Here is a 109,900-nt window from a genome sequence, read left to right on the forward strand (position 1 = left end):
CTGCTGACGCAGGTCGGCATCCCCGATCCGGCGTCGCGTCTGGATGTCTATCCGCACCAGCTGTCGGGCGGCATGAGCCAGCGCGTGATGATTGCTATGGCGATCGCCTGTCGGCCTAAGCTGCTGATTGCCGATGAGCCGACCACGGCGCTGGACGTGACCATCCAGGCGCAGATTATCGAGCTGCTGCTTGAGCTGCAGCAGCAGGAGAACATGGCGCTGATCCTGATTACGCACGATCTGGCGCTGGTGGCGGAAGCCGCGCATCACATTATCGTGATGTATGCCGGGCAGGTGGTGGAGAGCGGCAGGGCGAACGATATTTTCAAGGCGCCGCGCCATCCCTATACCCAGGCGCTGCTGCGTGCGCTGCCGGAATTTGCCGCCGACAAAGCGCGTCTGGCGTCGCTGCCGGGCGTCGTGCCGGGTAAATATGACCGTCCGGTCGGCTGCCTGCTGAATCCGCGCTGTCCGTACGCCACCGATCGCTGCCGTAAAGAAGAACCTGCCTTACGCGACATTCCGGGGCGTCAGTCCAAATGTCACTATCCGCTGGATGATGCCGGGAGACCAACCTATGAGTCTTGATAATACCAGGCAGGATTACCTGCTGCAGGCGATTGACCTGAAAAAACACTACCCGGTGAAGAAAGGCCTGTTTGGCCAGCAGCGCCTGGTGAAAGCGCTGGACGGTGTCTCCTTTAATCTGGAGCGCGGTAAAACGCTGGCGGTTGTTGGCGAGTCCGGCTGCGGTAAATCGACGCTTGGCCGCCTGCTGACCATGATCGAAACGCCGACCGAAGGCCAGCTCTACTGGCATGGTCAGGATCTGCTGAAGCACGATCCGCAGGCGCAGAAGCTGCGCCGCCAGAAAATCCAGATTGTGTTCCAGAACCCCTACGGTTCACTCAATCCGCGCAAAAAAGTCAGCCAGATCCTTGAGGAGCCGCTGCTGATTAACACCGCGCTGAGCAAGGCGGAGCGTAAAGAGAAGACGCTGGAGATGATGGCGAAGGTCGGCCTGAAAACCGAGCATTACGATCGCTATCCGCATATGTTCTCCGGCGGCCAGCGTCAGCGTATCGCTATCGCCCGCGGGCTGATGCTCGAACCCGACGTGCTGATCGCCGATGAACCGGTCTCGGCGCTTGACGTCTCTGTGCGCGCGCAGGTGCTTAACCTGATGATGGATCTGCAGCAGGAGATGGGCTTGTCCTACGTCTTTATCTCGCACGACCTCTCGGTGGTGGAGCATATCGCGGACGAGGTTATGGTGATGTATCTGGGCCGCTGCGTTGAGAAAGGCAGCAAAGAGGCGATCTTCAACAATCCGCGCCATCCTTATACTCAGGCGCTGCTGTCGGCCACGCCGCGTCTTAACCCGGACGATCGGCGCGAGCGCATCAAGCTGACCGGCGAACTGCCCAGCCCGCTCAGCCCGCCGCCGGGCTGCGCTTTTAACGCGCGTTGCCGCCGCCGTTTCGGCACCTGCGTGCAGCTACAGCCGAAGCTGAAGCGCTACGGCGATCAGCAAATTGCCTGCTTCGCCGTCGACCAGGATGAAAACCAGCCGGTCGGCGCGGCGGAAGGGATCGTTTAAAACAGAGGCTCCGTAAGGAGCCTTTTTACTGCCAAATCCTTCACTCCACCTGATGCATCGTCAGCCGCCGCGAAAAAAACCAGCGTAAAAGTTTATCGTCGCTGACGTGAGCAGCTGCTCGCTTCCTTTCCAGAAAGCATAAAAGCCTGTCAGTTTTTCATTAAGAAAAAACGTAATAAAGATTCAACGGTTTACTGGCTGCAACATAAAGGGGTGGGAATAAAAATAATGGCTGAAACTCAATCAATGCCTTAACTATTTTACTTAAGAACAATTAATTAATTTATTCACAAAACCGGCCGGAAAGAGTTATGCGGGTTTCAAACGGGGCATAAAGATACAAATATTTTATTGGATATGCGGTTTTTATAATCAGATTTTTCTCACTCAGCCTAAATGAATGTGATATATTCCCGGCAAATTTTTCCCCTTAATGCAGGCCATGGCTCGATGAAAAACTATGACGATTTGCAGCGTTTTAAAGAAAAAACGCAAACGCTCGATATCGCCTTCAAAGATATGTCAGGTCAGCTACAGGAACCCGCCGAAAATAGCCAGTGGGCGCTTATCCGTCAGCTCGCTCATGAAGATGCTTCTACGCCGTTCAGCGGCAGCCAGCGCATCGATCTGCCGCAGCCGCAGCCTTTGCGCGGCGATGAATTCCATCCGTCAGCCGCATCCCCGCTGTCGCGCCAGCCGGCCGCAGCGCGCAGCGCTATCCTCGACAGCCTTGCGCAAGGCGCGCCAGCCGCTGCCGCAGCGGATCTGTCGCTGTTCCCGCCGCCGGTCAGCGCGCCGCAGCCAGAAGCTCAGCCTGCGGCCGCAGCGGCGCAACCCGCTCAGGCATATATCGCGCCACATACTGCCCCTGCGCCGCACGCAGACACGGCGCGTCGCTTTGGCGGCCTGTTCCGCGCGCGCCGTAGCCGTAGCGAGCCGGTCAGCCTGTCGAAAGGGACCCTGCTCAAACCGTTACTGGAGAAGATTGCGTTATGCCGTTAGTTTGTGTGTGCTCGCCGAAAGGGGGAGTCGGAAAAACCACGCTGGCGGCTAATCTGGCCTGGGGACTGGCAAGGGCGGGCAGCAAGGTACTGGCGATCGACTTTGACGTGCAGAACGCCCTGCGGCTGCATTTCGGCGTACCGCTCAACGATGGTCGCGGCTTTGTCGCGCGTTCGGAAGAGCAGGCGGACTGGAGCCAGTCGATTCTCACCACCGGCGGCAATATTTTCGTTCTGCCCTACGGTGAGGTAACCGAGCCGCAGCGCGAGCGCTTTGAAGAAAATCTGGCGAAAGACCCCCACTTCCTGCGACGCGGGCTGGATACGGTACTGAATTATCCCGGTCTGGTAATTGTCGCTGACTTTCCGCCCGGCCCCGGCCCGGCGCTAAAAGCGATGAGCGCGCTGGCGGACATGCACCTGGTGGTCATGCTGGCCGATACCGCCTCGGTCTCATTGTTACCGCAAATTGAAAATAACCGCATGATTGGCCAGCCGCTGAATAATCGGCTTGGGCACTATTTCGTGCTAAATCAGAGCGACAACCGCCGCAATATCAGCCGCGACGTTACCGCTTTTATGCAGCAACGTCTGGGAGAGAACTTACTGGGCGTCGTGCATCGTGATGAAAGCGTGGCTGAAGCCAACGCCTCACAGCAATCCGTTTATGATTTCAGTCCGGCGTCCGCCGCCGCATTCGATATTGAACTCATTGGAAAACGCGTGGCGAACATCCTGAATATTTCCGTCGGCAATGGCGAAGTTCAGGCACCGATCCGCAGCAATCATTATTAATTGCCTGGCGTTGCCAGGCTATAAAACAGAGCTTTTCCCAGGGTGAATCATGAATAAGATCGGGTTTTACCTGTTGCTGCTGGTGCTTGCGCCAGTCGCAGCGGTGATCGTCATTACGCCGATGGACAGCCAGAAACAATATATATTTGGCTTAATCAGTATTTTGATGATGTTTTTACTGGGCTTCAGCAAAAGCCGCAAAATAACGGTAGTTATGGTTATTCTCTCTGCGCTGATGTCCACCCGATATATCTGGTGGCGCACCACTGAGACGCTCCATTTTAATTCCGAAACAGAAGCGATTCTCGGCATCGGCTTATATCTTGCCGAAATTTATGTCTGGCTGATTTTAATTCTCGGCTTTCTGCAAACCACCTGGCCATTAAAGCGCACCATCGAACCGCTGCCGGATGACGTCACTCTGTGGCCGACCGTGGACGTTTATGTGCCGACCTATAACGAAAGCCTCGACGTCGTGCGCGATACGGTGCTGGCGGCGCAGTGCATTGACTACCCGCGCGACAAGCTGAAGGTCTACCTGCTGGATGACGGCAAGCGGCCGGAGTTTGCGGTTTTCGCCGCCGATGTCGGCGTCGGCTACATTACGCGCGAGGACAACAGCCACGCTAAAGCAGGCAATCTGAACCATGCCATGAAGATCACTAAAGGCGAGCTGATCTGCATATTTGACTGTGACCACGTTGCCACGCGAACGTTTCTGCAGGCCACCGTCGGCCCTTTCCTGACCGATCCGACACTGGCGCTGCTGCAGACGCCGCACTACTTCTATTCGCCCGACCCCTTCGAGCGTAATCTGCGCGCGGCACGCACGATTCCCAACGAAGGCGCGCTCTTCTACGGGCCGGTGCAGCAGGGCAACGATAACTGGAACGCCACCTTTTTCTGCGGCTCCTGCGCGGTGATCCGCCGCGCAGCGTTGGAGGAGATCGGCGGCTTTGCGGTGGAAACGGTAACGGAAGATGCGCATACCGCGCTGAAAATGCAGCGTCGCGGCTGGGGATCGGCATTTCTGGCGATTCCGCTGGCAGCCGGTCTGGCGACCGAGCGTCTGGGTCTGCACGTCGTGCAGCGCACGCGCTGGGCGCGCGGCATGACGCAGATTTTCCGCGTCGATAACCCGCTGCTGGGGCGCGGCCTGAAATGGCAACAGCGTCTCTGCTATCTCAACGCGATGCTGCATTTCCAGTTCGGCCTGCCACGCGTGGTGTTTCTTACCGCGCCGCTCGCCTACCTGCTGTTCAACCTGAATATCATTCACTCGTCGGCGTCGCTGATCTTCGCCTATGTGTTACCGCACCTGGTAATGTCGCTCTACGTCAACTCGCGCATGAATGGACGTTTTCGCTACACCTTCTGGGGCGAAATCTACGAAACCGTAATGTGCTTCCATCTGGTGATCCCGACGCTGCTGACCCTGCTGTCGCCCAGACACGGCAAGTTTAACGTAACCGATAAAGGCGGCCTGCTCGATCAGGGCTTCTTCGACTTTCACATTGTGCGCCCGCACGTCATCGTGGCGGCGCTGCTGGCTATCGGCATTGCCGCCGGCGTGGTGCGCGCGGTAATGCACGACTACTTTGGCGTTGATCCCTGGGTTATCGCCCTGAACGTCGGCTGGGCCCTTTTTAGTTTGATTATTCTGATGGCGGCGATTGCGGTGGCGCGCGAAACCCGCCAGGTGCGTAAATCCATCCGCATTGAGGTCGAGATACCGGCGATTATCCACTACGCCAGCGGCATCTCGTCGCGCACCCGCACCAGCGATCTCTCAATGGGCGGCGCGCAGCTGGATGCGCCGGATAACCGTCACGAAACCGATGAGATTGAAGAGATCGATCTGCTACTGCAGTCGGGTGCCATAACCATTCCGGTAAGCAAAATTTCCGGCGACGATAAGTCGATTCGTCTGCGCTTCGCCGCGATGCCGCTGGCGCGCCGCCGCGAGCTGGTGCGCGTGGTGCTGGCGCGCGCCGACGCCTGGCTCCAGCCGGAGTATAAAAAAGACAATGCGCTGCTGTCGCTGGGCACCATTATTCGCACCGTGTTCGAACTGTTCTGGCTGAGCTGGAAAGATCGGCGCGCCGGAGGCAAAGCGGCCGCGCCTGCGGCGGCAAAAGAGGACGGCGCAGCATGAAAATCCTGAGACATACGCTGCTGGCGTCATCGCTGGCGACAGCGCTGTGGCTGACCGCCGGCTGGGCGGAACCCTCCGCTAATCCCGATGCGCCGGTTAACAGTGCCGCGCCCGTCGCGCCGGAGCCAGGCATCACGACGACCCAGGAAAACAGCGCGCTGTCGGCGCTGCCGCAGCCGGACGGGCTGGAGCAGCCCGATCCGCAGCTTTCGTCCGCCGCCTCCGCCGCGCCCTTTGTGCCGGGCCAGCCGGTCGCCGCGCCTGCGCCTGCCGCCGCGCTGAATCAGCCGATCAGCAACACCATTTCCGTGGCGCAGATGGGCCAGCAGCAGGGCATTACCCTGACCGGCGGCCAGCTGCAGTCCGGTATCATCTTTACCCTGCCGGGCGATGAGGTGATCACCAACGCGCATCTGAATCTGTCGCTGCGCGTTTCCCAGGCGCTGGCAGCGCGCAACACTTCGCTGCAGCTGATGCTCAACGGCCAGCCGCTCGGCACGCTGCCGCTTGGGGCCAGCGACAGCGACGTCAGCGACTATCAGCTGGAGATCCCCGCCGCAATGGTGGTCGCCAGCAATAACCTCAGCTTCAAGATTAACGATGCGGATAAGCTGCTGTGCGAAAAAGAGAGCGCGAAAAATTATCAGGTCACCATCCTGCCGAAAACCACGCTGAGCCTGGAAGGGCAGCAGCTTAATATCGGTACGCGGCTGCGCAACTTTCCACGTCCCTTTATCGATCCGCTGCGCATGACGCCAGCGTCGGTCTCTATGGGCTTCGCCAGCAACGTCGCGCCGGATGCGATCTCCGCCGCCGCACTGGTGGCGTCGTGGCTCGGCATTCAGAGCGACTATCGCGGTATTCGCTTTCCGGTAACGCGCGGCGAGCTGCCAGAGCAAAACGGCATCCTGTTTGGCCATCCGGGCGATCGAATCGGTACGCTGACTCTGCCGCAGACCAGCGGCCCGCAGCTGACGCTGGTGGATAATCCCAATAACCCGGTTTACAAACTGCTGCTGGTTACGGGCGAGGATGACGCCCGGCTGCGTCAGGCGGCTTTGCGTCTCACCACCGGGCCGCTGAATACCGACGCCAGCAGCCTCGCCGTCCAGCCGCAGGCGATCGTCAGCCGCAAGCCCTACGACGCGCCGCGCTGGATCAACACCAGTCGTCCGGTACGCCTGAACGCGCTGCTGGACCCGAATCAGAGCCTGACGTCGACCGGCATCTGGCACGACGCGCTGCGCGTCAACTTCCGCGCCGCGCCGGACCTCTTTCTGTGGGACGGCGATACTGTGCCGGTGAACCTGAACTATCGCTTCCCGTCGGAGAGCTGGATCGACGAGAACAACTCCTTCCTGAATGTGATGCTTAACGGCACCTTCCTGCGCAACCTGACGGTCAATAAAGTGGGCCTGCTGGAGCAGGCCTGGCACCGTCTGGGCGGCGACGCGCGGCAGGAGCAGTATCAGCTGCACCTCGATCCCTGGCTGATTTACGGCGATAACCAGCTGTCGCTTTACTTCAATATCAGGCCAAAAGCGGATGCGCCCTGCGGCGTGCTGATGAACAACAACATCAAGAGCCGCATAGAAGAGGCGTCATGGATCGATCTGAGCCATACGCGTCATTTTGCGCTGCTGCCGAATCTTTCTTACTTTGTCGGCGCGTCGTTTCCCTTTACGCGGCTGGCGGACTTTAGCCAGACCACGCTGCTGATGCCGGAAAATCCAGGCAGCGCCGAAATCGCCACGCTGCTCGATCTGGCGGCGCGCGCCGGCAACGCCACCGGCGCGGCGCTGACGCAAAACCAGGTTATCTTCGGTCTGCCACACGGCGGCACCAGCCTGGCGCGGCTGGCGAAAAGCGACGTTCTGGCGATCAGCACTACCGGCGACAGGGACTTTAACCAGCAGATGCTGGCGCGTTCGCCGTTTGAAACCAACGGCAGCACCTTTGGCGTTAAAACGCCCTCTACGCTCGACAGGCTGCGCAGCTGGCTAACCGGCGACTGGTATCGGCAGCCGCTGGACGCCGATCGCTACTTCTCCTCGAACGAAGCATGGCGCGGCTTTGTCAGCTATCGCTCCCCCTGGAATCGCGATCGCACCGTGGTAATGACGGTGGCCACCAGCGACGAACAGCTGCTGCGGCTGCATGACGATTTGAACTCAGCGCGCATCAACGCGGCGATCCGCGGTGATACCGCCATCATCACCGATGAAAACGGCATTCGCAGCTTCCGCGTCGGCCCTCAGTATCCGAGCGGCGAAATGCCCTGGTACATGATGGTGGTGTGGTACGCCAGCCAGCATTCAGTGCTGTTGGCGCTGGCGGCGCTGATCCTTGCCGGGCTGGCGGGCGTCGCGGTTTTCGCTATGTTGCAGCGCCATGCGCGGCGTCGGCTCGATCCGCAGAACGTACGCGATTCCGGTAAGAAGTCAGGATAAAAATAATGAAACTAAATCAGTTAAGCACCGGGATTCGCCGCACGCTGCTGCTGGGCGGTACGCTGACCTTCTCTTTGCCGCTGCTGGCGGCGGAAAGCACCAACCCCGCCCTGCAGGCGCTGTTCGATCAGGCAGCCTACTGGCATCAGAAAGCGCATGACGATTTAGCGAAGTCTGCGCTGCAAAAAGTGGTGATGGTTGAGCCGAATAACGTTCAGGCGCTCTATCTGCTGGCGCTCTACTCGCAGCAGAGTGGCGACGTCGACGGCGCGGCGCGCTACCGTCAGCAGTTGAGCAGCGTTTCGCCGCAGGATGCGCGGCTGAGCGAGCTGGACAATGCGCGTCAGCTGCAGACTATCCCGCAGGCGCAGCTATCGCTGGCGCGCCAGCAGGCGCGCAGCGGCAATATCGCCGCGTCACTGCAGACGTGGCGTAATACCTTTAACGGCAACGAACCGCCTGCCAGCGTGGCTGGCGGAGTATTATCTGACGATGGCGGGCGACCGCACGCTGCTGCCGCAGGCGGTCGAAGCGCTGCGGCAATTCTCGGCGGCGCATCCACAGGATACCGGCGCCAGACTGGCGCTGGGCAAAGCCCTGACCTATCAGGACGCGACGCGCCGCGAGGGCATCGATCTGCTTGGTACGCTGGCGGACGGCAATCAGGAGGCCGATCGCTCGCTGCGACAGGCGCTGATGTGGCTTAATCCACAGGCAGAGGACGCCGCGCGTTATCAAACCTGGCAGCAGCGCCATCCGCAGGACACCGCGGTGATGGATTACTACCATAAAAACGTCGGCGGCGCTGAAAAGGGCGCGGGTTTTAGCGCGCTTAACAGCGGGGACGTCAGCGGCGCGCAAAACAATTTTGAAAAAGTGCTGAGCGCTAACCCGCAGGACGCCGACGCGCTGGCGGGCATGGGCTATGTCGCGCAGCGCGGCGGCCGCTACGGCGAAGCGGCGGACTATCTGCAACGCGCAGCGCAGCTCGGCGGCGAACAGGGCGCGGAACGCCAGCAGCAGGCCAGCGACGCGCGCTTCTATGCCCAGCTGGCGGCGGCGCAGCAGGCGCTGAAAAGCGGCGACAGCGCGCAGGCGCTCTCGCTCAGCGAGCCGTTGACTCAGGCGGAAGGCGAAAAGGGCGTTGCCGCGAAGCTGTTTCGCGCCGACGTGCTGCGCCGCAGCAACCAGTTCAGCGAGGCGGAGCAGGCCTACCGGGCTATCCTGCAAAGCGACGCGAACAACCGTAGCGCGAAAGAGGGATTGTTTTATGTGCTGCGCCAGCAGAACCGCAGCGCCGAAGCCAGTTCGTTGCTGCCGTCGCTGCCCGACAGCGTAAGGCAGAGCGTGGCACCGCGCGGCAACAGCAGCGATCCCATTCGTCAGCAGGCGAAGCGCGAGCAGCAGGCGGGTAACATCCGCGCGGCGATGGTCACCCTGCAGCAGGGAATTCAGCGCTATCCCAACGACGGCTGGCTACGTCTCGATCTGGCGCGCCTTTACCGCGCGCAGGGCGATACGCAGCAGGCCGCCAGCGTTATGGTCGCTGCGATGCGCGACGGCGCAAGCGTCGGCGAGCGCTATGCCGCTGCCATTAACGCCAGCGAAAGCGGGGGCTGGCAGCAGGCCAGTTCGCTGCTGGCGGGTATCCCTGCCAGCGCCCAGACGCGCGACATGCGCGAGCTGGCTCAGCGCGTAAACTTCAATCTGCAGATGGCGACCGCCGATCAATACCTGACACAGGGCGCAAACGCGGCTGCCGCCAACACGCTGAAGGCGCTGGCGCAGACTCCGCCGACGAATCCGGTGGACGCAGGCAATCTGGCGCAGAAGCTCGCCAGAGCAGGCGAGGTCGCCGCCGCCGTCGCAATCGTGCGCGACAATATGCAGCGCGGCGTACAGGGCAATGCGGGCGACTACGCGGCGCAGGTTGCGGTGCTGAATCAGGCAGGCCTTGGCAGCGAAGCGCAGCGCTTTCTCAGCCGACCTGAACTGCAGGCGCGCAGCACGCCGACGCAGCTGGCGGGCATTCGCAACGGCTACGTAATTAACGAGGTCGATCGCCTGCGCGAGCAGAAACAGTACGCCGCCGCCTATGACAAGCTGATCGGCGCCTTACAGCACGATCCGCAGAACCGCGATCTGATGTTCGCCATGGCCCGTCTCTATCAGGACGGCAAGATGAACAAAGAGGCGGGCGTGGTCTATGACTATCTGATGACCCAGGACACAGCGACCCAGGATGCGCGCGTCGGCGCTATCAATGTGGCGCTGGCGCAAAACAATCTGCAGCGCGTCAACGAACTGTCTCGTGGCCTGCAGGCGCAGCAAACGCCGGAACGCCTGCTGCTGCTGGCGCGCGTCGCCGACGCTAACGGCGATCGCGCCCAGGCGATAAGCTACCTGCGTAGCGCGCGCGGCCAGCTGACGGGTCTGCAGGGAGCGCAGAGCGGCGAGACACCCACCATCGGCGGGCTGGCGCTGGCGGATAATCCTTTTATCAACCGCAGCACCTCACCGGTAGGACGTTCGGCTTCCAGCTACGGCAGGGTACTGCCGTGGCAGAGCGCGCCGGCTGACGTGGTGCGCGGCGGCGAGGCGGCGGCGCTGGCGGGGGGCGACAATTCCTCGCTGCAGCAGGCGCGCACTCTGCATCAGATCGACAGCATGATGGAAGGACTGCAGGAGCAAACCGGCAGCTGGGCGCAGGGTCAGGTGCAGGTGCGCGGACGTGACGGCGAGTCAGGCCTCAGCAAGCTGACCGAAGCGAAAGCGCCGCTGACCTTCTCAACTGTGCCCTTTGGCAATGCGCGTTTCGATTTCACTATGACGCCGGTCTCGCTGACGGCGGACAGCGCGGCGGGCGACGCGTGGCGTCGCTTCGGCAGTAATGCGCTTGAGCAGGCCAAAGTGGTTGCCGCAGGCGGCGCGAAGGTGACCGATGTGCCGAGCGCCTCTACCGATTCGCAAAAGGCGTCCGGCGTAGAGCTTAACCTGGCGCTGAAAGGCGACAGCTATAAGATCGACCTCGGCAGCACGCCGCTGGGCCAGGATCTCAGCACGCTGGTGGGCGGCGTGCAGTGGTCGCCGAAGCTGACCGACTTCCTGACGCTCATCCTCACCGGCGAGCGTCGCGCAATGACAGACAGCCTGCTCTCGTATGTCGGCGCGCAGGACAAAGCGAGCGGCAAACGCTGGGGCAGCGTCACCAAAAACGGCGGCAACGCGCTGTTGAGCTATGACAACGGCGATGCTGGCTTTTACGTTGGCGGCGGCGCCTACCGCTACGCTGGCGAGAATGTGGCGAGCAACAACAGCCTCAACGCCACGGCGGGCGCTTACGTGCGGCCTTTCCATACCGACGATCGCGAGCTGAAGGTCGGCATGAGCCTGAACTGGATGGATTTTTCGAAAAACCTCAGCTATTTCAGCTATGGCCAGGGCGGTTACTTCAGCCCGCAAGACTATGTAGCGGTCTCTTTCCCCGTGGATTTTACCCGCAAGTTTGACGATCTAAGCCTGAAGATCGGCGGCTCGGCTGGCTACCAGTCCTATAGTCAGGATCGCAGCGCTTACTTCCCCAACGATCCCTCTCTGCAGGCGCAGCTGGAATCCTATGCCGCGAGCGGCGCGGTGAAGAGCGCTTACTATAGCGGCGGCGGCAAAAGTGGCATCGGCTATAACCTGCATGCCGGCGCGGACTACAAGGTGAACAAAGATGTCACCATTGGCGGTCAGCTTGGCTACGACACCTTTGGCGACTACAGCGAAAGTACGGCACAGCTCTACTTCCGCTATCTGTTTGGAGATAACTAATGGGTGAGCATATGGGCGCGGTAAGCCACACGCATCAGCCTGGCTGGTTCGACTTGGTCAGCGTGATGATGGAAGGGATGCTCGCGAATGCGGGCAGAGAAGAGGCGGAGGCGTTTCTCTACAGCATGGGCGAATCGCTGGCGGCACGCTATCCTTTGCCTGACGCGCGTACGGTGCAGGATCTGGAGCGCGACATGAATTTGCAGCTGGCCCGCTTTAGCTGGGGGTTTGTTCAGCTACAGCCGCAAGACGCGGCGATTCTGCTGAAGCATCATGCGCTTCCTGCGGGCGACGGCGCGCTGGACGCGGAAAGCTGGCAGTTGGCGATGGCCGCTGTGCTGGCGGGACTTTACGGCGGCTGGCTGCGCGCCCAGGGCGGCGGCGCGGCGGTTGCGGTAACGCTGGAGTTTAACGATGGCAATACGCTGCACTATCGGTACTAACGGAGCGATGAGATGACAAAGCCAGCCTGGCTGAGATGGGTGATTTTTTTCATGGTGATGATGGTAAGCGCGCAGGCTTCGGCCGACGGCTGGAGCACCTTCAAGAGCCGCTTTTTAACCCCGGAAGGACGTATTGTCGATAACGCCAACAATAACGTCAGCCATACGGAAGGGCAGGGATACGGCATGCTGCTGGCGGTGGCGAACGACGATCGCGCCACGTTCGATAAGCTGTGGGGCTGGACGCGCCAGCACCTGCTGAATACGCAAAACGACCTCTTTTACTGGCGCTATACGCCAGATGTGAGCGATCCGGTAGCGGATAAGAATAACGCCTCCGACGGCGACGTGCTTATTGCCTGGGCGCTACAGCGCGCGGCCGATAAATGGTCTTCGCAGGCCTATCAGCAGGCGTCGGATCGGATTCAGCGCGCCATTGTGAAGCATAACGTGGTGACCTTCGCCGGCCATACGGTAATGCTGCCGGGCGCGCAGGGTTTCAACAAGAGCAGCTATGTCGTGCTGAACCCCTCTTATTTTCTCTTCGAGGCCTGGCGCACCTTTGCCGACCACAGCCATCTCAAGGTGTGGAACACCTTGATTGATAACGGCATGGATCTGCTGGGCGCAATGCATTTCGGCAAAACGGGTCTGCCGCTCGACTGGGTGGCGCTGAATGCTGACGGCTCGGTCGCGCCAGCGGTGGGCTACTCCGGCCGCTTCAGCTACGATGCGATTCGCGTGCCGCTCAATATCTGGTGGTATGACCCGCAAAGCCTGCGTCTGGTGCCGTTTCAGAACGTCTGGCAGCGTTACGGCCGCCTGACGACGCCCGCCTGGTTCGACGTGCTGGGCAACAGCAACGCGCCTTATAATCTTGATGGCGGCTTGCTGGCGATCCGCGATCTGACGCTGAACGAGACGGGGTATATCAGCGACCGGATTGCGCCGGATCAGAACTACTTTTCCGCCAGTTTGCAGCTGCTGGTGTGGCAGGCATTGCAGGAGAAGCGCTAAGCGTTTACCTGCTGCGCAGGGACTCTGGCTTCGCTGTGTGAATGGGCGCTAAGCAGAGGGTGTTTGCAGCCGTCGAACCCTGGCGCGGGTTTTGTTCGCCTGGCAGCGGGGGCTTCAGTGCAGGTTTCGTTCGCACGACAGGCGGGGGCTTTAGTGCAGGTTTCGTTCGCTTAACAGCGGAGGAGCCTCAGCGCAGGTTTCGTTCGCCCAACAGCCGGGCAGTTTCATCCCGCCCTCTGCGGACGACCGAGCAGGGCCGCAAGGCGTCGGCCCTGCACCCGCGCCCTGGGCCAGCTTCGCCGCCCGCTACGCGGGTTCCTTCGCTTCGTCAGGATTTCTGACGGACCGGCTGGATTCGCCATCCCTGGCTCATGCCAGCCTCTTCGCGGCATCCCTGCCGCTCGTCCTGAAATCCCTCCTCCGCTCAGCGGCTGCGATGGCCCCCACAACCCTCGCTGCAAGTTCTGTTTTTTTACCAACGGCCTTATGGCTGTATGCGCGAACCCTGCATTCAGACAGCACAGCCTTTTATAAAAATGAGAAATCACAGGCGAGGGTGTGACAGAGGCATCCGACACGCTGAGGCGCGCGCGGCGGCCAGGACGAGCCGACAGGACGTCGGCGAGAGCGCGGCATGAGCCAGGACGGCGAATCCGCGCGGTCCGTAAGGCTGACGTAAGCAACGAAGGGACCGCGCGGAGCGCGGCGTGGAGGCTGCCGGAAGCCGGGATTGTTAAGGGGCTGGCGAGCCCCTTAACACGCACGCCGGCAGCGCAGCTGCTGAAACTCCCCGACGCCTGGCGGGCGGAACCTGCACAGAGCCAGCCGTTCGCGCAGCGAACGCCATGCAAACCCCAGGCGGGCGGAACCCGCACAGAGCCGTTCGCGCAGCGAACACAAACCCGCCTGCATACCATGCAAACCAGCCGGGCGAAACCCGCTCATCGCCAGCCATTCGCGCAGCGAACCCCGCTTACTGCGGATAAGCCACCCAGTCACCGCCGTTCAACCGGATCCAGGGCTTGCCCTGATACATCATCACCACGGCATTGTCATTCTCCGAGACAACTGGCGTCTGCGGCAGCTTGTCCGCCAGCACCGACATATTCACGTTCGGTGCGTTAAATACCTGACCGTCCACTACGCGAGAAACCAGTTCGGAAATCGCCAGCAGGCTGGTGGGCGCATCAATGGTTAACGGCTGGCCCTGATGCGGCGCCTTCATGCCGACAAACTTAATGCCAACCGGCACATGAGTAATGCTCGGGCTGGGAATATCGCGCAGGCCAGACATCTGCATCTTGTCGCCCTGCAGCGCCGCGCCATGCTCCGGCACCACCAGCACCATCACGCGTCGTCCCGACTTCTCAAGATTCGTCAGGAAGGCGTCAAGCTGATCGAACAGCACCTGCGCGCGCGGCTTCCACGGCGCGGTTTGAGTGCTGCCCAGATCGCGCGTGCCGTCATGCAGCGGGATCAGGTTATAGAACGTGGCGCTGCGCGCGTCGCTGCTCTTGCTGCGATCGTCAAGCCAGCGCTGCAACAGCTGCGCATCGTTGAACACTGGCGATCCGTCAAATGAGGTCAGCTCCGGCGCAATACCCGCCTGCGACATCAGCGGTGCCTGAATATTGCCGTCGTCGCGCAGCTCCTTCAGATAGTTACCAAACACGCCGGTGTGGTCCATCATTAGCTGCTCTTTAAAGCCCAGCTTCGCCAGATTATCAAACAGATAGCAGTTCGCATCGGTCGGCTTATAGAGGTCGCTGTGCGAGGTCTGACCGCAGCTGGCGCGCAGCAGACGAATACCCGCCGGGCCGCTGTAGCCGGTAGCGGAGTTGTAGTTGTTCAGTACGATATCAAAGTGCTGCCACAGCGGATGGCTGCGCAGCTGAGAGACGTCCATATCCGACCAGGCGAGCGAACAGATATTCACCACCAGAATGTCGAACGGCTGCGAATCTGCCGGCAGGCTGTCGGGAAAATGGGTCACGCGCTTGCGTTCGCTGTCGTAAAAGCGGTTCAGCCAGGCGGTAAGATTGGCACTGGTGGGCGGCGCCGACTGATCAAGACCGTCCGGCGCGCTGGCGGCCTGCGGCTGACCGGCGGCAGGGGTCTGATTCAGCACCACTTCCGGCGTGGCGGCTTTGGTTGGCAGCAGCGACAGCGCGGGGCCAGCGATAGTCAGCACGTTAAGCCAGATCAGCATCAGGGAGACCAGCACCGTCACGCGTATCCACTGCGAGATAAACAGATAGAGCACCAGCAGCGCAAAGGCGGCGCCGACCATCTGCCAGTTAATGAAGCGATTAACCAGATCGAGCAGATAGGCGCCGGAGAAGCCCGCCACCTGGTTGCCCTGGCTAAGGATACTCTCTATGCCCGGCAGCCAGGTATCGTGCCAGAACAGGCCGAAGCCGATGGGAAGCGATATCCAGCTGCGAAGACGATGCAGGCGCGGCGAGGGTAGGGGGAATAACAGCCAGGCCAGGAATACCAGATTGCTCAGCGCGTGGAAATTGAGATAGCCGTACCACAGCAGGCCGAACTTAAGCAGAAAATAGAAATTCCAGCCGCCCAGCCCGCGCCAGTAAGACCATACGCGGGAAGAGTGAGCGGAAGTGGATTGATCGTTATTCATTAATGATTTGCATCCTTTTTCGAGGATTTACGCTGCCAGTGACCTTCAGACTTTAGCGCACGAGCGGGCAGCAGGCGATTCAACATGCCGTTCCAGCGACTCGGCAGCCATTGCCGATATAACGGCTTTAAAAACAATAAAATAACCAAAATTAAGAGCGCAATTTGCACCCAGTCCATCAGGTTCATCGGGTTTTACTCTCCGCCAGTAAAATGATGGGCTGCGGCGTGGGACGCTCGCGGGTTTCAACCGGTTCCGCGGCGGGCTGCGTTGGCTGAAGTTCCGGTGTAATGTCCTGCAGCGCATTGGGCGTCAGGTTCTTTATGTTATTGATTTCAGCCAGAATTTGATTGTCCTCAAACCATACCAGCCGGTTAGCGAAAAGCTCGTCATGCGGCAAAGAAAAGATAAATTTCAACGCTTTATCAAGATCGTTATAGCGGCAGGAGGAGAGAAAAAGAATGACGCGATCGTCCAGCACCGTGACCAGATCGCCGAAGCGGCGCGGTTTGCACAGGGTTAAAATCTGCTGCGGTTTGAGCTGCGGCACCGGGCGCAGCGCCACCAGCAAACCTTTATCGTTCTCCGGCAGCAGCGTATTGCCAATCAGCTGTCCTACCGCCTGACAGAAGGCGTCGAGACGCAGATAGCCTTTCTCCTGCAGTGGTTGCAGCGCGGCGGTCAACGCATCCAGGTTGGCAGGCACGCGGCGGTTGAATACCTGACCCTGCAGGCCTTCCAGCGTTGTCAGGAAGCGCGACATGGTGGCGCTGGTCGGCACAATGGCGCTGACGCCGCACGCCAGCAGCAGGCGCTCATCGCTGTAGCGAAGGCTGGTGCCCATCTCGCGCACCACGATTTTTAAGCCGTTGCCGCGCGCGCGGCGCAGGCTGTGCACCATTTTCGCCAGCTCGCCGATGTAGTCGCTGCGGGTCAGGCTGAAAACCACCGTCGCGGCGCTCGCCTGCTGCGCGCGGAAAAAGACCTGTTCATTATCATCAAAGAGCTGCCACTGACGGGAGAGCGGCGGCGCGCCCTCCAACACTATTTTATCCGCAAGATAATGTTGCTCGTCGTTAAGGCTGAGCGGTTCCTGCTTTTCATTTTCATTTACGGCGTAAAAACGATCGTCTTTGCAGTCAAGCCGAATGGCGCGATCGGCGAGCAACCGATCGCCGGCGTACCACCAGTTAATTCGATATTGCCAGCTATCCTGTTGAAAAGTTAAATGAGCCACGCCGTCCAGCTGGCGAAAATAACGCTGAAGATTATTACGCAGGTTAATTATCGTTGCGCCTGACGTGACCATTAAAAGCGTCATCTGCTTTTTATTCAGCACCCGGCGCATACGCTTTATCCAGGAGGTTAACTCCGCGTCGTCAAGTTTATCCCACTGCGCCGCGCCGCTGTTAAAAATCACCAGGCCGTTTTTACTGCTGAGTTTACGGGTAAAGTCGCTCTCCAGACGCAGCAGGCTGCTTTTATTTTTAGGAAGAGAAAACAGTGGGATACGATCAGGCCCGCCTGCAGGGTCCGGCGTCAAAAGATCGCGTGGCTTTTCGTCTGCGCTGATAAGGGTGACGGATTGCTGTGCCGAGATGGCCTGGCGAATAAAAGCGCGCGCGTCTTCCTGACGCGCGCAGGTTACCCAATAACAGCCGGGCGTTTGCAATACCGTTAATTCAGGCTGAACCTGCAACAGCCCCAGCGCAAAGGAATTTTTCATATTGAATTCGCGATTTGTCCAGTCCAGGCTAGCTTATTATAGACGGGGCAGGATGAAACCAAAGAAATTTAAAAATACTTTATGGCTATGGCAAACGGGTTCGCATTGTTCTATCAACGCGTCGATTCAGGCGGAGCTCATTTAAATCCCGCGTAAATATAACCATTTTTTTATCCGTGGCGAAAAGTAATGAAAAATGAAAATGCTTATACTCTGGTCGCGTCAGACGGCCAACGTCAGGATGATATTAGCGCCTTGTGCGACGCTTTTTCTTTGCGAGCTTTTCGCTATATTGATATTGCCCGTGAAGAGCGTTTGACGAATATCGTGGCGCGCTGGCCGTTGTTAGCTGAAACGGCGGGCGACAGGCCGGGACGTACGCGCTAATGCCGCTGATCGCGCTGCAAGGCGTACGCGGTGGGACGGGCGCAACTTCGCTCTGCGCGGCGCTCGGCTGGGCGTTGACGGCCCTCGGAGAAAGCGTGCTGCTGATTGACGGCTCTCCGTCCAGCCAGCTTGGCGCGCACTTCAACCTGCCCGCGCTGCCGGAAAACGGCTGGATGCAGGCGCTGCGCCGCGGCGACGCCTGGCAGGCAGCCGCGCTGCGCTATCCTCATGGCCCTGATCTGCTGCCTCACGGCCCGCTTTCTCATCAGCAGGACTTCACTTTGCTGCGGCAGGAACCCGCGGCCGCCGCGCCGCTGCTTGATGCGCTGGCGGATCTGAATAGTCGCTATAAGTGGTTGATTTTTGACCTTCCCGCCGATTTGCTGCCCTGGCATGAAACGCTGTATGAGCGGCTCGACGGCGTGCTGCGCGTGTTAACGCCGGACGCCAACTGCCATCTGCGCCTCCATCAGCAGCGTTTTACGCCGCATACGCGCTTTATTATCAACCAGTTCAACGCCAACAGCCGCCTGCAGCAGGATCTGCATCAGCTGTGGGTCGCGTCACTGAATAACCTGATCCCGCTGCTAATCCACCGTGACGAAGCGCTGGCGGAAGCGCTGATGATGAAGCAGCCGGTAGGGGAGTACCGCCCGCACGCGCTGGTCAGCGAAGAGATCACCACGCTGGCGAACTGGCTACTGCTTCATCTGAACGGAGCGCGTCCATGAATCCGCTGCGCTGGCTGCTGACCGCGCCGGTCTGGCAGGCGCTGCGTTTGCGCTATACGACGGCGCGCGACAATGGAGCGTCCCGCTTCGCCAGCGGCCTGAATCTGCTCTGGTGTTCGCTGGGCTGGATGCTGCTGCGTTTTGAAACGCCGGGCTGGCAGCGCATTATTCAGGATCGCCGTCGTCTCTACCCGCATATCTCGCCGGAACGGCCGCGTCCGTTAGACATTCTGCGCTATCTGGTGCAGACGCTATGGCTGGTCGTTACCCTGCCGCAGGATGACAGCGGCCGCAGCGAACGGCAGCGCTTTAAAGCCTTCCAGCCGCTGTTTCGCTGGCGTCAGCGCGGTTATCAGTGGCTCGATGCGCTTTCCGCGCGCGTGCAGACAGGCAACGTCGACGAGCGCATTGAGCAGCGGCTGCAGCGGTTGTCGCCGTTGACGCGTCGCCTGATCTTTATCGGCGCGGCGCTGTTTGCCTCGCTGCTGGCGCTGCTTTGCATCAGCCAGCCGTTCGGGCTGATGACGCAGTTTATCTTTGTGGTGCTGCTCTGGTGCCTGGCGATGCTGGTACGGCGCGTGCCGGGCCGCTTCCCCACCATGATGCTGATTGTGCTGTCGCTGACCGTCTCCTGCCGCTATTTATGGTGGCGTTATACCTCGACGTTAAACTGGGACGATCCGCTCAGCCTGGTGTTCGGCCTGCTGCTGATTGCCGCGGAAACCTACGCCTGGGTGGTGCTGGTGCTGGGCTATTTCCAGACGCTCTGGCCGCTTAACCGCCAGCCGGTTTCGATGCCGACAACGCTCGATCAGTGGCCGAGCGTCGATCTGCTGGTGCCGACCTACAACGAGCCGCTCAGCGTCGTTAAGCCGACCATCTATGCGGCGATGGGCATCGACTGGCCGAAAGACCGGCTCAATATCTTCCTGCTTGACGACGGCAGCCGCGAAGAGTTTCGCGAATTCGCCGCCAGCGTCGGCGTTAACTATGTGGTGCGTCCGACGCACGAACACGCCAAGGCGGGCAATATTAACCACGCGCTGAAAACGCGCTGTCGCAGCGACTTCGTGTCGATTTTCGACTGCGACCATGTGCCGACGCGCGCCTTTCTGCAGATGACTATCGGCTGGTTTATTAAGGACCCGAAGCTGGCGATGCTGCAGACGCCGCACCACTTCTTCTCGCCCGATCCCTTTGAGCGCAACCTGGGCCGCTTCCGTCGCACGCCGAACGAAGGCTCGCTGTTTTATGGCCTGGTGCAGGACGGCAACGATACCTGGGACGCCACCTTCTTCTGCGGCTCCTGCGCCGTACTGCGCCGCAGCGCGCTGGATGAGATCGGCGGCATTGCAGTGGAGACCGTCACCGAAGATGCGCACACGTCGCTGCGTCTGCACCGGCGCGGCTACGCCTCGGCCTATATCCGCATTCCTCAGGCGGCGGGGCTGGCGACCGAAAGCCTGTCGGCGCATATTGGCCAGCGCATCCGCTGGGCGCGCGGCATGGTGCAGATTTTCCGTCTTGATAACCCCTTATTCGGCAAGGGGCTGAAGTGGGTGCAGCGCCTCTGCTACGCCAACGCCATGCTGCACTTTCTTTCCGGCATTCCGCGGCTGATCTTTCTGCTGGCACCGCTGGCGTTTCTGCTCTGCCACGCTTACATCATCTACGCCCCCGCGCTGGCGATCGCCATCTACGTCTTGCCGCATATGCTGCACACCAGCCTGACCAACTCGCGCATTCAGGGTCGCTGGCGTCACTCCTTCTGGAGCGAGGTGTATGAAACCGTACTGGCCTGGTATATCGCCCGACCGACCACCGTGGCTCTGTTTAACCCGCATAAGGGCAAATTCAACGTGACGGCGAAAGGCGGTCTGGTCGAGGAGCATCATCTCGACTGGGTGATCACTAAACCCTATATGTTCCTGGTGCTGCTCAACCTGGCGGGCGTCGCGATGGCGTTCTGGCGCATGCACAACGGCCCGGCCAATGAAGTGTTAACGGTATGGGTGAGCCTGGTCTGGGTCGTCTACAACATGGTGATCCTCGGTGGCGCGGTGGCAGTTTCCGTCGAGGCGCGGCAAATCCGCGAGGCGCACCGCGTGGAGATCGCCATGCCAGCCGCCATTGCGCGCGAAGACGGGCATATGCTGCCTTGTACGCTGCGCGACTACTCCGACGGCGGCGTCGGCGTTGAGCTGCGTGAGCCGAATGCGCTCAAGGAAGATGAAAAGGTCTGGCTGCTGCTGCGCCGCGGCCAGCAGGAGTTCAGCTTTCCCTGCCGCGTGCAGCGCGTTTTTGGCCTGCGCGCCGGTATTCGCCTGCATCAGCTTACGACCCAGCAGCATATCGAATTTATCCAGTGCACCTTCGCCCGCGCCGATACCTGGGCGCTGTGGCAGGACGGTTTCCCGGAAGATAAACCGGTGCAGAGCCTCGCCGACATTATGATCCTCGGCTTTAAAGGCTATCTGCGCCTGGCGGAATATGGTCCGCCGCAGTTACGTCGGCTGTTTAACCTGCTTACCGCTGGGGTGAGCTGGCTGGCCTCACTGTTGCCGCAGGGCATCGGACGTGGGCCCGCTTCAAAAAACGTATTGAGTTGATGATATGACGATGACGAGAGTAAACAGTTGGTTTACCGCCCTGCTGCTGGGCACCGCAACGCTGAGCTGCGCTGCTGCGCAGGACGCCGCGCCAGCGAACGTCGCTGATCCGGCGCCGGTTCAGGCCGCGCCGCAGGGCCCCGCCGCGCCGCTGCGCGACAGCCAGCTCGACTTTACCCAGCTGGCGCCGCCGCCGGGCAGCATGACGCTACGCGGCACCCAGCCGAACGGTCAGATTGAGTTCGGCGTGCGCAGCGACGAGGTGGTGACGCGTGCGCTGCTTAACCTCAGCTACCGTCCCTCGCCCGCGCTGTTGCCGACGCTGTCACAGCTTAAGGTTTACCTCAACGATGAACTGATCGGCGTTATCACCGTGACGCCGGAGCAGCTCGGCAAAGAGAATCAAACCCAGCTGGCGATCGATCCGCGCTTTATCACCGACTTCAACCGCGTGCGCTTTGAGCTGGTTGGCCATTACGCCAACGTCTGCGAGAACCCGGCCAACAGCACCATCTGGCTCGATATCGGCAAAGAGAGCGGCATCGATTTAACGCTGCAAAAGCTGCCGTTGAAAAATGACCTGTCGCACTTCCCGGAGCCATTCTTCGACGCGCGCGACAAGCGTCCGCTGACGCTGCCGGTCGTCTTTGCCGCGCAGCCGGACGTGACGCAGCAGCGCGCCGCCGCGATACTCGCCTCCTGGTTCGGCAGCAAAGCCGCATGGCGCGGCCAGAACTTCCCGGTACTCTACAATCAGCTGCCGCAACAGCAGCATGCCATTGTCTTTGCTACCAATGACGCTCGCCCGGACTTTCTGAAAGATCTGCCGCCGGTGACTAAACCCACGGTGGAGATTGTCAGCCAGCCCGACAATCCTTACGAAAAGATGCTGCTGATTTTGGGGCGCAACGACCAGGATCTGCTGACGGCGGTGCAGGGCATCGCGCAGGGTGAACTGCTGCTGCGCGGCGATACGTCCACCATCGACAGCGTGAAGCTGCTCGCGCCGCGCAAAGCCTACGACGCGCCGAACTGGGTGCGAACCGATCGACGCACCACATTCGCCGAACTGACGCAGTATGAGAACCAGCTGCAGTCCGACGGCCTGCAGCCGAATCCAGTCAGCCTGACGCTTAATCTGCCGCCTGACCTGTTTCTGGTGCGCGCGCGCGGCATCGATATGGATTTAAGCTATCGCTACACCGCGCCGTTCCAGGCAGACGGCTCGCGGCTGGCGGTCAACCTGAATAACCAGTTCATTCAGGACTACCCGCTGCCGCCGAAAAACACCGCCGGTCAGCAGCTGCTGCATATTCCGCTGGTTCAGGGATTGCAGGATAACAGCCGTCAGCTGACGATCCCGGCGCTGCGTCTCGGCGTGGTAAATCAGCTGCGCTTCGACTTCGACTACTCCAATACTTATATCGGCGGCACGTCCGACGGACGCTGCGAAACCGTTACGCCGGTCAGCCATCATGTAGTGGTGGATGAAAGTTCCAGCGTCGATTTCTCCGGCTACCGTCACTATATCGAAATGCCTTCACTGCGCGCCTGGTCTGGCGCGGGTTTCCCCTTCACGCGCTACGCCGATCTGGCGCAAACGCTGGTACTGGTGCAGCCGAAACCCGACGCGCAGCAGGTCGGCACGATGCTTAACGCGCTGGGTAATATCGGCGCGCAAACCGGCTATCCGGCGTTGCGGGTGCAGTTTACCGACGACTGGAGCAAGGCGAAGGATCAGGACGCCGATCTGCTGATGATCGGCGACATCCCAAAAGATCTCCAGGATGACCGCCGGATCAGCGCGCTGGTTGACGCCGCTAAAAGCTGGATCAACACGCCTGTGCGCCAGGCAGCCACCGATAACGGCAGCCTCAGCGACAGCGACCGCGCGGTAGAGAGCACCACCGCCATCGGTTCGCGCGGTGCGCTGGCGACGGTCATTGGCTTCCAGTCGCCGTTTAACGATCAGCGCAGCGTAGTCGCGCTGCTGGCGGACGGCACTCCGCGCGCCTGGCAGCTGCTGAACGATGCGCTGACCGACAGCGGCAAGCGCGGCGCGATTTTCGGCTCCGCCGCCATTATCCGCGAGTCGGGCGTTAACAGCCTGCGCGTCGGCGGTAACTATTTTGTCGGCCATCTGCCCTGGTGGGAGCGTTTATGGACGATGCTGGCGACGCATCCGTTCTGGCTGGCGCTCTGCGCGGTCTTTGTCGTGGTGCTGTTCGCGCTGATGACCTGGCGCCTGATGCGCATCATTACCCGCCGTCGTCTGCTTGATGATGAAGATGAATAAAGCTTACGCGCTACGGGCGAGTCTGCTGCTGAGCGGCGTGCTAGGCGCGCTGCCGGGACTGGCCGCGCCTGGCGCAGGCCCGGAGGTCTCGCCGGTGGACTGGCTGCTGACGCAGATCCGCACCGGTGAGTCGACCAACAAATATGATCTGGTACAGCAGTCGCTCTACCGGCTGGAGAAGATCGACCCCGATAATCCACAGGTGCTGGCGGCGCGTCTGCGGCTGGCGCTGCATCAGGGTGACGTCGCCGCCGCACAGACGCTGCTGGAGCAGTTGAAAAAAGTCGCGCCCGATTCGGCGGCGACGCGCGAATCCGCCGTGGGTCTGGCGCTGATGTCGTCTGAGGGACGGCAGAAGCTGCAGGAGGCGCGCCTGTTCGCCACCTCCGGCCGCCTGGCGGAAGCGAAAAGCGCCTACGACGCGCTGTTCAACGGCGTCTTTCCCGATGCGAATACCGCGCTGGAGTACTGGCGACTGCTGGCGCGCATACCGGGCCAGCAGGATGTCGCTTATCAGCAGCTACAGGCGCTGGAGCAGCGCTATCCCGGCAATATCGGCGTTGAGCTGCAAATCGCGCGAATGGCGTTCGATCGTCAGCAGACGGCGCAGGCGGTGGAGCAGCTGAAGCGACTGGCGAACAGCAATGGCGGACGCGACGCGGCGGCGGAACTCTGGCTGCAGCAGATCACCAATCAGCCGGTCAGCGACAGCAGCGTAGCGCAGCTGAAAGAGTACCTCTCCGTCTTTACCGAAGGCGACGCGCAGAAGCAGGGGCTGGACGCACTGGCGAAACAGCAGGCGCTGCTCGCCGATCCCGCTTATCGCGAACGTATGCGCGGACTGGCACTGGTGGACGCAGGCGGTGGCGCAGATGCCATCGAGACGCTGAACGCCGCGCTAAAGGCGAATCCCAACGATGCGGATCTGATGGGCGCAATGGGCCAGGCACAGGCGCGTGCCAACAATCGCGCCGCCGCTGTTCTCTGGCTGGAACGCGCGATTCAGGCAGGCCAGCAAAGCACGCAGGTAGGCAAGTGGCAGTCGCTGCTGCAAACCAACCGCTACTGGCAGGCCATTGACGAAGGCGATAAGGCGCTGGCGCAGCACGATCTCGACGGCGCAGAACGCCGCTATCACGACGCGCAGGCGCTGGATAACACCGACAGCTACGCGCTGATCGGCCTTGGGGACGTGGCGATGGCGCGAAACAATGCGCAGAGCGCCGAGCAGTTATGGCAGCGCGCGCTGCGCCTTGACGCCAGCAATACCACTGCGGTTCGCCGCCTGGCGGGACTCTATCAGACGCAGTCGCCAGCGCGCGCAATGCAGTTTATTAATGGCCTGCCCGCCGCGCAGCAGCGCGCGCTGGCTGATACCCTGCGCTCCCTGCGCAGCGACAGCCTGCGCGCCGAAGCCGACGCGCTGGCGCAGCAGAGCCGCTGGTCAGAGGCGGCGGAGAAATATCGCCAGGCGCAGGCGCTGTCGCCGGATGACGTCTGGCTCAGCTATCGACTGGCTGGTGCGCTGCGCAACGGCGGCGCGCCGCAGCAGGCGGATGCTGTTATGGCGGCGCTACAGCAGCAGCGTCCGCAGGATGCGAGCGCGCTCTATGCTTCAGCGCTTTATCTCTCCGGCAAGGATGACGACGAGGCGGCGCTGGCGGCGCTGCACCTTTTGCCGGAAGCGCAGTGGAACAGCAATATGCACGAGCTGGCTGAACGCCTGGTGCAGAATAAGCTGTTCGCGCGTGCGGAGGCGCTACGCGCGGCAGGGCAGGAAAGAGAGGCCATTGCGCTGCTGCGTCAGCAGCCCGCCTCCAGCCGCCGCGATTTGACGCTGGCCGACTGGGCGCTGGCGCGCGGCGATGCGCAGGAGGCGCTTGATGGGTATCAGCAGGTGCTCGCGCGTGACGCCGACAACGGCGATGCGTCGCTCGGGCGTATCGAGGCGCTGGTGGCGCTGAACCGCACCAGCGAGGCGCGCGCGGCGCTAAAAGCACTGCCGCCCGCGCAGGCCAGCCTGAACGCCGACCGCCGCGTGGCGCTGGCGTGGCAGGCGACAGGCGACGTCACGCAGGCCGCCGCGCAGTTTGCGGGTCTGAAGCAGCGCGCCGCCTCGCAGCCGCCTTCGCAGGATAAGGCGCTGGTATTTCGCGATGCGGCGCGGCTTGAACGCACGCAGCAGCAGCCCGACGCCGCGCTGGCGGATTACCGGCAGGCGATGGTCGCCAGCGGTATCGGCGACGGCGAGAATATCAGCAGGCTAACGCGCAATAACGCGCAGGATGACTGGCTGAAGCGCAGCATTCGCAGCGACGCCGCCGATCTCTATCGCCAGCAGGACACCACGCTGATGCTGGAGCAGGATTATTCGCGTAACAAGGGCACCGGCGGCATTTCCGACTTTACCGCCCATACCACAATGCTGCAGGCGGAAACGCCGCTTGCCGACGGACGCGGCTTTGTACGACTCGATCGCGTTCAGGTGTCTGCAGGCACGTTCTCTACCAGCAACGGCAGTTTTGACGAGACGTTCGGCAGCTGCGACGATGCGAACTCAGGCGGCTGCAGCCGGTACGCCAGCCAGCGCGACGAAGGCACCGCGCTGGGGGTCGGCTGGCGCAACGACGTCTGGTCGGCGGATCTCGGCACAACGCCGCTCGGCTTTGAGGTCACTAACTGGGTAGGCGGGGTAAGCTGGAGAACCGACGTAAAAGAGGTCGGCGTGACGCTCACCGCCTCGCGGCGGCCTGTTTCCAGTTCGCTGCTCGCCTTTGCGGGCGCGCGCGACCCGGCGGCTAACGGCGGCAAAACCTGGGGCGGCGTGGTGGCGACCGGCGGCAGCGTCGGGCTGAGCTACGATCGCGGCGGCGCACATGGCGTCTGGGCCGATATCAGCGCGCATCAGATCACCGGCGAGAACGTCGCGGACAACAGCCGCGAGCGCCTGATGGCGGGCTACTACTACAAGCTGATCAATACCGATAATCAGCGCGCCACCGTGGGATTCAACTCCATGCTGTGGCATTACCAGAAAGATCTCAGCGATTACACCTTCGGCCAGGGCGGTTACTACAGCCCACAAGAGTATCTGTCGTTTTCCGTACCGGTCACCTGGCGGCAGCGTACCGAAAACTGGTCGTTCGATCTGGGCGGCTCGGTCTCCTGGTCGCATTCGAAAACAGACGCGCAGCAGCGTTATCCGGTGAATCCGGGCTTTACGCTGGCGAGCAATCCCACCTCGGCAAGCAGCAGCGGAGGCGGCGTCGGCTATACTTTACGGGCCGTTGTCGAGCGCCGCATTACACCGCACTGGTTTATCGGCGCAGGAGTGGATATTCAACAGGCGAAGGACTATACCCCGAGCCACGGGCTGCTCTATGTGCGCTACTCCGCCGCCGGCTGGGATGGCGATCTCGATATGCCGCCAGAGCCGCTTACCCCTTACGCAGATTTCAAATAATCGTCGGGTCGTGTAAAACTCGGACTCTGGCAGGCAGTAAAAAAAGTGAGTTCCAGGATATACTTGCTGCGCATTTTCCTGTCTGATAGCTGTGCTTTTTAGCCTGGAGAAGATTTTGCGCGTCAGCCGTTCACTTACGATAAAGCAAATGGCGACGGTATCTGCGGTGGCGCTGATAACCGTCTCTGTCTTTATCGTCATTCAACTGTTTCATTTTGTGCAACAGCGCAGGATCGACTACGCCCAGCAGATGGAGAATATTGCGCATACCGTACGGCAACCGCTCTCCGAGGCGGTGCTGAAAGCGGATATCGCCCAGGCCGAGCGCATTCTGCAAACCCTGAAGCCTGCTGGCGTCCTTTCGCGTGCCGACGTGGTTCTGCCTAACGCCTTTCAGGCGCTGCACGCCAGCTTCGAAAATGAAAAGCCGATCCCGCTGCTGATTACTCGCCTGTTCGAACTGCCGGTGCAGATCACTGTGCCGCTCTATTCGGTCGAAAGCAGCGCTTCGCCCAAGCCGCTCGCCTATCTGGTGCTGCAGGCCAACTCCACGCGCGTTTACCAGTTTATCCTCAGCACCGTCTCTACCATGGTCACCACCTATCTGCTGCTGGCGCTTATTCTGTCGGTGGCGATCAGCTGGTGCATCAACCGGCTGGTGGTCCATCCGCTGCGCAATATCTCGCGCGAGCTGCAGGAGCTCCCGCCGCAGGCGATCCTCACCCACAAGCTGACGCTGCCCGCCAGCCACCGTGACGATGAGATCGGCATGCTGATCCGCAGCTATAACCGCAATCAGCAGGTGCTGGAGTCGGTGCATGATGAGATGAGTCGCCTGACCACCCACTACGCCGTGACGGATTTGCCCAACCGCGCGCTTTTCCTGGCGCTGGTCGATCAGCATCTTCGCAGCCACAGCAAAGGGTTTGGGTTGATGGTAATCCGCATCGAAACGCTGCAGGAAGCCAACGGCGTACTGAGCGACGAGCAGCGCGACACCCTGATGCTGACGCTGGTCGAGAAGATACGCAGCACCATCGACGACCATACGCTGCTGGCGCAAACCGGGCCGAGCGACTTCGCGCTGCTGATGAAGCGCGCCAGTACGCCGTTTCGCGCGATGCGCCTGGCGCGCAATCTGATGATCCGCCTTAACCAGCCGGTGACGCTGCATCAGCTCCAGCTGCGGCCTAATGCCAGCATCGGCCTTGCGCTGTATGACGAAGAGCACCTCTCCGCCAACGAGCAGCTCGATCGCGCTACCTCGGCGATGATGTCAGCGCGTCATTTAGGTAAAAACCAGATCCTATTTTTCGATGCGGCGCTTACCGAGCGCGCGCAGAAGCGCCTGACGCAGGAGCATGACATTCTGCAGGGTTTGCAGGATGAGCAGTTCCGGCTGTTTCTTCAGCCGCAGATCAATATGCAAACCGGCGAGCTGGCGGGTGCGGAGGCGCTGCTGCGTATGCGCATGCCGGACGGCAGCTACGGCCTTTCGGAGGAGTTTATCGCCAGCGCGGAGGAGATCGGCGTCATCGCTGCCATCGGGCGCTGGGTGTTTGAAGAGGCGTGCCGGATTCTCGCTGGCTGGCAGAAGCGCGGCATCTTCATCCCGCTCAGCGTTAATATTTCCGCCGTACAGCTGCGTGACGCCAGCATGGTGAATCATCTGCAGGGGTTGCTGCAGCGTCACCAGATTGCGCCCGGCAGTTTTGTGCTGGAGATTACCGAAACCGCGCAGATTGGCGATGCCGAAGTGGCGATGGCGCTGCTGCGCTCTTTGCAGACGGTGGGCGTCGCGGTCGCGCTGGACGATTTCGGCATGGGCTACTCCAATCTCAACTACCTGCATCAGTTCAAGTCGCTGCCGGTCAACAAGCTGAAGATGGATCGCAGCTTCGTCGCCGCGCTGCCGGATGACGACACCATGGTGCGCATCGTGGCGGCCATCGCTGAAATCATCGATCTTGACGTTATCGCCGAAGGGGTCGAAACCGCAGAGCAGCGCGACTGGCTGCTGGCGCGCGGTATTCATATCGGCCAGGGCTATCTCTATGCCGAAGCGCTGCCGCTGGAGCGGTTTACGCAAGCCTGGCTGCCTGCTCTCGCTTCTGACCAGTAACAGGGCAGAAGCGTCATCAGTGAATGCCTCCTCCTTTCCTTCCGCCCTGCCAGCGCAGCGGGGCGCTTGCGCGTCACTCCTTTTAACCGAAAAGTTTTAACAACCTGATCCGTTGATTTCCCGCGTTTATTAGTTACAAAAGGTCTTGCTGAAGCGTTTCAGTTCATAGTTGCGTTTTCAGAAAACCCTCGGCCTTTGTAGGCCTGTATTAATCCCGTTAACAGGGTGTTATTTTTTGCCAACCGCCAGCGCCGGGGAGCGCTTTACTTGCGGACACACTAAAACGACAACCTCACAACCCTGTTGTAGTGGACACATCTTATGAAAACTTCACTGTTTAAAAGCCTCTATTTTCAGGTGCTGTTAGCCATCGGCATCGGTGTTCTGTTAGGCCATTTCTACCCAGAGCTAGGCACGCAAATGAAGCCGCTGGGAGATGGCTTCGTCAAACTGATCAAGATGATCATCGCGCCCGTGATTTTCTGTACGGTCGTGACCGGTATCGCCGGCATGGAAAGCATGAAGGCAGTAGGGCGCACAGGCGCCGTCGCGCTGCTCTATTTTGAAATCGTCAGCACTATCGCGCTGATTATTGGTCTGGTGGTGGTTAACGTACTGCAGCCGGGCGTGGGCATGAATGTCGATCCGGCGACGCTGGATGCGAAAGCGGTCGCGGTCTATGCCCAGCAGGCGGAGCAGCAGGGCGTGGTCGCCTTCCTGCTGGACGTGATCCCAGGCAGCGTCATCGGCGCCTTCGCCAGCGGCAATATCCTGCAGGTGCTGCTGTTCGCGATTCTGTTCGGCTTCGCGCTGCATCGTCTCGGCAGTGCCGGCACGCTGATCTTTAACGTGATTGAGAGCTTTTCGAAGGTTATTTTCGGCATCATCAATATGATCATGCGCCTTGCCCCAATCGGCGCGTTCGGTGCCATGGCCTTTACCATCGGTAAATATGGCGTCGGTTCTCTGGTGCAGCTCGGCCAGCTGATCGTCTGTTTCTATATTACCTGCGTGCTGTTTGTAGTGGTGGTGCTGGGGATTATCGCGCGCGTCACCGGGTTCAATATCTTCCGCTTCGTCGCCTATATCAAAGAAGAGCTGCTGATTGTGCTTGGTACCTCTTCGTCTGAATCTGCGCTGCCGCGTATGCTGGATAAGATGGAGAAGCTGGGCTGTAAAAAGTCGGTCGTGGGGCTGGTGATTCCGACTGGCTACTCCTTCAACCTTGACGGCACCTCGATTTACCTGACCATGGCGGCGGTATTTATCGCCCAGGCCACCAACGCGCATATGGATATCTTCCATCAGATCACCCTGCTGGTGGTGCTGCTGCTCTCCTCGAAGGGCGCGGCGGGCGTGACCGGCAGCGGCTTTATCGTGCTGGCGGCAACGCTGTCGGCGGTAGGCCACCTGCCGGTAGCGGGTCTGGCGCTCATCCTCGGCATCGACCGCTTTATGTCTGAAGCGCGCGCGCTGACTAACCTGGTCGGCAACGGCGTGGCGACGGTGGTGGTGGCGAAGTGGGTCGGCCAGCTGGATGAAAACCAGTTAAAGGCGACGCTTTCCGGCAATGCAAAGGCGAAAAAAGTGCCGGAAACCTCCGTATAACTACCGCTTTTTAGCAAAAACCCTCTAAATGCCCGCTGTTGCTTGCCCTGACAGCGGGCATTTGCATAATAATGCCCACTTATTTTTTTCATGGTTTTTCACTTCGTTGCGCGACATCCTGGCCTTCACGTGGTCAAAGACTCTGTTGTCGAAAAACGACGCGGCTAAAAAGAGAAAAACTCACCGCGTATTACAACGGCGAAACGTGCCAGTGATAACGACTTTTAGATTAGAGGTTCACATGCAGGGCACCAGAATTCGGCTTTTGGTTGGGGGGTTAGCGTGGGTGGCCGCCAGTTTTGGCGCTTATGCCGAAACGCTGCAGCCCGATCCTGCCTGGCAGGAAGGGAAACTGGATAACGGATTGAGCTGGCAGCTGCTGACTACGCCGCAGCGCCCCAGCGATCGCATTGAACTGCGCATGGTGGTGAATACCGGATCGCTGGTGGAAACCACTCAGCAGAGCGGCTTCAGTCATCTTCTGCCGCGTCTGGCGATGGTGCACAACGCCGCGCTCGACACCAACCAGCAGCGCGCGCTGTGGCAGCAGGCGATGGATCCGCAGCATCCGCTGCCGCCTGCGATCGTCTCTTACGACTTTACCCAGTATAACCTTAGCCTGCCCAATAACCGCCCGGAGCTGCTGAAAGAAGCGCTCAACTGGCTGGCGGCGACGGCGGGCAAGATGTCCATTAACGAGCAGGTGGTCAGCACCGCGCTGAGCGCCTCCGATCCCACCGCGACCTGGCCTGCCAGTACCCAGGACGTCTGGTGGCGCTACCGCCTGAAAGGCTCAACGCTGCTGGCGCACGATCCCGCCGAGCAGCCGCGCGCGCCCGTCGACCTGAACGCGCTGAACGATTTCTACCAGCAGTGGTACACGCCGGATGCCATGACGCTCTATGTCGTCGGCAACGTTGAGAGCCGCAGCCTGGCAGAGCAGATCAATAAAGCCTTCTCCTCGCTGAAAGGCAAGCGCAGCACGCCCGCGCCGCTGCCAACCCTGTCGCCGCTGCCGCATCAGCCAATCAATCTGGTCAATAGCGCAATAAGCCAGGACAGGCTGGCGCTGGTATGGGATACCCCCTGGCAGCCGATTCGCGATTCGCAAAATCTGCAGCGCTACTGGCAGAGCGATCTGGCGCGCGAGGCGCTGTTCTGGCATCTGCAGCGCACGCTGGGCGACAGCAAAACGCAAAACCTGCAGGTCGGTTTCGACTGCCGCGTGCTCTACCAGCGCGCTCAGTGCTCGGTTAATCTCGACGCGCGCAACGACGCTCTGGAGCCGGGCCTGACTATGGTGGCGCGCGAGCTGGCCGAAGTACGCGACAAAGGGCTGCCGCAGGAGGAGTTTGATGCGCTGATGGCGCAGAAGCTGCTGGAGCTGAACAAGCTGTTCGCTACCTATGCGCGCACCGATACCGACGTGCTGATGAGCCAGCGTCTGCGTTCGCAGCAGAATGCCGTGGTGGATATCGCGCCTGAGCAGTATCAGAAGCTGCGTCAGGCGTTTCTGAGCGGCCTGACGCGCGATCAGCTGAATCAGGAGCTGCGTCAGCAGCTGTCGCAGGAGCTAACCATGGTGCTGATGCAGCCGGAAGGCGAGGCGGAGACTAACGTCAAAAGCCTGCAGGCTATCTGGGATAAGGTGATGGCGCCGCCAGCGGCAGCTGACGCCGCGCCGCAGGAGAGCAGCGCCAGCGACAGCGCGCCGCCTTCCTCCTGATCCCTCAGGTCTTCGCCCTGAGCCACTCGGTCACCAGCATCGGCCAGCTGGCAAGGGGCAGATCTGCTACGCCGCGGATGCCGAATCCGTGGCCGCCTTTCTGATAGAAGTGCAGCTCTGCGGGCACCTTATGTTCGCGGAGCGCGCTGAAAAACGCCATGCTGTTGTTCACCGAGACCGTTTCATCATCCGCTGCGTGGATCAGCAGCGTTGGCGGGGTCTGCGCATGCACGCGCGTCTCCAGCGAATAGGCTTCGATGGTTTTCTCATCGGGCCAGGCGCCGAGCAGGCGCGTGCGCGAACTCTCATGCGCAATGCCGTCGCGCATACTGATCACCGGATAGACCAGCACCATCGCGTCCGGACGCGGCGAGAAATTATCCGCGCCGTCCTGTACCGGATAGATTTTCTCGGCAAAGCGCGTTCCCAGGCTGGCGGCGACATGGCCGCCCGCCGAGAAGCCCGTCATAACGATATATTTTCCGTTCAGACCACGCTGGGCGCGTTCGCGCAGCACGCGCACCGCACGCTGTGCATCCGCCAGCGGCGCGTCCGGGCCTTCGTGATGGCCGTCGTAGGGCAGGCGATAGGTCATGACCGCCAGGGTATAGCCCATCGCGGTAAAAAACGTCGCCAGCGCGCTGCCTTCGCGATCGATAAGCACGCGCTGATAGCCGCCGCCCGGCGCGACCAGCAGCGTAATGCCGTTAGACTCTTCGGGATGCCAGATGGCGATCTCCGGGCAGCGCACGCCCGTGGCGGCGCGATCGTAAGGCTCATACTCTTTCGCCAGATCGACAATCTGCGGCTGCGCGCGCGAATCGCTGGCGCCTGGCGCGTCGCCGTTTGGCCAGATATTGATAATTTCTGTGTGCATAAAACGGTCCTGATGCGAGGAGTGTTGTAATTTTTTTGTCGCGGCCGGATAAACAGCGTCCTGCTGTTATTGAAGAAAAGATGGTCTTTTTTTCGGCGGTCGTCCATCCGAAAACGGGGCGCAGAGAAGGATTCAGACTATGCCTGGAGTGAGGAGAGATAAGGATTAAGGTCGAAAAAGCGAGACTGGCGCACGCATAAAAATCAACGCCAGTCTTTGCTGTGATGCTAACTAATATTTACCGCTTAATATCGGGCGCTAACACAAATGCAATATTGTTTTGGCTGGCCATTCAGCGGCGAAAATAACCCGCCCCGGTAGACTGGCATGGCTTTATTTCGGCATCGCCTCCAGCGGAATGATCGCGCCGCGATGCTGGATAACGGTGCTGGCGGTAAGGTGGCCGCGCTCGGCAGACGCCTGCGGCGAACCGCCCGTCAGACGCCGGGACAGATAGCCCGCGCTAAAGGAGTCGCCCGCGGCAGTGGTATCAATCACGCTCGCCGGATCGAGGCGCATCGCTGGCACATCGATCAGCGCATCGTCGCCGATCGCGACCAGACAAGAGTCCGCGCCGCGTTTAATCACGATTTCACTGACGCCCGCCGCGCGCGTGCGCTCAATCACCGCGCTTAACGGATACTCGCCCCACAGCAGATGCTCGTCATCCAGCGTCAGAAAAGCGATGTCGGTGCGTTGCAGCATGGCGCTGTAGGCCTGCTGCGCGCTTGCTTTGTCGGCCCACAGGCGAGGACGATAGTTATTGTCGAAAATAACCTGACCGCCTCTGGCGCGGCAGCGGTCCAGCAGCGCCATCAGCTTCTCGCGGCTATCGGCGGGCAAAATCGCCAGCGAAATGCCGCTCAGGTAGAGATAATCGTAGTGCGCCAGCTCGTCAACAATAGCGGAGGCGTGCGGAGCGTCGAGCCAGTAGCGCGCGGCGGCGTCGCTGCGCCAGTACCAGAAGGTGCGCTCGCCTTTATCATCGGTTTCAATGAAATAGAGGCCAGGCATTTTGTTTTCCAGCCGCTGGATTAAGCCGGTATTGACCTTTTCCTGCTGCCAGGCGGCGATCATCTGATCGCTGAAGGAGTCGATGCCCAGCGCCGTGACGTAATCGACGCTAAGCTGCGCCTCGTCGACCTGGCGCGCCAGATAAACTGCCGTGTTCAGCGTATCGCCGCCAAAGCCGCGTTTAATGTTCTCACCCTTCTCGGACAGCTCAATCATGCACTCGCCGATGATGGCTATTTTTTTATGCGTCATGGTATTTGGCCTGTAGTGAAATAGTGCCTTAGTCTCGCGTCTGGTATGGCAGACGTCAATGATTTTTAAAACGACGTTTTAATTCCACTTAAGTTAAAAAAAAGCCTGTCTTTGCGGCGATTTAGCGGACAAAGCCGGGCTTTTTTTCACGATTGCGTCCGATTTGGGTTGTTACACTCTGTAGTCTTATGTGTCCGGCAGGCGGATAAAGATATGGCGGGAACAGCCGATACTTGCCGCTGAGCTGACACATGGCACTCGCCAACAACCAGGAAAAAACCATGGTGATGAAGAATATTAGTCATTGGCTACCTTCTTCAGCTGACATCAACCTACAACAGGAAGCGCGTCTCTTCTGGCAGCAATGCCAACGATTCTACACTTTCCAGCCGATATATCAGGTATCGGGCCGGTTGCTGGCAATTGAAATCCTGACGGCGGTCACGCATCCGACCGCGCCGGAGAAACGGCTGTCGCCGGAGGCTTACTTCGAGGCGCTGGCGATTAACCAGCGTCTGCATGTGGTCCATGAACAGCTGGCGCTGCTGAAAGAGTGGCAGCATTTTTTTTGCGACAATCAGGTAGTCGCGTCGGTGAATATCGACGGTCCGACGCTTATGGCAATCCAGCAGCATCCGCCGATTCGTCGTTTAATCACCGATCTGCCGTGGGTGCGCTTCGAGCTGACCGAGCATCACGCGCTGCCGCAGGAAGAGATGATTGCGCAGATGCCGGAGCTGGGGCCGCTGTGGCTGGATGATTTCGGTTCCGGCATGGCGAACTTTTCAGCGTTGACGGAGCTGAAGTATGACTACATCAAGCTGTCGCGCGAGCTGTTTATCCTGCTGCGCGGAACAGAAGAGGGTAAAGCACTCTTCTCTATGCTGCTGGCGCTGATTAACCGCTACTGTAACGGCGTTATCGTCGAAGGTGTTGAAACCGAAGAGGAGTGGCGGCAGGTGTGCTGTTCCCCCGCGATGGCGGCGCAAGGCTACTTTTTTTCAAAGCCGGTCCCTTTCTCACAACTTAATTATCTGCCGCTTCAGCTTGCCTGATGCCCTTCCACAACGTCTCGACTATCTTTAACGGAGACTGTGGAAAGGCAAGGAGGAAGCGAGATGTCGCGCGCAGGAAAAATTGTTAGCTGGATAGTCGGGATTCTTTTGCTGCTGATCGTGGTGATTATAGTGATCATCGCGACTTTTGACTGGAATCGCCTGAAGCCCACCATCAATCAGAAGGTCTCAACGGAGCTGAACCGCCAGTTCGCGATTCGCGGCGATCTGGGCGTCGCCTGGGAGCGCAACCGCAATGAGCCAGGCTGGCGCAGCTGGATCCCCTGGCCCCATGTTCACGCGCAGGACATCATATTAGGCAATCCGCCTGAAATGGCGGAGGTCACCATGGTGCATCTGGAGCGCGTCGACGCGACCCTGGCGCCGCTGGCGCTGCTGCATAAGGAGATCTACATTCCATGGATCAAACTCCAGCAGCCCGATGCGCGGCTGATTCAGACTGCCGATAAAAAGAACAACTGGACCTTCAATCTTGCCAACAGCGATAACGCCGATCCCAATGCGCCGCCATCCGCCTGGTCATTCCGCCTCGACAATATTCTGTTCGACCAGGGCCAGGTGCGCTACCGCGATGCGGTTAATAAAGCTGACGTCACGGTAAAAATTAATCCGCTCGGTAAACCGGTGGCTTACGGGCAGGTGGCAGGCGGCAGCGATGCGCAAAAAGGCGCGGGAGACTTTGTCTTCGGCTGGGAAGCGCGCGGCACCTATAACAACGAGCAGCTGGAAGGCGAAGGCAAAACCGGCGGCATGCTCTCGCTGCGCAGCAAAACGACGCCATTCCCCATTCAGGCCGATGTGCGTAACGGCACCACGCGCGTGCAGGTCACGGGCGGCATTCAGGATCCCATGAATCTCGGTGGCGTGAATGTGCGACTGCGCTTCTCCGGCGATACGCTCGCTAACCTTTACGGCCTGACCGGCGTACTGCTGCCTGACACGCCACCTTATGAAACTGACGGTCACCTGATCGCCCGTTTCGCCGGGAAAAAAGGGCCGGAATACCATTACGAGAACTTTAACGGCCATATCGGCGACAGCGATATTCACGGCTCGCTTACCTACACGCAGGGCAAACCGCGTCCGGCGCTGGTGGGTGAGCTGAGTTCGAAACAGCTGCGTATGGCGGATCTGGGGCCGCTTATCGGCGTCGACTCCGGCAAAGGCAGCAAGAAAACCGAACAGGCGAAGACGAAACGAGACGGTAAATCGACACAGCCCGCCGATCGCGTGCTGCCGCATGACAGCTTTGACACCAAAAACTGGGACGTGATGGATGCCGACGTGAAGTTCACCGGCAAACGCATCGAACATGGCAGTTCGCTGCCGTTAAGCGATCTTTATACGCATCTGCAGTTAAAAGATGGCGATCTGCTGCTCGATCCGCTGCGCTTTGGCATGGCGGGCGGCACGCTTAACAGCACTATCCGTCTCGAAGGGGATAAATCGCCGATGCGCGGCCGCGCCGATATTCACGCGCGGAGCCTGCATCTGCGGCAGCTCTTCCCGAATGTTGAAGCGATGCGGCGCAGCCTGGGGCAGCTGAACGGCGACGCCAGCTTTACCGGCACCGGCAATTCAGTGGCGGACTTGCTGGCGACCAGTAACGGCCAGCTTAAGCTGCTGATGAACGACGGCGTAATTAGCCGCAGCCTGATGGAGATCGCCGGGCTGAACGTCGGCAACTATGTGGTCGGCAGGCTCTTTGGCGACGATGAAGTACGTATTAACTGCGCTGCGACGGATGTGAAGCTGCAAAACGGCGTGGCGACGCCGAACCTGTTTGTGTTTGACACCGAAAACGCGGTAATCAACGTTACCGGCAACGCCAACTTCGCCAGCGAGCGTCTGGATCTTTCGATTAATCCAGAGAGTAAAGGCATCCGCATCGTGACGCTGCGTTCGCCGCTTTATGTACGCGGCACCTTCAAAAATCCAGACGCTGGAGTAAAAGCTGGCCCCCTGCTGGCGCGCGGCGCGGCGGCCGTGGCGCTCGGCACCGTGGTAGGCCCCGCCGCCGCGCTGCTGGCGTTAATCAGCCCAAGCGACAACGAGGATAACCAGTGCAGCAACGTGCTGCAGCAGATGAAAAGCAAAAAGTAATCAGCTGCGGTAGAGCACTTTAATGATGTGATAACCAAATGCGGTTTTCACCGGCCCAAAAGGTTTCAGCAGCGGGCAGGTGAAGACCGCTTTATCAAAGGCCGGCACCATCTGGCCTTGTCGAAACTCGCCTAAGTCACCGCCGTTGCGCCCGGAAGGGCAGGTAGAGTGCTTCTTCGCCAGCTGCTGAAAACTGGCGCCCTTTTCCAGCTTCGCCAGCAGCTCGTGAGCCAGCGCTTCCTCTTTCACCAGAATGTGTAAAGCCGCCGCGGTTTTCGCCATGATAGTCCTCTGATTGTGTATACTGGCCGCCCATTATTTCATCCTCCTCCCTTTTTACTGAGCGATTTTTTACTATGCGTTTAAACCCCAGCCAACAACGCGCCGTCGAGTTTGTTACCGGCCCCTGTCTGGTACTGGCGGGAGCGGGATCGGGCAAAACCCGCGTCATCACCAACAAGATTGCCCATTTGATTCGCGAATGCGGCTATCAGGCGCGCCATATCGCGGCGGTAACCTTTACCAATAAAGCCTCGCGCGAGATGAAAGAGCGCGTAGCCCAGACGCTGGGAAAGAAAGAGGCGCGCGGTCTGATGATCTCCACCTTCCATACGCTGGGGCTGGAAATTATCAAGCGTGAATATGCCGCGCTGGGCATGAAGTCCAATTTCTCGCTGTTCGACGATACCGACCAGCTGGCACTGCTGAAAGATTTGACACAGCCGTGGCTGGAAGAGGACAAGACGCTGCTACAGCAGCTGATTTCCACTATTTCCAACTGGAAGAACGATCTGGTCGATCCGCCGCGCGCCGCCGCGCTGGCGCGTAGCGAGCGCGACAATATTTTCGCCCACTGCTACAGCCTTTACGACCAGCATCTGAAGTCCTGCAACGTGCTCGATTTCGACGATTTGATCCTGCTGCCGACGCTGCTGCTGCAGCGTAATCAGGAGGTCCGCGAACGCTGGCAGCAGCGCATTCGCTATCTGCTGGTGGATGAGTATCAGGACACCAACACCAGCCAGTATGAGCTGGTGAAGCTGCTGGTCGGCGCGCGGGCGCGCTTTACCGTGGTAGGCGATGACGATCAGTCTATCTACTCCTGGCGCGGCGCGCGGCCGCAAAACCTGGTGCTGCTCAAAGAGGATTTTCCGGCGCTGGAAGTGGTCAAGCTGGAGCAGAACTACCGCTCGTCGCAGCGTATCCTGAAAGCAGCGAATATCCTTATCGCCAACAACCCGCACGTATTTGAGAAGCGACTTTTCTCCGAGCTGGGTCTCGGCAGCGAGCTGAAGGTGCTGACTGCGAATCATGAAGATCATGAGGCAGAGCGCGTAGCGGGCGAGCTGATTGCTCACCACTTTATCAATAAAACGCAGTACAAAGATTATGCGATTCTTTATCGCGGCAACCATCAGTCGCGCGTGTTTGAAAAGCTGCTGATGCAGAACCGCATTCCCTATCGCATTTCCGGCGGCACCTCTTTTTTCTCGCGGCCGGAGATCAAAGATCTGCTCGCCTATCTGCGCGTGCTGACTAACCCGGACGACGACAGCGCGTTTCTGCGCATCGTCAATACGCCACGTCGCGAGATCGGCCCGGCGACGCTGCAAAAGCTGGGAGAGTGGGCGAACCTGCGCAACAAAAGCCTGTTTAACGCCAGCTTCGACGTCGGATTAGGCCAGACGCTGAGCGGGCGCGGTCTGGAGCACCTGCAGCGCTTTACCCACTGGCTGCATGAGATCGTGCAGATGACCGAGCGCGAGCCGGTCAATGCGGTGCGCGATCTGATCCGCGGCATCGACTACGAAAGCTGGCTGTTCGAAACGTCAGGCAGTCCGAAAGCGGCCGAGATGCGGATGAAGAACGTCAACACGCTGTTTCAGTGGATGACGGAGATGCTGGAAGGGAGCGATATCGATGAGCCGATGACGCTGACGCAGGTGGTGACGCGCTTTACGCTGCGCGACATGATGGAGCGCGGCGAAAGCGACGAAGACCTCGATCAGGTGCAGCTGATGACGCTGCACGCCTCGAAAGGGCTGGAGTTCCCCTATGTCTTCCTGGTCGGCATGGAAGAGGGACTGTTGCCGCATCAGAGCAGCATCGATGAGAACAATATCGAAGAGGAGCGCCGTCTGGCCTATGTCGGCATCACGCGCGCGCAGAAAGAGCTGACCTTTACGCTCTGCCGCGAGCGGCGTCAGTATGGCGAACTGGTGCGTCCGGAGCCGAGCCGCTTTTTGCTGGAGCTGCCGCAGGATGATGTCGTCTGGGAAACCGAGCGCAAAGTCGTCAGCGCAGAAGAGCGAATGAAAACCGGGCAAACGCGGGTTGCCGGACTGCGAGCGATGCTGGAGAAGGCGAAGAAGGGCTAAAAAGCCCTGTCTTAAATCAGGCGATGGTCAGCAGCCAGTGCACATAGGACTGGTAATGGCTCTCCTGCTCAAGCAGCTCGGCGCGCAGCGGATGCGCGTTCAGCCAGTCTGTCGGCAGAGTAAGTTGCAGCGTATCGTCGTCAGCCTGCAGACGCACCGCAGGCAGGGTATCGTCGCGACGGCGGCTGGAAAAGATAATCGCCAGCCGCAGCAATCGGCACAGGCGCTCGGCAAGACGCGGCGGCAAAGCGTTTTGCTGGGTAAGCAGCGCTAAATCAATGCTGCCGCTCTGGTTCTGCAGCAGGCAGGCCAGCAGTTTTTTTTGCGCGGGGGTAAAGCCGGGTAAATCGAGATGGCGAACCAGATAGGCGGCGTGCTGTGCGGCCTGGCGAAAATCGACGCTGAGGCCGATTTCATGTATCGCGCTGGCGCTGAGCAGCAGCTCTCGACAGCGCTGATCCAGTTTCCATACGGTGCTTACCTGGCGGAAAAAAACGTCCGCCACCTGACGCACGCGCGCCGCCTGTTCCACATCAATGGAAAAACGACGCTGTACGTTCTGGATGGTTCGGCTGCGAATATCGCGATCTACCGGCAGGTGGAGCATGCCGTAAACCAGCCCTTCGCGCAGCGCGCCGCCAGCCAGAGTCATGCTCTCAATGCCAAGCTCCTGGAATACCGCAATCAGAATCGAAAGCCCGCTGGGGAAAACCAGCGCACGCTCCAGCGTTAATCCTTCGATCTCCAGCTCCTCCAGCTTGCCGCACTGAATGGCGCGCTGTTTTAGCTGCTGGAGCTTGCTCAGGGTGATGCGTTCATCCATGCCCTGCGCCACCATAATCTCCTGCAACGCCTGTACGGTGCCGGAGGCGCCGACGCAGGCTTCCCAGCCATGAGCGCGCAGCGGCGCGGCAATCGGGCGGATCATATCGCGTGCGGCCTGCTCGGCGGCGGCGAAATTCTCTTTCGCCAGATGCCTGTCGCTAAAAAAGCGTTCAAGCCAGGTGACGCACCCCATAGGCAGGCTAAAGAGCACAGAGGCGTGCGAGCCGTCGCCGGTAGCCAGCTCGGTGCTGCCGCCGCCGATATCGACCACCAGCCGCTTGTCCGAACCGCCGGTGGTGTGCGCGACGCCCTGATAAATCAGGCGCGCTTCTTCTTCACCGCTGATAACGTTGATGGGGCAGCCAAGAATCTGCTGCGCGGTAAAAAGAAAGTCGTTCGCATTGGCTGCCAGGCGCAGCGTAGCGGTAGCGACAACGCGAATCTGTTCAGACGGGATATCCTGCAGCTGTTCGGAGAAGAGCTTCAGGCACTCCCAGCCGCGCGTAATCGCCTCGACGGAAAGATGGTTATTTTTATCCAGGCCCGCAGCCAGACGCACCTTGCGCTTAATACGCGCGACGGTCTGAATACTTCCGGAAACTTCGCGCACCACCAACATATGAAAGCTGTTGGAGCCCAGATCAATCGCAGCATAAAGTGACGATGCGCTTAGCATAGTGTGGATTAACCTGAACGTTTACGGTTGTTATTACGCGGCGCTCCACGGCGATTCGCGTTGTTGCCGCCGCGACGCGGGCCATTGCCGGTGCGGGTACGTGCCAGGCGCTTCGGCGGCGGCAGATCGTTCATCAGCGCATCGCTGTTGTACTTGCTCACCGGAATGCTGTGGCCGATATACTCTTCAATCGCCGGCAGGTTCAGCGCGTACTCTTCACAGGCCAGGCTGATCGAATGTCCGCTTGCGCCCGCGCGACCGGTACGGCCGATACGGTGAACGTAGTCTTCGCGATCGTCAGGCAGATCGTAGTTAAAGACGTGGGTAACCGCAGGAATATGCAGACCGCGCGCCGCAACGTCGGTAGCGACCAGGATATCGACATCGCCTTTAGTGAAGTCATCCAGAATGCGCAGGCGCTTCTTCTGGGCAACGTCGCCGGTCAGCAGGCCGACGCGATGGCCGTCCGCCGCCAGATGGCCCCAGATATCTTCGCAGCGATGCTTGGTATTGGCGAAGACGATGGCGCGATCCGGCCACTCTTCTTCCAGCAGCGTCTGCAGCAGGCGCATTTTTTCTTCGTTCGACGGGTAGAAGAGCTCTTCTTTAATACGGTGCCCGGTTTTCTGCTCTGGCTCCACCTCAACGTACTCGGCGTTGTTCATGTGTTCGAAAGCCAGTTCGCGCACGCGCCATGAGAGCGTGGCGGAAAAGAGCATGCTCAGGCGCTGCGTCGCAGGCGGCATGCGGCGGAACAGCCAGCGAATATCTTTAATAAAGCCGAGATCGAACATGCGATCGGCTTCGTCCAGCACCAGTACCTGGATCGCGCCGAGGTTAATGTGATTCTGTTTAGCGTAGTCGATCAGGCGGCCTGTCGTACCGACCAGAATATCTACGCCGTCGGCCAGCACTTTAAGCTGTTTGTCGTAACCGTCGCCGCCGTAAGCCAGGCCCAGTTTCAGGCCGGTCGCCTGCGCCAGCGGTTCGGCGTCGGCGTGGATTTGCACTGCCAGTTCACGCGTCGGAGCCATGATCAGGGCGCGCGGTTGATTGATCTGACGGCCTTCCTGCGCGGGGTGAGAGAGAAGATGATGAAACGTTGACGTCAGAAACGCCATCGTTTTGCCGGTACCGGTTTGCGCCTGGCCTGCGACATCACGCCCTGAGAGCGTAAAGGGCAGAGCTAACGCCTGAATAGGCGTGCAGTTATGAAAGCCTTTTTTATCAAGGGCTTCCACGACCAGAGGGTGCAGGGCGAAGTCGGAAAACTTCTGTTCTGTTAAGTGTGTTTTGCTCATAGTGTGGTAGAATATCAGCTTACTATCGCTTTACGAAAGCGTATCCGATGAAATAAAGTCAACCTTCGTTGGTAAACTTTACGCCAATTCGCCAGGCATAATCTTGTGGAGAAATACATGAGCAGCGATAAAATCGTTCACCTCACCGATGACAGTTTCGATGCAGACGTTCTGAAAGCAGAAGGTGTCACGCTGGTTGATTTCTGGGCTGAATGGTGTGGTCCTTGCAAAATGATCGCCCCGATTCTCGACGAAGTTGCCGAAGAGTACGACGGTAAGCTCACTATCGCCAAGCTGAACATCGACGACAACCCGGGCACTGCGCCGAAGTACGGCATCCGCGGTATTCCGACGCTGCTGCTGTTCAAAAACGGTGAAGTCGCGGCGACCAAAGTCGGCGCGCTGTCTAAAAGCCAGCTTAAAGAGTTCCTGAACGCCAACCTGGCGTAAGGACGAGAACGTTCGGCGGTGGCGAATTTTCTTCCACTGCTGGACGTTCGCATTTTAGCGTGCTAAGTTACTTTCACTGCATTACGCACTTACCTTGTAGTTTGCATCTTAAAGATTTCCTTTGTTAAACCCTGAAGCACGTTCCGTATGCAGCGGTTTGACAATTCTGACGGTTAGCACCAACTTTGGCATCGCATTTCAACCGTCTCTCTCGCTTCCAGTCGCCATCCCTGACGATGATCGTCGAGAAGAGTTGAAAGCGCCATTAACAGGCATGGAATATTAAGCCATACCATTCACGACCAACATTTCGAGAATTACCCCGAGTTTAAGAACCCATCACTATGAATCTTACCGAATTAAAGAATACGCCGGTTTCTGAGCTGATAACCCTCGGCGAAAATATGGGGCTGGAAAACCTGGCGCGTATGCGCAAACAGGATATTATTTTCGCCATCCTCAAACAGCACGCGAAGAGCGGCGAGGACATCTTCGGTGATGGTGTGCTGGAGATACTGCAGGACGGATTTGGTTTCCTCCGCTCCGCAGACAGCTCCTACCTCGCCGGTCCCGACGATATCTACGTTTCTCCCAGCCAAATTCGCCGTTTCAACCTTCGCACTGGTGACACCATCTCCGGCAAAATTCGTCCGCCGAAAGAGGGCGAGCGCTACTTTGCACTGCTGAAGGTTAACGAGGTTAACTACGATAAGCCTGAAAACGCGCGTAGTAAGATTCTGTTCGAAAACCTGACGCCGCTGCACGCCAACAGCCGTCTGCGCATGGAGCGCGGCAATGGTTCGACGGAAGACCTTACCGCACGCGTGCTGGATCTGGCTTCGCCGATCGGCCGCGGCCAGCGTGGTCTGATCGTCGCGCCGCCGAAAGCGGGTAAAACCATGCTGCTGCAGAATATCGCGCAGAGCATCGCCTATAACCATCCAGACTGCGTGCTGATGGTACTGCTGATTGACGAACGTCCGGAAGAAGTGACCGAGATGCAGCGTCTGGTCAAAGGCGAAGTTATCGCCTCTACCTTCGACGAACCGGCTTCACGCCACGTTCAGGTCGCCGAAATGGTGATCGAGAAGGCGAAGCGCCTGGTTGAGCACAAGAAAGATGTCATTATTCTGCTCGACTCCATCACCCGTCTGGCGCGTGCCTACAACACCGTCGTGCCGGCTTCCGGCAAGGTATTGACCGGTGGTGTTGATGCCAACGCCCTGCATCGTCCGAAACGTTTCTTCGGTGCCGCGCGTAACGTGGAAGAGGGCGGCAGCCTGACCATCATTGCAACCGCGCTGATCGACACCGGTTCGAAGATGGACGAAGTGATCTACGAAGAGTTTAAAGGCACCGGTAACATGGAGCTGCATCTCTCCCGTAAAATAGCTGAAAAACGCGTCTTCCCGGCGATTGACTACAACCGCTCCGGTACGCGTAAAGAAGAGCTGCTTACTTCTCAGGAAGAGCTGCAGAAGATGTGGATCCTGCGCAAAATCATTCACCCAATGGGCGAAATCGACGCGATGGAATTCCTCATCAACAAACTGGCAATGACCAAAACCAACGACGAATTCTTCGATATGATGAAGCGCTCGTAATCCTGCATCGACCGATCGAAACGGCTAAACCGGCTTTTTTAGCCTAAATGCGCAGGAAATCGCCCTAACGCCACGTCTTAACGTGGCGTTTTTTATTTGTGCGCATTAGGATTACCGCTGGCAGGAGCATTTATAATGACTGCGGCGGCAGTGCGCAAAAATTAACCATGCGCGCGTGGTCGGAAGCAGAATTCGGACTCGGGATGAAAGGCAAAAACATGCAGTTTGTTTATCCTGTCCCTGATTTTAGCTGAGAGCGTTAAACGTGAATTTACTCACTATGAGTACTGAGCTGGGGCTTACTTTTCTATTTTCTTTAGTCTTTATCTTTTTTGCGCGCAAAGCGGCTAAAAAAATAGGCCTGGTCGATACGCCAAATTCCCGTAAACGCCATCACGGCGCGATTCCGCTGGTCGGCGGTATTTCCGTCTATGCCGGCATCTGCTTTATGTTTCTCATCACCCGGTTTTATCTGCCGCACGCTACGCTCTATCTTATCTGCGCAGGACTGCTGGTGCTGGTCGGCGCGCTCGACGACCGTTTCGATATCAGCGTTAAAATCCGCGCCATCGTGCAGGCTGCCGTAGCGGTAGCGATGATGGTGGGTGCCAAGCTCTATCTGCTCAGTCTCGGTTTTATTATCGGCCCGGTGGAGCTGGTGGTAGGGCCGTTCGGCTACGTTCTGACGCTGTTCGCCGTCTGGGCCGCAATTAACGCCTTTAATATGGTGGACGGCATTGACGGCCTGCTGGGCGGTCTTTCGTCCGTCACCTTTGCGGCGATGGGTATTATTCTCTGCTTCGACGGTCAATACAGCCTCGCGATGTGGTGCTTCGCCATGATCGCCGCCACTATTCCCTACATCCTGTTGAATCTGGGGTTCCTCGGCCGCCGCTATAAAGTCTTTATGGGCGACGCGGGCAGCACCATGATTGGTTTTACCATTATCTGGATTTTGCTGGAGACCACGCAGGGGTTAAGCCATCCGATTACGCCCGTCACTGCACTCTGGCTGATCGCCATTCCGCTGATGGATATGGTGGCGATTATGTATCGCCGCCTGCGCAAAGGCATGAGTCCCTTTTCCGCTGATCGCCAGCATATTCACCATTTGATCATGCGCGCCGGCTTCACCTCGCGTCAGGCGTTTGTGCTGATCACCGTGGCAGCCGCTATTCTCGCCGGCATCGGCGTGCTTGGCGAATATCTCGCTTTTATCCCTGAATGGGTGATGCTGGTGCTGTTTATGGTGGCGTTTATGTTTTACGGCTATTGCCTGAAACACGCCTGGCGCGTGGCGCGCCTGATTCGTCGTATAAAACGTCGTCTGAACGCTCACGGCGATGCTAAGAAAAAATTACCCTGATAAGGATTGCCTTGTTATGACCTCTGAGGTTGCAGATAACGAACTGGATATTCGCGGGCTGGGCTGCACGTTATGGCGCGGTAAGCGCTGGATTATCGGGCTGGCGCTGCTTTTCGCGCTGGTCGCCTGGCTCGCTTCGCTGTTGATGACGCAGGCGTGGAGCACCACGGCGATTACCGATCGTCCGACGGTAAATATGCTCGGCGACTATTACGCGCAGGAGCAATTTCTGAACAACCTCGACGTGCGCAATAATACGCTTAGTCTGGCGACCTCCTCGCCAACCATTATGGACGAGGTTTATCAGGAATTTATTATGCAACTGGGTGCCTGGGATACGCGCCGCGACTTCTGGCAGCAGACGGAGTATTATAAAAGCCGCCGCTCAGGCAACGCGCACAACGACGCCGCGCTGCTGGACGATATGGTCGCTAATATCCAGTTCCTGCCCGCCGATACGGCGCGTAACACGCGTGACAGCGTTAAGCTGATTGCGGAAACCGCTGGCGACGCCAATAACCTGCTGCGGCAATATATTGCCTTTGCTAGCGAGCGTGCGGCGCGCCACCTTAACGGCGAACTGCAGGGTGCCTGGCAGGCGCGCAGCGAGCAGCTGCGGGCGCAGGTGAAACGGCAGGAGGATGTGGCGAACGCTGTTTTCCAGCGTCAGCAGCACCGCCTGCAGCAGGCGCTGAAGGTGGCCAGTCAGCAGGGCATTCATGAGAATCGTTCGCGCGACGCGCGCGAGCCGATCGCCGACAGCGATCTCTTCCTGCTCGGCGAGCCGCAGCTGCAGGCGCAGCTGGAAACGCTGCAGGCGACCGGGCCGACTTACGATATCAGTTACGATCAGAACAGAGCGATGCTCACGACCCTGAGCGCCGGGCCGACGTTAAACCGAACCTTCCAGACCTACCGCTATCTGCGTACGCCGGAAGAGCCGGTTTCGCGCGACAGTCCGCGTCGTCTGTTTATGATGATTATGTGGGGCGCGTTAGGCGCATTGACGGGCGCAGGCGTGGCGCTGGCGCGCCGTTCCGGCGCCAGATCAGTGAGAGATACCGCGTGAAAGTGCTTACAGTATTCGGGACTCGCCCGGAGGCGATAAAAATGGCGCCGCTGGTGCAGGCGCTGGCGCAGGATCCTGCGTTTGAGTCGCGCCTGTGCGTTACGGCGCAGCACCGCGAAATGCTGGATCAGGTGCTGCGCCTCTTTGCGCTGCAGCCAGATTACGACCTGAACATCATGCGCCCTGAGCAAGGATTAACGGAGATCACCTGCCGCATTTTGCAAGGCATGAAAACCGTACTGCTCGATTTCAAACCCGACGTGGTGCTGGTGCATGGCGATACGACCACGACGCTTGCCGCCAGTCTGGCTGCGTTTTATCACCAGATTCCGGTCGCTCATATCGAGGCGGGACTGCGCACCGGCGATCTGACCTCGCCCTGGCCGGAAGAGGGCAACCGCAAGCTAACGGGCCATCTTGCCCGCCTGCACTTTACGCCCACTGAACGATCGCGCCAGAACCTGCTGGCGGAAAATTTGCCCGATGCGCGTATCTTCGTGACCGGCAATACGGTGATTGACGCGCTGCTGTGGGTGCGCGATCGGGTTATCGCCGATCCCAGCCTCAACGCACAGCTCGCGGGGCACTATCCTTTCCTCGACAGCGAGAAAAAGCTGGTGCTGGTTACTGGCCATCGACGTGAAAGCTTTGGCGATGGCTTTGAGCGCATCTGCAGCGCGCTGGCGCGTATCGCGCGCCAGCATCCTGACGCGCAGATCGTCTATCCGGTGCACCTCAATCCCAACGTCAGCGAGCCGGTAAACCGCATCCTTAGCGGCATCGACAATATTGTGCTGATCGAGCCGCAGGAGTATCTGCCTTTTGTCTGGCTGATGAACCGCGCCTGGTTGATCCTGACCGATTCAGGCGGCATTCAGGAAGAAGCGCCATCGCTGGGCAAGCCGGTGCTGGTCATGCGCGACGCTACCGAGCGTCCCGAAGCGGTTGATGCCGGCACCGTGAAGCTGGTCGGCACCGATGTGGAAAAAATCGTGGCCGAAGCCAGCCTGCTGCTGACCGACGACGCGGCGTGGCAAACCATGAGCCGCGCACATAACCCTTACGGCGACGGCAACGCCTGTCAGCGCATTCTGCAAGCCTTAAAAGATACCCGAGTTAACCTATGAGTTTTGACACCATTTCCGTGATTGGCCTGGGCTATATCGGGCTGCCGACCGCAGCCGTTTTTGCGTCGCAGGAGAAAAACGTCGTGGGCGTTGATATTAACGCCCACGCGGTAGAAACCATTAATCGCGGGGCAATCCATATCGTCGAGCCTGCGCTGGACAAAGTCGTTCATGACGCGGTTACCCAAGGCTTTCTGCGCGCTACCACGCAGCCTGAAGCGGCCGATGCTTTCCTGATCGCTGTGCCGACGCCTTTTATGGCGGATCATCAGCCCGATTTGCGCTTCGTTAAGGCGGCGGCGGAATCGATCGCGCCGGTATTGAAAAAAGGCGACCTGGTTATTCTGGAATCGACCTCACCGGTTGGCGCGACGGAGCAGATGGCAGAGTGGCTGGCGGTAACGCGTCCGGATCTCCGTTTTCCGCAACACGGCGGCGAACCGGATATCTTTATCGCCTACTGTCCGGAGCGCGTGCTGCCGGGCAAAATCATGCAGGAACTGATTCATAACGACCGCGTGATCGGCGGCATGACGCCCGCCTGCTCGGCACAGGCCAGCGCGCTCTATCGCATTTTCCTGAAGGGGGAATGCGTTGAGACCAACGCGCGTACGGCGGAACTGTGCAAGCTAACGGAAAACAGCTTCCGCGACGTCAATATCGCTTTCGCCAATGAGCTGTCGCTAATCTGCGCCGATCAGGGAATTAACGTCTGGGAACTGATTGCGCTGGCGAACCGCCACCCGCGCGTCAATATTTTGCAGCCTGGCCCTGGCGTCGGCGGGCACTGCATTGCAGTCGATCCCTGGTTTATCGTGGCGCAGAACCCGTCGCTGGCGCGACTGATCCGCACCGCGCGGGAAGTGAACGACAGCAAGCCGCACTGGGTGCTTAATCAGGTCAAGGCAGCGCTGGCTGACTGCCTGACCCAGAGCGGCAAGCGCGCCGATGAGATCGTTATTGCCTGCTTCGGCCTGGCGTTTAAACCCAATATCGACGATCTACGCGAAAGCCCGGCGATGCAGGTCGCGCAGATGATTGCCGAATGGCACCGCGGCCAGAGCTGGGTGGTGGAACCGCATATCGCCGCGCTGCCCGCCTCGCTCGGTGACAAAGCTGAGCTGGTCTCCCGCGAGCAGGCGCTGGCACAGGCCGACGTGCTGGTAATGCTGGTGGATCATGACCATTTCCGCGCCGTTGACGCCTCCCAGGTTACCCAGTCCTGGATTGTGGATACGCGGGGAGTATGGCGGTGAAGCAATTTTTGATCACGGGCGGCGCGGGCTTTATCGGCTCGGCGCTGGTGCGTTTTCTTATCGAAGAGACAGATCACCGCATAGTCGTAGTCGACAAGCTCAGCTATGCAGGCAATCTCGCCTCGCTGGCCAGCGTCATGCAGAATGCGCGCTTCGCTTTCGAGCAGGTCGATATTTGCGATCGTCCGGCGCTGGACGCGGTTTTTACGCGCTATCAGCCTGACTGCGTTATGCATCTGGCAGCGGAAAGCCACGTTGATCGTTCTATTGACGGCCCGATCGCCTTTGTCGAAACCAATATTGTCGGCACTTACCAGTTGCTGGAAGCGGCGCGTGCTTACTGGAACAAACTGGACGCGCAGCGGCGCGAAGCTTTTCTCTTCCATCATATTTCGACTGATGAAGTGTTCGGCGATCTGCTGGACCCCGAGGCGTTTTTCACCGAAACCACGCCTTATGCGCCCAGCAGTCCTTATTCTGCAACCAAAGCCAGCAGCGATCATCTGGTGCGCGCCTGGCTTCGGACTTATGGCCTGCCCGTTATCGTAACCAACTGTTCAAACAATTATGGGCCCTGCCATTTCCCGGAAAAGCTGATTCCGCTCACCATCATTAATGCGCTGGCGGGCAAGCCATTGCCGGTTTACGGCAACGGTGAACAGATCCGCGACTGGCTTTATGTCGAAGATCACGCGCGCGCGCTCTATCGCGTAGTGAGCAGCGGCAAGGTAGGCGAGACCTACAATATCGGCGGACACAATGAGCAGCGTAATATCGATGTGGTGCACGCCATCTGCGATTTACTGGAGTTGCTGGCGCCGGAACGTAAAGCCGCAGGTCTTGCCCACTACCGCGATTTGATTACCTTTGTCGCGGATCGTCCAGGGCACGATCAGCGCTATGCCATCGACGCCAGTAAGATTGCGCGTGAGCTGGGCTGGATGCCAGAGGAAACCTTTGAAAGCGGTATGCGTAAAACCGTGCTCTGGTATTTAAATAATCAGGCATGGTGGCAGGCTATTCTGGACGGGCGCTATCGCGGCGAGCGGCTTGGCCTGGCTGCGTCGCGCTTATGATGGCGTCTGAGGAGCAGAAGCGATGAAAGGTATTATTCTGGCGGGCGGTTCAGGCACGCGTCTTCATCCCATCACGCGCGCAATCTCTAAACAGCTGCTACCTGTTTACGACAAGCCGATGATCTACTATCCGCTGTCGGTATTGATGCTGGCGGGCATTCGCGACATCCTGCTGATCACCACGCCGGAGGATCGCGATCATTTTGTGCGCCTGCTGGGCGACGGCAGCGAGTTCGGCATTCACCTTAGCTATGCGATGCAGCCAAGCCCGGACGGTCTGGCTCAGGCGTTTATTATCGGCGAAGACTTTATCGACGGCGATAACTGCTGCCTGGTGTTAGGCGACAACCTCTATTTTGGTCAGGGCTTCAGCCCTAAATTAAGGAAAGTCGCCGCTCGCGAGCAGGGCGCGACGGTGTTTGGCTACCAGGTTATGGATCCCGAGCGCTTTGGCGTGGTGGAATTTGACGACGCGTTTAACGCGCTCTCTATCGAAGAGAAACCCAGCGCGCCAAAATCGCGCTGGGCGGTAACGGGCCTCTATTTTTACGATAATCAGGTCGTGGAGTTTGCGAAGCTGGTCAAGCCTTCAGCGCGTGGCGAGCTGGAAATTACCGCTATCAACCAGATGTATCTGGCACGCGGTCAGCTCTCTGTCGAGCTGTTAGGCCGCGGATTTGCCTGGCTCGACACCGGCACGCACGACAGCCTGATTGAAGCCAGCACCTTCGTACAGACGGTGGAAAAGCGACAGGGATTCAAAGTCGCCTGTCTGGAAGAGATTGCCTGGCGCAACGGCTGGCTGAGTGACGACCAGCTGCGTGCAGCCGGTGAGGCATTAACAAAAACCGGCTACGGCCAGTATCTGCTGGATCTCCTACATGCCCGTCCGCGTCAGTATTAATCCCCTGGCGTGGGAAAGCGCCTTTTTTGGCTGTGAGACAGCGCGCCTCGATCTCGATGGAGAGCTGCCGCTGGACGAGGCGCTGCGCCATCCGGCCGGGTTATGGCAAATCAAAGTGCCTGCCGACCGCCTTGAGGCGATCGACGCCGTTTGCCAGCAGGGTTTTCAGCTGGCGGAAGGTGAAGCGGACCTGGCTATTAATATTAAACGCACTGAACGGCAGAGCGGCATCCGCATCGCCCGTGAAGCGCAAATCGACGCGCTGCGCGCAGCGGCGGCGCAGATTTTCGTGCAGAGCCGCTTTCGTGCGCCCTGGTTCGATGCGGACGCCAGCGGCCGCTTTTACGCCCAGTGGATTGAAAACGCGGTGCGCGGCACTTTTGATGATCAGTGCCTGATCGCCAGCGATGAATCCGGCGCGCTGCAGGGTTTTATCTCGCTGCGCGAGACGGAAGGCGACGCGCGCGTCGGGCTGCTGGGCGTCCTGCCTCATGCGCAGGGCAACGGCATCGGGCAGCGCCTGCTGCTGGCAGGCGCAGACTGGGGGCGGGTTCGCCAGCTTAGCCGTCTGCGCGTTGCGACGCAGCTCAGCAACCTCTCGGCGATGCGACTCTATTTACGCAGTGGTGCCCGGCTGGAAAGCACCGCTTACTGGTTCTACAGGAAAGGTCATGATCCCATTTAACGCGCCGCCGATAGTGGGTAGCGAACTTGAATATATGCAGTCGGCGATGGCCAGCGGCAAACTGTGCGGCGACGGCGGCTTTACCCGTCGCTGTCAGCAGTGGATGGAGCAGCGCTTCGGCAGCAAAAAAGTGCTGCTAACGCCGTCGTGTACCGCGTCGCTGGAGATGGCAGCGCTGCTGATTAATCTTCAGCCCGGCGATGAAGTGATTATGCCGAGCTATACCTTTGTCTCTACCGCCAACGCCTTTGTACTGCGCGGCGCGACTATCGTCTTCGTGGATATTCGCCCGGATACGCTCAATATCGACGAAAGCAAAATCGAAGCGGCGATCACCGAGAAAACACGCGCCATCGTGCCGGTGCACTACGCGGGCGTGGCCTGCGAAATGGACGCTATTATGGCGCTGGCGGCGCAATATAAGCTCTGGGTGATCGAAGATGCGGCGCAGGGCGTGATGTCGCGCTACAAGGGCCGCGCGCTGGGCACTATCGGCCATATCGGCTGCTTCAGCTTCCATGAAACCAAGAACTACACCGCGGGCGGCGAAGGTGGCGCGACGCTGATCAACGATGCGGCGCTAATCGAGCGTGCCGAAATAATTCGCGAGAAGGGCACTAACCGCAGCCAGTTTTTCCGTGGCCAGGTGGATAAGTACACCTGGCGTGATATCGGCTCAAGTTATCTGATGGCGGATCTGCAGGCAGCCTACCTGTGGGCGCAGCTGGAGGCGGCCGAGCGCGTCAACCAGCAGCGTTTACGCTTGTGGCAGCGCTACTACGACGCGCTGCAGCCGCTGGCGGCGAAAGGGCGCATCGAGTTACCGTCGCTGCCTGCCGCCTGCGAGCACAATGCGCATATGTTCTATATCAAACTGCGCGACAGCGACGATCGCCAGGCGCTGATTAGCTGGATGAAAGAGGCGGAGATCCTGACGGTTTTTCACTATATCCCGCTGCACAGCTCTCCCGCCGGCGAAGAGTTTGGCCGCTTTCACGGCGAGGATCTTTTTACTACTCGCGAGAGCGAGCGACTGCTGCGCCTGCCGCTGTTTTATAACCTCACGGACAATAACCAGAATACGGTTATTAGTTCCTTACTGAGCTTCTTCGCCTGATGTCGCTGGCCAGAGCGTCGGTGTGGACGGCATCGTCCACGCTGGTGAAAATCGCTGCCGGGCTGCTGGTGGTGAAGCTGCTGGCGGTGAGTTTCGGCCCGGAAGGCGTCGGGCAGGCAGGTAACTTTCGCCAGCTGATCACCGTTCTGGGCGTGCTGGCGGGCGCAGGCATCTTTAATGGCGTCACTACCTTTGTGGCAAAGTATCAGCATCAGCCGGAGTCGCTACGTGCGCTGCTGGGTACCGCATCCGCGATGGTGCTGGGCTTTTCCACGCTGCTGGCGCTGGTTTTCCTGCTGGCGGCTGCGCCGATTAGCCAGGCGCTGTTCGGCCACACGCGCTTCGAGAATGTGGTGCGCATTGTCGCCTTCCTTCAGTTCGGCATCGCCTGGGCTAACCTGGCGCTGGCGCTGCTGAAAGGCTACCGCGACGCGCGCGGCAACGCGCTGGCGCTGATCATCGGCAGCTTAATCGGCGTCGCGGCCTATGTGCTGTGCTGGTGGATTGGCGGTTATGCGGGCGCGCTGGTGGGGTTTGCGCTGGTGCCTGCGCTGGTTGTCGTACCGGCATTTGCGCTGCTAAAGCGACGCGTCCCTCTGCCGCTCGGCTGGCTGAAGCCACAGTGGCAGTCAGACTTTGCGCGCAGCCTGGCGAAATTTACCCTGATGGCGCTGATAACCTCGGTGACGCTGCCGGTAGCCTGGGTCATGATGCGTAACCTGCTGGCGCAACATGACGGCTGGGCGCAGGTCGGTCTGTGGCAGGGCGTCACCAGCATCTCGGACGCCTGGCTGCAGTTCATTACCGCCACCTTCAGCGTCTGGCTATTGCCGACGCTGGCGCGTCTGGAGCAGAAGCGCGATATTGCGCGCGAAATCATGCGGGCGCTGCGCTTTGTTCTGCCTGCCGTGGCGGCAGTCGGCTTTTGCGTCTGGCTGCTGCGCGATCTGGCGATCTGGCTGCTCTTTTCTCCGGCGTTTCACGCCATGCGCGATCTCTTTGTCTGGCAGCTGTGCGGCGATGTGTTTAAGGTCGGCGCCTATGTTTTCGGTTATCTGGTGATTGCTAAGGCGTCGCTGCGCTTTTATATTCTGGCCGAAATCAGCCAGTTCGTGCTGCTGACGCTCTTCTCGCGCTGGCTGATCCCGCTGTCGGGAGCGACCGGCGCGGCGCAGGCCTATATGGCGACCTATCTCTGTTATTTCGCGCTCTGCTGCGGCGCATTTATGGTTTATTACCGGAAAAAATGACGTTAATACACGTTCTGGGATCGGATATCCCTCATCACAATCAAACGGTGCTGCGCTTTTTCAACGATGTGTTAAGCGTTGAGCTGCCTGTCGATCAGCCGCGCCATTTTATGGTGGTGACGCAGCAGCCCGCCTCGCTCGCCGCTTTCAGCAATCTTGCTATTGAGACCTTTGGTTCGAAGAAGGCGCTGGCACAGGCGCTGACGGCGCGGGCGAAAAACCGCGAGCAGCGTTTTTTCTGCCACGGTCAGTTTAATCCCGGCATCTGGCTGGCGCTGCTGAGCGGCAAGATCCGCTCCAGCCAACTCTACTGGCACGTCTGGGGCGCCGACCTTTATGAAGAGTCGCGCAGCCTGAAGTTCCGCCTCTTTTATCTGCTGCGACGTATCGCGCAGGGGCGCGTGGCGCAGGTTTTCGCCACTCTCGGCGATTTACACTATTACCAGCAGCGGCATCCCCGCGTGCCTGCCGCGCGGCTCTATTTTCCAACGAAGATGCCCTCCACCGCGCCGCAAAGCGCGCCGGAAGCGCGTTTTACTATCGTACTGGGCAATTCCGGCGACGCCAGCAATCGCCATATTGAAGGCTTAACGTCTATTCGCCAGCAGTTTGGCACAGAGGTGCGCATCGTCGTGCCGCTGGGCTATCCGCCGAACAATGAAGCCTACATCAACGAGGTGGCGACAGCGGCAGAGAGGCTTTTTCCTGAAGGACAGGTGGAGCTGCTGCGCAGCAATCTCGCCTTTGATGACTATTTAGCGCTGCTCGCCCGCTGTCATTTAGGTTATTTTATGTTCGAGCGGCAGCAGGGTATTGGAACGCTCTGCCTGCTGATTCAGGCCAACGTGCCTTTTGTGCTTAACCGACGCAACCCGTTCTGGCGCGATCTCAGCGAGCAGGGGCTGCCGGTGCTGTTTAGCAGCGATGCGCTGGACAGCGGGAGCGTGGCTGAAGCGCGCCGTCAGCTGGCGAGCTGCGACAAACAGGCCATCGCTTTTTTCGCACCGGGCTATGTGACGGGCTGGCGCGAGGCATTGCGCCATTGTGAAAGGGAGTCCTCATGAACCTGATGCAGTTCAGCGGTCTGCTGGTGGTTTATCTGCTGTCGCTGGGTTTTATCCTGACGCTGACCTGGCGGGAGTTCAGGCGCGTACGCTTTAATTTTCACCTCTTTTTTACCCTGCTGTTTTTACTGACGTTCTATTTCGGGTTTCCGCTGACCAGCCTGCTGGTGTTCCGCTTTAACGTTGAGGTGGTGCCGCCTGAGTATCTGCTGCAGGCGCTGCTGTCGGCGACGGCGTTCTATGCCGTTTATTACGTCAGCTATAAGGTGCGGCTGCGGCCTGCGACGGTGCCGCGCGCCAGACCCTGGCTGCAGATGAATCGCGTCGAGACGCACCTGACCTGCGTGCTGCTGGCGCTGGTCGCTATCGGTACGGTGACGGTATTTTTCCTGAACAACGGCTTTCTGCTGTTCCGCCTGACCGCCTATAACCAGATTTTCTCCAGCGAAGTCTCCGGCGTGGCGCTGAAGCGCTTTTTCTATTTCTTTATTCCGGCGATGCTGATCCTCTATTTTCTGCGTCCTACGCAGCGTAACTGGCTGCTGTTTCTGGTGGTCACGGTCGCCTTCGGCCTGCTGACCTACGCGCTGGTCGGCGGTACGCGCGCCAATATCATTATCGCTTTTGCCCTGTTCTTGTTTATCGGCATCACGCGCGGCTGGATCAGCCTGTGGATGCTGGCGGCGGCGGGGGTTCTGGCGATAGGCGGCATGTTCTGGCTGGCGCTGCGGCGCTATAACCTTAACGTGCTCGGCGAAGAGGCGGTTTACACGTTTCTTTACCTGACGCGCGATACGTTTTCGCCGTGGGAGAACCTGGCACTGCTGCTGGAAAATTATTCCAAAATAGAATTTCAGGGGCTGGCGCCCGTCTGGCGCGACTTCTATGTCTATATTCCCGGCTGGCTGTGGCCGGGCAGGCCGTCGATGGTGCTGAACAGCGCTAACTACTTTACCTGGGAAGTGCTGAACAACCATTCAGGCCTGGCGATTTCGCCTACGCTGCTGGGCTCGCTGCTGGTAATGGGCGGCGTCTGGTTTATTCTGCCGGGCGCGGTGGCGGTCGGGTTGATTATTAAGGGCTTCGATACGCTTTATTTGCGCGGCCGCGACGCCAGCAACCGCTACAGCGGCGCGATTATGCAGAGTTTTTGCTTTGGCGCGGTGTTCAATATGATTGTGCTGGCGCGCGAGGGGCTGGATGCGTTCGGCTCCCGCGTGGTCTTTTTCGCTTTAATTTTTCTGGCCAGCCTCGGCGTGGCGAAGATGCTTTACTGGCTGCTGGATCGCGCCGGGCTGATTCGACGTCGCGGCGGCCAGGTTTTACAGAGCTCCACTTAACGCCTCTGGCATAACAGGGAAACAAAACTCAACCATGACAAGGTTACCAGAAGCGCCGCAGTATGAGATACGCGGCGTGTCGCTGTATGGTTTCGACAGTATGTCCGCGTTTGTGGATTTTCTGCTGCCGGACGAGGCGGTACGCAGCGGAACGTTAGTGGCGATTAATGCCGAAAAGATACTGACGGCAGAGCAGGATGACGAGCTGCGCGCGCTGTTGCAGGAGGCGGAGTTCAAATATCCCGACGGCATCAGTATTGTGCGCTCCATCCGTAAAAAATATCCCCATGCCGAGGTGCAGCGTATAGCGGGCGCGGATTTGTGGGAGGCATTGATGGAGCGCGCCGGACGGCAGGGCACGCCGGTGTTTTTGATTGGCGGGCGACAGGCGGTGCTGGATGAAACCTGCAATAAGCTGCGTCGCCAGTGGAACCTGAATATCGTCGGCGCGCAGAACGGCTACTTCGCGCCAGCCGATCGCGATGCGCTTTTTACCCGCATCGCCGCCAGCGGCGCGCGTATCGTCACCGTGGCGCTGGGATCGCCGCGTCAGGAGCTGCTGATGCGCGATTGCCGCGCGCGCTGGCCGCATGCACTCTATATGGGCGTTGGCGGAACCTATGATGTGTTTACGGGACAGGTGAAGCGTGCGCCGAAGATTTGGCAGCATCTTGGACTGGAATGGCTCTATCGTCTGATTCGACAGCCCAGCCGACTGCGCCGCCAGTTAAAACTGATCAAATATTTGCGCTATCACTGGCGCGGCGATCTCTGATATCACTGATTACTGCGGCGTTTTTTCGCTGGGGAAATAGCCAGAGTGCTGCATTACTCGACGAAATGCACAAAGCGTAATCAAACGCGTTTTTTTATTAAAAAAGCACTGGACAGCATCACCCCAAGTCCGTAGTATGCCCATCCGCAACGGCGCTACGCGCCCGTAGCTCAGCTGGATAGAGCGCTGCCCTCCGGAGGCAGAGGTCTCAGGTTCGAATCCTGTCGGGCGCGCCATTTAGTTTGTGCGCAGGAGCTGCGGTGGTTACATTACCGCGTTAGTAAAGAGTTACATGCTGTAGGTCAGAGACTTGCAACATACTGAATTGTGGTGGCTATAGCTCAGTTGGTAGAGCCCTGGATTGTGATTCCAGTTGTCGTGGGTTCGAGTCCCATTAGCCACCCCAGATTTTGCTGGGATACGCGAAGGTGGCGGAATTGGTAGACGCGCTAGCTTCAGGTGTTAGTGTCTTAACGGACGTGAGGGTTCAAGTCCCTCTCTTCGCACCAGGCAAAACAAAACAATAAAAATTATCGGCGAGTAGCGCAGCTTGGTAGCGCAACTGGTTTGGGACCAGTGGGTCGGAGGTTCGAATCCTCTCTCGCCGACCATTTTATAAACCTGCTTGAAAAAGCAGGTTTTTTTTCGTCTGTAGAAAATGAGGATGAGAACCTCCGAAGGAGGTTTGCGCCGAGCGAAGCGAGACAACGTTGCGCAGCAACGGCCCGAAGGGCGCTTATCGCAGATAAGCGTTATCCTCTCTCGCCGACCATTTTATAAACCTGCTTGAAAAAGCAGGTTTTTTTTCGTCTGTAGAAAATGAGGATAAGAAGATCGGCCTCTGTGACAGCAACAGACGCATTGTCTCTTTCTGGAGACGACTAATTTATTGATTTAACAGATATTAAAAATAAATGCGCTTCATCGTCTCAAAAAGGAGACGGCACCTTAGCTGTTTGTCGCCTGTTACAGACAACTTCTGGTTTCTTCGCCTGAGCCGTGGGTTTCAGATCATTGAAATTAAAGCTTTTATTTTATCTTCAGCAACCTGGCACGCGCTGTGCAATAATTATCGCGTAGATGCTCATTCCACCTCTTATGTCTGCTGATGCTGCATAAACCTGGGAATGACGCAGAGCCACTTTTGGGTATCCGTTGTCTGCCTGCCTGCATCGCTTACGCCTTGCAGGGTCATCAGACATACCGTTGAGTCGGATACCTTAAGGTTGTCTTACCGACCTGATTTTACACCTGCCTCTGGCAGGTGTTTTTTTTGGTGCGGATAAAGGGCAAAAAAAAGCCGGGCAAGCCCGGCATAAACAAGTAACAACAACATTAAGCATTCGGGTTGTTTTTCAGCGTCAGCAGTAAGCCTTCACGGCGCATTTTTGCTGCTTCTTCCGGGCGATGCATACGGTCGTAGGCGTCCGCCAGCCATGCGTAGTCAAAAGCGTCGGGACGCTGCGCCAGCGCCTGCTGGAACGCGTCAACGGCCTGCTGCCATTCGCCATGGCGCATCAGCAACTGCCCCAGCGTGCTGTGCAGCAGCGGCGTCGCGCCATGCTGCTTAATCTGCTGGCGCAGCGCTTTCTCCAGCGCTTCCGGATTGCTGCTTTTAATGCGCGGCATCAGCAGCACCAGACGATCGTCGTAATGTCGCTTGAGGCCGTCCAGCACGATATCCTGCGCGGTCTGATGATCGTCGCACTCAATCAGATGGTCAGCCATCGCCACCTGCAGCGCCGTTTGCTGACGCGTTTTGCGGCTCAGATTTGACCACCAGCGTTTCAGGCCGTCGCTGCCCTGATCGGCCATCGCCTGATTCATCAGACCCAGCCACGCCTGCTGCTGCAGGTCGGCGCGATGCTGTTCATCTCCAACCTGCGATTTTTCCATCGCGGGCAGAATATCAATCAGCGAGCTCCATGCGCCGGTGCGCACGTAAGCCTGCTCCGCCAGCCGCAGAACTTCCGGATGGCGCGGCGCGACTTCCAGCAGTCGATCGATGGCGTGACGCGCGGCGTGATCTTCGTTACGCGCCAGCAGGATACGCGCGCGGGTGATTTCGACCGGAATAACGTCGTTGTCCGACAGTTCAGCGGCCCGCTCAAGATGCTGGTTGGCGCGGATTTCATCGCCGCGCTGCTGCGCCGCTTCGGCCGCCAGCAGGTAGTTGGCTACCGGCACATCAGCGTGATCGGCATCTTTAGAGAGCAGTTTTTCAACCTGGCGGTGATCGCCTTCAGCCAGCTTCATCAGCGCGGTCTGGGTATGGCGCTGCGCGCGACGGCGTTTGCGACCGGTAAACCAGCCTCGGGTGCGTGCGCCGGTGCGAAACAGACGACGCAGCAGCCATTCAACGCCCAGAATAATCAGCAGGCTGACGATCAGAATGATCACCAGTCCGGTTACGCTGGTTTCTACGTTCCAGTTATCAGTCTGAATCAGCACATAGCCTTGATGACCGGCAATCATCGGGCCTACCACAATGCCGGCGATAAGCAGGACGAACAGGATAAATACCTTAAGCATGCGCTTAGCCTCCTTGCTGATCGGCGGCGACGGAAGGCTGCGCGATCAGGTTGCGCACGCGTGTCTGCATCAGCTTATCGATAAGCGGCTGGCTTTCCAGATTATCCGGCAGATTCATATTGATGCTCTGCTGGCTCAGTTCGTCCAGCTGCGCCAGAAAGGCTTTGGTCGCGGGATCGTTAGTGTCGTACCAGGCGCGAACCCAGCTGGATACGGTGTCGATAGACTGCTTATAAATTTCGTCCTGATGACGCGGCACCGCCTGCGCGGCGATCAGCAGACGCGAGCGAATGTTCTCACGCAGATAGACGTCCTGGTTCGGCGCCAGCAGCGGCTGCGCCGTATTGTCGCGGCGGCGAATAGTGATGAAATCATCCATAAAGTTATGCCAGCTTTTCACCAGATTCTGACGCCATTCGCGCAGCGAGGAGGTCAGCTCACCGCCATCGCTGTCCATCGGCGCGTCGTCGCTGTCGTTGTCCGCCAGGCGCAGGTTATCGACGCCGTTCGACAGCTGGTTCAGCTTCAGAATAATGCCGTCATAATCGATTTGGTTGATGGCCGAGAGCGTGCTGATATCCTGCGTCAGCGCGCGGCGCACGTTGTTTACGCTCGGATCGTTCATATCGGCCAGGCTGGCATCGGCGCTTTTCAGCAGCGCCGCCGCCGTAGTGACATCCTGATCGCTCCAGAGCTTGCGGCCCGCCAGTTTCACCAGGTAATCGGCCTGCGATACCAGCCAGGCGTGCACATCGTTGCCAGAGATGGTGGCGACTTTTTCACGCAGCGTCTCTAGCTCCTTCGCCGTGGCGGCCTGCTGGGTGCGCGCGTCGTTCAGCGCGTTTTGCGCGCTGCTGAGCTGCTGAGCCAGCTGCTGTTTGTCGCTGCTCGCTTGCTGCTGCAAGGCGTTCAGCTTATCGCTCAGGCTCTGATTCGCCTGCGCCTGAAGTTCAGCCTGATGTTTCCCGTTAAGGTATAAACCCGCGCCGGTGGCCAAGGCGATGATAATCGCCACTGCGCCCAGCACCATGCCGCCGCTCTTTTTGTCGCGCGGCGGTTGCTGGCGGGAAGAGGGCGAAGTATCTGCCGCTGGCGTAGTCTCTTCAACCGTGGCGGAGGTCGCTTTTTGTTCCGTCATCTGTGGCACATCCCATGATTAAGTTCAGCGTAACGCGCGCAGCAGCGCATCGTTATCGGCACCATCGGCTACCTGAATATCCTGCCAGCCCAGTTCACTGGCCAGCGTAGCCAAACGTTCGCTGACGACAACCAGTCGGCAGCGTAATAACCATTCCTCGCGATCGACTGCGGGGAACAGAGAAAAAAGCTGTTGTAACATTTCACCGCTGCTGACCACCAGCGTTGTGATGTCGCGGTTGCGCCAGCGTCGGCCTTCAACCGGGCCGTCGTAGTGCTTCTGACAGCGCTGGTAGCACTGGCTGAACGAGACTTCCGCACCGCGATCGGTCAGCGTTTCCGCCAGCAGTTCGCGCCCTGGATTTCCTCGTAAAATCAGCGCTTTCTTACCGGACACCCGCTGCAACGCCGCCATATTGATAAGCGCTTCGCTGGTTTCCTGCGCGTGCGGATAGTCAACGTGACGACCGCTGGCGGTATGAAACGCCAGCGCGGTGCTGCGACCAATTGCATAATAGTCCACGTCTGCGGGCCACGCTGCGTTGTGGCGCGCCAGCGCGGGCTGTGCATAGTGGATCACCTGCTGAGAAAGCAGAAAAACCAGGTCGTCCTTGCGTAACGCGGCAAGCTGTTGCGGCAGACGATCAAGGTCGCTGCCCGGCGCAAACTCAATCAGCGGCAGGCTCCACGCCTCGCGGCCAAGCGCGCGCAGGCGAGTCACCAGCGCGCTGGCTGCAGGCTCCGGGCGAGTGACCAGAATCGTCATAGCGGCGGCTGCCCCTGGTAAACGTCGCGCAGAATATCGCGCGCGCCTTTGCTGAGCAGCTCTTCGGCGAGAGAAATTCCCATCGCCTCCGCCTCGGCGCGCGGGCCGCGACGTTCGCCGCGCACCATTACGCTGCCGTCCGGCGCGCCGACCAGACCACGCAGCCACAGCTCGTCGCCTTCCAGCAGCGCAAAGCTGCCAATCGGCACCTGACAACCGCCTTCCAGGCGCGTGTTCATGGCGCGCTCGGCTTTGACGCACACGGCGGTATCGTCATGGTTAAGCGCCTGCAGCAGCCCGATCAGCTCGCTGTCGTCGAGGCGGCACTCAATGCCCACCGCACCCTGGCCGACAGCGGGCAGAGAAATTTCCGCTGGCAACGGCTGACGAATGCGCGCTTCAAGCTCCAGACGCTTCAGTCCGGCGGTCGCCAGAATAATGGCGTCATATTCGCCGGCGTCGAGCTTCGACAGGCGCGTCCCGACATTGCCGCGCAGCGAGCGGATCACCAGATCGGGACGGCGTTCGCTAATCTGGCTCTGGCGACGCAGGCTGGAGGTGCCCACCACCGCGCCCGCCGGCAGCTCATCAAGCGAGTTGTAGTGATTTGAGACGAAGGCGTCGCGCGGATCTTCGCGTTCGCAAATCGTGACCAGCCCTAATCCTTCTGGGAACGCGACCGGCACATCTTTCATTGAATGGACGGCGAGATCGGCGCGATTTTCCAGCATCGCCAGCTCAAGCTCTTTGACAAAGAGGCCCTTACCGCCCACTTTCGCCAGCGGCGTATCGAGAATGACGTCGCCTTTAGTGACCATAGGCACCAGCTCAACGCGCAGGCCCGGATGCGCGGCCATCAGGCGTTGCTGGACATAATGTGCCTGCCAGAGCGCAAGAGGACTTTGTCTTGTAGCAATTCTGAAAATTTTGTCTAACATGCTGTTAACCATTTTGATCGTTCACCGAATATCCTATCATTGTCGGCCTGAGGCTGACAGTTTCAACGGATTATTTGACCGGGCAGGCGGGAAGATTCGCCAGTTAAAAGAGGATGAAGCGGATACCGGTGTCCGAAAGCGCAGGAAGCGAACAGGAACGTGCTAAACTGTTAAGTAGCGCAACTTTCTTTACGGTCAATCTGCCAGGTGTTAGATTGATCACGTTTCCAGCAATAATCTGCCCATCTTTTTCGATTATTAAGCGGCAGGTTTCGGAGACAGGTTGCTTAAACACTGGGACAATCAGGCGAAACGTCTTGTACCTCTACATTGAGACACTGAAACAGAGACTGGATGCCATTAATCAGCTGCGCGTCGATCGCGCGCTGGCTGCGATGGGACCTGCTTTCCAGCACGTATACAGTCTGCTGCCGACCTTACTGCATTATCATCATCCGCTCATGCCGGGTTACTTTGACGGTAACGTTCCCCGCGGTATCAGCTTCTTCACGCCTGAAGAAAACCAGCTTCTGCTGATGCGCGAACTGGCGGGCGGCCAAGAACTGACGCTGGACGTGTCGCGCACCGGCGAAATGCCGATTACCGGCATCTACTCCATGGGCAGCACCTCGTCGGTCGGTCAGAACAGCGTCTCTGACCTCGATATCTGGGTCTGCCATCAATCCTGGCTGGACAACGAAGAGCGTCTCAACCTGCAGCGCAAATGCACGCTGTTGCAGAAGTGGTGCGTGTCGATGGGCGTGGAAGTCAGCTTCTTCCTGATTGATGAAAACCGCTTCCGCCATAATGAAAGCGGCAGTCTCGGCGCAGAAGACTGCGGCTCGACGCAACATATCCTGCTGCTGGATGAGTTCTACCGTACCGCCGTACGTATGGCGGGTAAACGCATCCTGTGGAATATGGTGCCCTGCGAAGAGGAACATCACTACGACGACTATGTGATGTCGCTTTATGCGCAGGGCGTGCTGACGCCTAACGAGTGGCTCGATCTTGGCGGACTCGGCACGCTGTCGGCGGAAGAGTATTTCGGCGCCAGCCTGTGGCAGCTCTATAAAAGTATCGACTCGCCCTATAAGGCGGTGCTGAAAACCCTGCTGCTGGAAGCGTACAGCTGGGAGTATCCCAACACGCAGCTGCTGGCGATGGATATTAAACAGCGTCTGCACGACGGCGAAATCGTCAGCTTTGGCCTTGATCCTTACTGCATGATGCTGGAGCGCGTGACGCACTATCTGACCAGCATGGACGATCAGCCGCGTCTCGATCTGGTGCGCCGCTGTTTCTATCTGAAAGTGTGCGAGAAGCTGAGTACCGACGAAAACAGCAGCCGCTCAGGCTGGCGACGCGAGATCCTGTCGCAGCTGGTGAAAGAGTGGGGCTGGGACGAGGAGAAACTGGCAATCCTCGATAATCGCGGCGGCTGGAAAATCGAACGCGTGCGCGAGGCGCATAACGAACTGCTGGATGCGATGATGCAGAGCTATCGCAACCTGATCCGTTTTGCCCGCCGCAACAATTTAAGCGTCAGCGCGAGTCCGCAGGATATCGGCGTGCTGACGCGTAAACTGTACGCCGCTTTTGAAGCGCTGCCTGGCAAAGTCACGCTGGTCAACCCGCAGATTTCGCCCGATCTGTCGGAAGAGAATCTCACCTTTATTCATGTCCCCGCTGGCCGCGCCAACCGCTCAGGCTGGTATCTCTATAACCAGGCGCCGGACATGAACTCAATCATCAGCCATCAGCCGCTGGAGTATAACCGCTACCTGAATAAGCTGGTGGCCTGGGCATGGTTCAACGGCTTGCTGACCAGCAAGACGCGTCTGCATATCAAAGGCAACGAGATCTGCGATCTGGCACGCCTGCAGGAGCTGGTGAACGACGTGTCGTCCCATTTTCCGCTGCGTCTGCCTGCGCCGACGCCGAAAGCGCTCTACAGCCCATGCGAAATCCGCCATCTGGCGATTATCGTCAACCTTGAGCACGATCCGACCTCCGCTTTCCGCAACCAGGTGGTGCATTTCGATTTCCGTAAGCTCGACGTCTTTAGCTTCGGTCAACAGCAGCAGTGCCTGATCGGCAGCATCGATCTGCTCTACCGCAACTCGTGGAATGAAGTGCGTACGCTGCACTTCAACGGCGAGCAGGCGATGATCGAGGCGTTAAAAACCATTCTGGGCAAAATGCACCAGGACGCTGCGCCGCCGGACACGGTTGAAGTGTTCTGCTACAGCCAGCATCTGCGCGGGCTGATCCGCACGCGCGTTCAGCAACTCGTCTCTGAATGCATTGAGCTGCGTCTCTCCAGCACGCGTCAGGAGCCGGGCCGCTTTAAGGCGCTGCGCATGGCTGGCCAGACGTGGGGACTCTTCTTTGAGCGCATGAGCGTCTCGGTACAGAAGCTGGAAAATGCCGTGGAGTTTTACGGCGCGATCTCCAACAACAAGCTGCACGGTCTGTCGATCAAAGTGGAGTCGAACCAGACGCCGCTGCCGCCGGTGGTGAACGGCTACGCCAGCGAAGGCATTATTCAGTTCTTCTTCGAAGACACCACCGACGAGCAGGGTTTCAATATCTATATTCTGGATGAAACCAACCGCGTCGAGGTCTATCACCACTGCGAAGGCAGCAAAGAGGAGCTGGTGCGCGACGTCAGCCGTTTTTACTCCTCTTCGCACGATCGTTTTACCTACGGCTCCAGCTTTATCAACTTTAACCTGCCGCAGTTCTACCAGATCGTAAATACCGGCGAACGCTTCCAGGTTATCCCGTTCCGCAGCCAGACGCTGGCCCAGCTCTGCGCCACGCAGCCGGATAACGACAACGGCGACTATCAGCCGCGCTACCAGGTACACTGACGCCGCGTTCGCCGCGCGGCCCTTTCCTTGCCGAACTGTCACCGCGCGCACGCGAATTGCGGGGATTTCCTGTTGCTTTTCCATCTTCAACTGCGATGATAAGCAACCAGGTTAAGGACAAAAGAGCAGAAGAGATGAAGAGAGTAAAAAGCCTGTTGGCAATGGCGCTGGCGCTGACGAGCCTGGCAGGCTGTGGACTAAAAGGACCGCTTTACTTCCCGCCCGCTAACCAGCCGAAAACGCAAACCCCACAGCAAGCTGAGCAGCAGAAAAAGCAGCAGCAACAGCGAGCGGCGCAGGCGGATACGCGTGGACTGGTGAGCGGCGGCAACGCCAGCATGACAGCAGAATAATTGTAATGGCGCACCCGGCGGAGCAAAAAATGCAGTTCTCCAAAATGCACGGACTCGGCAACGATTTCATGGTTGTGGATGCCGTGACGCAAAACGTCTTTTTCTCGCCGGAGCTGATTCGCCGGCTGGCGGATCGCCATCTGGGGATCGGTTTCGATCAGCTACTGATCGTCGAGCCGCCTTACGATCCCGATCTCGACTTCCACTACCGCATTTTCAACGCCGACGGCAGCGAAGTGGCGCAGTGCGGCAACGGCGCGCGCTGCTTTGCCCGCTTTGTGCGGCTGAAAGGCCTGACCAACAAAAGCGAGATCCGCGTCAGCACCCAGACCGGCCGCATGGTATTGAGCGTGACGCCGGACGAACTGGTGCGCGTCAATATGGGCGAGCCTAACTTCGAGCCGCAGCAGGTGCCGTTCCGCGCCAATAAGGCGGAAAATCTCTATCTGCTGCGCGTTGCCGAACAGACGGTGATGTTCGGCGCGGTATCCATGGGCAATCCGCACTGCGTGATCCAGGTCGACAGCGTGCAGACCGCCGCGGTCGAAACGCTTGGCCCGGCGCTGGAAAGCCACGAGCGCTTTCCCGAACGCGTCAACGTCGGCTTTATGGAAGTGGTGTCGTCGGAGCATATTCGCCTGCGCGTCTACGAGCGCGGCGCGGGCGAAACCCAGGCGTGCGGTAGCGGCGCTTGCGCCGCGGTAGCCTGCGGCATTCAGCAGGGCATTCTGTCGCCGAAGGTGCGCGTCGATTTGCCCGGCGGCATGCTGCATATCGCCTGGAAAGGAGCCGGTCAGCCGCTGTTTATGACCGGACCCGCCACACACGTATACGATGGGTTTATTCATTTATGAAAAATATCGAAGAGCAGGCTGATAATACTCTCCTGCTGGACGATCAGGCCGTTAACGATTATCTGCAGCAAAATCCTGACTTCTTTATCCGCAACGCCCGCCAGGTCGAACAGATGGCGGTGCCGCATCCGGTACGCGGCAGCGTATCGCTGGTGGAGTGGCATATGGCGCGCCAGCGCAACCATATTCAGCGGCTGGAGGAAGAGATCACGCTGCTGATGGAGCAGGCCAGCGCCAACCATGAGCTGTTCGATCGGCTACTGGCGCTGCAGGGACATCTGGCGGCGGCCGATTCGCTGCAGGAGATGCTTAATCGCCTGCAACGCTGGGCGCGCGAGCTGGGTCTGGCCGGCGCTAATCTGCGCCTCTTTGCCGACCAGTGGCGGCTGGGCGCACCCTCTGAGTTCGTGCAGCTCAGCCTGTCGCGTCAGGCGTTTGAACCGCTGCGCATCCAGCGTTTCGGTCAGCAGCACCATTTTCTCGGCAGCCTGAACGGCCCCGAACTGCTGCTCTTGCTGCCGCAGGCCAAGGCGATCGGTTCGGTGGCGATGTCGCTTATGGGCGAGCGCGGCGAACTGGGCGTACTGATTTTCAGCAGCCGCGACAGCCAGCACTATCAGGCTGGTATGGGCACGCTGCTGTTGCAGCATCTGGCGCAGATGATGCCGGAACTGCTGTCGCGCTGGGTAGAACGCGCATGAGCGCGCTCCTGGCCGTCGTCGATGAATTCCTGCGCTACCTCAAGGTTGAGCGCCAGCTCAGCCCGCTGACGCAGGAGAACTACGCGCGCCAGCTGGCGGCGCTGACGAAGATGGCCGAAGAGATGAAGCTGGACGACTGGGCGAAGCTGGAGCCTGCGCAGGTGCGCAGCATGGCATCACGCAGTCGCCGCGCCGGTTTAGGCGCCAGCAGCCTCGCGCTGCGGCTTTCGGCGTTGCGCAGTTTTCTCGACTGGCAGGTCAGCCAGGGCCGGCTCTCCGCCAATCCCGCTAAAGGCGTCACCACGCCACGCAACGCGCGTCACCTGCCGAAGAATATCGACGTCGATGAGGTCAATCAGCTGCTGGAGATCGACCTTAACGATCCGCTGGCGGTGCGCGACCGCGCGATGCTGGAGGTGATGTACGGCGGCGGGCTGCGTTTGTCGGAGCTGGTTAATATGGACTGCCGGCACGTCGATCTTGAGGCGGGCGAAGTCTGGGTCGTAGGAAAAGGCAGCAAGGAGCGTCGCGTGCCGATCGGCCGCACCGCCGTTGCCTGGCTGGAGCGCTGGCTGCCGCTGCGCGCCAGCTTCGGCGGCGAGGATGACGCGCTGTTCCTCTCCAGCCGCGGACGCCGGATTTCGGCGCGTAACGTGCAGAAGCGCTTCGCCGAATGGGGCGTTAAACAGGGCGTCGCCAGCCACATCCATCCGCACAAGCTGCGTCACTCGTTCGCCACCCATCTGCTGGAGTCGAGCGGCGATCTGCGCGCAGTGCAGGAGTTGCTGGGCCACGCCAACCTCTCAACGACACAGATCTATACCCATCTCGATTTCCAGCATCTGGCGACGGTGTATGATGCTGCGCATCCCCGCGCCAAACGAGGAAAGAACGAATGAAGTTTTACCGTCCGTTACGCGCCATTAAGGCTATCACTTTCGATCTCGACGATACGCTCTACGACAACTATCCGGTGATCCGCAAAACCACCGCTGAAGCGCACGCGGCGCTGCAGGCCTGGCATCCGTCGCTGCGCGAATTTACGCCGCAGGACTATCAGAAGCTGCGCGACGAATTGCTGGCGCGCGAGCCGGATATTTACCACGACGTCTCAGAGTGGCGTCGACGCTCGGTCGAGCTGGCGCTGCTGAACGTCGGTCTTTCGGCGCAGGAGGCGACGACCGGCGCTGAAGAGATCATGAACGTATTCCATCACTGGCGCAGTCAGGTAGAGATGCCGGAAGAGACGCATCAGACGCTGAAAGCGCTCGGCGAAAAAGTCCCGCTGGTGGCGATCACCAACGGCAACGCGCGTCCGGAACAGCTCGGTATCGCCGACTATTTTCAGTTCACGCTGCGCGCCGGGCCGGACGGCCGCGCGAAGCCTTATCAGGATATGTACCATCTCGCCGCGCAGCGTCTCGGCCTCGCGCCGGAAGCGATCCTGCACGTGGGCGACGATCTGACCACCGATGTGGCTGGCGCGTTGCGCTGCGGTATGCAGGCGTGCTGGATCAATCTGCGCGGCGGCAACCTGATGCACATTGCCGATGCGCGCCTGGTGCCGCATGTGGAAATTTCGCGATTGGCATCCCTGACCTCACTGTTATAATGGCTGTAGATTTATCCAGTCGTACCCTGAGTCATGCGCCTTGCTGCAAGCCGAATGATTCAGGGTTCGCTTTTTGTTTTCTTTAGTGAACGGTGCTTATGGACGTTTCTGATCTGCTCAACGGTTTGAATGACAAACAGCGCGAAGCCGTGGCGGCGCCGCGCGGCAACCTGCTGGTGCTGGCAGGCGCGGGCAGCGGAAAAACACGCGTCCTGGTGCACCGCATCGCCTGGCTGCTGTCGGTGGAGAACTGCTCGCCTTATTCCATTATGGCGGTGACCTTTACCAACAAAGCGGCGGCGGAGATGCGCCACCGTATTGAGCAGCTGATCGGCACCAGCCAGGGCGGCATGTGGATCGGCACCTTCCACGGCCTGGCGCATCGTCTGCTGCGCGCCCACCATCTCGACGCTGGCTTGCCGCAGGATTTTCAGATCCTCGACAGTGAAGATCAGCTGCGCCTGCTGAAACGCCTGATTAAGGCGATGAATCTGGATGAGAAGCAGTGGCCCGCGCGTCAGGGCATGTGGTACATCAACGGCAAAAAAGATGAAGGGCTGCGCCCGAAGCATATTGAAAGCTATGGCAATCCGGTAGAGCAGACCTGGCTACGCATCTATCAGGCCTATCAGGAAGCCTGCGATCGCGCCGGGCTGGTCGATTTCGCCGAGCTGCTGCTGCGCGCCCATGAGCTATGGCTGCATAAGCCGCATATTCTCAATCACTATCGGGAACGCTTCAGCAATATTCTGGTGGATGAGTTTCAGGACACCAACAACATTCAGTACGCCTGGATCCGCATGCTGGCGGGCGACAGCGGCCGCGTGATTATCGTCGGCGACGACGATCAGTCGATTTATGGCTGGCGTGGCGCACAGGTCGAGAACATTCAGCGTTTCCTGCAGGATTTCCCGGCGGCGGAAACCATTCGCCTTGAGCAGAACTATCGCTCTACCAATAATATCCTGAAGTCAGCTAACGCCCTGATTGCCAATAACAATGGCCGTCTCGGCAAAGAGCTGTGGACCGACGGCACTGACGGCGATCCTATTTCGATCTACTGCGCCTTTAACGAGCTGGACGAAGCGCGCTTTGTGGTCAACCGTATCAAAACCTGGCAGGAGAACGGCAACGCCCTGCAGGACTGCGCCATTCTCTACCGCAGCAACGCCCAGTCGCGCGTGCTGGAAGAGGCGCTGCTGCAGAGCAGCATGCCGTACCGCATTTATGGCGGCATGCGCTTCTTCGAGCGTCAGGAGATTAAAGACGCGCTCGCCTATCTGCGCCTGATCGCCAACCGCAACGACGATGCGGCCTTCGAGCGTGTGGTCAATACGCCGACGCGCGGCGTGGGCGATCGCACGCTTGACGTGGTGCGCCAGACCGCGCGCGAACGGCAGATGACGCTGTGGCAGGCGACGCGCGAACTGCTGCAAACCAAAGCGCTGGCGGGGCGTGCGGCCTCGGCACTGCAGCGCTTCTGCGAGCTGGTCGATTCGCTGGCGAGCGAAACCGCCGAAATGCCGCTGCATGTGCAAACCGACCGCGTGATTAAAGATTCCGGCTTGTGGGTTATGTATGAGCAGGAGAAAGGCGAAAAGGGCCAGGCGCGTATTGAAAACCTTGAGGAACTGGTGACGGCGACGCGCCAGTTCAGCTACCAGGATGAAGACGAAGATCTGATGCCGCTGCAGGCGTTTCTGTCGCACGCCGCGCTGGAGGCGGGCGAAGGCCAGGCCGATAAGTGGCAGGACGCGGTGCAGCTGATGACGCTGCACTCGGCCAAGGGGCTGGAGTTTAGCCAGGTCTTTATCGTCGGTATGGAAGAGGGGATGTTCCCAAGCCAGATGTCGCTGGATGAGGGCGGGCGTCTGGAAGAGGAGCGTCGCCTTGCCTATGTTGGCGTGACGCGCGCCATGCTGAAGCTGACGCTGACCTATGCCGAGACGCGACGCCTCTACGGCAAAGAGGTCTATCACCGGCCGTCGCGCTTTATCGGCGAGCTGCCGGAAGAGTGCATTGAAGAGGTACGCCTGCGCGCCAGCGTTAGCCGCCCCGTCAACCATCAGCGTATGGGCACGCCGGTCTCGAAAAGCGACAGCGGCTTTTCGCTGGGACAGCGCGTGAAGCATGCGAAATTCGGCGAAGGCACCATTATCAATCTGGAAGGCAGCGGCGAGCACAGCCGCGTTCAGGTGGCGTTTCAGGGCCAGGGTATCAAGTGGCTGGTGGCCGCCTATGCGAAGCTGGAAACTGCTTAGTCACCGGTTGACGACTTTTTCGTCTCAGCGTAACATGCGCGCACTATTATCAAGAGAGGACAATGCCTTGGACACGCCCAGTCGATGCTGGCTCAGTCACCTGGTTACCAGGAATAACATCTAAGGCTACCTCTTTTTGCTGGTAGCCTTAGCGGTTATCAGCGACCTCCCTTTTTTATCCCGTCGCATGAGTCAGCACTGATTCACCTTTTGAACGAGCGTTTCCGTGTTCAGGCGTTTGCCGTGGCCGACTGGCCAGCGGCCTTGTCCCATTAAGTCTGCAATGGGGAGTATTGCTATGCTGAGCGCATTTAAACTGGATCGCAGCCGCCTGACGCGTCTGGAGCTGGAAGACGAAAACGACAAACTGACCACCTCGGTCTGGGTCGATCTGATCGAGCCGGAAGAGGGCGAGCGCGACCGCGTGCAGAGCGAGCTGGGCCAGAGCCTGGCTACGCGTCCGGAGCTGGAGGATATTGAAGCCTCGGCGCGTTTCTTCGAAGATGAAGACGGGCTGCATATCCACTCTTTCTTCTTTTATGAAGATGCGGAAGACCACGCCGGCAACTCCACCGTGGCGTTCACCATTCGTGAAGGGCGCCTCTATACGCTGCGCGAGCGCGAGCTGCCTGCGTTTCGCCTTTACCGTATGCGCGCCCGCAATCAGACGCTGATCGACGGCAACGCCTTCGAACTGCTGCTGGATCTGTTTGAGACTAAAATCGAACAGCTGGCGGATGAGATCGAGAACATCTATAGCGCGCTGGAGAAGCTCAGCCGCGTGATTATGGAAGGGCAGCAGGGCGAAGAGTATGACCAGGCGCTGTCGCGTCTCGCCGAGCTGGAAGATATCGGCTGGAAGGTGCGGCTGTGTCTGATGGATACCCAGCGCGCGCTTAATTTCCTGGTGCGCAAGGCGCGTCTGCCGAACAACCAGCTGGAGCAGGCGCGCGAGATCCTGCGCGATATCGAGTCGCTGCTGCCGCATAACGAATCGCTGTTCCAGAAGGTCAACTTCCTGATGCAGGCGGCGATGGGTTTTATCAACATCGAGCAGAACCGCATTATCAAGATCTTCTCGGTGGTGTCGGTTGTCTTCCTGCCGCCGACGCTGGTGGCCTCCAGCTACGGCATGAACTTTGAATTTATGCCGGAGCTGAAGTGGAGCTTTGGTTATCCCGCGGCGATTGGCCTGATGATCCTCGCCGGTCTGGCGCCTTATCTCTACTTTAAGCGCAAGAACTGGCTGTAATCGTTCATCAGCGGACGGAGAATCCGGAGCTTACGCGAACAGCAAGAACCGCTCGCCAAGACGCAAAAAACGGCATTCCTGCCAAAGCGTCCCGCGCCCTCCCTGGCGCGGGACGCTTTGCTTTTGGGCCTGTGTCATTCGCGTTTTGACATTTTTACGCGCGGTTGGATTAAATAACCCGCTGCTTTATCGCGCGTCGGCTACGCAGCGTCGCCACCACCGCATCGAAAATAAACACCGCCAGCGCCAGCCAGATAAAGCCAAACGTCACCATCTTGTCGGGCGTAATGGTCTCGCCGTAAAACAGCACCGCCAGCAGGAACATCAGCGTCGGGCCGAGGTACTGGAAAAAGCCGACGGTGGAAAGACGCAGTCGCGTACAGGCGGCGGCAAACAGCATCAGCGGAATCGTCGTCACGATGCCTGCCGCGACCAGCTTAAGGTTCAGACTCAGCGGATTGGCGCTCAGGTGGCTGGTTGGCGTATCGGCGACGCCGAACAGATAGATCGCCGCCAGCGGAAACAGCCACAGCGTTTCAATCAGCATGCCGCTCTGCGCATCGACCTGAATTTTTTTGCGCACCAGTCCATAAAAGGCGAAGCTCAGCGCCAGGCCCAGCGCGATCAGCGGCACCGAGCCGAACTTCCACAGCTGCACCAGCACGCCGATGGTCGCCAGCGCTACCGCCAGCCACTGCAATCGCCGGAAGCGCTCGCGCAGGAACAGCATGCCGAGCACCACGTTAATTAGCGGGTTAATAAAGTAGCCGAGGCTCGCTTCCAGCATATGCTGGTTATTCACCGCCCAGATAAACAGCAGCCAGTTGCCGCCGATGGTTACGGCGGTCAGCGCCAGCAGCAGCACCTTCTTCGGCTGCGCCAGCACGCTGCGCACCTGGCCCCAGCTGCGGCTCAGGCTAATCAACACCAGCATAAAGAGTGCTGACCAGATCACACGGTGCGTCATGATCTCTGTCGGCGGAACGGTTTTGACCAGCTTGAAGTAGGCCGGAGCGATGCCCCAGATAAAGTAGGCGCCGAGCGCGAAGCCTATGCCCTGGCGAGTTTGTTGCGTATCCATAGATAGAAAGCGTCCGCAAAAAGTCGATTCTCGCATGGCGTCCGCGATTAACCAATCAAATAGGTCGCCGTCGCCGTGGCAATATAGTCGCCCTGCTGGTTATGCAACTCGACGCGCGCCACCGCTACCTTATTTCCGGCGCGCAGCAGGCTGCTGGTGGCGGTAAAGCGTTCGCCGCGGCCAGGGCGCAGATAGTCAACGCGCATATCGATGGTGCCCATGCGCGAAAGGCGTTGACGCAGCTCCTCTTCGCTAATGGTTTCCGCGCGCGTCAGGGCGTTGCTGACGCAGACCATACCGGCGGCGACATCCAGCACCGAGGCGATAACGCCGCCGTGAAGGATCTGCTGCGCCGCATTGCCGATGAGCATGGTTTTACTGGCGAAGCTGATTTCAGCGTAGTCGCTCTCCAGCCGATCCAGCTCCAGGCCGAGCGCCTGGTTGAAGGGCATATGATAAACAAAGATTTCGCCCACCATCCGGCGGGCTTCATGCTGAGACAACAGCACTGATGACATGACGATATTCCTGCGAACACGCCGTTAAGGGCGCGAAATGTTAACGAGTTGTGTATTCTAAGCTGCGCGCGAAGGGGTTTCCAGTTTCAGAAATCAGCGCTCATCTTCACCGCATTTTGCGTGTAGAATGGCCTCCTTTTTATGACTCCCCATTCATTTGACACGCAGCCTTCATCGGAGAAAGTTATGCGCAAGCATCGCGCCTTGTTAGCAGCCGCCCTGTTATTTCCTGCGCTGGCGCTGGCTGAGGAAGCCACCGTTAAAGATGTCCACGACACCCCTCAGGTGCGCGGCAGCATTATCGCCAACCTGCTGGAGAAGCACGACAATCCGTTTGTGCTCTACCCGTATGAGAGCAACTATCTGCTCTACACCTACACCAGCGACTTGAATAAAGAGGCGATCTCCTCATATAACTGGGCAGATAATGCGCGTAAAGATGAAGTGAAATTTCAGCTCAGTCTGGCGTTTCCGCTGTGGCGCGGTATTCTGGGGGATAACTCCGTACTGGCGGCTTCCTATACGCAGCGCTCCTGGTGGCAGCTGTCGAACCGCGGCGAATCGTCGCCGTTTCGCGAAACCAACTACGAGCCGCAGATTTTCCTCGGCTGGGCTACGGATTATGACTTCGCCGGCTGGACGCTGCGCGATGTTGAAATGGGCTTCAATCACCAGTCCAACGGCCGCAGCGATCCAACTTCGCGCAGCTGGAACCGCGTCTACGCGCGCCTGATGGCGCAGAACGGTAACTTCCTCGCCGAAGTAAAACCCTGGTATCGCATACCGGACAGTGAAGACGATAACCCGGATATTACTAAATATATGGGCTACTACCGTCTTAAACTGGGCTATATCGCCGGCGACAATATCTTCAGCGTGGAAGGCAACTACAACTGGAACACCGGTTTTGGCGGCGCGACGCTGGGCTGGAGCTATCCGATCAGCGAACACGTTCGTTTCTATACCCAGGTGTTTAGCGGTTATGGCGAGTCGCTTATCGACTACAACCATCGCCAGACGCGTGTCGGCGTCGGCGTCATGCTAAACGATCTGTTCTGACTCTCCGGAAAACAACAGGAATACAGTGGCAATCTCGGTAGTACATAATCAGGAGTCGCTGGCGCAGCAGGTATTGCAGGATACCTTCGGCTATCAGCATTTTCGTCCCGGTCAGCAAACCATTATCAATGCGGCGCTGAGCGGTCGGGATTGTCTGGTCGTTATGCCCACCGGCGGCGGTAAATCGCTCTGCTATCAGATCCCCGCGCTGGTGCAAGACGGGCTGACGCTGGTGGTGTCGCCGCTGATCTCGCTGATGAAAGATCAGGTGGATCAGCTGCTGGCGAACGGTGTGGCGGCGGCGTGCCTCAACTCCACCATGACGCGCGAGCAGCAACAGCAGGTAATGGCGGATTGCCGCACCGGCCGCGTCAAGCTGCTCTATATCGCGCCTGAGCGTCTGATGATGGACAACTTCCTTGAGAGCCTGGCGCACTGGCAGCCTGCGATGCTGGCGGTCGACGAGGCGCACTGTATTTCGCAGTGGGGTCACGATTTCCGTCCCGAATATGGCGCGCTGGGCCAGCTGCGCCAGCGTTTCCCGCAGCTGCCGGTCATGGCGCTGACCGCCACCGCCGACGAAACCACGCGCAACGACATTGTGCACCTGCTGCATATGCAGGACCCGCTGATTCAGATCAGCAGTTTCGATCGTCCCAATATTCGCTACACGCTGGTTGAAAAGTTCAAGCCCACTGAGCAGCTGCTGCGCTACGTTCAGGATCAGCGCGGCAAGAGCGGCATTATCTACTGCAACAGCCGCGCCAAAGTGGAAGACACTGCCGCGCGTCTGCAAAGCCGCGGGCTGAGCGTTGGTGCCTATCATGCGGGCATCGACAGCGCGCAGCGCGCGCGCGTGCAGGAGGCGTTTCAGCGCGACGATCTGCAGATCGTGGTGGCGACGGTCGCGTTCGGTATGGGCATCAACAAGCCCAACGTGCGCTTCGTGGTGCACTTCGATATTCCACGCAATATCGAATCCTACTATCAGGAAACCGGTCGCGCCGGACGCGACGGGCTGCCGGCCGAAGCAATGATGCTTTACGATCCGGCGGATATGGCGTGGCTGCGCAAATGCCTGGAAGAGAAAGCGCCAGGCCCGCTGCAGGATATTGAACGCCATAAGCTCAACGCTATGGGCGCGTTCGCCGAAGCGCAAACCTGCCGCCGTCTGGTGTTGCTTAACTATTTCGGTGAAGGGCGCCAGCAGCCGTGTGACAACTGCGATATCTGTCTGGATCCGCCAAAGCGTTACGATGGTCTGGTCGAGGCGCAGAAAGCGCTCTCCAGCATCTATCGCGTCGGGCAGCGTTTCGGCATGGGCTATATAGTGGAAGTGCTGCGCGGCGCTAACAACCAGCGCATCCGCGAGCAGGGCCATGACAAGCTGCCGGTGTACGGTATCGGCCGCGAGCAGAGCCATGAACACTGGGTCAGCGTGCTGCGCCAGCTGATCCATCTTGGGTTAGTGACGCAGAATATCGCCATGCACTCCGCGCTGCAGCTGACGGAAGCGGCGCGCCCGGTGCTGCGCGGCGAAGTGCCGCTGATGCTGGCGGTGCCGCGTCTGAACGCGGCGAAGCCGAAGAGCAGCAGCTCGCCGAAAATTTACGGCGGCAATTACGATCGTAAACTGTTCGCCAAGTTGCGCAAGCTGCGTAAAGCCATTGCCGACGAGGAGAACATTCCGCCCTACGTGGTGTTTAACGACGCCACGCTGATTGAGATGGCAGAGCAGATGCCGGTCACGGCGTCGGAGATGCTGAGCGTCAACGGCGTCGGCCACCGCAAACTGGAGCGCTTTGGCAAACCCTTCCTGGTAATGATCAAAGAGCATCTTGATGAAGAGTAAAGGATACTACCCATGCTGATGTTATTTGCTACGGTCGCGCTGGTGCATCTGGTTGCGCTGATGAGCCCTGGCCCGGACTTCTTTTTCGTTTCGCAAACCGCTGCCAGCCGCTCGCGCAAAGAGGCGATGATGGGCGTACTGGGCATTACGCTGGGGATCGTTATCTGGGCGGGCGTCGCGCTGATGGGTCTGCACCTGATCCTGGAGAAAATGGCGTGGCTGCATCAGATTATAATGATCGGCGGCGGTCTCTATCTGCTGTGGATGGGCTGGCAGCTGCTCAGTTCGGCGCGTCAGCGCCATAAACAGCCGGTGCAGGATGCCCCGGTGGTAGAGTTGCCGAAAAAGGGCAGAAGCTTTCTGAAAGGCTTTCTTACTAACCTCTCCAATCCAAAAGCGATTATCTACTTCGGCAGCGTATTCTCGCTGTTCGTCGGCAACGACGTCGGCTCGCTGGAGCGCTGGGGCTTGTTTCTGCTGATCGTCGGCGAAACCTTTGCATGGTTTACGCTGGTGGCAGCGATTTTCGCTCTGCCGTGGATGCGCGACAAGTATCAGCGCGCGGCGAAATGGGTTGATGGCGTGGCGGGCGTGTTGTTCGCCGGTTTCGGCATTCACCTTATCCTTTCACGCTAGAGCCTGGCTTACTTGCCAGCTTGCGGTTGGGCAGTGCTCGTCATCCTCACGTACTCACTGTACGCTGCGGTGACTGCGCGCTGTCCGCCCGCAATCTGACTGGTGCTCTCGTTACATCTTTATGCGATTTTTCTCGCGCTGGCTAACAGCACGCCGACCGCCATAAATAATCCGCCGAAAATACGGTTAAGCAGCTTCATCTGCTTCGGTCCCTTAATCCAGGCGGCAATGCGCGTGGCTAAAGTGGCATAGCCAATCATCACGATAATATCGACGACAATGGTGGTCGCGCCGAGCACCAGATACTGCATCGCCTGCGGCTGGTGTGGCAGAATAAACTGCGGAAACAGCGCGGCGAGAAACACGATGCTTTTCGGGTTGGTGAGGTTCACCAGCACCGCCCGCTTAAACAGACGGCGGCGCGGCATCGCTTTGGCTACCGCATCCAGATCGATCGCGCCTGCAGAGCGCCACTGCTGAATGCCGAGCCACACCAGATAGGCCGCGCCCGCCCACTTAAGGATTTCGAACGCCAGCAGCGACTGCGAAAAGAGCGCCCCCAGACCGATCCCCACCAGCACAATATGAATCGCCAGCCCAAGCTGCAGACCGCTAATAGAGGCCGCCGCGCCGCGATAGCCGTGGCTGATGCCGGTGCTCATGGTATTAATCGCGCCGGAGCCAGGCGAAAGGCTGAGGATAGTGGTGGTAAGAAGGTAGGTCAGCCACCATTCAGTGGTCATGGGTTGCGCTCCCTGTCTGGGCGGAAATGTGACACAATACGCCAGAAACAAGCGCGGCGCTACGGGCTGCATGCGCGGCCTGTTACTCTTTAATCGCGCATCTGCAGGGGGTTGGATGGAACGACATAAAGCGAGCTGGCTCAATCGCGAAAAAGCCTTTGCTGCCTTCGCACACGGTCCGCTGCTCGACTTCTGGCACCGCCGCGAAGAGCGTGAATTTATCGGCGTGGAAAACGTCACGCTGCGCTATGTGCGTTTCACTGCACCGCAACATAAGCGCGTTATCCTTATCGTACCTGGACGTATTGAAAGCTACGTCAAATATCCTGAACTCGCATATGACCTGTTTCACTGCGGCTTTGACGTGGTGATCCTCGATCATCGCGGGCAGGGACGTTCCGATCGTCTGCTGCAGGATACCCATCGCGGCCATGTTGTAGAGTTCACGCACTACGTGGATGATTTAGAGACTCTCTACCTGAAAGAGATCGTTGGCGGACATTACCAGCGCCGTTACGCGCTGGCGCATTCGATGGGCGGCGCGATCCTGGCGCTGTTTCTGGCGCGTCAGCCGCAGGCGTTTCACGCCGTAACGCTGGTGGCGCCGATGTTCGGCATCGCGCTGCCGATGCCCTCGTTCCTGGCGAACCGCATCCTTGACTGGGCGGAAAAGCGACCGGCGATCCGCGATGGCTATGCGCTCGGCACTGGGCGCTGGCGCGCTCATCCGTTCGGCATCAATCGCCTGACGCACAGCGCGGAGCGCTACCGCCGCAGCCTGCGCTTTTACGCTGACGATCCCGCTATCCGCGTGGGCGGCCCGACCTATCACTGGGTGCGCGAAGGCATCCATGCCGGGCGCAATATCCTGAGCGTGGCAAACACTATCACTACGCCGGTCCTGCTGCTGCAGGCAGGCGACGACCGCGTAGTGGATAACCGTTCGCAGGATCTCTTCTGCGCGGCGATGGCGCAGGCGGGTCATCGATGCGAGACGCGCCTGATTAAAGAAGCGCGCCATGAAATCCTGTTTGAAAAAGATGCCATGCGCGCTGAGGCGCTCAACGCGCTGGTCGATTTTTTCGAGGCGCACCCGTAATTCGAATCGCTACCTTACCGGCTACGGCCTAAAACAATACCTGAGGTTTTCATGTTTCAAATCGTCGCATCCGATCTGGATGGCACGCTGCTCTCTCCTGAACATCGCCTGACGCCTTACGCCCACGATATTCTGCAACAGCTGGTGGCGCGCGATATCCACTTTGTTTTCGCTACCGGACGTCATTACATCGACGTGGGGCAGATGCGCGACAAGCTGGGCATTCCCGCTTATATGATTACCTCTAACGGCGCGCGCGTGCACAATGCCGAGGGCGAACTGGTCTTCAGCCACAATCTTGACGAAGATATCGCGCTGGAGCTTTACGAACTGCACTACGCCAGTCCCGCGATCCTGACGCACGTCTACCGCGACGATGAGTGGTTTATGAGCCGCGCGCATCCGGCGGAACAGGACTATTTTCGCGAGTCCGTATTCACTTATCAGGTTTATGAGCCAGGCATGCTGCCCGGCGATAATATCAGCAAGGTCTTTTTCACCAGCGACGATCCCGACGCGCTCATTCCGCTTGAGCTGGCGCTGCAGGCGCGCTGGGGCGATCGCGTCAACGTCAGCTTTTCGCTGCCTACCTGCCTGGAGGTGATGGCGGGCGGTGTGTCGAAAGGGCACGCGCTGGAAGCGGTGGCGAAACAGCTTGGGCACTCGCTAAAAGGGTGTATCGCCTTCGGCGACGGCATGAATGACGTAGAGATGCTGAGCATGGCGGGCAAAGGCTGCATTATGCGCAACGCCCATCAGCGGCTGAAAGATACGCTGCCTGGCCTGGAAGTGATTGGCAGCAATGCGGAAGACGCTGTGCCGCATACGCTGCGCACGCTGTTTTTATCCTGACGGCAAAGGGCCGGCGCGATGCCGGCCCCTTTAGCTATGACGCCAGTTGCTGCTTGTGTTTGCGTTCGTTAATCATGGTTAACAGCAGCAGGATCACCGCCAGTACGCAGCCCACCACCATCACCAGAAAGCCGCCGTTCCAGCCGAAAAAGTCAACGGTATAGCCCACAATGGCGCTGGCCGCGACCGATCCGCCGAGATAGCCGAACAGGCCAGTAAAGCCTGCTGCGGTGCCCGCCGCTTTTTTCGGTGCCAGCTCCAGCGCATGCAGACCGATCAGCATCACCGGGCCGTAAATCAAAAAGCCGATCACGATCATACAGGCCATATCCACGCCAGGATTGCCCGCCGGATTAAACCAGTAAACTACCGTGGCGATGGTCACCAGCGTCATAAAGAAGACGCCGGTCGCGCCGCGGTTCCCCTTGAACACTTTATCCGACATCCAGCCGCACAGCAGCGTGCCGGGGATCCCGGCGTACTCGTAAAAGAAGTAGGCCCAGGAAGACTTATCCAGCGTGAAGTGCTTCACCTCTTTCAGATAGGTCGGCGACCAGTCGAGAATGCCGTAGCGCAGCAAATAGACAAAGACGTTGGCCAGCGCGATATACCACAGCAGCTTATTGGGCAGCACATACTGGGTGAAAATCTGCTTCGCCGTCAGCTCCTCTTCATGTGTGGCGCTGTAGTCCGGCGGGTAGTCATTTTTGTACGCCTCAATCGGCGGCAACCCGCAGGACTGCGGCGTGTCGCGCATCAGCGCAAAGGCGATCAGCGCCACGGCGATGGCGGCGAAAGCGGGCATATAGAGCGCCGCTTTCCAGTCGCTGAACCAGGCCATACCAACCAGGAACAGCAGCGGCGGAAGGCCGCCGCCGACGTTATGGGCACAGTTCCACACCGAGACGATGCCACCGCGCTCTTTCTGCGACCACCAGTGCACCATCGTGCGTCCGCAGGGGGGCCAGCCCATACCCTGGAACCAGCCGCAAATAAACAGCAGGGCGAACATCACCATAATGCTGGAGGTCGCCCAGGGCACGAAGCCCATTATCAGCATTACCGCGGCGGCGAGGATCAGCCCGGCAGGCAAGAAGACGCGCGGATTAGAGCGATCCGAGACCGAACCCATAATGAATTTCGAGAAGCCGTACGCAATTGAAATGCCGGAAAGCGCAAAGCCGAGATCGCCGCGCGAGAAGCCTTGCTCTACCAGATAGGGCATCGCCAGCGCGAAGTTTTTGCGTACCAGATAGTAGGCGGCGTAGCCAAAGAAGATCCCGAAGAAGATCTGCCAGCGCAGGCGGCGATATAAAGGATCAACCTGATCGTCCGCTACCTGCGGTCGATGAGGCGCGGGTTTAAAGATACTCAGCATAGCTGCCCTCCCAGGCGGTATTGTCGTTATAAGAATTGGAAATGAGCGGATATGCCCAGAGGTTGCGCCGTCATGTTCCTTTTCGCGTCAATTGTGGCGTTTTTCGCGCATGCTGGCTGTGACAGTTGACACATTTGTTACACTTTTATGACAATCACGCTGAATTAAATTCACACAAAGGTGTTAAACGCGCCTGGCTGATAAAACGACCGGGTGCAATGTACGCTAAACGTCTTGTTTGTGAACAGTTGTCAACCAGAAAGCGCCGCGTGCGCAGAGGACATTGATTACACTAGCCGCCTCTCTCTTTTTTCAGGATTGACGCTGTGCTGTTACTGATCGTTACCACCATTCTTTGGGCTTTTTCGTTTAGCCTGATCGGAGAATATCTGGCGGGGCAGGTAGATACCTGGTTCTCCGTCCTGATGCGCCTGGCGCTGGCGGCGCTGGTGTTTTTACCCTTTCTGCGCTGGCGCGGCTACCGTCCGTCCACGCTGCTGCTCTATATGCTGGTGGGCATGCTTCAGCTTGGCATCATGTATCTGATCAGCTTCGAGGCTTACCTTTACCTCAGCGTATCGGAGTTCCTGCTGTTTACCGTCATGACGCCGCTCTATGTCACCCTGATTTATGATCTGATCAGCAAACGGCCGCTGCGTATCGGCTATGCCTTCAGCGCGCTGCTGGCGGTTGCGGGCGCGGCGATTATTCGCTATGACAAGGTCAGCGATCATTTCTGGCTGGGTCTGCTGCTGGTGCAGCTGGCGAATATCTGCTTTGCCGTAGGCATGGTGGGTTACAAGCGTCTCCAGGAAACCCGGCCAATGCCGCAGCACACCGCCTTTTCCTGGTTTTATCTCGGCGCGGTGCTGATTGCGATTATCGCCTGGTGTCTCTGGGGCAACGCCGCGAAGCTGCCGACCACCTCGCTACAGTGGGGCATTCTGGTCTGGCTGGGCGTGGCGGCGTCAGGGCTGGGCTACTTTATGTGGAACTACGGCGCCACGCAGGTGGATGCGGGCACGCTGGGCATTATGAACAATATGCACGTTCCGGCGGGGCTGCTGGTCAACCTGGCTATCTGGCAGCAGAAGCCGCACTGGCCCAGTTTTATCGCCGGGGCGCTGGTGATTTTCGCCTCGCTGTATGTGCATAAGCGCTGGGTAGTACGCAATAACTAGAGCCGGCAGTCAGGGCAGGAGCCAGACAGGCTTCACGCCCTGACTGAGGTTGGGATTATTTTGATTTCGCCGCCTGCGTTGGGCGCAGCGTCAGCGTCAGACCCTTCAAAAAATTCCGCATAATCTGGTCGCCGCATTCGCGATAGTTTTTGTGATCCGGCTTGCGGAAAATCGCGCCTATTTCAGCCTGGGAAACCGAGAAGTTGGCTTTAGCCAGCACCGCCGGAATATCGCTGGTCTTCAGATCGAAAGCGATACGCAGTTTTTTCATAAAGATATTGTTGTTCATCCGACGCTCGATTGAGGGCGCGGGCGCATCTTCGCTTTTGCCGCGGCGGAAGAAAATCAGGCCGTTAAGAAAGTAGCCCATCAGCACGTCCGGCAGCGCTTTATAGGCGGCGTCATCCTCTTTTTTCAGCCAGGCCTGCACGTCGCTCAGCTCGACCTCACAGTCGGTCAGTGCGAAAATCTCCACCACTTTGGCATCGCTTAAATCCAGCATAAAGCGCACGCTGCGCAAAATATCGTTATTGGTCATGGTGAGATTTTCTCATGGTCGTTTAACAGGCTGCGCATTATAGGGGAAATTGCGGCTCAGCGTTGCAAAATCGCGCCGGGATGCGCGGCATCGCGCACGAAAGGCAGATGTTCGCAGGCGTGCTGGCGCGCAAAGCGGATAAAGGCTTCCAGCACCGGCTGACGCTGCTCGCCGTCACGAACGGCGGCATAGAGGCGGCTCCACAAACCTCCGCCCAGCGTTTTCGTCACGATCAATCCTTGCTTTTCAAAGCTCTCTACGACCCAGTGCGGCAGCGCGGCGATACCCATGCGCGCCGAGACCATCTGAATCAGCAGCAGCGTGTTGTCGACGCTTTTCAGCGCCGGGCTGACGCCCGCCGGCTGAAGAAAATGCCGCCAGATATCCAGCCGCTGGCGCTGTACCGGATAGATGAGCAACACCTCTTGCGCCAGCTCCTCCGGCGTAATGTGTTCGACCTGCGCCAGCGGATGATCCGGCGCCAGCACCAGCCGCACTTCGAAATCGAACATCGGCGTGTAGTGCAGGCCGCTGCGCGGCAGGATATCCGAGGTGAGCACCACGTCCAGTTCGCCCTGCTGCAGCGCAGGCTGCGGGTCGAAAGTGACGCCCGATTTGAAATCCATCACCACCTGCGGCCAGCTCTTGCGGAAATTATCCAGCGCGGGCGTCAGCCACTGTATGCAGCTGTGGCACTCAATAGCGATGCGCAGCGTCGCCTGGTGCGGCTCGTGACACGCCTGCAGCGCCTGCTGGATCTGCGGCAGCACCTGCTCTGCCAGCTGTAGCAGGATCTCGCCCTGCGGCGTGAAGCGCAGCGGCTGACTTTTACGCACGAACAGGCGGAATCCCAGCCGCTGTTCGAGATCGCTGAACTGATGAGACAACGCGGATTGCGTCTGATGAAGCTGCGCGGCGGCGGCGGCCAGCGAGCCAGTATTACGCAGAGCCTGAAGCGTCCGCAGGTGCTTGAGTTCGATCATGAGAGTCCTTCACATCGAGATTGAACAATTTGCGCTTGAGGAACATACACTACCCGCAGAATATAGCGGTGTAAACATCTGGACGGCTAAACATCCTTTGGCTTCCAGGCGAAGCCTAAGAGAGAGACTACTGGAGAAGAGCAAATGACTATTCTGAACCATACCCTTGGCTTTCCCCGCGTCGGTCTGCGTCGTGAACTGAAAAAAGCGCAGGAGAGCTACTGGGCGGGCAACGCCACTCAGCAAGAGCTGCTGGCCGTGGGCCGCGAGCTGCGCGCCCGTCACTGGCAGCAGCAGAAGGAGGCGGGCGTTGACCTGGTGCCGGTCGGCGATTTCGCCTGGTACGATCATGTGCTGACCACCAGCCTGATGCTGGGCAACGTACCGGCGCGCCATCAGAATAGAGACGGCTCCGTCGATCTCGATACCCTGTTCCGCATTGGGCGCGGCCGCGCGCCGACCGGCGAACCGGCCGCCGCCGGCGAGATGACCAAATGGTTTAACACCAACTATCACTACATCGTGCCGGAGTTCACTAAAGGCCAGCAGTTCAAACTGACCTGGACGCAGCTGCTGGACGAAGTGGACGAAGCGCTGGCGCTGGGCCATAAGGTGAAACCCGTCCTGCTCGGCCCGGTGACCTGGCTCTGGTTAGGCAAAGTCAAAGGCGAGCCGTTCGATCGTCTGTCGCTGCTGAATGCCGTTCTGCCGGTTTATCAGCAGGTACTGGCCGAGCTGAAAAAACGCGATATTGAGTGGGTACAGATTGATGAGCCTGCGCTGGCGCTGGAACTGCCGCGGGCGTGGCGCGACGCGTTCAAACCCGCTTATAACGCGCTGCAGGGCAACGTGAAGCTGCTGCTGACCACCTATTTCGACAGCATCGGCCAGAATCTTGACGTGATCCGCGACCTGCCGGTGCAGGGGCTGCATGTGGATCTGGTGCATGGTCACGACGATATCGACCAGCTCAATCAGCAGCTGCCTGCGGAGTGGTTGCTGTCGCTTGGCGTCATCAACGGCCGCAACGTATGGCGCGCCGATCTGAGCCGCTGGTTCGAGCGTCTGCAGCCGCTGGTCGGCAAGCGCAACCGGTTGTGGATTGGCTCCTCTTGTTCGCTGTTGCACAGTCCAATCGACCTGAGCGTTGAGACGCGCCTTGATGACGAAGTGAAAAGCTGGTTCGCCTTCGCGCTGCAAAAATGCGGCGAGCTGAAGCTGCTGAGCGATGCGCTCAACCACAACGACGCGGCCTCGCTGGAGGCCTGGAGCGCGCCGATCCGCAACCGCGCTCACTCCAGCCGTGTGCACAATGCCGCGGTCGGTAAACGTCTGGCAGCGATCTCCGCGCAGGATACCGAGCGTCAAAGCCCCTATGCCGAACGCGCCAGCAAGCAGCGCAACCGCTTTAATCTGCCCGCCTGGCCGACCACCACCATTGGCTCCTTCCCGCAGACCCCTGAAATTCGCGGTCTGCGTCTCGACTTCAAAAAAGGCAACATCGACGGCGGCAACTACCGCACCGGCATCGCGGAACATATCAGGCAGGCGATCCTTGAGCAGGAGCGTCTGGGCCTTGACGTGCTGGTTCACGGCGAAGCTGAGCGTAACGATATGGTGGAATACTTCGGCGAAAACCTCGACGGCTTTGTGTTCACGCAAAACGGCTGGGTACAGAGCTACGGCTCGCGCTGCGTCAAGCCGCCGGTCATTATCGGCGACGTTAGCCGTCCGCAGCCGATTACCGTGGAGTGGGCGAAGTACGCGCAGTCGCTTACCGACAAGCCGGTAAAAGGGATGCTGACTGGCCCGGTGACTATTCTCTGCTGGTCTTTCCCGCGTGAAGACGTATCGCGCGAAACCATTGCGAAGCAGATCGCACTGGCGCTGCGCGACGAGGTGGCAGATCTCGAAGCGGCGGGCATCGGCATTATCCAGATTGATGAACCGGCGCTGCGCGAGGGTCTGCCGCTGCACCAGTCCGACTGGGCCGCCTATCTGAAGTGGGCGGTAGACGCCTTCCGTCTTAACGCCGCCGTGGCGAAAGATGACACGCAGATCCACACCCATATGTGCTACTGCGAGTTCAACGACATCATGGACGCTATCGCGGCGCTGGATGCGGACGTTATTACCATCGAAACCTCACGTTCCGATATGGATTTGCTGGAGTCCTTTAAAGCCTTTGAGTATCCGAACGAAATCGGCCCCGGCGTTTACGATATTCATTCGCCCAACGTGCCGAGCGTTGAGTGGATGGAAAACCTGCTGCGTAAAGCGGCGCAGAGCATTCCGCGTGAGCGTCTGTGGGTTAATCCGGACTGCGGGTTGAAAACGCGCGGCTGGACGGAAACCCGTCAGGCGCTGGCGAACATGGTGGAAGCGGCGAGGAAACTGCGCGGCGAAGCCGCCTGATTTTGCTGTGTGTTGTTGATATTGGGGCGCTGTGCGCCCCCTTTTTGTATGGCGAAATCAGACAACGCCGAACTGCTTAAACCACGTCAGCATACGCGCCCAGCCATCCTGCGCCGACTCGGCGTGATAACTCGGACGGTAGTCGGCGTTGAACGCATGGCCCGCGTCGGGATAAACGACAATCTCCGCTTTAGCGTTAGCGGCATGCAGCGCCTGGCGCATCTGCTCTACGCTCTCCAGCGGAATACCCTCATCCTGGCCGCCGTAGAGGCCCAGCACCGGCGCGCCTAAATCTACCGCGATATCGATCGGATGCTTTTGCTGCTTCATGGTCTTTTCGCCTATCAGACGCCCATACCAGGCGACGGCGGCGCGCAGCTGCGGATTGTGCGCGGCGTAAAGCCAGCTGATGCGGCCGCCCCAGCAGAAGCCGGTAATGCCCATGCGACGAATATCGCCACCGTTGCGTCCCGCCCAGTTAGCGGCATGGTCGAGATCGGAGAGCACCTGCGTATCCGGCACTTTGCTTACCAGCTCACTGAACAGCGTCGGAATATCGTGATAATCATTCGGATCGCCTTCACGGAAGTAAAGCTCCGGCGCAACGGCCAGATAGCCTTCCAGCGCCAGTCGGCGACAGATATCGCGAATATGCTCGTGTACGCCAAAGATCTCCTGCACCACCAGCACTACCGGCAGCGGCCCGCTGGCCTCTTTGGGCATGGCGTACCAGGCAGGCATATTTTCGCCCTGGCTCGGCACCGAGGTTTCGCCAGACTGAATAGTGGGGCTGTCGGTGTGAATAGTGGTTGAGGCGGTCGGCTGTACTGCGGGTGCAAAACCGCCCGTCGATGATTTTTGTGCCATATTGTCTTCGGTTTTCATTTTTCTCTCCGTACTGGCAGTAGCGCAATCACGTAACTATAGCCTGGCCAGATTACGTCTGAGCCAGAGGTTGGGAACAGAGCAGGAAGCGAGTAAAAACACTCTTCTCTTTAACATTGCTGCCAACCCTGGCGCATACAGCTTGTAGCAATGGCGCTCTGAATGGATTGGTTATGTGACAAAGGTCTCGTTTGTAGGCTGATAAAATGTAACATTCATTTTTGATAGTGATTGTTATCACATAAATTTGCGCTGCGCTCACGTAGAGTGGCGCGCTTCACTTCCCTGTTCAGGAGTTTGCTATGTCTGACGTTTTCCATCTTGGCCTGACCAAAGCCGATCTGCAGGGCGCGACCCTGGCTATCGTTCCCGGCGATCCGGAGCGCGTAAAAAAAATTGCCGGACTGATGGCGGATGCCCAGCCGCTGGCTTCGCACCGTGAATTCACCTCCTGGCTGGCGAAGCTGGACGGCAAACCCGTTGTCGTCTGCTCGACCGGCATCGGCGGGCCTTCGACCTCTATCGCAGTGGAAGAACTGGCGCAGCTTGGCGTACGCACTTTCCTGCGCGTCGGCACCACCGGCGCGATTCAGCCGCACATTAACGTCGGCGACGTGCTGGTCACCACCGGCGCGGTGCGTCTCGACGGCGCCAGCCAGCACTTCGCGCCGCTGGAGTTTCCGGCAGTAGCCGATTTCGCCTGTACTACCGCGCTGGTCGCGGCGGCGGAGGCGAGCGGCGCCACGACCCATATTGGCGTCACCGCGTCGTCCGATACCTTCTATCCGGGCCAGGAACGTTACGATACCTTCTCTGGCCGCGTAGTCAGCCGCTTTCAGGGCTCAATGAAAGAGTGGCAGCAGATGGGCGTGCTCAATTATGAGATGGAGTCCGCTACGCTGCTGACGATGTGCGCCAGCCAGGGACTGCGCGCGGGCATGGTGGCGGGCGTTATCGTCAACCGTACCCAGAAAGAGATCCCGGATGCGGCCACCATGAAGCAGACCGAGAGCGATGCGGTAAAAATAGTGGTCGAAGCGGCGCGCCGTTTGTTATAACGCTTTTCAGGCAGCGCGCCCGCGCGCGCTGCCTCTGCTCTTTACAGCAAAAGCGAGGACCGCCCGATGCGCCAGACTCCGCCCCGACAAAAACCGGCCTTAACCGCTTCCCCCGCCGCCATGCAGGCGCGTCTTGAACATGCTGCCGCGCGCTTCCGCCAGCATATGGCACAGCAGGATTACGCCGCCGCCGCCCGGTGCTGTGAAGAGGTGCTGCGCGCGATGCCCAGCCAGATGCAGGTGCTGAGCGACTATGCGCTCTGCCTGCTGCGGCTTGGCCAGTACAACAAGTCTTACAAGATCTATCAGAAAATATATCAGGCGCCGCCCGCGGTGCGCGCAACCGCATCGGAAACCTGGCTGGATGGTCTGGCGGAGCTGTGCGGCTGGATGGGTAAAAAGGATGAGCTGGCAAAATATGGCCTGGAATCGCTCAACGGCGCAGACGCCCGTTTCCGGCAGGGCCAGCGTTTCGCCTTTCCGGCGGAGCGGCCTGAACCTGTCGATCTCACCCGGCCCGAACAGAACGTAATCGCCTTCAGCCTTTATGGCAGCCACCCGCGCTATTGCGAAACCCTGATTAAAAACGTTGAGGTCGCGCAGGCGCTTTATCCCGGCTGGACCTGTCGCATCTATCTGGATGAGAGCGTGCCGCAGCATGTGTGGCAGCGTCTCAGGCAGCCGCACGTCACGCTGATCGATATGTCGCAGGAAAAGGCAATTTACCCAACGCTGTGGCGTTTTCTGGTAATGGACGACCCTGGCGTCAGACGCTTTATTATTCGTGACGCCGACTCGCTGCTGTCGGAGCGTGAAGCAGCGGCGGTAAACGCCTGGCTCGCTTCGCCATACTGGTTCCACCATATGCGCGACTATTTTTCTCATACCGAGCTGCTGCTGGCGGGCATGTGGGGCGGCTGCAACGGCGTCTTCAGCAATATGGCGCAGGCGATGCGCGACTTTATCTCCCGCTATAGCGGCAGCGAGCGCTTTACCGATCAATATTTCCTGAAGGTGGCGCTGTGGCCGACGGTGCGGGAGAGCCTGCTCAGCCACGACGAGATTTTTCATTTTCATCAGGCGCAGCCCTGGCCGCCGCACGCGCCGGTGCGCTGGCGAATGGACAACTTCCACGTCGGCAGTAACGCCGGTTTCGCCAGCATGGCGGGCAAGGCGACGGTGAAAGAGGGCGAGACGCAGCCTGTAGAACTGACCTACGGCGGCAGCGCCTTTGTTTATCCGGCGCGGGTTAAAGGCGATGAGTGGATAATGGCGATGCCGTTCTTTTTAACTGACGCCTGGAAAGCGGGTGACCTGCAGGTAAAAGCGCTGTAATTCCTTTTCCGGACTGAAAATAGTCTGGACATTCATACAGTGCGACTCTACTTTCTTCCCAGCAACGCGCGTCGCGAGGGAATTATGGATCAGCAGATTATTTTCAGCGCCTGTCTGGCGCTCGCCGGACTGGGTATCGGCTGGATGCTGGCGCAGCTGCGCGCCAGCCATCAGGCGGCCAGCTTCGCCACCGAGCGTCGCCTGCAGCAGGAGGCGCAGCAGCGTCAACAGCAGCAGTTTGAACAGCTCCAGCAGCAGCTTCAGCAGCGCGAACAAGAGCTGCTGAAGCTACACGGTTCCCTGAGCGGCGCGCAGGAGCGGCTGCAACAGCTCGATTACTGGCGCGGCGAATGCGAACAGCTTAACCGCGAGCTGCGCAACCAGCTGGAGGTCAACAGCGCGCAGGAAGCTGAACTGCGCGAAGTAACCATCCGCCTTGAAGAGACGCGCTTCGCCGCCGAGGAGAAGCAGCGTTTGCTCACCAACAGCGAACAGCGCCTCAGCGCGCAGTTTGAGAATCTCGCCAACCGCATCTTTGAAAACAGCGGTCGCCGCGTTGACGAACAGAACCGCCAGAGCCTGAACAGCCTGATCGGCCCGCTGCGTGAACAGCTGGACGGCTTTCGTCGTCAGGTACACGACAGCTTTGGTCAGGAAGCGCGCGAGCGTCACACGCTGGCGCATGAGATCCGTCAACTGCAGCAGCTGAACGCGCAGATGGCGCAGGAGGCGATCAACCTGACCAAAGCGCTGAAGGGCGACAACAAAATTCAGGGCAACTGGGGCGAGGTAGTACTGAGCCGCGTACTGGAGGCTTCAGGACTGCGCGAAGGTCATGAATATCAGACGCAGGTGAGTTTACAGTCGGAACAGCAGGGGAGAATGCAACCGGATGTGATCGTGCGTTTGCCGCAGGGCAAAGATGTAGTGGTCGACGCCAAAATGACCCTGGTGGCCTATGAGCGCTACTTCAACGCGGAAGATGAGGTGACGCGCGAACAGGCGCTGCAGGAGCACGTCGCCGCGGTACGCAGTCATATTCGCCTGCTGAGTCGTAAAGATTATCAACAACTTGCCGGTTTACGCTCCCTCGATTATGTGTTGATGTTTATCCCGGTGGAGCCGGCGTTTTTGCTGGCGATCGACCGTCAGCCGGAGCTGATCAGCGAAGCGCTGCAGCAGAACATAATGCTGGTCAGCCCGACTACGCTGCTGGTAGCGCTGCGTACTATTAATAACCTCTGGCGCTACGAGCATCAGAGCCGCAACGCTCAGCGTATCGCCGAACGCGCGGCGCGCCTGTACGACAAAATGCGGCTATTCGTCGATGATATGACCGGCATCGGCCATAATCTGGACAAGGCGCACAACAGCTACCGCGAGGCGATGAAAAAGCTGGCGGAAGGGCGCGGCAACCTGATCGCGCAGAGCGAGGCGTTTAAATCCCTGGGCGTTGAAGTTAAACGTTCAATTAATCCGCAGTTAGTCGAGCAGGCTATGCCGGAAAAGGCATGGGACGACGAGGAGACGCCCGACGACGACGTCGCAACAATGGAGGCGCGCGTAAGGCGGCTCCACGAATAAGCGGGTCGTCGCGTGCCTGACTACCCTGACTCTGATACACTTCGGGAAGTATTGTTTGTGGAACAGGTAAAACCGATGGCAGATGAATCACAGCAGGAAACTACCCATTTTGGCTTTCAGACGGTCGCCAAAAGCGAAAAAGCTGACAAAGTCGCGGACGTGTTTCACTCCGTAGCGGCGAAATATGACCTGATGAACGATCTGATGTCGTTTGGCATCCATCGCATCTGGAAGCGTTTTACCATCGACAGCAGCGGCGTGCGCCGCGGACAGCGCGTGCTGGATCTGGCGGGCGGCACCGGCGATTTGACGGCGAAGTTTTCCCGTCTGGTCGGCGATAACGGCCAGGTCGTGCTGGCGGACATCAACAGCTCGATGCTGAAAATGGGCCGCGACAAGCTGCGCAATCTCGGCGTAGTCGGCAACGTCAGCTATGTGCAGGCCAACGCCGAAGCGCTGCCCTTCCCGGATAACTATTTCGACTGCATCACCATCTCTTTCGGGCTGCGTAACGTGACCGATAAAGAGAAGGCGCTGGCGTCGATGTTCCGCGTGCTCAAGCCAGGCGGACGTCTGCTGGTGCTGGAGTTCTCCAAACCGGTGCTCGATCCGCTCAGCAAGGCGTACGACGCCTACTCGTTCCATATTCTGCCGCGCGTCGGTCAACTGGTGGCGCAGGACGCGGAAAGCTACCGCTATCTGGCGGAGTCGATCCGCATGCATCCCGATCAGGAAACCCTGAAGGCGATGATGAACGACGCCGGATTCGAGAACACCACGTATTACAACATGACCGGCGGCATCGTCGCGTTGCATCGTGGATTTAAGTTTTAACCGGATATGGTGATGCGCTTGACGCCCTTGATTACCGCCGGTCTTGAGACCGCGCTAAACCGCATGCTCTATCGCGATCGCAGCCTGAAAGCCGCTCGCCAGCGACTGGTGGGACAGGTGCTGACGCTGCGTCTTGAGGAGCTTTCCCATCCGCTGGTGCTGGTCTTTAGCGAACAGCAGCTCGATGTGTTGAGCGACTGGCAGGACAGCAGCGACTGCACCGTGATTACGCAGCTGAAGACCCTGCCAAAGCTGCGCGACCGCCAGCAGCTGACCAGCCTGATCCGCAGCGGCGAGCTGCAGGTCGAAGGCGATCTGCAGGTTGTGCAGCGCTTTTCCGCGCTGATCGATCTGGCAGAGCTGGATCCGGCCGAATATCTCGCGCCCTGGATCGGCGATATCGCCGCGCAGGGCGTCAGCCAGGCGGCGCAGCGCGTTGTGTGGCGGCTACGCGGCGAGGTCTCACGTCGTCAGGATTATCTGGGGCAGGCATTAACCGAAGAGTGGCGCGTTGCGCCGGGCGCGCTGGAACTGGCGTGGTTTTCTGAGGAGGTAGACGCGATGGAACGTTCGCTTGATGCGCTGAATGCGCGTTTAGCGCAGCTGGAGGCGAAATGACATTTGGAGAGATTCGCCGTTTGTATTTCATCATCAGGATCTTTTTGACCTACGGTCTTGATGAACTGATCCCCCGCATGCGCCTTACCATCCCGCTGCGCCTCTGGCGTCGCACTATTTTCTGGATCCCCAATCGTCATAAAGATGAAGAGATTGGCGTTCGTATGCGACTGGCGATGGAGCAGCTGGGGCCGGTGTGGATTAAATTCGGTCAGATGCTCTCAACGCGTCGCGACCTTTTTCCGCCCGTTATCGCCGATCAGCTCGCCATCCTGCAGGATCGCGTCGCGCCTTTTGACGGCGTGAAAGCCAAAGAGCAAATTGAAAAGTCGATCGGCGGTCCGGTTGAAACCTGGTTTGACGATTTCGATATCAAACCGCTGGCGTCGGCGTCAATCGCTCAGGTGCATACCGCTACCCTGAAAGCCACCGGCAAAAAAGTGGTGATCAAGGTGATTCGCCCGGACATCCTGCCGGTGATCAAGGCGGATATGAAGCTGATCTACCGCCTGGCGCGCTGGGTGCCGCGTCTGCTGCCAGACGGGCGTCGTCTGCGTCCGATGGAAGTGGTGCGCGACTATGAGAAGACGTTAATTGACGAGCTGAACCTGCTGCGCGAAGCGGCCAACGCCATTCAGCTGCGCCGTAATTTCGAAGACAGCCGCATGCTCTACGTGCCGGAGGTCTATTCGGACTACTGCAGCGAGACGATGCTGGTAATGGAGCGCATCTACGGCATTCCCATCTCCGACGTGGCGACGCTGGAGCAGCACGGCGTCAATATGAAGCTGCTGGCCGAGCGCGGCGTGCAGGTCTTCTTTACCCAGGTTTTCCGGGACAGCTTCTTCCACGCCGATATGCACCCCGGCAATATTTTCGTCAGCTATGACCATCCGGAAGATCCGCAATATATCGGCATCGACTGCGGCATTGTCGGTTCGCTGAATAAAGAGGATAAGCGCTACCTGGCGGAAAACTTTATCGCCTTCTTTAACCGCGACTACCGCAAAGTGGCGGAGCTGCACGTTGATTCAGGTTGGGTACCGCCCGACACCAACGTAGAAGATTTTGAGTTCGCTATTCGTACCGTCTGCGAACCTATCTTTGAAAAGCCGCTGGCGGAGATCTCTTTCGGCCATGTGCTGCTGAACCTGTTCAGCACCGCGCGCCGTTTCAATATGGAAGTCCAGCCGCAGCTGGTGCTGCTGCAAAAAACGCTGCTCTATATTGAAGGCATCGGTCGTCAGCTCTATCCGCAGCTCGATTTGTGGAAAACCGCAAAGCCATTCCTTGAGGACTGGATTAAAGATCAGATTGGTCTGCCTGCGATACTGCGCGCCGTAAAAGAGAAGGCGCCATTCTGGGCGGAGAAGCTGCCGGAGCTGCCGGAGCTTTTCTATGAAAGCATGCGGCACCATAAACTTTTGCAGCACAGCGTCGATAAGCTGACCCACGACATGCACGCCCAGCGGACGCGCCATCATAAAGCGCGCTATCTGTTCGGCGTCGGCGCAACCCTGCTGTTAAGCGGTACTGCCGTATTGCTGAGCCGCCCGGACTGGGATTTCTTCCCGGCTTTGTTAATGGCGGCGGGTTTCGTCACCTGGCTCATCGGCTGGCGTAAGACAAACTAATTGTCAGCCACGCCTGAATCGCGGTAATGTCGCAGCCTTAAGCCCGGCGTCATCAGGGCTTTTGGCTGACATTATTCTTCTCAATATCTCGCAACATCAGAGGCTATATCTCATGGGCGGTATCAGTATCTGGCAATTGTTAATCATTGCCGTCATCGTTGTTCTTCTGTTTGGAACCAATAAGTTAAAAAACCTGGGTTCCGATCTTGGTTCTTCTATCAAGGGCTTTAAAAAGGCCATGAGCGATGAAGACGAGAAAAAGAACGAACCAAACCCGCCGCAGGACGCTGACTTTAGCGCTAAAACGCTGGCGGACAAACAGCAAACTCCGGCTAACAAAGAAGAAGCCAAAAACGACAAGCAGGTATAAACCGTGTTCGACATTGGTTTTAGTGAACTGGTATTGGTGTTCGTGATCGGGCTGATTGTGCTTGGCCCGCAACGATTACCGGTTGCGGTAAAAACCGTAGTCGGCTGGATTCGGGCGATGCGCTCGCTGGCCGCCAACGTGCAGCACGAGCTGGCGCAGGAGCTGAAACTGCAGGAGCTGCAGGACAGCCTGAAAAAAGTGGAAGAGGCGAGCCGCGGCACCATGTCGCCGGAGCTGAAAGAGTCAATGGAAGAGCTGCGTAAAACCGCCGATTCAATGAAGCGTTCGGTTCAGCAGAGCATCGACATCGAGAAAGCCGAGGACGAAGCCAATACCATTCATGCGCCGCAGCAGCGCGCGGCTGAATCTGTGACGCCAGCGACGGCCCACACGCAGGCCAGCGCCCCGGCGCAGACGCCGGATGTCGCTGACACCGCTAAAACTGATGCGAACCCGCAAGCGCCGGTTGTTAATCCGCAACCGGCCGCGTCGCGCAGTCCGGCAACAACCTCTTCTGCAAATGATGAACGATAACCATGGCCGTTGAAGATACCCAACCGCTTATCAGCCATCTGATTGAGCTGCGTAAGCGTCTGCTGTACTGCATTATCGCGGTGTTTGTGATTTTCCTGGCGCTGATCTCTTTCGCCAATGACATCTATCATCTGGTCGCCTCGCCGCTGATCAGCCAGATGCCGGCAGGCGCCAGCATGATCGCTACCGATGTTGCGTCGCCCTTTTTTACGCCGATTAAGCTCACCATCATCGTGTCGGTTTTTCTTGCGGTGCCGGTCATTCTCTATCAGGTGTGGGCTTTCGTCGCCCCGGCGCTCTATCGTCACGAACGTAAGCTGGTGATGCCGCTGCTCTTCTCCAGCACCCTGCTGTTTTACGTCGGCGTGGCCTTTGCCTACTTTATCGTCTTCCCGCTGGCGTTTGGCTTCTTTGCTAAAACCGCGCCGCAGGGCGTGACTATCGCAACCGATATCACCAACTACCTCGACTTCGTGATGACGCTGTTTATGGCGTTCGGCGTGGCGTTTGAAGTGCCGGTGGCGATTGTGCTGCTCTGCTGGACCGGCATTACCACGCCGGAAGATTTGAAAAAGAAACGTCCTTACATCCTGGTCGGCGCGTTTGTTGTTGGGATGCTGCTCACACCGCCGGACGTTTTCTCGCAAACTTTGCTCGCTATTCCGATGTACTGCCTGTTTGAAGTCGGCGTATTCTTTTCCCGTTACTACGTCGGGAAGGGACGGCGGTCGCAGGAAGAAGAGGAACAGCATACCGATTCCTGATCCGTTCTGATTATGGTTCCCGCGCCTGGCGGGTAGACCCTGTTACCGAACCGCCCATCTGGGCGGTTTTTGTTTAATAAGCTATGGGAAAAATTATGTTTGATATCGGTGTAAACCTGACCAGCACGCAATTCGCCGCCGACCGCGACAAGGTGGTAAAGCGCGCACGCGAAGCGGGCGTCACCGGCATGTTAATAACCGGGACCAATGCGCTGGAGAGCCAGCAGGCGCAGCGGCTGGCGGAGCGCCAGCCCGACTTTTGCTGGTCTACGGCGGGCGTGCACCCGCATCACGCCAGCGAATGGTCGAATGAGACGGCCAATACGCTGCGTCGTCTGGCGGAGCGGCCGCAGGTGGTGGCGATTGGCGAATGCGGGCTCGATTTCAACCGCAACCTCGCCGCGCACGATCAGCAGGAGTACGCTTTTGACGCGCAGCTGGCGCTGGCCGCCGAACTGTATATGCCGGTGTTTCTCCACTGCCGCGAGGCGCACGATCGCTTTGCGGCGGTGCTGGCACCCTGGCTGCCGAAGCTGCCGGGTGCGGTGGTGCACTGTTTTACCGGCACGCGCGAGGAGCTGGAGGCCTGTCTGGCAATGGGGCTGTCGGTGGGCATTACCGGCTGGGTGTGCGATGAACGCCGCGGCATGGCGCTGCGCGAAATGCTGCCGCTGATTCCAGCGGATCGTCTGCTGCTGGAGACGGACGCGCCTTATCTGCTGCCGCGCGATATGCATCCACGGCCTGCATCACGTCGTAATGAGCCCTGTTTTCTGCCGCATATCGTGCAGCAGGTGGCGAAGTGGCGCGGGGAAGAGCAGGATGCGCTGGCGGCGCAGGTCGATCGCAACGCGCGTGCGCTGTTCCGCCTGGCTTAAAGTTTGCGGAACTGCTTGTTGTCTACGCTGCGCATCACCTGTTTATTCAGCAGGTTAAGCAGCAGCATAGAGCGGGTTTCGCCGTCTGGTTCGGCGAAGATGGCGCGCAGGCCTTCAAAGGTTCCTTCGGTGATGATGACCTCATCGCCGACCTGCGGCGTTTCCGCATCGATCAGCGTTTGCGGCGCGTCGGTTTGCAGCGCTTCGATAACTGCTGAAGGCACCGTCGCGGGCAGCGTGCCAAAGCGCACGAAGTGGCTGACGCCGCGCGTGCTGCTGATGGTGGTGGTATGAATCGCTTCCGGATCGAATTCGATAAACAGGTAGTTAGGAAACAGGGGCTCACTCACGGTGGTCCGTTTGCCGCGCACCACTTTTTCCAGAGCGATCATTGGGCTGAGGCAATGCACCTCTTGCCGCTCAAGATGCTCTTTCGCGCGCAACAGCTGTCCACGTTTGCAATAGAGTAAGTACCAGGATTCCATAAATGCTCCCATTGAATGGACGCTAAGAATAGCAAACCTGCTGCCAGAGTTATAGCGCATCGCAGCGCGGAAAGATGTCGGGGCGGACAAACTGGCTGAGGTTTCCGCAAACTGCCCGGCGCAAGAAGGAGAATTGACGAGCGGCGGTGCGCTGGGTCAGACTCGGTGCTTATCACGTTTGCGAAAAGGATATGCTGATGGAACTGTTTTTATTGAGCAACGGCAAACTGGCTGACGATGCGCCTTTGCTTGGCTATGCGCAGCCGCAGCTGCATGCGATGATCGCCCAGCGCGGCATCCGTTCTGCGGTGTTAGTGCCGTACGCCATTATTCGCGGCGACCATCAACAGCGCGCCGCCGAGCTGAGCGCGTCGCTGGGCGTGACGGTTCGCTGCGTGCAGGATTTCGCTACGCCGGTGGCGGCCATCGAGCAGGCTGAACTGATTCTGGTCAGCGGCGGTAATACCTGGCTGCTCAATCAGATGCTGCACGAGACCGGCCTGATCGTAGCGATCCAGCGTGCTGTGCGCGAGCGGGCGGTGCCTTATGTCGGCTGGAGCGCCGGCTGCAACGTGGCGACGCCGTCGATTCGCACCACCAATGATATGCCGGTGCGCAGTAGCGTGGTCTTGCCTGCGCTGGGCCTGTTTCCGATCCAGATCAATCCACACTATCTTGATGCGCATGCCAGCGGGCATATGGGCGAAACGCGCGACGAACGTCTGGCGGAGTTTTGCGCCGTCAATCCTGAGGAGTCGGTCATTGCGCTGCGCGAAGGGAGTTTTCTGCATGTGCATGAAAACCAGCTCTCTTACTTCAGCGTGCGCGACGAAGACTTTAAAGTGTTTCGCCACGGGCAGCCGATCCAGGCTTATCGCGACGTCTCGGCGCTACAGGCGCTGGTTCCATTTCGCTGCGACTGAGGTTGCCGCATAAAATCCAACACGGCTTAAGAATCGGCCCTATAATGGCCGATTCACTTTGGCTGGAAGCGAAGGCCGCATGAAATATCACGATTTACGAGACTTCCTCACCCTGCTGGAACAGCGCGGCGAGTTGAAGCGTATTAGCCAGTCTATCGATCCTGAACTGGAAATGACGGAAATCGCCGACCGCACGCTGCGCGCTGGCGGACCGGCGCTATTGTTTGAAAATCCTAAAGGCTATGACATGCCGGTGCTGTGCAACCTGTTCGGCACGCCGAAACGCGTGGCGATGGGCATGGGCCAGGAAGAGGTCAGCGCCCTGCGCGAAGTTGGCAAGCTGCTGGCGTTTCTGAAAGAGCCGGAGCCGCCGAAGGGCTTTCGCGATCTGTTCGACAAGATGCCGCAGTTTAAACAGGTGCTGAACATGCCGACCAAACGGCTGCGCAACGCGCCCTGTCAGGAAGTGGTGTTCAGCGGCGATGAGGTTGATCTGTCGCGCATTCCGGTTATGAAGTGCTGGCCGGACGACGCCGCGCCGCTGATTACCTGGGGGCTGACCGTCACGCGTGGCCCGCACAAGGAGCGGCAAAATCTGGGCATCTATCGTCAGCAGGTGATTGGCAAAAACCGCCTGATTATGCGCTGGCTCTCCCACCGCGGCGGCGCGCTCGACTTCCAGGAGTGGTGCCAGACGCATCCGGGCGAACGCTTCCCGGTGTCGGTGGCGCTCGGTGCCGATCCCGCCACTATTCTCGGCGCGGTGACGCCAGTGCCGGACACGCTGTCGGAGTATGCTTTCGCCGGCCTGCTGCGCGGCAACAAAACCGAAGTGGTGAAGTGTCTCTCCAACGATCTGGAAGTGCCCGCCAGCGCGGAGATCGTGCTGGAAGGCTATATTGAGCCGGGCGATATGGCGCCGGAAGGGCCGTATGGCGATCATACTGGCTACTACAATGAAGTTGATAACTTTCCCGTTTTCACCGTCACGCACGTCACGCAGCGGCAGAACGCCATCTATCACTCCACCTATACCGGCCGTCCGCCAGATGAACCGGCGGTGCTGGGCGTCGCGCTGAACGAAGTGCTGGTGCCGATCCTGATTAAGCAGTTTCCGGAGATCGTGGATTTCTATCTGCCGCCGGAGGGGTGCTCTTACCGCCTGGCCGTAGTGACGATGAAGAAACAGTATGCAGGTCATGCCAAACGCGTCATGTTCGGCGTCTGGTCATTCCTGCGGCAGTTCATGTACACCAAATTTGTTATTGTGTGTGATGACGATGTTAACGCACGCGACTGGAACGACGTGATCTGGGCCATTACCACGCGTATGGATCCGGCACGCGATACGGTACTGGTAGAGAACACGCCTATCGACTATCTGGATTTCGCCTCGCCGGTTTCCGGCCTGGGTTCCAAGATGGGCCTGGACGCGACCAATAAATGGCCGGGTGAGACCCAGCGCGAGTGGGGACGTCCGATCGTGAAAGATCCCGCCGTGACGGCGCGCATCGACGCGATCTGGGATGACTTAGGCATCTTTAACCCGCCGCCGCAGCGCTGACGGCGAGCATAACCCTAATGACGACCCGACAGAGGGAACGCATGACAACCTTAAGCTGTAAAGTAACCTCGGTTGAAGCGATTACCGATACCGTATATCGCGTTCGCCTGATCCCCGAAGCGGATTTTACCTTTCGCGCCGGGCAGTATTTGATGGTGGTAATGGATGAACGCGACAAGCGCCCGTTCTCGCTCGCCTCGACGCCGATGGAAAAGGATATTATCGAGCTGCATATTGGTGCATCCGATCTTAATCTCTACGCCATGGCGGTAATGGATCGCATCCGCGACGATCGCCAGATCACCGTGGATATTCCACACGGCGACGCCTGGCTGCGAGAAGATAGCTCGCGCCCGATTGTCCTGATCGCGGGCGGCACCGGATTTTCCTATGCGCGCTCAATCCTGCTGACCGCGCTGGCGCAGCAGCCGGATCGCGATATCGCTATTTACTGGGGCGGCCGCGAACTGCACCACCTTTACGATCTGGATGAGCTCAACGCGCTGGCGGTGAAGCACCCGAATTTACGCGTGGTGCCGGTAGTCGAGCAGCCGGCAGAGGAGTGGCAGGGACGTTCTGGTACGGTGCTGACTGCTGTTATGCAGGATTACGCCACCCTGGCGGAGCATGATATCTATATCGCCGGACGCTTTGAGATGGCGAAGATCGCGCGCGACCGCTTCTGCGCCGAGCGCGGCGCAAAAGAGACGCAAATGTTTGGTGACGCGTTCGCCTTTATTTAAGGCGCCACAGGCAGAAAAAACCCGCCCCTGACAGGCGGGAACAGACTTCCAGTGCGATCAACGTATTACAGACGTTCAAATACGGTTGCGATGCCCTGACCTAAGCCAATGCACATGCTGGCAAGGCCGAACTGGGCATCGCGTCGTTCCATAATGTTCAGCAGCGTGGTGCTGATGCGCGTGCCGGAGCAGCCGAGTGGATGCCCGAGCGCAATCGCGCCGCCGTTCAGGTTTACCTTGTCGTCCAGCCTTTCCAGCAAACCGAGATCTTTAATGCAGGGCAGCGTCTGCGCGGCGAAGGCTTCATTCAGCTCGAATACCTCAATATCCTCCACGCTCAGTCCGGCACGCTTCAGCGCCAGCTTGCTGGCGGGCACCGGGCCGTAGCCCATAATTGACGGGTCGCAGCCGATGACCGCCATGCTTTTGATACGCGCGCGCGGCGTCAGGCCCAGTTCGCGCGCGCGGCTCTCGCTCATTACCAGCATCGCGGATGCCCCGTCGGAGAGCGCCGATGAGCTGCCCGCTGTGACTGTGCCGTTGACCGGGTCGAACGCCGGCTTCAGCGCCGCCAGCCCTTCGAGGCTGGTCTCCTCGCGGATCACTTCGTCATAGTCGTAGCGTTTCAGCACGCCGTCGGCGTCGTGTCCGTAGGTTGGCACAATCTCTCGCAGAAAGTCGCCGCGCTGCGTTGCAGCCCAGGCGCGCTGGTGAGAGCGCAGCGCGAAGGCGTCCTGCTGCTCGCGGCTGATATGATGCATATGCGCCAGCATTTCCGCGGTCAGACCCATCATGCCCGCCGCTTTAGCCACCGTCCGGCCCAGTCCGGGATGAAAATCGACGCCGTGGCTCATCGGCACATGTCCCATATGTTCGACGCCGCCGACTAAGCAGGCGTGCGCGTCGCCTACCATGATGGCACGCGCCGCATCATGCAGCGCCTGCATTGACGAGCCGCACAGGCGGTTGACGGTAGTCGCCGGAACGCGATGGGGAATTTCCGCCAGCAGCGCGGCGTTGCGCGCAATATTAAACCCCTGCTCCAGCGTCTGCTGCACGCAGCCCCATACCACATCATCCAGGCTGGCGGGATTGAGTGCCGGATAGCGGTTTAACAGTTCGCGCATCAGGTGCGCGGAGAGGTCTTCCGCCCGTATCTGGCGGAAGGCGCCGCCTTTGGAGCGGCCCATCGGCGTGCGGAGCGCATCAATAATCACCACATTTTCCATTCTCTTTCCTCAGGCGCTTTGCAGCGCCGCTTCGTCGATGGGTTTAACCGCCGGATACCAGTTTTCGCGTCGATGCGCTTTCTGCAGCAGCAGTTCGGGCAGCTGATAAAGCGCGCCCAGATCGCTGTAGCGTCTCGCCTGATCTACGACGTTGCTGTTGCCGAGCGTGTCGAGATAGCGCAGCGCGCCGCCGCGGAAGGGCGGGAAGCCGAGTCCGTAGACCAGCGCCATATCGGCTTCGGCAGGAGAGGCAATGATGCTCTCTTCCAGGCAGCGTACGACTTCATTAAGCATCGGAATCATCATGCGGTTGAGGATCTCTTCGTCGCTGAAGACGCGCGTAGCGGCGCATACCGGATTAAGCAGCGCGTCCACCTCGGCATCGTTCGTTTTTTTCGCTTTGCCTTTGCGATCCGTCTCCCAGCGGTAGAAGCCTTTGCCGTTCTTCTGTCCATAACGTTCGGCGTCGAACAGCACGTCGATAGCGTCGCGGTACTCTTTCTGCATGCGGGTCGGAAAACCCTCTGCCATCACGCGCTGCGCGTGATGCGCGGTATCGATGCCGACCACGTCCAGCAGCCAGGCCGGGCCCATCGGCCAGCCGAACTGCTTCTCCATCACTTTGTCGATCTGGCGGAAGTCGGCGCCGTCGCGCAGCAGCAGGCCGAACGCGGCGAAATAGGGGAAGAGCACGCGGTTGACGAAGAAGCCGGGACAGTCATTGACGACGATCGGCGTTTTGCCCATTTTGCTCGCCCAGGCCGCCACTTTGCCGATGGTGGCGTCGCTGCTCTTCTCGCCGCGCACCACCTCCACCAGCGGCATACGCGGCACCGGGTTGAAGAAGTGCATGCCGCAGAAATTCTCAGGGCGTGTTAGCGCCTGCGCCAGCTGGCTGATGGGAATCGTGGAGGTATTAGAAGCGAGTACCGCATCCGCGCGCAGATGCTGCTCGGTTTCTGCCAGCACTTTTGCTTTGATCTGCGGATTTTCCACTACCGCTTCGACCACTATATCGGCGCGTTCAAAACCGGCATAGTCGAGCGTGGGCTGAATCATCGCAATGGTGCTGGCCAGCCTGGCGCCGTCGATCTTGCCGCGTTCCAGCTGTTTATTCAGCAGCTTGCCCGCTTCGCTCATGCCCAGCGCCAGCGCCTGCGGTTGAATATCTTTCATCTTCACCGGAACGCCTTTCCACGCCGACTGATAGCTGATGCCGCCGCCCATAATGCCCGCGCCCAGTACCGCCGCCTGCTCAGGCGCGCTGCTGGCGCTGGCGTATTTTTTCGCCAGCCCTTTGACGTACTGATCGTTAAGGAAAATGCCGACCAGCGCGCGTGCCTCATCGCTCTGCGCCAGCGGCACGAAAGCGGCGGTTTCCAGCTTCAGCGCATCGTCTCGTCCCAGCGCGGCGGCGGCCTCAATGGTTTTTACCGCGGCGAGCGGCGCAGGGTAGTGTTTGCCTGCGGTCTGCAGCACGACGCTTTTGGCAACGGTAAAGCTCATGGCCGCCTCTATGGGGCTCAGGCGCAGCGGCGCCAGTTTTGGCGCGCGGCGCATCTGCCAGCCGCCCTGTTCGATGGCGTCTTTCAGCATGGCGAGCGCGGCGTCATGCAGCTTGTCACTGCTCACTACCGCATCGACCAGCCCGAGCTTCAGCGCGCTAACGCCGTCGACCTCTTTTCCGGCGGCGATGATCTCCAGCGCGGCATCCGCGCCCAGCAGGCGCGGCAGCCGTACGCTGCCGCCGAAGCCGGGCATGATGCCCAGTCGGGTTTCCGGCAGCCCGATGCGTGCGCCGGGAGTGGCGACGCGGAGATCGGTCGCCAGGATGCATTCGCACCCGCCGCCCAGCGCGTAGCCATCTATAGCGGCGATAGTCGGCACCGGCAGATCTTCCAGCCGGTTAAAAATGCTGTTAGCGAAGGCCAGCCACTGGCTGAGCTTTTCCGTCGGCGCGTCGAACAGCGAGAGAAATTCAGTAATATCGGCCCCGACGATAAAGGCAGGTTTAGCCGAACTCAGCAGCACGCCGCGCAGCGCGGTCTGTTGCTCCAGTACGCTAATCGCTTCGCCAAAACTGGCGACGGTTCTGGTGTCGAGTTTATTGACTGAGCCGGGGGCGTTGAATTGCAGCTCAGCGACGCCGTCTTCAAGCCAGCGCAGTGAAAGGGTATCGCCTTGGTAGAGCATGTGCGTCTCCTGATCGCGAAAGGGGATCTGGTCGTACCAGATGATCAGGAGTGTGGGATTCGTGTTAATTTTTTGCAAACCAAAGTTTGCTTATTTGCTAACAGGATCACAGCCTCTGCAACGCGGCGTTCAGGCTGCGGCTGTGCTACACTGCGGCGATTTTCGCGACACGGGAGAGCGAGCAATGGATTCAATGAAAACGCTGTATCAGACGCATATCGCTACGCTGCAACAGCGGGCGCAGCAGGTGCTGGCACGTAACAAACTGGATGCGATGTTGATTCACTCCGGCGAATTACTGACGGTTTTTCTCGACGATCATGACTATCCCTTTAAGGTGAATCCTCAGTTCAAAGCCTGGGTGCCGGTCACGCAGGTGCCGAACTGCTGGCTCTGGATCGACGGGGTCAATAAGCCCAAACTCTGGTTCTACTCGCCGGTCGATTACTGGCATAACGTTGAGCCGTTGCCGAACAGCTTCTGGACTGAGGCCGTTGAGGTAATCGGTCTGAAAAGCGCCGATGAGATTGCTCAGTTGCTGCCCACCCAGCGCGATAAGGTCGCCTATATCGGTCCAGTTGTGCAGCGCGCCGCGCAGCTGGGCATCAGCGCTGACAACATTAACCCAAAAGCGGTGATCGATTTTCTGCACTACCATCGCAGCATCAAAACCGATTACGAGCTGGCCTGCATGCGCGAGGCGCAAAAGCTGGCTGTCGCCGGACATCGCGCCGCAAAAGAGGCGTTTTTCTCTGGTCTGAGCGAGTTCGATATCAATCAGGCTTACCTGACGGCGACCGGCCATCGCGATATTGATGTGCCCTACGGCAATATTATTGCGCTTAACGAGCACGCCGCTGTACTGCACTATACTCGCCTGGATCACCAGCCACCGTCGAAACGCCACAGCTTTCTGATTGACGCGGGCGCGGAATATCTCGGCTATGCCGCCGATTTAACGCGCAGCTATGCGGCGCAAAAGAACTCGCTTTACGCCAGCCTGGTCACGGCGATGAACAGTGAGGAGCTGGCGCTGATCGGCACGCTGAAAGCGGGCGTTCGCTACACCGACTATCATCTGCAGATGCATCAGCGCATCGCTAAGCTGCTGCTGAAGTTCGAGCTGGCGCAAGGGATAAGCGAAGAGGCGCTGGTGGCGGAAAACATCACCGGCCCCTTTATGCCACACGGGCTGGGGCATCCGCTCGGTTTGCAGGTGCATGATGTCGCAGGCTTTATGCAGGATGAGGCGGGCACGCATCTGGCGGCCCCGGCGCAGTATCCTTATCTGCGCTGCACGCGCGTGCTGGAGCCAGGCATGGTGCTGACCATCGAACCGGGCTTCTATATTATCGAGTCGCTGCTGGCGCCGCTGCGGGAAGGCCCGTTCAGTCAATATCTTAACTGGCAGGCGATCGATGCGCTGAAGCCCTACGGCGGCATTCGTATTGAAGACAACGTCGTGATCCATGCGAACCGTATTGAGAACATGACGCGCGATCTGCACCTTGCCTGATGGACGCTTACGATATTCCCGCTGATGCCGTCAGCATCAGCGAGGAGACGATTAAGAAAAGCCGCTTTATCACGCTGCTGGCCCATACCGACGGCGTGGAGGCGGCGCGCGCCTTTGTTCAGCGGGTGAAAGGCGAACATCCCGACGCGCGTCATCACTGCTGGGCCTGGGTTGCGGGCGCGCCGCAGGATTCGCAGCAGCTGGGCTTTTCAGATGACGGCGAACCCTCCGGTACGGCGGGTAAACCGATGTTGGCGCAGCTGATGGGCGCGGATATCGGCGAGATCACCGCCGTGGTGGTGCGTTACTATGGCGGCGTTATGCTGGGCACCGGCGGGCTGGTAAAAGCCTACGGCGGCGGCGTTCAGCAAGGGCTTAAGCAGCTGGCGCGCATGCGCAAAGTGCCGGTGAAACGCTATGAGCTAAAGTGCGATTATGCCCAGCTAGGCGATATCGAACGTCTGCTGGCCAGGTTCGACGGACGCATTGATGAGGTTATCTACCTGAACCGTATCGCTCTGACGCTGGCGCTGCCTTATGCGCACATTGACGCTTTCAAACAGGCGCTTTCTGACTTTAGCCGAGGCGCGCTGAGCCTCGACCCCTTAACACCATGAAAACTCTTTTCTAAGGAACGGCTGAATGCATTTTCGCGCCATTACTCGCATTGTCGGTCTGCTGGTCATTCTCTTTTCCGTAACTATGATCGTGCCGGGGCTGGTGGCTTTAATTTATCGCGATGGCGCCGGGCGCGCGTTTAGCCAGACTTTTTTGATGGCGCTGGCGATCGGCTCGCTGCTGTGGTGGCCGAACCGCAAACAGCGTACCGAGCTGAAGCCGCGCGAAGGCTTCTTAATCGTCGTGCTCTTCTGGACGGTGCTGGGCAGCGTGGGGGCGATGCCTTTTATCTTCGCCGAGCAGCCGCATCTCTCCGTGACTGACGCTTTCTTTGAGTCCTTTTCCGGTCTGACGACAACCGGCGCAACCACCCTCGTAGGACTCGATACGATGCCTAAAGCCATTCTGTTTTATCGGCAGATGCTGCAATGGCTGGGGGGAATGGGGATCATTGTGCTGGCAGTGGCAATTCTCCCTATCCTGGGCGTAGGCGGCATGCAGCTTTACCGCGCGGAAATGCCGGGGCCGCTGAAGGACAATAAGATGCGGCCGCGTATTGCCGAAACCGCGAAAACGCTGTGGCTTATCTACGTATTGCTGACGATAGCCTGCGCCGTGGCGCTCTGGCTGGCGGGCATGCCGCTGTTCGACGCGATAGGGCACAGCTTTTCGACCATCGCCATCGGCGGCTTTTCTACGCACGACGCCAGTATCGGCTATTTCAATAGCGGCACCATCAACACCATCATCGGTATCTTTCTGCTGATTTCAGGCTGTAATTACGGCCTGCACTTTTCGCTGCTCAGCAATCGCAACCTGCGCGTCTACTGGCGCGACCCAGAGTTCCGCACCTTTATTGGCGTGCAGCTTACGCTGGTCATTATCTGCACGCTGGTGCTCTGGTTCCATCACGTTTATTCCAGCGGCTGGCAAACCCTGAATCAGGCCTTTTTCCAGGTGGTATCGATGGCGACCACGGCAGGATTTACTACCGACAGCATTGCGCGCTGGCCGCTGTTCTTGCCGGTGCTGTTGCTCTGCTCCGCTTTTATCGGCGGAATGGCGGGTTCTACCGGCGGCGGTCTGAAGGTGATCCGTATCCTGCTGCTGTGCAAGCAGGGATCGCGCGAGCTGAAGCGTCTGGTGCATCCAAATGCGGTCTACACCATCAAGCTCGGCAACCGCGCGCTGCCGGAACGTATTCTGGAAGCGGTATGGGGATTCTTCTCCGCCTATGCGCTGGTGTTTCTGATCAGCATGCTGGCGATTATCGCGACCGGCGTCGATGACTTTTCTGCGTTTGCAGCCGTTGCGGCGACCCTGAATAACCTGGGGCCTGGACTCGGCGTAGTTGCGGACAACTTTACGTCGATGAATGACGTGGCGAAATGGATCCTGATCTCGACCATGCTGTTTGGGCGTCTTGAAGTGTTTACCTTATTAGTCCTCTTCACGCCGACCTTCTGGCGTGAATAAGCAAAACAGGATATAACGATGAAAGCCTTGATTCTCTTTTCCAGCCGCGACGGGCAAGCGCGCGAAATTGCCTCTTATATTGCCAGTGAGATAAAGGCGCAGCAGGCGTGCGACGTTATCAATATTCTGCATGCCGGCTCCGTTGACTGGCTGCAATACGACCGCGTGCTGATTGGCGCCTCAATCCGTTATGGCAATTTCCATCCGGCGGTCGCGAAATTCGTTAAGGCGCATCTGCGTGAGCTGCAGCAGCGTGCGAGCGGCTTCTTCTGCGTGAACCTGACCGCGCGTAAGCCAGAGAAACGTTCTCCGCAAACCAATGCCTATACGCGTAAGTTCTTACAGCAGTCGCCCTGGCAGCCCGATTGCTGCGCCGTGTTCGCTGGCGCGCTGCGCTATCCACGCTATCGCTGGTTTGATCGGGTAATGATTCAGTTGATTATGCGCATGACGGGCGGGGAAACAGATAAGACGAAAGAGGTGGAGTACACCGACTGGCATCAGGTGGCGCGTTTTGCGCAGGAATTTGCTCAGTTACCCACCAAATCGGCGTGAATAACAGCGATTTGACGAAAATTAATGCGAACGATAATTTTTTTTAAATTAGCGCTTGTCAGCCGGAAAGAACTCCCTATAATGCGCCTCCACTGACACGGCACAACGGCTTACGAAGCGCGGTGTTCAGGAGGCTCGGGAAGCTGAGCCGCCGGAGAAAATCGCTGAAAAAAGTGGTTGACTCTGAGGGAGGAAAGCGTAATATACGCCACCTCGCAGCAGCAGGCTCAGCCGCTGACTGCACCGCTCTTTAACAATTTATCAGACAATCTGTGTGGGCACTCGCAGGACAGATATCAAAAAGTCTACGGACTTT

Annotated in this window: 87 protein-coding genes, 4 tRNA genes, 1 other RNA gene and 1 pseudogene (1 of these 93 only partly in view); 71 read left to right on the forward strand and 22 right to left on the reverse strand. The window is 59.0% G+C overall.

The genetic code is table 11. The annotated features are described in order from the left end of the window. The 9 genes and pseudogenes from dppD to MHZ89_RS18770 form a co-directional block, all read left to right on the forward strand. Positions 1-588: the 3' portion of a dipeptide ABC transporter ATP-binding protein gene (gene dppD / locus MHZ89_RS18730; protein WP_311784223.1), read on the forward strand. The gene continues 399 nt to the left of window position 1, outside the view; 588 of the gene's 987 nt are visible here — the last part of the coding sequence; its start codon lies beyond the left edge, outside the window; its stop codon occupies positions 586-588. Beyond that, a complete protein-coding gene (dppF, locus tag MHZ89_RS18735; protein WP_311784224.1) occupies positions 578-1,600 on the forward strand; it encodes a dipeptide ABC transporter ATP-binding subunit DppF in 1,023 nt (340 codons plus the stop codon). The genes dppD and dppF overlap by 11 nt, the downstream gene beginning before the upstream one ends. 450 nt (positions 1,601-2,050) lie before the next feature. Beyond that, positions 2,051-2,602, forward strand: coding sequence for a cellulose biosynthesis protein BcsO (bcsO, locus tag MHZ89_RS18740; RefSeq protein ID WP_311784225.1), 552 nt, complete (start codon positions 2,051-2,053; stop codon positions 2,600-2,602). Beyond that, entirely contained in the window at positions 2,593-3,396 is an 804-nt protein-coding gene (bcsQ, locus tag MHZ89_RS18745; protein WP_311784226.1) for a cellulose biosynthesis protein BcsQ, read from the forward strand. The genes bcsO and bcsQ (MHZ89_RS18745) overlap by 10 nt, the downstream gene beginning before the upstream one ends. 49 nt (positions 3,397-3,445) lie before the next feature. Further along, complete coding sequence (bcsA, locus tag MHZ89_RS18750; protein WP_311784227.1) at positions 3,446-5,551, forward strand: UDP-forming cellulose synthase catalytic subunit; 2,106 nt, start codon at positions 3,446-3,448, stop codon at positions 5,549-5,551. Then, positions 5,548-8,001, forward strand: coding sequence for a cellulose biosynthesis cyclic di-GMP-binding regulatory protein BcsB (gene bcsB / locus MHZ89_RS18755; RefSeq protein WP_311784228.1), 2,454 nt, complete (start codon positions 5,548-5,550; stop codon positions 7,999-8,001). The genes bcsA (MHZ89_RS18750) and bcsB (MHZ89_RS18755) overlap by 4 nt, the downstream gene beginning before the upstream one ends. Positions 8,002-8,006: 5 nt before the next feature. Further along, a pseudogene (locus tag MHZ89_RS18760) lies at positions 8,007-11,817 on the forward strand (cellulose synthase subunit BcsC-related outer membrane protein). Continuing rightward, positions 11,817-12,260 (forward strand): cellulose biosynthesis protein BcsD, encoded by a 444-nt coding sequence (bcsD, locus tag MHZ89_RS18765; RefSeq protein WP_311784229.1) that lies wholly within the window; start codon positions 11,817-11,819, stop codon positions 12,258-12,260. Before MHZ89_RS18760 ends, bcsD begins: the two are co-directional and overlap by 1 nt. A gap of 12 nt (positions 12,261-12,272) precedes the next feature. Beyond that, entirely contained in the window at positions 12,273-13,277 is a 1,005-nt protein-coding gene (locus MHZ89_RS18770) for a glycosyl hydrolase family 8 (RefSeq protein WP_311784230.1), read from the forward strand. Positions 13,278-14,250: 973 nt separating this feature from the next. Here MHZ89_RS18770 and bcsG read toward each other — a convergent pair. The 3 genes from bcsG to bcsE are packed head-to-tail and all read right to left on the reverse strand — an operon-like array spanning position 14,251 to position 17,644. Then, entirely contained in the window at positions 14,251-15,918 is a 1,668-nt protein-coding gene (bcsG, locus tag MHZ89_RS18775) for a cellulose biosynthesis protein BcsG (protein ID WP_311784231.1), read from the reverse strand. Then, on the reverse strand, positions 15,918-16,106 hold the full coding sequence (gene bcsF / locus MHZ89_RS18780; protein WP_311784232.1) for a cellulose biosynthesis protein BcsF: 189 nt from the start codon (positions 16,104-16,106) through the stop codon (positions 15,918-15,920). The genes bcsG and bcsF overlap by 1 nt, the downstream gene beginning before the upstream one ends. Next, positions 16,103-17,644 carry a cellulose biosynthesis protein BcsE gene (bcsE, locus tag MHZ89_RS18785; RefSeq protein ID WP_311784233.1) on the reverse strand — a complete coding sequence of 514 codons (1,542 nt, stop codon included), beginning with the start codon at positions 17,642-17,644 and terminating at the stop codon, positions 16,103-16,105. The genes bcsF and bcsE overlap by 4 nt, the downstream gene beginning before the upstream one ends. A 189-nt stretch (positions 17,645-17,833) precedes the next feature. Between bcsE and bcsR the strand changes: the two genes are divergently transcribed. From bcsR to MHZ89_RS18825, 8 genes are all read left to right on the forward strand, one after another. Further along, positions 17,834-18,031: a cellulose biosynthesis protein BcsR gene (bcsR, locus tag MHZ89_RS18790; protein WP_311784234.1), complete on the forward strand. Its 198-nt coding sequence runs from the start codon at positions 17,834-17,836 to the stop codon at positions 18,029-18,031. Next, on the forward strand, positions 18,031-18,762 hold the full coding sequence (gene bcsQ / locus MHZ89_RS18795) for a cellulose biosynthesis protein BcsQ (protein WP_311784235.1): 732 nt from the start codon (positions 18,031-18,033) through the stop codon (positions 18,760-18,762). The genes bcsR and bcsQ (MHZ89_RS18795) overlap by 1 nt, the downstream gene beginning before the upstream one ends. Continuing rightward, entirely contained in the window at positions 18,759-21,371 is a 2,613-nt protein-coding gene (bcsA, locus tag MHZ89_RS18800; RefSeq protein WP_311784236.1) for a UDP-forming cellulose synthase catalytic subunit, read from the forward strand. The genes bcsQ (MHZ89_RS18795) and bcsA (MHZ89_RS18800) overlap by 4 nt, the downstream gene beginning before the upstream one ends. Positions 21,372-21,375: 4 nt before the next feature. Beyond that, complete coding sequence (bcsB, locus tag MHZ89_RS18805; protein ID WP_311784237.1) at positions 21,376-23,667, forward strand: cellulose biosynthesis cyclic di-GMP-binding regulatory protein BcsB; 2,292 nt, start codon at positions 21,376-21,378, stop codon at positions 23,665-23,667. Further along, complete coding sequence (gene bcsC, locus MHZ89_RS18810) at positions 23,660-27,130, forward strand: cellulose synthase complex outer membrane protein BcsC (protein WP_311784238.1); 3,471 nt, start codon at positions 23,660-23,662, stop codon at positions 27,128-27,130. Before bcsB (MHZ89_RS18805) ends, bcsC begins: the two co-directional genes overlap by 8 nt. Positions 27,131-27,245: 115 nt before the next feature. Beyond that, positions 27,246-29,252 (forward strand): biofilm formation regulator HmsP, encoded by a 2,007-nt coding sequence (gene hmsP, locus MHZ89_RS18815; RefSeq protein WP_311784239.1) that lies wholly within the window; start codon positions 27,246-27,248, stop codon positions 29,250-29,252. A 321-nt stretch (positions 29,253-29,573) separates the two neighbouring features. Continuing rightward, on the forward strand, positions 29,574-30,860 hold the full coding sequence (locus MHZ89_RS18820; protein WP_311784240.1) for a dicarboxylate/amino acid:cation symporter: 1,287 nt from the start codon (positions 29,574-29,576) through the stop codon (positions 30,858-30,860). A 241-nt stretch (positions 30,861-31,101) separates the two neighbouring features. Beyond that, positions 31,102-32,586 carry a pitrilysin family protein gene (locus tag MHZ89_RS18825; RefSeq protein ID WP_311784241.1) on the forward strand — a complete coding sequence of 495 codons (1,485 nt, stop codon included), beginning with the start codon at positions 31,102-31,104 and terminating at the stop codon, positions 32,584-32,586. Between the two features lie 4 nt (positions 32,587-32,590). On the opposite strand, the gene MHZ89_RS18830 is transcribed toward MHZ89_RS18825, so the two are convergent. Together MHZ89_RS18830 and MHZ89_RS18835 are read right to left on the reverse strand one after the other, a co-directional pair. Further along, entirely contained in the window at positions 32,591-33,463 is an 873-nt protein-coding gene (locus tag MHZ89_RS18830) for an alpha/beta hydrolase (RefSeq protein WP_120457981.1), read from the reverse strand. 333 nt (positions 33,464-33,796) lie between these two features. After that, positions 33,797-34,729, reverse strand: a complete 933-nt coding sequence (locus MHZ89_RS18835) for a sugar kinase (protein ID WP_311784242.1) — start codon at positions 34,727-34,729, stop codon at positions 33,797-33,799. Positions 34,730-35,010: 281 nt separating this feature from the next. Between MHZ89_RS18835 and pdeH the strand changes: the two genes are divergently transcribed. Next, complete coding sequence (gene pdeH / locus MHZ89_RS18840; RefSeq protein ID WP_311784296.1) at positions 35,011-35,784, forward strand: cyclic-guanylate-specific phosphodiesterase; 774 nt, start codon at positions 35,011-35,013, stop codon at positions 35,782-35,784. A gap of 63 nt (positions 35,785-35,847) precedes the next feature. Continuing rightward, the gene (locus tag MHZ89_RS18845; protein ID WP_311784243.1) at positions 35,848-37,908 is read left to right on the forward strand and encodes an AsmA family protein; all 2,061 of its coding nucleotides are present in this window, start codon (positions 35,848-35,850) and stop codon (positions 37,906-37,908) included. Here the strand turns inward: MHZ89_RS18845 and ppiC are convergent, their stop codons facing one another. Beyond that, on the reverse strand, positions 37,909-38,190 hold the full coding sequence (ppiC, locus tag MHZ89_RS18850) for a peptidylprolyl isomerase PpiC (protein ID WP_126690489.1): 282 nt from the start codon (positions 38,188-38,190) through the stop codon (positions 37,909-37,911). Between the two features lie 74 nt (positions 38,191-38,264). Here ppiC and rep point away from each other — a divergent pair, with 74 nt between their 5' ends. Continuing rightward, the gene (rep, locus tag MHZ89_RS18855; RefSeq protein WP_120457973.1) at positions 38,265-40,286 is read left to right on the forward strand and encodes a DNA helicase Rep; all 2,022 of its coding nucleotides are present in this window, start codon (positions 38,265-38,267) and stop codon (positions 40,284-40,286) included. Positions 40,287-40,302: 16 nt separating this feature from the next. Here the strand turns inward: rep and gppA are convergent, their stop codons facing one another. Then, positions 40,303-41,787, reverse strand: coding sequence for a guanosine-5'-triphosphate,3'-diphosphate diphosphatase (gene gppA / locus MHZ89_RS18860; RefSeq protein WP_311784244.1), 1,485 nt, complete (start codon positions 41,785-41,787; stop codon positions 40,303-40,305). Positions 41,788-41,795: 8 nt separating this feature from the next. Then, on the reverse strand, positions 41,796-43,088 hold the full coding sequence (gene rhlB, locus MHZ89_RS18865; RefSeq protein ID WP_311784245.1) for an ATP-dependent RNA helicase RhlB: 1,293 nt from the start codon (positions 43,086-43,088) through the stop codon (positions 41,796-41,798). A gap of 117 nt (positions 43,089-43,205) precedes the next feature. Between rhlB and trxA the strand changes: the two genes are divergently transcribed. From trxA to MHZ89_RS18960, 19 genes are all read left to right on the forward strand, one after another. Then, positions 43,206-43,538, forward strand: a complete 333-nt coding sequence (trxA, locus tag MHZ89_RS18870; RefSeq protein WP_033754540.1) for a thioredoxin TrxA — start codon at positions 43,206-43,208, stop codon at positions 43,536-43,538. Positions 43,539-43,882: 344 nt separating this feature from the next. After that, positions 43,883-45,142 (forward strand): transcription termination factor Rho, encoded by a 1,260-nt coding sequence (gene rho / locus MHZ89_RS18875; RefSeq protein ID WP_123801086.1) that lies wholly within the window; start codon positions 43,883-43,885, stop codon positions 45,140-45,142. A 280-nt stretch (positions 45,143-45,422) separates the two neighbouring features. Beyond that, positions 45,423-46,508: a UDP-N-acetylglucosamine--undecaprenyl-phosphate N-acetylglucosaminephosphotransferase gene (gene wecA, locus MHZ89_RS18880; RefSeq protein ID WP_311784246.1), complete on the forward strand. Its 1,086-nt coding sequence runs from the start codon at positions 45,423-45,425 to the stop codon at positions 46,506-46,508. Positions 46,509-46,524: 16 nt separating this feature from the next. Further along, complete coding sequence (wzzE, locus tag MHZ89_RS18885; RefSeq protein WP_311784247.1) at positions 46,525-47,577, forward strand: ECA polysaccharide chain length modulation protein; 1,053 nt, start codon at positions 46,525-46,527, stop codon at positions 47,575-47,577. Then, positions 47,574-48,704 (forward strand): non-hydrolyzing UDP-N-acetylglucosamine 2-epimerase, encoded by a 1,131-nt coding sequence (gene wecB / locus MHZ89_RS18890; protein ID WP_311784248.1) that lies wholly within the window; start codon positions 47,574-47,576, stop codon positions 48,702-48,704. Before wzzE ends, wecB begins: the two co-directional genes overlap by 4 nt. Next, a complete protein-coding gene (wecC, locus tag MHZ89_RS18895; protein ID WP_311784249.1) occupies positions 48,701-49,960 on the forward strand; it encodes a UDP-N-acetyl-D-mannosamine dehydrogenase in 1,260 nt (419 codons plus the stop codon). The genes wecB and wecC overlap by 4 nt, the downstream gene beginning before the upstream one ends. Next, positions 49,957-51,036, forward strand: coding sequence for a dTDP-glucose 4,6-dehydratase (rfbB, locus tag MHZ89_RS18900; RefSeq protein ID WP_311784250.1), 1,080 nt, complete (start codon positions 49,957-49,959; stop codon positions 51,034-51,036). Before wecC ends, rfbB begins: the two co-directional genes overlap by 4 nt. A gap of 22 nt (positions 51,037-51,058) precedes the next feature. Then, entirely contained in the window at positions 51,059-51,940 is an 882-nt protein-coding gene (gene rfbA / locus MHZ89_RS18905) for a glucose-1-phosphate thymidylyltransferase RfbA (RefSeq protein WP_311784251.1), read from the forward strand. Beyond that, positions 51,918-52,625, forward strand: a complete 708-nt coding sequence (gene rffC / locus MHZ89_RS18910) for a dTDP-4-amino-4,6-dideoxy-D-galactose acyltransferase (RefSeq protein ID WP_311784252.1) — start codon at positions 51,918-51,920, stop codon at positions 52,623-52,625. Before rfbA ends, rffC begins: the two co-directional genes overlap by 23 nt. Continuing rightward, complete coding sequence (rffA, locus tag MHZ89_RS18915) at positions 52,612-53,742, forward strand: dTDP-4-amino-4,6-dideoxygalactose transaminase (RefSeq protein ID WP_311784253.1); 1,131 nt, start codon at positions 52,612-52,614, stop codon at positions 53,740-53,742. Before rffC ends, rffA begins: the two co-directional genes overlap by 14 nt. Next, a complete protein-coding gene (gene wzxE / locus MHZ89_RS18920) occupies positions 53,742-54,992 on the forward strand; it encodes a lipid III flippase WzxE (protein ID WP_311784254.1) in 1,251 nt (416 codons plus the stop codon). Before rffA ends, wzxE begins: the two co-directional genes overlap by 1 nt. After that, the gene (locus MHZ89_RS18925) at positions 54,989-56,056 is read left to right on the forward strand and encodes a TDP-N-acetylfucosamine:lipid II N-acetylfucosaminyltransferase (RefSeq protein ID WP_311784255.1); all 1,068 of its coding nucleotides are present in this window, start codon (positions 54,989-54,991) and stop codon (positions 56,054-56,056) included. Before wzxE ends, MHZ89_RS18925 begins: the two co-directional genes overlap by 4 nt. Then, positions 56,053-57,396, forward strand: a complete 1,344-nt coding sequence (gene wzyE / locus MHZ89_RS18930) for an ECA oligosaccharide polymerase (protein ID WP_311784256.1) — start codon at positions 56,053-56,055, stop codon at positions 57,394-57,396. The genes MHZ89_RS18925 and wzyE overlap by 4 nt, the downstream gene beginning before the upstream one ends. Positions 57,397-57,430: 34 nt before the next feature. Further along, positions 57,431-58,171, forward strand: coding sequence for a lipopolysaccharide N-acetylmannosaminouronosyltransferase (wecG, locus tag MHZ89_RS18935; protein WP_311784257.1), 741 nt, complete (start codon positions 57,431-57,433; stop codon positions 58,169-58,171). Between the two features lie 159 nt (positions 58,172-58,330). Beyond that, positions 58,331-58,407 (forward strand) — tRNA-Arg (locus MHZ89_RS18940). 94 nt (positions 58,408-58,501) lie between these two features. After that, a tRNA-His gene (locus MHZ89_RS18945) sits at positions 58,502-58,577 on the forward strand. Positions 58,578-58,593: 16 nt separating this feature from the next. Then, positions 58,594-58,680 (forward strand) — tRNA-Leu (locus MHZ89_RS18950). Between the two features lie 25 nt (positions 58,681-58,705). After that, a tRNA-Pro gene (locus MHZ89_RS18955) sits at positions 58,706-58,782 on the forward strand. Positions 58,783-58,815: 33 nt separating this feature from the next. Beyond that, positions 58,816-58,943: non-coding RNA, RtT sRNA (locus MHZ89_RS18960), on the forward strand. A 563-nt stretch (positions 58,944-59,506) separates the two neighbouring features. Here the strand turns inward: MHZ89_RS18960 and hemY are convergent. The 4 genes from hemY to hemC are packed head-to-tail and all read right to left on the reverse strand — an operon-like array spanning position 59,507 to position 63,544. Further along, on the reverse strand, positions 59,507-60,703 hold the full coding sequence (gene hemY, locus MHZ89_RS18965; RefSeq protein ID WP_311784258.1) for a protoheme IX biogenesis protein HemY: 1,197 nt from the start codon (positions 60,701-60,703) through the stop codon (positions 59,507-59,509). Positions 60,704-60,707: 4 nt separating this feature from the next. After that, positions 60,708-61,841, reverse strand: a complete 1,134-nt coding sequence (gene hemX / locus MHZ89_RS18970; protein ID WP_311784259.1) for a uroporphyrinogen-III C-methyltransferase — start codon at positions 61,839-61,841, stop codon at positions 60,708-60,710. Between the two features lie 24 nt (positions 61,842-61,865). Beyond that, positions 61,866-62,606 carry a uroporphyrinogen-III synthase gene (gene hemD, locus MHZ89_RS18975; protein ID WP_311784260.1) on the reverse strand — a complete coding sequence of 247 codons (741 nt, stop codon included), beginning with the start codon at positions 62,604-62,606 and terminating at the stop codon, positions 61,866-61,868. Next, positions 62,603-63,544 carry a hydroxymethylbilane synthase gene (gene hemC, locus MHZ89_RS18980; protein WP_311784261.1) on the reverse strand — a complete coding sequence of 314 codons (942 nt, stop codon included), beginning with the start codon at positions 63,542-63,544 and terminating at the stop codon, positions 62,603-62,605. The genes hemD and hemC overlap by 4 nt, the downstream gene beginning before the upstream one ends. A 317-nt stretch (positions 63,545-63,861) precedes the next feature. Between hemC and MHZ89_RS18985 the strand changes: the two genes are divergently transcribed. The 8 genes from MHZ89_RS18985 (at position 63,862) to corA (ending at position 73,453) form a co-directional block, all read left to right on the forward strand. Then, positions 63,862-66,420 (forward strand): class I adenylate cyclase, encoded by a 2,559-nt coding sequence (locus MHZ89_RS18985; protein ID WP_311784262.1) that lies wholly within the window; start codon positions 63,862-63,864, stop codon positions 66,418-66,420. Between the two features lie 134 nt (positions 66,421-66,554). Beyond that, positions 66,555-66,773 carry an LPS translocon maturation chaperone LptM gene (gene lptM, locus MHZ89_RS18990; RefSeq protein WP_311784263.1) on the forward strand — a complete coding sequence of 73 codons (219 nt, stop codon included), beginning with the start codon at positions 66,555-66,557 and terminating at the stop codon, positions 66,771-66,773. Between the two features lie 29 nt (positions 66,774-66,802). After that, entirely contained in the window at positions 66,803-67,627 is an 825-nt protein-coding gene (gene dapF / locus MHZ89_RS18995) for a diaminopimelate epimerase (RefSeq protein WP_311784264.1), read from the forward strand. Then, positions 67,624-68,328 carry a DUF484 domain-containing protein gene (locus tag MHZ89_RS19000; RefSeq protein ID WP_126690476.1) on the forward strand — a complete coding sequence of 235 codons (705 nt, stop codon included), beginning with the start codon at positions 67,624-67,626 and terminating at the stop codon, positions 68,326-68,328. Before dapF ends, MHZ89_RS19000 begins: the two co-directional genes overlap by 4 nt. Then, positions 68,325-69,227 carry a tyrosine recombinase XerC gene (gene xerC, locus MHZ89_RS19005; RefSeq protein WP_311784265.1) on the forward strand — a complete coding sequence of 301 codons (903 nt, stop codon included), beginning with the start codon at positions 68,325-68,327 and terminating at the stop codon, positions 69,225-69,227. Before MHZ89_RS19000 ends, xerC begins: the two co-directional genes overlap by 4 nt. Beyond that, positions 69,224-69,940, forward strand: coding sequence for a 5-amino-6-(5-phospho-D-ribitylamino)uracil phosphatase YigB (yigB, locus tag MHZ89_RS19010; protein ID WP_311784266.1), 717 nt, complete (start codon positions 69,224-69,226; stop codon positions 69,938-69,940). Before xerC ends, yigB begins: the two co-directional genes overlap by 4 nt. 98 nt (positions 69,941-70,038) lie before the next feature. Next, entirely contained in the window at positions 70,039-72,201 is a 2,163-nt protein-coding gene (gene uvrD / locus MHZ89_RS19015; RefSeq protein WP_311784267.1) for a DNA helicase II, read from the forward strand. Positions 72,202-72,499: 298 nt separating this feature from the next. Beyond that, entirely contained in the window at positions 72,500-73,453 is a 954-nt protein-coding gene (corA, locus tag MHZ89_RS19020) for a magnesium/cobalt transporter CorA (RefSeq protein WP_033754593.1), read from the forward strand. A 169-nt stretch (positions 73,454-73,622) separates the two neighbouring features. On the opposite strand, the gene rarD is transcribed toward corA, so the two are convergent. Together rarD and MHZ89_RS19030 are read right to left on the reverse strand one after the other, a co-directional pair. Further along, on the reverse strand, positions 73,623-74,534 hold the full coding sequence (rarD, locus tag MHZ89_RS19025; protein WP_311784268.1) for an EamA family transporter RarD: 912 nt from the start codon (positions 74,532-74,534) through the stop codon (positions 73,623-73,625). 47 nt (positions 74,535-74,581) lie between these two features. After that, positions 74,582-75,052 (reverse strand): thioesterase family protein, encoded by a 471-nt coding sequence (locus tag MHZ89_RS19030; RefSeq protein ID WP_120457922.1) that lies wholly within the window; start codon positions 75,050-75,052, stop codon positions 74,582-74,584. 186 nt (positions 75,053-75,238) lie between these two features. Between MHZ89_RS19030 and pldA the strand changes: the two genes are divergently transcribed. From pldA to rhtC, 3 genes are read left to right on the forward strand one after another with little or no spacing between them, the layout of a single operon-like run. Continuing rightward, positions 75,239-76,111 (forward strand): phospholipase A, encoded by an 873-nt coding sequence (gene pldA / locus MHZ89_RS19035; RefSeq protein ID WP_120457919.1) that lies wholly within the window; start codon positions 75,239-75,241, stop codon positions 76,109-76,111. A gap of 25 nt (positions 76,112-76,136) precedes the next feature. Then, a complete protein-coding gene (recQ, locus tag MHZ89_RS19040) occupies positions 76,137-77,963 on the forward strand; it encodes an ATP-dependent DNA helicase RecQ (protein WP_120457917.1) in 1,827 nt (608 codons plus the stop codon). Positions 77,964-77,975: 12 nt separating this feature from the next. Beyond that, positions 77,976-78,599 (forward strand): threonine export protein RhtC, encoded by a 624-nt coding sequence (rhtC, locus tag MHZ89_RS19045; RefSeq protein ID WP_311784269.1) that lies wholly within the window; start codon positions 77,976-77,978, stop codon positions 78,597-78,599. Between the two features lie 119 nt (positions 78,600-78,718). On the opposite strand, the gene rhtB is transcribed toward rhtC, so the two are convergent. After that, complete coding sequence (gene rhtB / locus MHZ89_RS19050) at positions 78,719-79,342, reverse strand: homoserine/homoserine lactone efflux protein (protein ID WP_120457911.1); 624 nt, start codon at positions 79,340-79,342, stop codon at positions 78,719-78,721. A gap of 115 nt (positions 79,343-79,457) precedes the next feature. Between rhtB and pldB the strand changes: the two genes are divergently transcribed. Both pldB and yigL read left to right on the forward strand, forming a co-directional pair. Next, positions 79,458-80,441, forward strand: a complete 984-nt coding sequence (gene pldB, locus MHZ89_RS19055; RefSeq protein ID WP_120457909.1) for a lysophospholipase L2 — start codon at positions 79,458-79,460, stop codon at positions 80,439-80,441. A gap of 51 nt (positions 80,442-80,492) precedes the next feature. Next, positions 80,493-81,293 carry a sugar/pyridoxal phosphate phosphatase YigL gene (yigL, locus tag MHZ89_RS19060; RefSeq protein ID WP_311784270.1) on the forward strand — a complete coding sequence of 267 codons (801 nt, stop codon included), beginning with the start codon at positions 80,493-80,495 and terminating at the stop codon, positions 81,291-81,293. A gap of 34 nt (positions 81,294-81,327) precedes the next feature. On the opposite strand, the gene glpT is transcribed toward yigL, so the two are convergent. After that, the gene (glpT, locus tag MHZ89_RS19065) at positions 81,328-82,671 is read right to left on the reverse strand and encodes a glycerol-3-phosphate transporter (RefSeq protein ID WP_311784271.1); all 1,344 of its coding nucleotides are present in this window, start codon (positions 82,669-82,671) and stop codon (positions 81,328-81,330) included. A gap of 326 nt (positions 82,672-82,997) precedes the next feature. Here glpT and MHZ89_RS19070 point away from each other — a divergent pair, with 326 nt between their 5' ends. After that, a complete protein-coding gene (locus MHZ89_RS19070) occupies positions 82,998-83,852 on the forward strand; it encodes a carboxylate/amino acid/amine transporter (RefSeq protein ID WP_120457902.1) in 855 nt (284 codons plus the stop codon). Positions 83,853-83,907: 55 nt separating this feature from the next. Here the strand turns inward: MHZ89_RS19070 and MHZ89_RS19075 are convergent, their stop codons facing one another. Both MHZ89_RS19075 and metR read right to left on the reverse strand, forming a co-directional pair. Continuing rightward, positions 83,908-84,390, reverse strand: coding sequence for a DUF1456 family protein (locus tag MHZ89_RS19075; protein ID WP_311784272.1), 483 nt, complete (start codon positions 84,388-84,390; stop codon positions 83,908-83,910). A 56-nt stretch (positions 84,391-84,446) separates the two neighbouring features. Beyond that, positions 84,447-85,373: an HTH-type transcriptional regulator MetR gene (gene metR / locus MHZ89_RS19080; RefSeq protein ID WP_311784273.1), complete on the reverse strand. Its 927-nt coding sequence runs from the start codon at positions 85,371-85,373 to the stop codon at positions 84,447-84,449. A 144-nt stretch (positions 85,374-85,517) separates the two neighbouring features. Between metR and metE the strand changes: the two genes are divergently transcribed. Continuing rightward, positions 85,518-87,788, forward strand: coding sequence for a 5-methyltetrahydropteroyltriglutamate--homocysteine S-methyltransferase (metE, locus tag MHZ89_RS19085; RefSeq protein WP_311784274.1), 2,271 nt, complete (start codon positions 85,518-85,520; stop codon positions 87,786-87,788). A 57-nt stretch (positions 87,789-87,845) separates the two neighbouring features. On the opposite strand, the gene MHZ89_RS19090 is transcribed toward metE, so the two are convergent. Further along, entirely contained in the window at positions 87,846-88,673 is an 828-nt protein-coding gene (locus MHZ89_RS19090; RefSeq protein WP_311784275.1) for a dienelactone hydrolase family protein, read from the reverse strand. Positions 88,674-88,975: 302 nt separating this feature from the next. Here MHZ89_RS19090 and udp point away from each other — a divergent pair, with 302 nt between their 5' ends. The 10 genes from udp (at position 88,976) to tatD (ending at position 98,282) form a co-directional block, all read left to right on the forward strand. After that, the gene (udp, locus tag MHZ89_RS19095; protein WP_081137960.1) at positions 88,976-89,731 is read left to right on the forward strand and encodes a uridine phosphorylase; all 756 of its coding nucleotides are present in this window, start codon (positions 88,976-88,978) and stop codon (positions 89,729-89,731) included. 66 nt (positions 89,732-89,797) lie between these two features. After that, the gene (locus MHZ89_RS19100) at positions 89,798-91,066 is read left to right on the forward strand and encodes a tetratricopeptide repeat protein (RefSeq protein ID WP_311784276.1); all 1,269 of its coding nucleotides are present in this window, start codon (positions 89,798-89,800) and stop codon (positions 91,064-91,066) included. Positions 91,067-91,150: 84 nt separating this feature from the next. After that, positions 91,151-92,650, forward strand: coding sequence for a DNA recombination protein RmuC (gene rmuC / locus MHZ89_RS19105; RefSeq protein WP_311784277.1), 1,500 nt, complete (start codon positions 91,151-91,153; stop codon positions 92,648-92,650). A gap of 75 nt (positions 92,651-92,725) precedes the next feature. Then, the gene (ubiE, locus tag MHZ89_RS19110) at positions 92,726-93,484 is read left to right on the forward strand and encodes a bifunctional demethylmenaquinone methyltransferase/2-methoxy-6-polyprenyl-1,4-benzoquinol methylase UbiE (protein WP_120457886.1); all 759 of its coding nucleotides are present in this window, start codon (positions 92,726-92,728) and stop codon (positions 93,482-93,484) included. A gap of 12 nt (positions 93,485-93,496) precedes the next feature. Continuing rightward, complete coding sequence (locus MHZ89_RS19115) at positions 93,497-94,102, forward strand: SCP2 domain-containing protein (RefSeq protein WP_311784278.1); 606 nt, start codon at positions 93,497-93,499, stop codon at positions 94,100-94,102. After that, positions 94,099-95,736: a ubiquinone biosynthesis regulatory protein kinase UbiB gene (ubiB, locus tag MHZ89_RS19120; protein ID WP_120457882.1), complete on the forward strand. Its 1,638-nt coding sequence runs from the start codon at positions 94,099-94,101 to the stop codon at positions 95,734-95,736. The genes MHZ89_RS19115 and ubiB overlap by 4 nt, the downstream gene beginning before the upstream one ends. A 112-nt stretch (positions 95,737-95,848) precedes the next feature. Beyond that, the gene (gene tatA / locus MHZ89_RS19125; RefSeq protein ID WP_311784279.1) at positions 95,849-96,106 is read left to right on the forward strand and encodes a Sec-independent protein translocase subunit TatA; all 258 of its coding nucleotides are present in this window, start codon (positions 95,849-95,851) and stop codon (positions 96,104-96,106) included. Positions 96,107-96,109: 3 nt separating this feature from the next. Beyond that, positions 96,110-96,640, forward strand: coding sequence for a Sec-independent protein translocase protein TatB (gene tatB, locus MHZ89_RS19130; RefSeq protein WP_311784280.1), 531 nt, complete (start codon positions 96,110-96,112; stop codon positions 96,638-96,640). A gap of 2 nt (positions 96,641-96,642) precedes the next feature. Further along, positions 96,643-97,404, forward strand: a complete 762-nt coding sequence (gene tatC / locus MHZ89_RS19135) for a Sec-independent protein translocase subunit TatC (RefSeq protein ID WP_120457877.1) — start codon at positions 96,643-96,645, stop codon at positions 97,402-97,404. Between the two features lie 95 nt (positions 97,405-97,499). Further along, a complete protein-coding gene (gene tatD / locus MHZ89_RS19140; protein ID WP_311784281.1) occupies positions 97,500-98,282 on the forward strand; it encodes a 3'-5' ssDNA/RNA exonuclease TatD in 783 nt (260 codons plus the stop codon). Here the strand turns inward: tatD and rfaH are convergent. Then, the gene (gene rfaH / locus MHZ89_RS19145) at positions 98,279-98,767 is read right to left on the reverse strand and encodes a transcription/translation regulatory transformer protein RfaH (protein WP_311784282.1); all 489 of its coding nucleotides are present in this window, start codon (positions 98,765-98,767) and stop codon (positions 98,279-98,281) included. The genes tatD and rfaH overlap by 4 nt on opposite strands. A 197-nt stretch (positions 98,768-98,964) precedes the next feature. Here rfaH and pepE point away from each other — a divergent pair, with 197 nt between their 5' ends. The 3 genes from pepE (at position 98,965) to fre (ending at position 101,997) form a co-directional block, all read left to right on the forward strand. Next, positions 98,965-99,690: a dipeptidase PepE gene (pepE, locus tag MHZ89_RS19150; protein ID WP_311784283.1), complete on the forward strand. Its 726-nt coding sequence runs from the start codon at positions 98,965-98,967 to the stop codon at positions 99,688-99,690. Between the two features lie 79 nt (positions 99,691-99,769). Continuing rightward, positions 99,770-101,254, forward strand: a complete 1,485-nt coding sequence (ubiD, locus tag MHZ89_RS19155) for a 4-hydroxy-3-polyprenylbenzoate decarboxylase (RefSeq protein WP_120457872.1) — start codon at positions 99,770-99,772, stop codon at positions 101,252-101,254. A 41-nt stretch (positions 101,255-101,295) separates the two neighbouring features. Then, positions 101,296-101,997 (forward strand): NAD(P)H-flavin reductase, encoded by a 702-nt coding sequence (gene fre, locus MHZ89_RS19160; RefSeq protein WP_311784284.1) that lies wholly within the window; start codon positions 101,296-101,298, stop codon positions 101,995-101,997. A gap of 65 nt (positions 101,998-102,062) precedes the next feature. On the opposite strand, the gene fadA is transcribed toward fre, so the two are convergent. Together fadA and fadB are read right to left on the reverse strand one after the other, a co-directional pair. After that, positions 102,063-103,226: an acetyl-CoA C-acyltransferase FadA gene (gene fadA, locus MHZ89_RS19165; RefSeq protein WP_311784285.1), complete on the reverse strand. Its 1,164-nt coding sequence runs from the start codon at positions 103,224-103,226 to the stop codon at positions 102,063-102,065. A gap of 9 nt (positions 103,227-103,235) precedes the next feature. Then, positions 103,236-105,419, reverse strand: coding sequence for a fatty acid oxidation complex subunit alpha FadB (fadB, locus tag MHZ89_RS19170; RefSeq protein WP_311784286.1), 2,184 nt, complete (start codon positions 105,417-105,419; stop codon positions 103,236-103,238). 184 nt (positions 105,420-105,603) lie between these two features. Here fadB and pepQ point away from each other — a divergent pair, with 184 nt between their 5' ends. The 4 genes from pepQ to hemG are packed head-to-tail and all read left to right on the forward strand — an operon-like array spanning position 105,604 to position 109,584. Beyond that, positions 105,604-106,935 (forward strand): Xaa-Pro dipeptidase, encoded by a 1,332-nt coding sequence (gene pepQ, locus MHZ89_RS19175; protein WP_311784287.1) that lies wholly within the window; start codon positions 105,604-105,606, stop codon positions 106,933-106,935. After that, positions 106,935-107,552, forward strand: a complete 618-nt coding sequence (locus MHZ89_RS19180; RefSeq protein WP_311784288.1) for an IMPACT family protein — start codon at positions 106,935-106,937, stop codon at positions 107,550-107,552. Before pepQ ends, MHZ89_RS19180 begins: the two co-directional genes overlap by 1 nt. A 25-nt stretch (positions 107,553-107,577) precedes the next feature. Then, positions 107,578-109,029 carry a Trk system potassium transporter TrkH gene (trkH, locus tag MHZ89_RS19185; protein WP_311784289.1) on the forward strand — a complete coding sequence of 484 codons (1,452 nt, stop codon included), beginning with the start codon at positions 107,578-107,580 and terminating at the stop codon, positions 109,027-109,029. Between the two features lie 18 nt (positions 109,030-109,047). Next, the gene (gene hemG / locus MHZ89_RS19190; protein ID WP_311784290.1) at positions 109,048-109,584 is read left to right on the forward strand and encodes a menaquinone-dependent protoporphyrinogen IX dehydrogenase; all 537 of its coding nucleotides are present in this window, start codon (positions 109,048-109,050) and stop codon (positions 109,582-109,584) included. Positions 109,585-109,900 lie beyond the last annotated feature (316 nt).

Source organism: Pantoea sp. ACRSB, from assembly GCF_022346905.1.
GTDB classification, from domain to species: Bacteria; Pseudomonadota; Gammaproteobacteria; order Enterobacterales; family Enterobacteriaceae; genus Pantoea; species Pantoea piersonii.

Excerpts from the sequence above, each read along its gene's own strand:
- dppF (WP_311784224.1), top strand. The coding sequence starts at position 578 with ATGAGTCTTGATAATACCAGGCAGGATTACCTGCTGCAGGCGATTGAC.
- bcsO (WP_311784225.1), top strand. The coding sequence starts at position 2,051 with ATGAAAAACTATGACGATTTGCAGCGTTTTAAAGAAAAAACGCAAACG.
- bcsQ (WP_311784226.1), top strand. The coding sequence starts at position 2,593 with ATGCCGTTAGTTTGTGTGTGCTCGCCGAAAGGGGGAGTCGGAAAAACC.
- bcsA (WP_311784227.1), top strand. The coding sequence starts at position 3,446 with ATGAATAAGATCGGGTTTTACCTGTTGCTGCTGGTGCTTGCGCCAGTC.
- bcsB (WP_311784228.1), top strand. The coding sequence starts at position 5,548 with ATGAAAATCCTGAGACATACGCTGCTGGCGTCATCGCTGGCGACAGCG.
- bcsD (WP_311784229.1), top strand. The coding sequence starts at position 11,817 with ATGGGTGAGCATATGGGCGCGGTAAGCCACACGCATCAGCCTGGCTGG.
- MHZ89_RS18770 (WP_311784230.1), top strand. The coding sequence starts at position 12,273 with ATGACAAAGCCAGCCTGGCTGAGATGGGTGATTTTTTTCATGGTGATG.
- bcsG (WP_311784231.1), bottom strand. The coding sequence starts at position 15,918 with ATGAATAACGATCAATCCACTTCCGCTCACTCTTCCCGCGTATGGTCT.
- bcsF (WP_311784232.1), bottom strand. The coding sequence starts at position 16,106 with ATGAACCTGATGGACTGGGTGCAAATTGCGCTCTTAATTTTGGTTATT.
- bcsE (WP_311784233.1), bottom strand. The coding sequence starts at position 17,644 with ATGAAAAATTCCTTTGCGCTGGGGCTGTTGCAGGTTCAGCCTGAATTA.
- bcsR (WP_311784234.1), top strand. The coding sequence starts at position 17,834 with ATGAAAAATGAAAATGCTTATACTCTGGTCGCGTCAGACGGCCAACGT.
- bcsQ (WP_311784235.1), top strand. The coding sequence starts at position 18,031 with ATGCCGCTGATCGCGCTGCAAGGCGTACGCGGTGGGACGGGCGCAACT.
- bcsA (WP_311784236.1), top strand. The coding sequence starts at position 18,759 with ATGAATCCGCTGCGCTGGCTGCTGACCGCGCCGGTCTGGCAGGCGCTG.
- bcsB (WP_311784237.1), top strand. The coding sequence starts at position 21,376 with ATGACGATGACGAGAGTAAACAGTTGGTTTACCGCCCTGCTGCTGGGC.
- bcsC (WP_311784238.1), top strand. The coding sequence starts at position 23,660 with ATGAATAAAGCTTACGCGCTACGGGCGAGTCTGCTGCTGAGCGGCGTG.
- MHZ89_RS18820 (WP_311784240.1), top strand. The coding sequence starts at position 29,574 with ATGAAAACTTCACTGTTTAAAAGCCTCTATTTTCAGGTGCTGTTAGCC.
- MHZ89_RS18825 (WP_311784241.1), top strand. The coding sequence starts at position 31,102 with ATGCAGGGCACCAGAATTCGGCTTTTGGTTGGGGGGTTAGCGTGGGTG.
- MHZ89_RS18830 (WP_120457981.1), bottom strand. The coding sequence starts at position 33,463 with ATGCACACAGAAATTATCAATATCTGGCCAAACGGCGACGCGCCAGGC.
- MHZ89_RS18835 (WP_311784242.1), bottom strand. The coding sequence starts at position 34,729 with ATGACGCATAAAAAAATAGCCATCATCGGCGAGTGCATGATTGAGCTG.
- pdeH (WP_311784296.1), top strand. The coding sequence starts at position 35,011 with ATGGTGATGAAGAATATTAGTCATTGGCTACCTTCTTCAGCTGACATC.
- MHZ89_RS18845 (WP_311784243.1), top strand. The coding sequence starts at position 35,848 with ATGTCGCGCGCAGGAAAAATTGTTAGCTGGATAGTCGGGATTCTTTTG.
- ppiC (WP_126690489.1), bottom strand. The coding sequence starts at position 38,190 with ATGGCGAAAACCGCGGCGGCTTTACACATTCTGGTGAAAGAGGAAGCG.
- rep (WP_120457973.1), top strand. The coding sequence starts at position 38,265 with ATGCGTTTAAACCCCAGCCAACAACGCGCCGTCGAGTTTGTTACCGGC.
- gppA (WP_311784244.1), bottom strand. The coding sequence starts at position 41,787 with ATGCTAAGCGCATCGTCACTTTATGCTGCGATTGATCTGGGCTCCAAC.
- rhlB (WP_311784245.1), bottom strand. The coding sequence starts at position 43,088 with ATGAGCAAAACACACTTAACAGAACAGAAGTTTTCCGACTTCGCCCTG.
- trxA (WP_033754540.1), top strand. The coding sequence starts at position 43,206 with ATGAGCAGCGATAAAATCGTTCACCTCACCGATGACAGTTTCGATGCA.
- rho (WP_123801086.1), top strand. The coding sequence starts at position 43,883 with ATGAATCTTACCGAATTAAAGAATACGCCGGTTTCTGAGCTGATAACC.
- wecA (WP_311784246.1), top strand. The coding sequence starts at position 45,423 with ATGAGTACTGAGCTGGGGCTTACTTTTCTATTTTCTTTAGTCTTTATC.
- wzzE (WP_311784247.1), top strand. The coding sequence starts at position 46,525 with ATGACCTCTGAGGTTGCAGATAACGAACTGGATATTCGCGGGCTGGGC.
- wecC (WP_311784249.1), top strand. The coding sequence starts at position 48,701 with ATGAGTTTTGACACCATTTCCGTGATTGGCCTGGGCTATATCGGGCTG.
- rfbA (WP_311784251.1), top strand. The coding sequence starts at position 51,059 with ATGAAAGGTATTATTCTGGCGGGCGGTTCAGGCACGCGTCTTCATCCC.
- rffC (WP_311784252.1), top strand. The coding sequence starts at position 51,918 with ATGCCCGTCCGCGTCAGTATTAATCCCCTGGCGTGGGAAAGCGCCTTT.
- rffA (WP_311784253.1), top strand. The coding sequence starts at position 52,612 with ATGATCCCATTTAACGCGCCGCCGATAGTGGGTAGCGAACTTGAATAT.
- wzxE (WP_311784254.1), top strand. The coding sequence starts at position 53,742 with ATGTCGCTGGCCAGAGCGTCGGTGTGGACGGCATCGTCCACGCTGGTG.
- MHZ89_RS18925 (WP_311784255.1), top strand. The coding sequence starts at position 54,989 with ATGACGTTAATACACGTTCTGGGATCGGATATCCCTCATCACAATCAA.
- wzyE (WP_311784256.1), top strand. The coding sequence starts at position 56,053 with ATGAACCTGATGCAGTTCAGCGGTCTGCTGGTGGTTTATCTGCTGTCG.
- wecG (WP_311784257.1), top strand. The coding sequence starts at position 57,431 with ATGACAAGGTTACCAGAAGCGCCGCAGTATGAGATACGCGGCGTGTCG.
- hemY (WP_311784258.1), bottom strand. The coding sequence starts at position 60,703 with ATGCTTAAGGTATTTATCCTGTTCGTCCTGCTTATCGCCGGCATTGTG.
- hemX (WP_311784259.1), bottom strand. The coding sequence starts at position 61,841 with ATGACGGAACAAAAAGCGACCTCCGCCACGGTTGAAGAGACTACGCCA.
- hemD (WP_311784260.1), bottom strand. The coding sequence starts at position 62,606 with ATGACGATTCTGGTCACTCGCCCGGAGCCTGCAGCCAGCGCGCTGGTG.
- hemC (WP_311784261.1), bottom strand. The coding sequence starts at position 63,544 with ATGTTAGACAAAATTTTCAGAATTGCTACAAGACAAAGTCCTCTTGCG.
- lptM (WP_311784263.1), top strand. The coding sequence starts at position 66,555 with ATGAAGAGAGTAAAAAGCCTGTTGGCAATGGCGCTGGCGCTGACGAGC.
- dapF (WP_311784264.1), top strand. The coding sequence starts at position 66,803 with ATGCAGTTCTCCAAAATGCACGGACTCGGCAACGATTTCATGGTTGTG.
- MHZ89_RS19000 (WP_126690476.1), top strand. The coding sequence starts at position 67,624 with ATGAAAAATATCGAAGAGCAGGCTGATAATACTCTCCTGCTGGACGAT.
- xerC (WP_311784265.1), top strand. The coding sequence starts at position 68,325 with ATGAGCGCGCTCCTGGCCGTCGTCGATGAATTCCTGCGCTACCTCAAG.
- yigB (WP_311784266.1), top strand. The coding sequence starts at position 69,224 with ATGAAGTTTTACCGTCCGTTACGCGCCATTAAGGCTATCACTTTCGAT.
- uvrD (WP_311784267.1), top strand. The coding sequence starts at position 70,039 with ATGGACGTTTCTGATCTGCTCAACGGTTTGAATGACAAACAGCGCGAA.
- corA (WP_033754593.1), top strand. The coding sequence starts at position 72,500 with ATGCTGAGCGCATTTAAACTGGATCGCAGCCGCCTGACGCGTCTGGAG.
- rarD (WP_311784268.1), bottom strand. The coding sequence starts at position 74,534 with ATGGATACGCAACAAACTCGCCAGGGCATAGGCTTCGCGCTCGGCGCC.
- MHZ89_RS19030 (WP_120457922.1), bottom strand. The coding sequence starts at position 75,052 with ATGTCATCAGTGCTGTTGTCTCAGCATGAAGCCCGCCGGATGGTGGGC.
- pldA (WP_120457919.1), top strand. The coding sequence starts at position 75,239 with ATGCGCAAGCATCGCGCCTTGTTAGCAGCCGCCCTGTTATTTCCTGCG.
- rhtC (WP_311784269.1), top strand. The coding sequence starts at position 77,976 with ATGCTGATGTTATTTGCTACGGTCGCGCTGGTGCATCTGGTTGCGCTG.
- rhtB (WP_120457911.1), bottom strand. The coding sequence starts at position 79,342 with ATGACCACTGAATGGTGGCTGACCTACCTTCTTACCACCACTATCCTC.
- pldB (WP_120457909.1), top strand. The coding sequence starts at position 79,458 with ATGGAACGACATAAAGCGAGCTGGCTCAATCGCGAAAAAGCCTTTGCT.
- yigL (WP_311784270.1), top strand. The coding sequence starts at position 80,493 with ATGTTTCAAATCGTCGCATCCGATCTGGATGGCACGCTGCTCTCTCCT.
- glpT (WP_311784271.1), bottom strand. The coding sequence starts at position 82,671 with ATGCTGAGTATCTTTAAACCCGCGCCTCATCGACCGCAGGTAGCGGAC.
- MHZ89_RS19075 (WP_311784272.1), bottom strand. The coding sequence starts at position 84,390 with ATGACCAATAACGATATTTTGCGCAGCGTGCGCTTTATGCTGGATTTA.
- metR (WP_311784273.1), bottom strand. The coding sequence starts at position 85,373 with ATGATCGAACTCAAGCACCTGCGGACGCTTCAGGCTCTGCGTAATACT.
- metE (WP_311784274.1), top strand. The coding sequence starts at position 85,518 with ATGACTATTCTGAACCATACCCTTGGCTTTCCCCGCGTCGGTCTGCGT.
- MHZ89_RS19090 (WP_311784275.1), bottom strand. The coding sequence starts at position 88,673 with ATGAAAACCGAAGACAATATGGCACAAAAATCATCGACGGGCGGTTTT.
- udp (WP_081137960.1), top strand. The coding sequence starts at position 88,976 with ATGTCTGACGTTTTCCATCTTGGCCTGACCAAAGCCGATCTGCAGGGC.
- MHZ89_RS19100 (WP_311784276.1), top strand. The coding sequence starts at position 89,798 with ATGCGCCAGACTCCGCCCCGACAAAAACCGGCCTTAACCGCTTCCCCC.
- rmuC (WP_311784277.1), top strand. The coding sequence starts at position 91,151 with ATGGATCAGCAGATTATTTTCAGCGCCTGTCTGGCGCTCGCCGGACTG.
- ubiE (WP_120457886.1), top strand. The coding sequence starts at position 92,726 with ATGGCAGATGAATCACAGCAGGAAACTACCCATTTTGGCTTTCAGACG.
- MHZ89_RS19115 (WP_311784278.1), top strand. The coding sequence starts at position 93,497 with ATGCGCTTGACGCCCTTGATTACCGCCGGTCTTGAGACCGCGCTAAAC.
- ubiB (WP_120457882.1), top strand. The coding sequence starts at position 94,099 with ATGACATTTGGAGAGATTCGCCGTTTGTATTTCATCATCAGGATCTTT.
- tatA (WP_311784279.1), top strand. The coding sequence starts at position 95,849 with ATGGGCGGTATCAGTATCTGGCAATTGTTAATCATTGCCGTCATCGTT.
- tatC (WP_120457877.1), top strand. The coding sequence starts at position 96,643 with ATGGCCGTTGAAGATACCCAACCGCTTATCAGCCATCTGATTGAGCTG.
- tatD (WP_311784281.1), top strand. The coding sequence starts at position 97,500 with ATGTTTGATATCGGTGTAAACCTGACCAGCACGCAATTCGCCGCCGAC.
- rfaH (WP_311784282.1), bottom strand. The coding sequence starts at position 98,767 with ATGGAATCCTGGTACTTACTCTATTGCAAACGTGGACAGCTGTTGCGC.
- pepE (WP_311784283.1), top strand. The coding sequence starts at position 98,965 with ATGGAACTGTTTTTATTGAGCAACGGCAAACTGGCTGACGATGCGCCT.
- ubiD (WP_120457872.1), top strand. The coding sequence starts at position 99,770 with ATGAAATATCACGATTTACGAGACTTCCTCACCCTGCTGGAACAGCGC.
- fre (WP_311784284.1), top strand. The coding sequence starts at position 101,296 with ATGACAACCTTAAGCTGTAAAGTAACCTCGGTTGAAGCGATTACCGAT.
- fadA (WP_311784285.1), bottom strand. The coding sequence starts at position 103,226 with ATGGAAAATGTGGTGATTATTGATGCGCTCCGCACGCCGATGGGCCGC.
- fadB (WP_311784286.1), bottom strand. The coding sequence starts at position 105,419 with ATGCTCTACCAAGGCGATACCCTTTCACTGCGCTGGCTTGAAGACGGC.
- pepQ (WP_311784287.1), top strand. The coding sequence starts at position 105,604 with ATGGATTCAATGAAAACGCTGTATCAGACGCATATCGCTACGCTGCAA.
- MHZ89_RS19180 (WP_311784288.1), top strand. The coding sequence starts at position 106,935 with ATGGACGCTTACGATATTCCCGCTGATGCCGTCAGCATCAGCGAGGAG.
- trkH (WP_311784289.1), top strand. The coding sequence starts at position 107,578 with ATGCATTTTCGCGCCATTACTCGCATTGTCGGTCTGCTGGTCATTCTC.
- hemG (WP_311784290.1), top strand. The coding sequence starts at position 109,048 with ATGAAAGCCTTGATTCTCTTTTCCAGCCGCGACGGGCAAGCGCGCGAA.